The sequence below is a fragment of the Amycolatopsis sp. Poz14 genome, from assembly GCF_006704225.1.
Lineage (GTDB): Bacteria > Actinomycetota > Actinomycetes > Mycobacteriales > Pseudonocardiaceae > Amycolatopsis > Amycolatopsis nivea.
On sequence record NZ_JACLHD010000001.1, the window covers coordinates 4,637,896 to 4,753,238 of the forward strand.

Annotated in this window: 101 protein-coding genes and 3 rRNA genes (2 of these 104 only partly in view); 65 read left to right on the forward strand and 39 right to left on the reverse strand. The window is 69.9% G+C overall.

The features are described 5' to 3' along the window. On the reverse strand, window positions 1-1,194 hold the start of the coding sequence (locus tag FKO37_RS22115) for an alpha/beta fold hydrolase (RefSeq protein WP_238605641.1). Its footprint begins 1,674 nt before the window's first position; the window shows 1,194 of its 2,868 coding nt (coding positions 1-1,194); it begins with the start codon at window positions 1,192-1,194; its stop codon lies off the left edge, out of view. Window positions 1,195-1,657: 463 nt separating this feature from the next. On the opposite strand from FKO37_RS22115, the gene FKO37_RS22120 reads away from it, so the two are divergent. Together FKO37_RS22120 and FKO37_RS22125 are read left to right on the forward strand one after the other, a co-directional pair. Further along, window positions 1,658-2,623, forward strand: a complete 966-nt coding sequence (locus FKO37_RS22120) for a TerC family protein (RefSeq protein ID WP_238605642.1) — start codon at window positions 1,658-1,660, stop codon at window positions 2,621-2,623. Between the two features lie 38 nt (window positions 2,624-2,661). Next, a complete protein-coding gene (locus FKO37_RS22125; protein ID WP_238605643.1) occupies window positions 2,662-4,590 on the forward strand; it encodes a S9 family peptidase in 1,929 nt (642 codons plus the stop codon). Here FKO37_RS22125 and FKO37_RS22130 read toward each other — a convergent pair. The 3 genes from FKO37_RS22130 to FKO37_RS22140 all read right to left on the reverse strand — a co-directional run bounded on the left by FKO37_RS22130 (window position 4,583) and on the right by FKO37_RS22140 (window position 7,431). Further along, a complete protein-coding gene (locus FKO37_RS22130) occupies window positions 4,583-5,239 on the reverse strand; it encodes an RES family NAD+ phosphorylase (RefSeq protein ID WP_037818125.1) in 657 nt (218 codons plus the stop codon). The genes FKO37_RS22125 and FKO37_RS22130 overlap by 8 nt on opposite strands. 89 nt (window positions 5,240-5,328) lie before the next feature. Continuing rightward, the gene (locus FKO37_RS22135; RefSeq protein ID WP_037818127.1) at window positions 5,329-5,910 is read right to left on the reverse strand and encodes a hypothetical protein; all 582 of its coding nucleotides are present in this window, start codon (window positions 5,908-5,910) and stop codon (window positions 5,329-5,331) included. 543 nt (window positions 5,911-6,453) lie between these two features. Continuing rightward, the gene (locus FKO37_RS22140; RefSeq protein ID WP_037818128.1) at window positions 6,454-7,431 is read right to left on the reverse strand and encodes a LacI family DNA-binding transcriptional regulator; all 978 of its coding nucleotides are present in this window, start codon (window positions 7,429-7,431) and stop codon (window positions 6,454-6,456) included. Between the two features lie 92 nt (window positions 7,432-7,523). On the opposite strand from FKO37_RS22140, the gene FKO37_RS22145 reads away from it, so the two are divergent. After that, the gene (locus tag FKO37_RS22145; protein WP_238605644.1) at window positions 7,524-9,002 is read left to right on the forward strand and encodes an FGGY-family carbohydrate kinase; all 1,479 of its coding nucleotides are present in this window, start codon (window positions 7,524-7,526) and stop codon (window positions 9,000-9,002) included. On the opposite strand, the gene FKO37_RS22150 is transcribed toward FKO37_RS22145, so the two are convergent. Further along, window positions 8,947-9,819, reverse strand: a complete 873-nt coding sequence (locus FKO37_RS22150) for a helix-turn-helix domain-containing protein (RefSeq protein ID WP_238605645.1) — start codon at window positions 9,817-9,819, stop codon at window positions 8,947-8,949. The two genes, FKO37_RS22145 and FKO37_RS22150, sit on opposite strands and share 56 nt — an antisense overlap. Window positions 9,820-9,858: 39 nt before the next feature. Here FKO37_RS22150 and FKO37_RS22155 point away from each other — a divergent pair, with 39 nt between their 5' ends. The 3 genes from FKO37_RS22155 (at window position 9,859) to FKO37_RS22165 (ending at window position 12,075) form a co-directional block, all read left to right on the forward strand. Further along, entirely contained in the window at window positions 9,859-10,257 is a 399-nt protein-coding gene (locus tag FKO37_RS22155; protein WP_037818130.1) for an NUDIX domain-containing protein, read from the forward strand. A 198-nt stretch (window positions 10,258-10,455) separates the two neighbouring features. Beyond that, window positions 10,456-10,935, forward strand: a complete 480-nt coding sequence (locus FKO37_RS22160; RefSeq protein WP_037818131.1) for an MmpS family transport accessory protein — start codon at window positions 10,456-10,458, stop codon at window positions 10,933-10,935. Between the two features lie 369 nt (window positions 10,936-11,304). Then, window positions 11,305-12,075, forward strand: coding sequence for an ABC transporter permease (locus tag FKO37_RS22165; protein ID WP_037818132.1), 771 nt, complete (start codon window positions 11,305-11,307; stop codon window positions 12,073-12,075). On the opposite strand, the gene FKO37_RS22170 is transcribed toward FKO37_RS22165, so the two are convergent. Further along, window positions 12,051-12,737, reverse strand: a complete 687-nt coding sequence (locus FKO37_RS22170; protein ID WP_238605646.1) for a histidine phosphatase family protein — start codon at window positions 12,735-12,737, stop codon at window positions 12,051-12,053. The two genes, FKO37_RS22165 and FKO37_RS22170, sit on opposite strands and share 25 nt — an antisense overlap. A gap of 22 nt (window positions 12,738-12,759) precedes the next feature. After that, window positions 12,760-14,637, reverse strand: coding sequence for a Na+/H+ antiporter (locus tag FKO37_RS22175; protein ID WP_238605647.1), 1,878 nt, complete (start codon window positions 14,635-14,637; stop codon window positions 12,760-12,762). 60 nt (window positions 14,638-14,697) lie between these two features. Here FKO37_RS22175 and FKO37_RS22180 point away from each other — a divergent pair, with 60 nt between their 5' ends. Continuing rightward, entirely contained in the window at window positions 14,698-16,107 is a 1,410-nt protein-coding gene (locus FKO37_RS22180; RefSeq protein ID WP_238605648.1) for a carboxylesterase/lipase family protein, read from the forward strand. 30 nt (window positions 16,108-16,137) lie between these two features. On the opposite strand, the gene FKO37_RS22185 is transcribed toward FKO37_RS22180, so the two are convergent. The 5 genes from FKO37_RS22185 to rnhA all read right to left on the reverse strand — a co-directional run bounded on the left by FKO37_RS22185 (window position 16,138) and on the right by rnhA (window position 20,620). Beyond that, window positions 16,138-18,777: an exo-beta-D-glucosaminidase gene (locus FKO37_RS22185; RefSeq protein ID WP_238608315.1), complete on the reverse strand. Its 2,640-nt coding sequence runs from the start codon at window positions 18,775-18,777 to the stop codon at window positions 16,138-16,140. A gap of 160 nt (window positions 18,778-18,937) precedes the next feature. Then, window positions 18,938-19,312: a YchJ family metal-binding protein gene (locus FKO37_RS22190; RefSeq protein ID WP_238605649.1), complete on the reverse strand. Its 375-nt coding sequence runs from the start codon at window positions 19,310-19,312 to the stop codon at window positions 18,938-18,940. Further along, a complete protein-coding gene (locus FKO37_RS22195) occupies window positions 19,309-19,662 on the reverse strand; it encodes a DUF1801 domain-containing protein (protein ID WP_238605650.1) in 354 nt (117 codons plus the stop codon). The genes FKO37_RS22190 and FKO37_RS22195 overlap by 4 nt, the downstream gene beginning before the upstream one ends. Before the next feature lie 64 nt (window positions 19,663-19,726). Beyond that, window positions 19,727-20,137, reverse strand: a complete 411-nt coding sequence (locus FKO37_RS22200) for a hypothetical protein (protein WP_238605651.1) — start codon at window positions 20,135-20,137, stop codon at window positions 19,727-19,729. A gap of 3 nt (window positions 20,138-20,140) precedes the next feature. Next, window positions 20,141-20,620 (reverse strand): ribonuclease HI, encoded by a 480-nt coding sequence (gene rnhA, locus FKO37_RS22205; RefSeq protein ID WP_037818141.1) that lies wholly within the window; start codon window positions 20,618-20,620, stop codon window positions 20,141-20,143. A 91-nt stretch (window positions 20,621-20,711) separates the two neighbouring features. Between rnhA and FKO37_RS22210 the strand changes: the two genes are divergently transcribed. Beyond that, window positions 20,712-21,506 (forward strand): DUF1684 domain-containing protein, encoded by a 795-nt coding sequence (locus FKO37_RS22210; RefSeq protein ID WP_238605652.1) that lies wholly within the window; start codon window positions 20,712-20,714, stop codon window positions 21,504-21,506. Here the strand turns inward: FKO37_RS22210 and FKO37_RS22215 are convergent. Further along, window positions 21,499-22,158, reverse strand: a complete 660-nt coding sequence (locus FKO37_RS22215) for a hypothetical protein (protein WP_238605653.1) — start codon at window positions 22,156-22,158, stop codon at window positions 21,499-21,501. The two genes, FKO37_RS22210 and FKO37_RS22215, sit on opposite strands and share 8 nt — an antisense overlap. Before the next feature lie 486 nt (window positions 22,159-22,644). Between FKO37_RS22215 and FKO37_RS22220 the strand changes: the two genes are divergently transcribed. After that, window positions 22,645-22,803 (forward strand): hypothetical protein, encoded by a 159-nt coding sequence (locus FKO37_RS22220; protein WP_238605654.1) that lies wholly within the window; start codon window positions 22,645-22,647, stop codon window positions 22,801-22,803. 359 nt (window positions 22,804-23,162) lie between these two features. Next, complete coding sequence (locus tag FKO37_RS22225) at window positions 23,163-26,390, forward strand: AAA domain-containing protein (protein WP_238605655.1); 3,228 nt, start codon at window positions 23,163-23,165, stop codon at window positions 26,388-26,390. 34 nt (window positions 26,391-26,424) lie between these two features. Here FKO37_RS22225 and FKO37_RS22230 read toward each other — a convergent pair whose 3' ends face one another. Beyond that, window positions 26,425-27,102 carry an MBL fold metallo-hydrolase gene (locus tag FKO37_RS22230; protein ID WP_238608316.1) on the reverse strand — a complete coding sequence of 226 codons (678 nt, stop codon included), beginning with the start codon at window positions 27,100-27,102 and terminating at the stop codon, window positions 26,425-26,427. 78 nt (window positions 27,103-27,180) lie between these two features. Between FKO37_RS22230 and FKO37_RS22235 the strand changes: the two genes are divergently transcribed. Next, window positions 27,181-28,011: a YwqG family protein gene (locus tag FKO37_RS22235; RefSeq protein ID WP_238605656.1), complete on the forward strand. Its 831-nt coding sequence runs from the start codon at window positions 27,181-27,183 to the stop codon at window positions 28,009-28,011. Window positions 28,012-28,386: 375 nt separating this feature from the next. Here FKO37_RS22235 and FKO37_RS22240 read toward each other — a convergent pair whose 3' ends face one another. Then, window positions 28,387-29,103 (reverse strand): RNase H family protein, encoded by a 717-nt coding sequence (locus FKO37_RS22240; protein ID WP_238605657.1) that lies wholly within the window; start codon window positions 29,101-29,103, stop codon window positions 28,387-28,389. A gap of 340 nt (window positions 29,104-29,443) precedes the next feature. On the opposite strand from FKO37_RS22240, the gene uvrA reads away from it, so the two are divergent. After that, entirely contained in the window at window positions 29,444-32,305 is a 2,862-nt protein-coding gene (gene uvrA / locus FKO37_RS22245) for an excinuclease ABC subunit UvrA (protein ID WP_238605658.1), read from the forward strand. A gap of 87 nt (window positions 32,306-32,392) precedes the next feature. Here uvrA and FKO37_RS22250 read toward each other — a convergent pair whose 3' ends face one another. After that, window positions 32,393-33,031: a fibronectin type III domain-containing protein gene (locus FKO37_RS22250; RefSeq protein ID WP_238605659.1), complete on the reverse strand. Its 639-nt coding sequence runs from the start codon at window positions 33,029-33,031 to the stop codon at window positions 32,393-32,395. Window positions 33,032-33,145: 114 nt separating this feature from the next. Here FKO37_RS22250 and FKO37_RS22255 point away from each other — a divergent pair, with 114 nt between their 5' ends. Then, a complete protein-coding gene (locus FKO37_RS22255; RefSeq protein ID WP_238605660.1) occupies window positions 33,146-33,619 on the forward strand; it encodes an SRPBCC family protein in 474 nt (157 codons plus the stop codon). 63 nt (window positions 33,620-33,682) lie between these two features. Here FKO37_RS22255 and FKO37_RS22260 read toward each other — a convergent pair whose 3' ends face one another. After that, window positions 33,683-35,119, reverse strand: coding sequence for an MFS transporter (locus tag FKO37_RS22260; protein WP_238605661.1), 1,437 nt, complete (start codon window positions 35,117-35,119; stop codon window positions 33,683-33,685). A gap of 116 nt (window positions 35,120-35,235) precedes the next feature. Between FKO37_RS22260 and FKO37_RS22265 the strand changes: the two genes are divergently transcribed. Then, complete coding sequence (locus tag FKO37_RS22265; RefSeq protein ID WP_037818147.1) at window positions 35,236-35,637, forward strand: helix-turn-helix domain-containing protein; 402 nt, start codon at window positions 35,236-35,238, stop codon at window positions 35,635-35,637. Between the two features lie 100 nt (window positions 35,638-35,737). Here FKO37_RS22265 and FKO37_RS22270 read toward each other — a convergent pair whose 3' ends face one another. Then, window positions 35,738-37,084 (reverse strand): cation:dicarboxylate symporter family transporter, encoded by a 1,347-nt coding sequence (locus tag FKO37_RS22270; RefSeq protein WP_037818148.1) that lies wholly within the window; start codon window positions 37,082-37,084, stop codon window positions 35,738-35,740. A gap of 163 nt (window positions 37,085-37,247) precedes the next feature. Here FKO37_RS22270 and FKO37_RS22275 point away from each other — a divergent pair, with 163 nt between their 5' ends. The 3 genes from FKO37_RS22275 (at window position 37,248) to FKO37_RS22285 (ending at window position 40,382) form a co-directional block, all read left to right on the forward strand. After that, the gene (locus FKO37_RS22275) at window positions 37,248-38,852 is read left to right on the forward strand and encodes a sensor histidine kinase (RefSeq protein ID WP_037818236.1); all 1,605 of its coding nucleotides are present in this window, start codon (window positions 37,248-37,250) and stop codon (window positions 38,850-38,852) included. After that, on the forward strand, window positions 38,849-39,517 hold the full coding sequence (locus tag FKO37_RS22280; protein WP_037818149.1) for a response regulator: 669 nt from the start codon (window positions 38,849-38,851) through the stop codon (window positions 39,515-39,517). The genes FKO37_RS22275 and FKO37_RS22280 overlap by 4 nt, the downstream gene beginning before the upstream one ends. 97 nt (window positions 39,518-39,614) lie before the next feature. Next, the gene (locus FKO37_RS22285) at window positions 39,615-40,382 is read left to right on the forward strand and encodes an SDR family oxidoreductase (protein WP_238605662.1); all 768 of its coding nucleotides are present in this window, start codon (window positions 39,615-39,617) and stop codon (window positions 40,380-40,382) included. 72 nt (window positions 40,383-40,454) lie between these two features. Here the strand turns inward: FKO37_RS22285 and FKO37_RS22290 are convergent, their stop codons facing one another. The 8 genes from FKO37_RS22290 to FKO37_RS22325 all read right to left on the reverse strand — a co-directional run bounded on the left by FKO37_RS22290 (window position 40,455) and on the right by FKO37_RS22325 (window position 50,416). Next, on the reverse strand, window positions 40,455-41,840 hold the full coding sequence (locus FKO37_RS22290) for a beta-N-acetylhexosaminidase (RefSeq protein ID WP_238605663.1): 1,386 nt from the start codon (window positions 41,838-41,840) through the stop codon (window positions 40,455-40,457). A gap of 2 nt (window positions 41,841-41,842) precedes the next feature. Beyond that, entirely contained in the window at window positions 41,843-42,697 is an 855-nt protein-coding gene (locus tag FKO37_RS22295; RefSeq protein ID WP_238605664.1) for a carbohydrate ABC transporter permease, read from the reverse strand. Beyond that, on the reverse strand, window positions 42,688-43,608 hold the full coding sequence (locus FKO37_RS22300; protein ID WP_238605665.1) for a carbohydrate ABC transporter permease: 921 nt from the start codon (window positions 43,606-43,608) through the stop codon (window positions 42,688-42,690). Before FKO37_RS22300 ends, FKO37_RS22295 begins: the two co-directional genes overlap by 10 nt. 3 nt (window positions 43,609-43,611) lie before the next feature. Continuing rightward, complete coding sequence (locus FKO37_RS22305; protein WP_238605666.1) at window positions 43,612-44,895, reverse strand: extracellular solute-binding protein; 1,284 nt, start codon at window positions 44,893-44,895, stop codon at window positions 43,612-43,614. Between the two features lie 74 nt (window positions 44,896-44,969). After that, on the reverse strand, window positions 44,970-46,103 hold the full coding sequence (locus FKO37_RS22310) for a lactonase family protein (protein WP_238605667.1): 1,134 nt from the start codon (window positions 46,101-46,103) through the stop codon (window positions 44,970-44,972). 31 nt (window positions 46,104-46,134) lie between these two features. Continuing rightward, complete coding sequence (locus FKO37_RS22315; protein WP_037818154.1) at window positions 46,135-47,526, reverse strand: GntP family permease; 1,392 nt, start codon at window positions 47,524-47,526, stop codon at window positions 46,135-46,137. Beyond that, the gene (locus FKO37_RS22320) at window positions 47,523-49,118 is read right to left on the reverse strand and encodes an amidohydrolase family protein (protein WP_238605668.1); all 1,596 of its coding nucleotides are present in this window, start codon (window positions 49,116-49,118) and stop codon (window positions 47,523-47,525) included. The genes FKO37_RS22315 and FKO37_RS22320 overlap by 4 nt, the downstream gene beginning before the upstream one ends. After that, window positions 49,118-50,416 (reverse strand): amino acid deaminase, encoded by a 1,299-nt coding sequence (locus FKO37_RS22325; RefSeq protein ID WP_134729167.1) that lies wholly within the window; start codon window positions 50,414-50,416, stop codon window positions 49,118-49,120. The genes FKO37_RS22320 and FKO37_RS22325 overlap by 1 nt, the downstream gene beginning before the upstream one ends. Before the next feature lie 150 nt (window positions 50,417-50,566). Between FKO37_RS22325 and FKO37_RS22330 the strand changes: the two genes are divergently transcribed. Genes FKO37_RS22330 through FKO37_RS22340 form a run of 3 tightly spaced genes read left to right on the forward strand, consistent with a single transcriptional unit; the run spans window position 50,567 to window position 52,646 of the window. Then, entirely contained in the window at window positions 50,567-51,508 is a 942-nt protein-coding gene (locus FKO37_RS22330) for a sugar kinase (RefSeq protein ID WP_238608317.1), read from the forward strand. Continuing rightward, the gene (locus tag FKO37_RS22335) at window positions 51,505-52,263 is read left to right on the forward strand and encodes an IclR family transcriptional regulator (protein WP_037818158.1); all 759 of its coding nucleotides are present in this window, start codon (window positions 51,505-51,507) and stop codon (window positions 52,261-52,263) included. Before FKO37_RS22330 ends, FKO37_RS22335 begins: the two co-directional genes overlap by 4 nt. Further along, on the forward strand, window positions 52,263-52,646 hold the full coding sequence (locus FKO37_RS22340; protein WP_043828490.1) for a RidA family protein: 384 nt from the start codon (window positions 52,263-52,265) through the stop codon (window positions 52,644-52,646). The genes FKO37_RS22335 and FKO37_RS22340 overlap by 1 nt, the downstream gene beginning before the upstream one ends. Window positions 52,647-52,694: 48 nt before the next feature. On the opposite strand, the gene FKO37_RS22345 is transcribed toward FKO37_RS22340, so the two are convergent. From FKO37_RS22345 to FKO37_RS22360, 4 genes are all read right to left on the reverse strand, one after another. Continuing rightward, complete coding sequence (locus FKO37_RS22345; protein WP_238605669.1) at window positions 52,695-53,693, reverse strand: 1-aminocyclopropane-1-carboxylate deaminase; 999 nt, start codon at window positions 53,691-53,693, stop codon at window positions 52,695-52,697. After that, a complete protein-coding gene (locus FKO37_RS22350) occupies window positions 53,690-54,331 on the reverse strand; it encodes a GntR family transcriptional regulator (RefSeq protein ID WP_374204373.1) in 642 nt (213 codons plus the stop codon). Before FKO37_RS22350 ends, FKO37_RS22345 begins: the two co-directional genes overlap by 4 nt. A gap of 375 nt (window positions 54,332-54,706) precedes the next feature. Then, window positions 54,707-54,976 (reverse strand): hypothetical protein, encoded by a 270-nt coding sequence (locus FKO37_RS22355; RefSeq protein ID WP_238605671.1) that lies wholly within the window; start codon window positions 54,974-54,976, stop codon window positions 54,707-54,709. Window positions 54,977-55,096: 120 nt separating this feature from the next. Next, window positions 55,097-55,456, reverse strand: coding sequence for a DUF1844 domain-containing protein (locus FKO37_RS22360; RefSeq protein ID WP_037818165.1), 360 nt, complete (start codon window positions 55,454-55,456; stop codon window positions 55,097-55,099). Between the two features lie 282 nt (window positions 55,457-55,738). Between FKO37_RS22360 and infC the strand changes: the two genes are divergently transcribed. The 4 genes from infC (at window position 55,739) to FKO37_RS22380 (ending at window position 57,812) form a co-directional block, all read left to right on the forward strand. Then, on the forward strand, window positions 55,739-56,302 hold the full coding sequence (gene infC / locus FKO37_RS22365; protein ID WP_200864208.1) for a translation initiation factor IF-3: 564 nt from the start codon (window positions 55,739-55,741) through the stop codon (window positions 56,300-56,302). A gap of 76 nt (window positions 56,303-56,378) precedes the next feature. Further along, window positions 56,379-56,573, forward strand: a complete 195-nt coding sequence (rpmI, locus tag FKO37_RS22370; RefSeq protein ID WP_037818166.1) for a 50S ribosomal protein L35 — start codon at window positions 56,379-56,381, stop codon at window positions 56,571-56,573. Window positions 56,574-56,637: 64 nt separating this feature from the next. Further along, entirely contained in the window at window positions 56,638-57,015 is a 378-nt protein-coding gene (gene rplT / locus FKO37_RS22375) for a 50S ribosomal protein L20 (protein ID WP_009079612.1), read from the forward strand. Between the two features lie 8 nt (window positions 57,016-57,023). Then, window positions 57,024-57,812, forward strand: a complete 789-nt coding sequence (locus FKO37_RS22380; RefSeq protein WP_374204462.1) for a TrmH family RNA methyltransferase — start codon at window positions 57,024-57,026, stop codon at window positions 57,810-57,812. A gap of 90 nt (window positions 57,813-57,902) precedes the next feature. Here the strand turns inward: FKO37_RS22380 and FKO37_RS22385 are convergent, their stop codons facing one another. Continuing rightward, on the reverse strand, window positions 57,903-58,109 hold the full coding sequence (locus tag FKO37_RS22385) for a hypothetical protein (protein ID WP_238608424.1): 207 nt from the start codon (window positions 58,107-58,109) through the stop codon (window positions 57,903-57,905). Window positions 58,110-58,500: 391 nt separating this feature from the next. Between FKO37_RS22385 and pheS the strand changes: the two genes are divergently transcribed. Both pheS and pheT read left to right on the forward strand, forming a co-directional pair. Continuing rightward, on the forward strand, window positions 58,501-59,556 hold the full coding sequence (gene pheS / locus FKO37_RS22390) for a phenylalanine--tRNA ligase subunit alpha (RefSeq protein WP_238605672.1): 1,056 nt from the start codon (window positions 58,501-58,503) through the stop codon (window positions 59,554-59,556). Next, window positions 59,556-62,126 carry a phenylalanine--tRNA ligase subunit beta gene (gene pheT / locus FKO37_RS22395; RefSeq protein ID WP_238605673.1) on the forward strand — a complete coding sequence of 857 codons (2,571 nt, stop codon included), beginning with the start codon at window positions 59,556-59,558 and terminating at the stop codon, window positions 62,124-62,126. Before pheS ends, pheT begins: the two co-directional genes overlap by 1 nt. Window positions 62,127-62,231: 105 nt before the next feature. Here the strand turns inward: pheT and FKO37_RS22400 are convergent, their stop codons facing one another. Beyond that, the gene (locus FKO37_RS22400; RefSeq protein WP_238605674.1) at window positions 62,232-62,921 is read right to left on the reverse strand and encodes a DNA alkylation repair protein; all 690 of its coding nucleotides are present in this window, start codon (window positions 62,919-62,921) and stop codon (window positions 62,232-62,234) included. 130 nt (window positions 62,922-63,051) lie between these two features. Here FKO37_RS22400 and FKO37_RS22405 point away from each other — a divergent pair, with 130 nt between their 5' ends. From FKO37_RS22405 to FKO37_RS22520, 24 genes are all read left to right on the forward strand, one after another. Then, a complete protein-coding gene (locus FKO37_RS22405; RefSeq protein WP_238605675.1) occupies window positions 63,052-64,653 on the forward strand; it encodes an alpha/beta hydrolase in 1,602 nt (533 codons plus the stop codon). 193 nt (window positions 64,654-64,846) lie between these two features. Beyond that, the gene (locus FKO37_RS22410; protein ID WP_037818174.1) at window positions 64,847-65,323 is read left to right on the forward strand and encodes a hypothetical protein; all 477 of its coding nucleotides are present in this window, start codon (window positions 64,847-64,849) and stop codon (window positions 65,321-65,323) included. A gap of 815 nt (window positions 65,324-66,138) precedes the next feature. Further along, a complete protein-coding gene (gene argC / locus FKO37_RS22415; protein WP_037818176.1) occupies window positions 66,139-67,167 on the forward strand; it encodes an N-acetyl-gamma-glutamyl-phosphate reductase in 1,029 nt (342 codons plus the stop codon). Continuing rightward, on the forward strand, window positions 67,164-68,324 hold the full coding sequence (argJ, locus tag FKO37_RS22420) for a bifunctional glutamate N-acetyltransferase/amino-acid acetyltransferase ArgJ (RefSeq protein WP_238605676.1): 1,161 nt from the start codon (window positions 67,164-67,166) through the stop codon (window positions 68,322-68,324). The genes argC and argJ overlap by 4 nt, the downstream gene beginning before the upstream one ends. Further along, a complete protein-coding gene (argB, locus tag FKO37_RS22425; RefSeq protein ID WP_037818179.1) occupies window positions 68,321-69,256 on the forward strand; it encodes an acetylglutamate kinase in 936 nt (311 codons plus the stop codon). The genes argJ and argB overlap by 4 nt, the downstream gene beginning before the upstream one ends. Continuing rightward, complete coding sequence (locus FKO37_RS22430; protein WP_037818180.1) at window positions 69,253-70,458, forward strand: acetylornithine transaminase; 1,206 nt, start codon at window positions 69,253-69,255, stop codon at window positions 70,456-70,458. Before argB ends, FKO37_RS22430 begins: the two co-directional genes overlap by 4 nt. Further along, entirely contained in the window at window positions 70,458-71,384 is a 927-nt protein-coding gene (argF, locus tag FKO37_RS22435; protein ID WP_037818181.1) for an ornithine carbamoyltransferase, read from the forward strand. Before FKO37_RS22430 ends, argF begins: the two co-directional genes overlap by 1 nt. Further along, window positions 71,381-71,881 (forward strand): arginine repressor, encoded by a 501-nt coding sequence (locus FKO37_RS22440; protein ID WP_037818182.1) that lies wholly within the window; start codon window positions 71,381-71,383, stop codon window positions 71,879-71,881. Before argF ends, FKO37_RS22440 begins: the two co-directional genes overlap by 4 nt. Next, window positions 71,878-72,867, forward strand: a complete 990-nt coding sequence (locus FKO37_RS47220) for an argininosuccinate synthase domain-containing protein (protein WP_134729179.1) — start codon at window positions 71,878-71,880, stop codon at window positions 72,865-72,867. The genes FKO37_RS22440 and FKO37_RS47220 overlap by 4 nt, the downstream gene beginning before the upstream one ends. Before the next feature lie 24 nt (window positions 72,868-72,891). Continuing rightward, a complete protein-coding gene (gene argH / locus FKO37_RS22450) occupies window positions 72,892-74,307 on the forward strand; it encodes an argininosuccinate lyase (protein ID WP_037818185.1) in 1,416 nt (471 codons plus the stop codon). Between the two features lie 44 nt (window positions 74,308-74,351). After that, the gene (locus FKO37_RS22455) at window positions 74,352-74,987 is read left to right on the forward strand and encodes a DNA-3-methyladenine glycosylase (protein WP_037818187.1); all 636 of its coding nucleotides are present in this window, start codon (window positions 74,352-74,354) and stop codon (window positions 74,985-74,987) included. 32 nt (window positions 74,988-75,019) lie between these two features. Further along, complete coding sequence (gene tyrS, locus FKO37_RS22460) at window positions 75,020-76,294, forward strand: tyrosine--tRNA ligase (protein WP_238605677.1); 1,275 nt, start codon at window positions 75,020-75,022, stop codon at window positions 76,292-76,294. 362 nt (window positions 76,295-76,656) lie between these two features. Further along, window positions 76,657-78,176, forward strand: a 16S ribosomal RNA gene (locus FKO37_RS22465). 301 nt (window positions 78,177-78,477) lie between these two features. Continuing rightward, window positions 78,478-81,599 (forward strand): 23S ribosomal RNA (locus FKO37_RS22470). A gap of 87 nt (window positions 81,600-81,686) precedes the next feature. Continuing rightward, window positions 81,687-81,803: ribosomal RNA gene (gene rrf, locus FKO37_RS22475) — 5S ribosomal RNA — on the forward strand. The 16S, 23S and 5S rRNA genes sit together here, the layout of an rRNA operon. A gap of 206 nt (window positions 81,804-82,009) precedes the next feature. Further along, the gene (locus FKO37_RS22480) at window positions 82,010-84,523 is read left to right on the forward strand and encodes a hypothetical protein (protein ID WP_238605678.1); all 2,514 of its coding nucleotides are present in this window, start codon (window positions 82,010-82,012) and stop codon (window positions 84,521-84,523) included. Beyond that, window positions 84,516-85,493, forward strand: coding sequence for an HAD-IIA family hydrolase (locus FKO37_RS22485; protein ID WP_238605679.1), 978 nt, complete (start codon window positions 84,516-84,518; stop codon window positions 85,491-85,493). The genes FKO37_RS22480 and FKO37_RS22485 overlap by 8 nt, the downstream gene beginning before the upstream one ends. A gap of 16 nt (window positions 85,494-85,509) precedes the next feature. After that, the gene (locus tag FKO37_RS22490) at window positions 85,510-85,716 is read left to right on the forward strand and encodes a hypothetical protein (protein ID WP_009079580.1); all 207 of its coding nucleotides are present in this window, start codon (window positions 85,510-85,512) and stop codon (window positions 85,714-85,716) included. 5 nt (window positions 85,717-85,721) lie between these two features. Next, window positions 85,722-86,540, forward strand: coding sequence for a TlyA family RNA methyltransferase (locus tag FKO37_RS22495; RefSeq protein WP_238605680.1), 819 nt, complete (start codon window positions 85,722-85,724; stop codon window positions 86,538-86,540). Further along, a complete protein-coding gene (locus FKO37_RS22500; protein ID WP_037815439.1) occupies window positions 86,537-87,466 on the forward strand; it encodes an NAD kinase in 930 nt (309 codons plus the stop codon). The genes FKO37_RS22495 and FKO37_RS22500 overlap by 4 nt, the downstream gene beginning before the upstream one ends. A 97-nt stretch (window positions 87,467-87,563) precedes the next feature. After that, on the forward strand, window positions 87,564-89,348 hold the full coding sequence (gene recN, locus FKO37_RS22505) for a DNA repair protein RecN (protein ID WP_037815441.1): 1,785 nt from the start codon (window positions 87,564-87,566) through the stop codon (window positions 89,346-89,348). 9 nt (window positions 89,349-89,357) lie between these two features. Next, complete coding sequence (locus FKO37_RS22510; protein WP_238605681.1) at window positions 89,358-90,506, forward strand: DUF1266 domain-containing protein; 1,149 nt, start codon at window positions 89,358-89,360, stop codon at window positions 90,504-90,506. Window positions 90,507-90,608: 102 nt separating this feature from the next. After that, on the forward strand, window positions 90,609-91,793 hold the full coding sequence (gene steA / locus FKO37_RS22515; protein ID WP_037815443.1) for a putative cytokinetic ring protein SteA: 1,185 nt from the start codon (window positions 90,609-90,611) through the stop codon (window positions 91,791-91,793). Next, entirely contained in the window at window positions 91,790-92,737 is a 948-nt protein-coding gene (locus FKO37_RS22520) for a copper transporter (protein ID WP_037815445.1), read from the forward strand. Before steA ends, FKO37_RS22520 begins: the two co-directional genes overlap by 4 nt. 208 nt (window positions 92,738-92,945) lie before the next feature. On the opposite strand, the gene FKO37_RS22525 is transcribed toward FKO37_RS22520, so the two are convergent. Next, window positions 92,946-94,829, reverse strand: coding sequence for a glycosyl hydrolase family 18 protein (locus tag FKO37_RS22525; protein ID WP_238605682.1), 1,884 nt, complete (start codon window positions 94,827-94,829; stop codon window positions 92,946-92,948). A 391-nt stretch (window positions 94,830-95,220) separates the two neighbouring features. On the opposite strand from FKO37_RS22525, the gene FKO37_RS22530 reads away from it, so the two are divergent. Further along, the gene (locus FKO37_RS22530; RefSeq protein ID WP_238605683.1) at window positions 95,221-96,357 is read left to right on the forward strand and encodes an acyltransferase; all 1,137 of its coding nucleotides are present in this window, start codon (window positions 95,221-95,223) and stop codon (window positions 96,355-96,357) included. Between the two features lie 4 nt (window positions 96,358-96,361). On the opposite strand, the gene FKO37_RS22535 is transcribed toward FKO37_RS22530, so the two are convergent. Both FKO37_RS22535 and FKO37_RS22540 read right to left on the reverse strand, forming a co-directional pair. Then, complete coding sequence (locus FKO37_RS22535) at window positions 96,362-97,069, reverse strand: aspartate/glutamate racemase family protein (RefSeq protein ID WP_037815451.1); 708 nt, start codon at window positions 97,067-97,069, stop codon at window positions 96,362-96,364. After that, complete coding sequence (locus FKO37_RS22540; RefSeq protein WP_134734326.1) at window positions 97,069-98,496, reverse strand: NCS1 family nucleobase:cation symporter-1; 1,428 nt, start codon at window positions 98,494-98,496, stop codon at window positions 97,069-97,071. The genes FKO37_RS22535 and FKO37_RS22540 overlap by 1 nt, the downstream gene beginning before the upstream one ends. A 135-nt stretch (window positions 98,497-98,631) precedes the next feature. Here FKO37_RS22540 and FKO37_RS22545 point away from each other — a divergent pair, with 135 nt between their 5' ends. After that, entirely contained in the window at window positions 98,632-99,312 is a 681-nt protein-coding gene (locus tag FKO37_RS22545) for a GntR family transcriptional regulator (protein ID WP_037815456.1), read from the forward strand. A 35-nt stretch (window positions 99,313-99,347) separates the two neighbouring features. Beyond that, on the forward strand, window positions 99,348-100,193 hold the full coding sequence (locus FKO37_RS22550) for an alpha/beta fold hydrolase (protein WP_238605684.1): 846 nt from the start codon (window positions 99,348-99,350) through the stop codon (window positions 100,191-100,193). Here FKO37_RS22550 and aroA read toward each other — a convergent pair. After that, window positions 100,186-101,472 carry a 3-phosphoshikimate 1-carboxyvinyltransferase gene (gene aroA, locus FKO37_RS22555; RefSeq protein WP_238605685.1) on the reverse strand — a complete coding sequence of 429 codons (1,287 nt, stop codon included), beginning with the start codon at window positions 101,470-101,472 and terminating at the stop codon, window positions 100,186-100,188. The two genes, FKO37_RS22550 and aroA, sit on opposite strands and share 8 nt — an antisense overlap. 96 nt (window positions 101,473-101,568) lie before the next feature. On the opposite strand from aroA, the gene FKO37_RS22560 reads away from it, so the two are divergent. From FKO37_RS22560 to FKO37_RS22600, 9 genes are all read left to right on the forward strand, one after another. Continuing rightward, the gene (locus tag FKO37_RS22560) at window positions 101,569-103,269 is read left to right on the forward strand and encodes a CTP synthase (protein ID WP_238605686.1); all 1,701 of its coding nucleotides are present in this window, start codon (window positions 101,569-101,571) and stop codon (window positions 103,267-103,269) included. Next, complete coding sequence (locus FKO37_RS22565; protein WP_238605687.1) at window positions 103,266-103,898, forward strand: NUDIX hydrolase; 633 nt, start codon at window positions 103,266-103,268, stop codon at window positions 103,896-103,898. The genes FKO37_RS22560 and FKO37_RS22565 overlap by 4 nt, the downstream gene beginning before the upstream one ends. Before the next feature lie 39 nt (window positions 103,899-103,937). Continuing rightward, window positions 103,938-104,870 (forward strand): site-specific tyrosine recombinase XerD, encoded by a 933-nt coding sequence (gene xerD, locus FKO37_RS22570; protein ID WP_106961237.1) that lies wholly within the window; start codon window positions 103,938-103,940, stop codon window positions 104,868-104,870. 132 nt (window positions 104,871-105,002) lie between these two features. Continuing rightward, window positions 105,003-106,079: a ParA family protein gene (locus FKO37_RS22575; RefSeq protein WP_235146667.1), complete on the forward strand. Its 1,077-nt coding sequence runs from the start codon at window positions 105,003-105,005 to the stop codon at window positions 106,077-106,079. Further along, a complete protein-coding gene (locus FKO37_RS22580) occupies window positions 106,076-106,492 on the forward strand; it encodes a cobyrinic acid a,c-diamide synthase (RefSeq protein ID WP_134668136.1) in 417 nt (138 codons plus the stop codon). Before FKO37_RS22575 ends, FKO37_RS22580 begins: the two co-directional genes overlap by 4 nt. Then, window positions 106,492-107,517 carry a ScpA family protein gene (locus tag FKO37_RS22585; RefSeq protein WP_238605688.1) on the forward strand — a complete coding sequence of 342 codons (1,026 nt, stop codon included), beginning with the start codon at window positions 106,492-106,494 and terminating at the stop codon, window positions 107,515-107,517. Before FKO37_RS22580 ends, FKO37_RS22585 begins: the two co-directional genes overlap by 1 nt. Further along, the gene (gene scpB / locus FKO37_RS22590) at window positions 107,514-108,338 is read left to right on the forward strand and encodes an SMC-Scp complex subunit ScpB (RefSeq protein WP_134734332.1); all 825 of its coding nucleotides are present in this window, start codon (window positions 107,514-107,516) and stop codon (window positions 108,336-108,338) included. The genes FKO37_RS22585 and scpB overlap by 4 nt, the downstream gene beginning before the upstream one ends. Beyond that, complete coding sequence (locus FKO37_RS22595; RefSeq protein WP_037815466.1) at window positions 108,328-109,080, forward strand: pseudouridine synthase; 753 nt, start codon at window positions 108,328-108,330, stop codon at window positions 109,078-109,080. Before scpB ends, FKO37_RS22595 begins: the two co-directional genes overlap by 11 nt. 88 nt (window positions 109,081-109,168) lie before the next feature. After that, window positions 109,169-111,070 (forward strand): Xaa-Pro dipeptidyl-peptidase, encoded by a 1,902-nt coding sequence (locus FKO37_RS22600; protein WP_134734333.1) that lies wholly within the window; start codon window positions 109,169-109,171, stop codon window positions 111,068-111,070. Between the two features lie 48 nt (window positions 111,071-111,118). Here the strand turns inward: FKO37_RS22600 and FKO37_RS22605 are convergent, their stop codons facing one another. From FKO37_RS22605 to FKO37_RS22615, 3 genes are read right to left on the reverse strand one after another with little or no spacing between them, the layout of a single operon-like run. After that, the gene (locus FKO37_RS22605; RefSeq protein ID WP_043830232.1) at window positions 111,119-112,309 is read right to left on the reverse strand and encodes a cation:proton antiporter; all 1,191 of its coding nucleotides are present in this window, start codon (window positions 112,307-112,309) and stop codon (window positions 111,119-111,121) included. Further along, complete coding sequence (locus FKO37_RS22610; RefSeq protein ID WP_009079551.1) at window positions 112,309-112,791, reverse strand: cation:proton antiporter regulatory subunit; 483 nt, start codon at window positions 112,789-112,791, stop codon at window positions 112,309-112,311. Before FKO37_RS22610 ends, FKO37_RS22605 begins: the two co-directional genes overlap by 1 nt. Window positions 112,792-112,826: 35 nt before the next feature. Next, window positions 112,827-113,195 (reverse strand): DUF4267 domain-containing protein, encoded by a 369-nt coding sequence (locus tag FKO37_RS22615; RefSeq protein ID WP_238605689.1) that lies wholly within the window; start codon window positions 113,193-113,195, stop codon window positions 112,827-112,829. Between the two features lie 196 nt (window positions 113,196-113,391). Here FKO37_RS22615 and cmk point away from each other — a divergent pair, with 196 nt between their 5' ends. The 3 genes in view from cmk to der are tightly spaced (at most 16 nt apart) and all read left to right on the forward strand, a layout consistent with a single transcriptional unit that may run on beyond the window. After that, on the forward strand, window positions 113,392-114,117 hold the full coding sequence (gene cmk, locus FKO37_RS22620) for a (d)CMP kinase (RefSeq protein WP_037815473.1): 726 nt from the start codon (window positions 113,392-113,394) through the stop codon (window positions 114,115-114,117). Next, window positions 114,114-114,770, forward strand: coding sequence for a 1-acyl-sn-glycerol-3-phosphate acyltransferase (locus FKO37_RS22625; protein WP_037815475.1), 657 nt, complete (start codon window positions 114,114-114,116; stop codon window positions 114,768-114,770). Before cmk ends, FKO37_RS22625 begins: the two co-directional genes overlap by 4 nt. Before the next feature lie 16 nt (window positions 114,771-114,786). Continuing rightward, a protein-coding gene (gene der / locus FKO37_RS22630; RefSeq protein WP_134668134.1) for a ribosome biogenesis GTPase Der crosses the window boundary here: on the forward strand, window positions 114,787-115,343 show its start. The gene runs 928 nt beyond the window's last position; the window shows 557 of its 1,485 coding nt (coding positions 1-557); its start codon is at window positions 114,787-114,789; its stop codon lies off the right edge, out of view.

Consider the following 115,343-nt stretch of genomic DNA (forward strand, 5'->3'; position numbering starts at 1 on the left):
GAATCCGTGGCCGGGGTCGCCCTGACCGGTGAGCGACGACCACAGGAAATCGCCGATCTTCGCGCGCAACTGCGGTCCGGGGACCCCGCCGTCGTGCCCGCCGGTGTACCAGATCGTGCGGACCGATCCGCCCGCCGCGGTGATCTGCCGCGCGGTGGCGTCGGATTGGTCGAGCCCGAAGAGCGTGTCGCTCTCACCCTGGACGAGCAGCGTCGGCGCGGTGATCTTGCCGGTGACCGACGAGGGGGAGACGCGGTGCAGCAGCGCGACCGTCTCCGGGCTGGCCTTGCCGGTGGTCGCGAGTTCCGCGTACGCCTTGCACACGGCCGCGGTGAACCGGCCGCACGGATCCGCGGACGGACGCTCGGCTCGGGCACCAGCCGGTGGCGCGGCGGCTTGCGGCGCGGTGCCGCCGCTGTTGCCCGCGGTGCTGCCGTTGTCGTTGGTCTTCTGTCCTGCTTCCGGCGCTTCGGCGGACGGCGTGCTCGCCGCGGCCGCGCCCGAACCGGCGGAGAAGAAGATGCCCGCCCAGCTCTTCTTGAAGACGCCGTCCGGAGAGAACGCGCCGGCTGCCGGGGTCTTCGCGGACGGAGCAGCCGCCGCCGCGGCGTTCGGCACGAGAGCCTGGCCGAGGTCGTTGTAGGTGATCACCGGCGCGAGCGCGCGCACCCGATGGTCGGTCCCGGCGAGCAGCAGCGACAGCGAACCGCCGTACGACGCCCCGGTCACGCCGATCTCGGGCGCGCCGTCGGAGCCGGTCGCCACGTCGTGGCTCGCCGCCAGCCGGTCGACCAGCCTGCGCGCGTCGGCGACCTCGCCGTCGGGGTCGTTGAGCCCGATTTTGCCGGTGCTGTGCCCGAATCCGCGCGCGGACCAGGTGAGCACCACGAACCCGCGCTGCGCGAGTTCGCGCGCCTGCGGGTCCACACTGGACTTGTCGCCGCCGAAGCCGTGCGCGAGCAGCACGGCGGGCGCGGGCGTGTGTTCGGGGTAGTAGGTGGTGGTGTCGATCCGCACCTGGTCGGGGGAACCCGGTGCGGCCGGCATCGAGAGGAAGGCGTCCTGGGTGCGGACCGGCGCGGGACCGCGGTCGCGAGTCGCCCAGACAGTCACCGCGGCAGCGGCGACCAGCACCACGGCGGCGACGGCGGCGAGCCGGGAGCCGCGGGTGCGGGGAAGCGGGATTCGGGGCACGACGCGACGTTATGACGATTTTGCTGAGAACGGTGACGCGGCCTCACACGGATCAAACACAGTTCACCCTCTTGGTGTCGTGGAGCGGGCCGGAGACCACTGCGCGCGAGGGTCCCGGAGGACGCTGGGCTCGTGAGTGGCAATCCCGGTTCTAACCGGCATTGCCACTCACGAGCCCCACTGTGCGAAGAGTGTCCGGATCCGGCCGGTTCGCCTGTCCGATGCCCGGAGTGATGAAGAAAACACGGCCGGTCCGGTGATGTGGGCAACCCCGGCTGGCGTTCGCAGCCCGTAACCGGCAGACTGAACGCGCTGTGAGGGGAGTATTCCTTCGCGGCGGTGTCGTCAGCACGGTGCACCCGGCGAGTCATTCGCCGAGGTCCCCGGCACCGTCGGCCGGTTTCGCACCGGCGGGAGAGACCTCCGGTTAGTTGCTGCTGCGCACTATCCGGAGGTTTCTGAGATGACCGTCCCCCTGTGGCTGTGGTTCGCGACAGTCGGCGGGCTGCTCGCGCTGATCGCCATCGACCTGGTGATCGTCGACCACAAGCCGCACGAGGTGACCACCGGCGAAGCCGCTCGCTGGGTGATCTTCTACGTCGCCTGCGCCGTCCTGTTCGGAGCGGGGATCTGGTTCTTCGCCGGGCACGACCCGGGCGTCCAGTTCTTCACCGGGTACATCACCGAGTACTCGCTGAGCGTGGACAACCTGTTCATCTTCATGATCATCATGACGTCGTTCAAGGTGCCCGCGATCCACCAGCACCGCGTGCTGCTCGTCGGGATCCTGCTCGCGCTGGGCATGCGGAGCGTGTTCATCGCGGTCGGCGCGGCGCTGATCAACCAGTTCGTGTGGGTGTTCTTCGTCTTCGGCGCGGTGCTCGTCTGGACCGCGATCAGCATGCTGCGCGGCAACGGCGACGAGGAGGAGTACCAGGAGAACGCGCTCACCCGCTGGGTGCGCAAGCTCTACCCGGTCACCGACGACTACCGCGGCCACAAGTACCTGGTGAAGGAAGGCGGCAAGCGGAAGATCACCCCGATGCTGCTGGTGATCGTCGCGATCGGCTCGGCCGACCTGCTGTTCGCGGTCGACTCCATCCCGGCGATCTTCGGGATCACCCAGGAGGCGTTCCTGGTCTTCACCGCCAACGCGTTCGCGCTGATGGGCCTGCGGCAGCTGTACTTCCTGCTCGGCGGGCTGGTCACGAAGCTCGTGTACCTCAGCTACGGCCTCGCGGTGATCCTCGCCTTCATCGGGGCGAAGCTCGTGGTCCACGCGCTGCACGAGTACCACCTCGCGCCGGACTGGCTGGACATCAACAACTGGATGTCCCTCGGCGTGATCGTCGTGGTCCTCACCGTCACCACGGTGCTGAGCCTGGCGAAGGCCAAGCGCGACGAACGCCGGGCGGTAGAGGCGAAATAGGTCGTTTGCCTTGCTAAGGATCGGGTACGGTCGTCGGCATGCGTCCTGCCGACATCGAAGTCCTCGCCGTCCCCGGCCGTCCCGCGCTGCGCGGTGATCTCCTGCTCGCCGCGGTGAGCAGTCCCGACCTGGAAACCGACCAGTACCGCAGCGCGATCCGGCGGATCTCGCTGTCCGGCGGCGAATCGCCGTGGACGCAAGGTCCGCGCGATTCGTCGCCGGCCATTTCGCCGGACGGCCGGTGGGTCGCCTTCCTGCGCGCCGGCGACGGCAAGGGCGCGGAAGGCAGTCCGCAGGTGCACGTGATGCCCGTCGACGGCGGCGAATCGCGGAAGCTCACGTCGCTGCACCTCGGTGCGGACGCGCCGGTGTGGGCCCCGGATTCGCGCTGGCTCGCGTTCACCGCGCGGGAAGCCGAGCCGGGCCGCTACGGCACCGAGGACGCTGACGAGCGCACGCCGGAGCCCGCCGCCGAGGCGCCCCGGCTGATCACGCGGCTCGACTACCGCATCGACAACGTCGGCTTCCTGCGCGACCGGCCGAAGCGGCTGTACGTGCTCGACACCTTCGAAGAGGGCGAGCCGGAAGCGGTGACGCCGCGCGATTACAGCGTGAACCAGCCGGTCTGGACGCCGGACGGCGAGCGGGTGGTCGTGACCGTGCCGCACGACTTCGACCGGACGGAAACGCGCGAGCACGACCTCGTCGCGTTCCCGGTCGACGGTGGCGCCCCCGAGGTGCTCGCCGCCTGCGCCGGGTACGCCGATCAGCCGGTGTACGCGCCGGACGGCACGCTCTACTTCTTCGGCACGTCCCATGAGGACGGTGTCGTCGTCGCTTCCAACATCGGGCTGTACGCGGTCGTGCCGGACGGGAAACCGCGGCGGCTGACCGATGTGGAGACCGTCGACGTCGAGCCCGGCTCCGGCCCGGCGCTTCCGCTCGGCGACGAGGTCCTGGTCGCGGTGCGCAACCGCGGTGCGGTGGAACTGCGGGCGATCCCGACGGACGCCGACGGTGTGAAGCTCGACGACTTGCGTGTGCTGCACGCCGGGCATTCGGCGGTCCACGGATTTGCCGCGGACGGCGACACGGTTGTCGCGGTAGTGGCCGATTTGGACACTGCGGGCGAGCTGGTGGTGCTCGGCTCGGACGGTCCGCGCGTGCTCACCGATTACTCGAAGCCGTTGCGGGACAAGGGTCTTTGCGAGGTCGTGGAGCTCGAGACGACCGCGCCGGACGGCTACCCGGTGCACGGCTGGCTCGTCCTTCCCGGCGGCGAGGGCCCGCACCCGGTGCTGCGCGTGGTGCACGGCGGGCCGTTCGCCCAGCAGGAATGGACGGTGTTCGACGAGGCGCAGGTGTACGCGTCGGCCGGGTTCGCGGTCGTGCTCGGCAACCCGCGCGGATCGGCCGGATACGGGCAGTCGCACGGTACTTCGGTCGTGCACAACATGGGCACCGTCGACGTCGACGACGTGCTCGCCCTGCTCGACAAGGCGCTGGAGCGGCCGGACCTCGACGCGTCGCGGACCGGGATCATGGGCGGTTCCTACGGCGGGTTCATGACGAGCTGGGTCGCCGCGAAGCACCCGGACCGGTTCCGCGCGGCGTGGAGCGAGCGCGCGGTGAACGCGTGGGACTCCTTCGCGGGCAGCTCCGACATCGGCTACTACTTCACCGAGGGCTACGTCGGCGCGGACCCCGACGAGCAGCGGCGCCGCAGCCCGCTCAGCTACGCCGCCGACGTGCGGATCCCGTTCGCCGTCGTGCACTCCGAGCAGGACTGGCGGTGCCCGCTGGAGCAGGCGCAGCGGCAGTTCGTGGCGCTGCGCCAGGCCGGCGTCGAGACGGAGTTCCTGCTGTTCCCCGGCGAGGGGCACGAGCTGACGCGCTCCGGCAAGCCGCGGCACCGGGTGCAGCGGTTCGAGGCGGTGCTGGCCTGGTGGTCCCGGCACCTCAGCTGAGCAGCGTGTAGTTCAGCTCCTCGCACACCCGCCCGAGCGGCACGTCGAGCCCCGGATGGTCCAGCGGAAGCAGGACGTCCGGGGCGATCGGCAGCGCCGCGCCCGCGGGCGGGTCCCACAGGCACAGCGAGGGCTTGCCCGCGTCCATCGACGAGCGGTACCAGAGCCCGTCGAGGTCCGGCATCGCGCCGCGGATCGCCCGCGCCCACGCCTGGGTGATCTTTTTCGGGCCGCTGGAGATCTCCTGCGATGCGCCGACCCGGGTGGGCCACAGCCCGGTGAGGTCGAGCAGCCGCAGCACCCGCGTCGGGCGCACCACGACCAGCCGCGGGCCGCGCGTCGTGCGGTCGACCGTCGAGGTCGTCTGGAACACCTCGGCGACGCTCGTGCGCACGGTCAGGCCGAAGTACAGCACGCCGTTGCCAGGGTCGGTGACCGGACGGCCGCCGCGGCCGGGCTGCTGCTGGTCGAACCGGCCGTGCGGGAGCGGGCCGGTGTAGCGGAAGGTGTTCCACTGCTGCGGATGGTTGCCGTGTGCGGTGAAGATGCGGACCAGCCGGGTCTCGGGCTGCACCGAAACCACGTCGTGGCTGCGGTCCAGCCCCTTGACCAGAGCAGACCGCGCCGGAGGCGAGGGGAGCCGGGCCATGCGGGGGAGGTCGTCCGTCCTGTGTCGGGGCAGGGGGCGGGCCTGCGCCGCGGTGGGCGGGCGGCGCGCAGGCGGGGAAGGTCAGCGGGTCAGAACGGCGAGCCGAGCGTGGCGACGAGCCGGGCCACCTGCTCGGGGTCGCCGCCGGCGAGCAGCCACTGCCGCGGCGTGGCCGGCCGGTCGCTGATCACCAGGTCGGACTGCGGGGTGTTCATGAACGCGGCGACGACCAGCGCCGGCTGGTCTTCCGGGACGGCGCGCAGCACGGTTTCGAGGCCGGGCAGCACGCCCGCGCCGTTGAACTGCCACGCGGGCAGCCGCCAGCCCTGGTCCTTCCAGCCGGTGAGCCTGCCTTCCTTGAGGCGGTGCCGGATCCGGCTGTCGTCGACGTTCAGCATCTCGGCGGCCTGGCCGACCGACAGCGCGGAATCGGCGAGCACGGCGTGCGCGGCGACGGTGCGCGCGCGGAAGTCCGGTTCGCCCTCGTCGCGCGGGCTCAGGTCGAGCCCCGCGTCGGTCAGCGCGGCGCGCTGGTCGGGGGAGAAGTAGTGCGAGGGGTCGGGGTTGGGCGGCGACAGCCTTCGGGCCGCGTCCTCCACGAGCGTGAGAAACTCGTTCGCGTCGGCTTTGAGGCCGGCTCTTGCGAGAACGTTCTCCAGCGCTATCGACATACGCTCAGCCTAGCGCGTGTGTGCGGGTTCGTGCGGTTTCTCGCCTTTTTGTGGGTGAATTCACCAAAGATCGACACGCATCGCACAGAAGTCAACACGATGGGTAGGCGAGTTCGGGCCAGTCTGCCCCGCACCGGGTGGCTTGTCCAGGCTTTCGAGTGCTTGACACTCCCGGACCGCCGATTTACGTTGCGAACGAGTAATCGGTTTCCCGCCCTCGGGTGCGGCCCGTGCTCCGCCGTCCGCGGCGGACGCTGGGGGGACAGGGGGTGGGGCGTGCCTGGCGGCTCGGCGGAACTCCGCCGGGCCGCCAGGCACGTCGTTTCCCCTCGCATCGCGCTCTCGTCTCGGACGTCTTCGGCGGGTTTCGCCGGGTCTTCCGGTTCGCCGGATCGTCCGCTGCCCTCGGACGGTCTCAGACGCCGGTCCCATCCTCCGGTCTCCTGCGGCTTCTCGTGAGCGGCAAGGCCGGTTCTCACCGGCATTGCCACGCACGAGGACCCGCCGCGGTTCGCCGGGTGCCGCTGTTGCGCGGTAGTCCGGTCAGCGGTGCGAGCTCTGCCGGTCGATCAGCTGCGCGTCCAGGGTCGTGGTGACCGGCTCGCGGGTGCTGTCGGCGATGCGGGCCAGCAGCAGTTGCGCGGCGACCCGGCCGATCTCGTACGCCGGCTGCGCGACGACCGTCAGCGGCGGGTCGATGAGCGTCGTCCACGGGGCGTCGTCGAACGAGACGATGCCGATGTCGCGCCCGGCCCGCAGGCGCCGTTCCGCGAGCGCCTCCAGCACCCCGATCGCCATCGTGCTGTTGGCGACCAGCAGCGCGTCCGGCGGCTCCGGCTGGTCCAGCAGGTCCCCGGCGGCGTGGCGCGCGCCTTCCGCGCGGTATTCGGCGCGGCGGAAGACCGCGTTCTCCTCGCCGACCGCGTCGAGGTAGCCCGACAGCCGGTCGTCGGCGGTGCGCACGCCGGACGGCCCGGTCAGGCACGCCACCCGCCGGTAGCCGTTCGCGACGAGGTGCCGGGCCGCCTGCCGGGCGGCGCGGCGGGTGTCGACGAGCACCTGGTCGCCGTCGGTGCCGGGCAGCGGCCGGTCGACCGCGACCACCGGGATGCCGAGCCTGCGCAGCCGCGTGACGCTCGTGGCCGGTCCGGTGGGGGAGAGCAGCACGCCCGCGACGCGTTCCTGCAGCGCGACGTCGAGGTACCGGCGCTCCTTGTCCTCGTTCTCGTCGGAATTGCAGAGCACGACGGAATACCCGGACACCTGCGCGAGATCCTCGACCCCGCGCGCGATCGAGGTGAAGAACGGGTTCTCGACGTCGGAGATGATCAGCGCGAGCACCGCGGTTTCCTGGCGGCGCAGGTTTCTCGCCAGTCCGTTCGGGTGATAGCCGAGCTCCTCGGCGGCCTCGAGCACCCGGGCGGCCAGCTCCGGGTCCACTGTGGACTTGCCGTTCAGGGTCCGCGACACCGTGGCGGTCGAGACGCCCGCCCTGGCGGCGACGTCGCTGATCGTGGCCACCGAGCCTCCTCGTCCTGGCTTCCTTGACACCCCGGTGACCGCAGAATACCGTCCCGGTAATCGTTTACCGTCCGATTGCCGGGGGTGCTGCGATGCAACCGGGCCCGTTGCTCGGCATCGACATCGGCACGTCCAGTTCGAAAGGCGTCCTCGTGGGTGCGGACGGCACTGTACTGGCGCGCGCCGCCCGCCCGCACAGCACCTCCCGCCCGCGCCCCGGCTGGTTCGAGCACGACGCCGAAACCGTGTGGTGGGCCGGGTTCGCCGAGCTGGTGCGCGAATTGCTGGCCGGCGGCGAGAAACCCGCCGGGCTCGCGGTGAGCGGCATCGGCCCGGTGCTGCTGCCCGCGGACGCCGACGGCCGTCCGCTGCGCCCGGCGATTCTCTACGGCGTCGACACCCGGGCGGGTGCGGAAATCGCCGAGCTGACCGCCGAACTCGGCGAAGAGTCCATTGTGGAACGCTGCGGGAGCGCGCTGTCGAGCCAGGCGGTCGGCCCGAAGTGGCGGTGGCTGTACCGGCACGAATCCGACGTCGCCGCGCGGGCCCGGCAGTTCCTGATGGCGAGTTCGTACCTCGTGCGGCGGCTGACCGGCGAATACGTGCTCGACCACCATTCGGCGAGCCAGTGCGATCCGATGTACGACCTGCGCGCGGGCGGCTGGGCGGAGGACTGGTCCGCGCTCGTCGCGCCGGGGATCGACCTGCCGCGGCTCGCCTGGCCGACCGAGGTCGTCGGCACGGTCACCGCCGCGGCGGCTGCCGAGACCGGGTTGCCGGAGGGATTGCCGGTCACCTGCGGCACGATCGACGCGTGGGCCGAGGCGACCAGCGCGGGCGTGCGCGACCCCGGCGACACGATGGTCATGTACGGGACCACGATGTTCCTCGTCCAGGCCGTCGCCGAGGCCCGTCCGGTGTCCGGGCTGTGGGCGACGCGCGGGGTTTTCCCGGGCAGCTTTTCGCTGGCGGCGGGGATGGCGACGTCCGGCGCGATCACCGACTGGCTGCGGGAACTCTTCGACGGCGACTTCGCCGAGCTCGTCGCTTCGGCCGGTCGAGTTCCGGCAGGCAGCCGCGGATTGCTGATGCTGCCGTACTTCGCGGGCGAGCGGACTCCGGTGCCGGATCCGTTGGCGCGCGGGCTGATCGCCGGGCTGACCACCTCGCACGGCCGGGCGGAGCTGTACCGCGCGGCGTTGGAAGGGACGGCATACGGGGTGCGGCACAACCTTTCCGCCATGGGCGCTCCCGCGCGCCGGTTGGTGGCAGTCGGCGGCGGCACGCAAGGGCGGGTGTGGACCGGGATCGTCAGCGACGTGACCCGGACGCCGCAGCATCTTCCGACGGAAACTGTCGGCGCGTGCTTCGGGGACGCGTACCTGGCGGCGGTGGCGATCGGGTTGGAGCCGGATATCGAGGCGTGGAACCCGGTTGCCGAGGTGATCGAGCCGGATCCGGGCCGGGCGGACCGGTACGACGAGTTTTACGCGCATTACCGGGCGTTGTATCCGGCTACCGTGGAGACGGCGCATTTCCTTGCGCGCCAACAGGATTTGGCGGCGGAGTGAGTCGCCCGGCGAAGTAGGCGCCCGGGGTGAGGCCGGTGAGGGCGCGGCATTCGCGGGTGAGGTGCGGCTGATCGGAGTACCCGGCTGCGACGGCCAGCTCGGCGAGGGTCGCGGTGGCCGGTGCGAGCGCGATGGCTCGTTGCAGGCGCAGGATGCGCCGGTAGGTGGCCGGCCCGTAGCCGACCGCGAGGGTGAAAAGCCGACGCGCCTGCCGTTCGCTTCGGCTCGGTTGAGCCGGAGGACAGGCGGAGTGGTCGGCGGCTTTCGATGGAGGTCGCATGCCTGGGTGCGTCGATTGCCCCGCGGCATTCGATGACGGTCGCACGCCCGGGTGCGTCGATTGCCCCGCGGTGAGCGCTTCTCCTTCGCCTTGGCCCAGAATCCCGGCAGACTCGGCGGCGAGGTGCGCCAGCATCCGCTCCACCACCGGATCCGCGGCAGCTGCCTGCTCCGTCGCGATGTCGGCCATCGCGTCGGCGAGGTCGCGGCCGCTGAGGATTTCGTCCGCGAGGGCCGCGCCGCGGCGGTTCCACAGGTCCGGCAGCGAGACGCGGCTGTCGCGCAGTTCGTCCGCGCCCACGCCGAGCATGGCGGCCGCCGCGCCTGGCCGGAAGCGCAGGCCGCGCAGCCGCGTGCCGGGCGGGAACACCGACGTCCACGCCGTCGTGTCCGGTCCGGCCACGAACACCTGGCCGGCGCCGGCGACGACGTCCACGCAGCCGTCCGGGACGATCCGCTTCGGGCCGGGCTCGGCCGACTCCCAGCGGCACCGCACGAGGCGGCGCAGCGAGTGCGGCGGCGGGCTTTCCGAGTACACCCCGCGATCATCCCTCCCGGGTACGACAAAATGGTGCCCATGACCCCGATCGATGCCCTGGCCTGGGTCCACGTGCGGGACCGGCGGCTGCTGTCCGTCCGCACGACCGGCAAGGAAAAGTTCTATCTCCCCGGCGGCAAGCGCGAACCGGGGGAGGGCGACGTCGAGGGGCTGTGCCGGGAGATCCGCGAGGAACTGGGCGTCGCGCTCGACCCGCTCAGCTTCCGTTTCTTCGCGCTGCTCGACGAGCAGGCGGACGGATTCGCCGACGGCCGCCGCGTCCGGATGACCTGCTACACCGCCGACCACGCCGGCGAACCGGAGCCGTCGGCGGAGATCGCCGAGGCCGCCTGGCTGCGCGCCGCGGACGCCGCCGCCTGCCCGCCCGCCGGACAGCGCGTGCTGCGGATGCTGGCCGACGCCGGGCTCGTCGACTGATCACCCTGCGTCAACCGGGGGATGCGCGAGCGTCATCGGCATCGTGCGTGGTGATCGTGCTCGTACGCGCACGTCCTCTACCCCCATCAGGGTGAAATGGAGCTAATTTTCTCGGGTTGGCTAACGCCGTGTAACGGTCTGGCGAAGAACCAGACGTCGCACTCGCGGGAAGTGCGCTCGAGAAGAGAAGACCTCTCCATGGGTGTTCCTGGCGCGACCCGGCCCACGGCGGCCCGGGGGGAATCGGGCAGGCTGCGGCCGCTCGGAAGCGCGGTGGTCGTGGTCGGCGTCATCGCCGTCGCGGTCACTGTCGCGTGGTACGTCATGCCGAAAGCGACCCCGGACCGGCCCGCACCGGCCGCGTCGGTGCCGTCGGTGACCGTCGAACCCGCGATCGTGCGCGAGGTGACCCGCACGGTCGTCTACGAACTGGCCGGCGAGGACGTCGCGCACAACCTCACCTACGTCGCGACCGGCGGCGACCTCGAACAACAGGCCGAGGTGCGGCTGCCCTGGTCGGTGACCGTGCAGCGGAAGGCTCCCGCCGAGCAGCCGGTGTTCAGCAGCCTGGTCGCGCAGAGCACCGGGGCGCTGCTGTGCCGGATCCGGGTGGACGGGCAGGTGGTCGCGGAGAAATCGGTGGCCGGGGAGGGGCGGCAGCTCAGCTGCAGCGCCTGACTCGGGCTGGAAGGCCTGCGGGGGCGCGCGGCACCGGCGGAGCGGACCCGCCCGCTTGTGGCACGCCGAGTTGTTCTCGCGGAAGCGCGTGATCCGGTTTGAAGCTCTCCAGGGCCGCGCTGGCATCGGCGGAGCAGACCCGCCCGCTTGTGGCACGCCGAGTTGTTCTCGCGGAAGCGCGTGATCCGGGGCGGTTTGAAGCTCGCCGGGGCCTCGCAGGCATCGGCATAGCGAGCCCGTCCATTCGCCAGCACACCAAGCTGTCCTCGCGAACCTCCGCCGCGCCCGCCCGGGTAGCCCCGCAGCGTCGACCAGCGAAAGCGGCCCGCTTCACCGCCCCGAACCCGGTCCTGCGGCAGGATCACCTCCGTGAACGGTGCGATCGGATTCGGGCCCGCGCTGATCGCCGTGCTCGTGGTGCTGGCGCTCGCGGGCGCTGCGGTCGTCCGGTTCGGGCAGCTCGGGCAAGGGCGGGCGGTGCTCGTCGCGGCTGTCCGCGCCGTGGGGCAGCTCGCGCTCGTTTCGCTGGTCATCACGGTGATCCTGCGGTCGGGCTGGCTGACCGGCCTGTTCGTCCTCGCGATGTTCTCCATCGCCGCCGCGACGTCCGCCGGCCGGATCGGGGTGCCGCGGCGGATCGGGTGGGTCGCGCTTTCGCTGGCGTCCGGCGTGCTTCCGGTGCTGGCGCTCGTGCTCGGGTCTGGTGTCGTTCCGGCGAAGCCGATCGCAGTCGTGCCGGTCGCGGGGATCGTGATCGGCGGCTCGATGACCGCGACCTCGCAGGCGGCCCGCCGTGCGCTCGACGAACTCAAGCAACGCCACGGCGAGTACGAAGCCGCTCTAGCGCTGGGATTTTTGCCCCGGCACGCCGCGTTGGAGATCTGCCGTCCGTCCGCGGGGCACGCGTTGATCCCGGCGCTCGATCAGACCCGGACGGTCGGCCTGGTGACCTTGCCGGGCGCGTACGTCGGCGTGCTGCTGGGCGGGGCGAGCCCGCTCCAAGCCGGGACGACGCAGGTGCTGGTGCTCATCGGGCTGCTGGCCGCGGAGGCGATCGCGGTGCTGGTGACGGTACAGCTCGTCGCGGCGGGGTTCGTCCGCCGCGACGAGCGCGCTCAGCCGAGCGGGGCGGCCAAGTGAGACCGGTCGTTGAAGCCGCGGATCAGCCAGTTCTCGCCGTGCACCACGAGGTGCGAGATCGAGCCGTTGTCCGCGCCCAGGAACGCGAACCGCTCCAGTGCGCGGCTCGCCTGCGCGAACGCTTCGCCGATCACGCCGCCGTGGGTGAACACCGCGACCCGCTGGTCCGGGTGCGCCGCGGCGATGCGGGTGATGGCGGCCCGGATCCGCAGGCCGAACGCCTCGTCGGATTCCGCGCCGGGCAGGACGTCCCACCGCTGTTCTTCCCACAGCTTCCGCGCGAGCGGATGCCCCTCGGCGGTGTGCTTGCGGAACAGCCCGTTCTCCCATTCGCCGAGGTTGATCTCGCGCAGGTCCGGCTCGACGGCCGGGGTGAGGCCGAGCTTTTCCGCCAGCGGCGCGGCGGTCTGCGCGGTGCGCCGCAACGTGGTCACGTACAGCGCTTCGATGCGTTCCGACGCCAGCCGCTCGCTTACGCGGGCGGCGTGGTCGCGGCCTTCCGGCGCGAGGTCCGGGTCGGCCTGCCCGTCGACGAGATCGAACGGCTCGCTGAGCCGTTGCGGCATCGATTCCCCGTGGCGCACCAGGAAAATCTCGGTGGCGCCCGAGGGCGGGCTGAAGCGGTGCTGGCGGTACTCGACTTCCTGTTCGGGCGTGCTCATGCCCCGACCCTAACCGGTCGGCTCACCCGAGTTGCTTGTCCACGAAGCACCACCGCCACGTCTCGCCCGGCTCGAAGCTGCGCATCACCGGGTGCAGGGTTTCGTGGAAGTGCTGCGAGGCGTGCTTGCCCGGCGACGAGTCGCAGCACGCGACGTGCCCGCACTTGAGGCACATCCGCAGGTGCACCCAGGTCATCCCGGCCTCGACGCATTCGGCGCAGGAATCCCGGGTGCTGGGCTCCTTGTCCGGCCATGCGTGGCTGAGGTGCTTGCAGGACCCGGCCGTGGCGGCGGGCGTGCTGAGTTCGCGTTCGGCCACCGGGGGTTCCTCCTCGTCGCGGTCGAGCATGGATTCTTCGATGTCGAGGCGAGCCAGCACGCGGCGCAGCACCGCGTCGTCGGCACTGCCCCGGTCCCGTGCCTTCAGGAACACGTCGCGTTCGGCTTCGAGCAGCTGGACGCGCAGCCGACGGTAGGCGTCGCTGGGGGTTTCCGCGAGCGTGCTCTGCCTGCCGAGCTGTTCCCACGCGGAGTCGGACCGGTCCTGCAACCGGTCGCGCAGCCGCTCGATCACCTCGGGCGGGTCTTCCGGGCGGCGCAGTTCCTCCAGCTTCGCGAGCGCGGCGCGGGTCATGTCGTGCAGCACGGCGGCTTCCTGCAGCGCGTCCTCCGCCGGGTCCGGCCGAGGCAGCCGCAGGCGGCGGATCAGCGGCGGCAGCGTCATGCCCTGCACCGCGAGCGTCCCGGCCACCACGACGAACGCGGCCAGCACGAGCACCGCGCGCTGCGGGGTGTCCGCGGGCAGCACGAACGCGGCGGCGAGCGTGACCACGCCGCGCATCCCGGCCCACGCGATCACCGCCGAATAGCGCCACGGCCACACCTTGCCGCGTTCCAGGCCCAAGGTTTTCAGGAGCCGTTTCACCACGCCGATGCCGACCATCCAGAGCATCCGCGTGAGGATCGTCGCGGCGAGCACCGCGGCGCAGATCCCAGCGAGCTGCCACACCGACAGCCCGCTCTTGCCGACCTCGTGCAGGATGCCCCGCACCTGCAGGCCGATCAGCAGGAAGACCATGTTCTCCAGCAGGAACTGGACGGTTTCCCAGTTCAGCCTGCTGGCCAGCCGCGACGGCCCGGACTGGATCCGCGGCGTCTGGTGCCCCTGGATCAGCCCGGTGACGACCACCGCCAGCACGCCGGATCCGTGCACCGCCTCGGCGAGCAGGTACGCCGCGAAGGGAACCGCGAACGACAGCGCGGTGTCGGTGATCGTGTCTTCCAGCTTCGCGCGCACGTACGTCACGATCAGCCCGACGAGGAAGCCGACGACGATCCCGCCGACGGCCGCGAGGAGGAAGTCGAGACCGACCTGCCAGAGGCTGACCGCGCCGGCGATCGCCGCGATCGCGGTCCGCAGCGCGACGAGCGCGGCGGCGTCGTTGAAGAGGCTTTCGCCCTCCAGCAGCCGGACGAGCTTGCGCGGCATCCCGACCCGCCGGGCGACCACGCTCGCCGCCACCGCGTCCGGCGGCGCGACGACCGCGCCCAGCGCGATCCCGGCGGCCAGCGGCAATCCCGGCACGACCAGCCAGGCGACCAGCCCGACGCCGAACGCGGTGAACACCACCAGCCCGACCGACAGCAGCGCGATCGGCCCGCGCAGCTTGCGGAACGCGACGAGCGACGTCTGGATCGACGCGGAGTACAGCAGCGGCGGCAGCAGCCCGATGAGGACGATCTCCGGGTCCAGTTCGTACTGCGGCACCCCGGGGACGAACGACACCCCGACGCCGACCGCGACCAGGCACAGCGGAGCCGACCAGTCCATCCGGCGCGCGACGACGGTCACCAGGAGAACCGTCAGGACCAGCGCCACCAATTCCGCTGCGATTTCCACCGGACAATCATCGCCTGCGGTCCCGGAGCACGCGCGGGGGCCAGCGTTAGGCTGCGGTTCGTGACGACGGTGGAGACGCGGGCCGGTGCCGTCCGCGGCGAGGTGCGGGACGGAGTCGGGTTTTTCCTGGGGGTGCCGTTCGCGGAGCCGCCGGTGGGGGAGCTGCGGTTCCGCCCGCCGGTGCCGGCGGCGTCCTGGACCGGGGTGCGCGACGCGACGGAATTCGCGGCCAAGGCTCCGCAGCCCGACGTGACCGGGAAACGCTTCGTCGGCGACGAGGACTGCCTGTACGTCAACGTCTACGCGCCTGAAGCACCCGGTTCGTACCCGGTGCTGGTGTGGATCCACGGCGGGGGCGGGGTGATGGGCGCGCCGCACCAGTTCGACGCGTCCGCGTACGCCCGCCGCGGCGTGGTCGTCGTGACCGTCGCGTACCGGCTCGGGGTGCTCGGCATGCTCCGGCTTCCTGGCGTTTCCGACGGGAATCTCTCGCTGCACGACCAAGTGCTGGCGCTGGAATGGGTCCGCGACAACGTGGCCGCGTTCGGCGGCGACCCGCGGCGCGTGACGCTCGCCGGGCAGTCCAACGGCGGCCGCACGGTCGGGACCTTGCTGGCGGTTCCGGCCGCGAAAGGGCTGTTCAGCCAGGCGATCGTGCAGAGCGGCACCGGGGTCGGTTCCGTCGTGCACACTCCGGCCGAGGCGGAAGCAGTCGGGGAGGCGGTGCTGGCCGAACTAGGCGATGGCGACCTGCGCACGCTGCCGGTCACGGAGATTTTGACCGCGCAGCAACGGGTCACCGCTCAGCTCGGCACGCTCGTGACGTACCGCGTGGTGGTCGACGGAGATCTCTTGCCGCAGCGGCCCGGCGAAGCGGTCGCGGACGGCGCGGCCCGGGAAGTCCGGATCCTCACCGGCACCACGGCCGACGAGCAGGATCTGTTCTCCTGGCTGCAAACCGGCGGCGCGAAACTGCTCGGCACCGGATCGACGATGCTCGAACCGGACGTCATCGCGCGGATGACCGAGGCGTACCGGGAACTGCTGCCGGACTGGCCGGAGGACCAGCTGGTGAACCGCGTCCGCACGGCGGGGGACTGGTGGCTGCCGGCGATCCGGCTGGCCGAAACCCAGCACGCGGCGGGCGGCACGGCCTGGATGTACCGGCTGGACTGGCGGATCGCGCCGCGCGGGAAGGGCCTCGGCGCGGCGCACGGGGTGGACTTGCCGTTCGTGTTCGACGACGTCCGCAACCCGAATTGGCGCTTCCTGTTCGCCATCGCCCGCCCCGATCCGGAACGGCTGCGGGCGATGGCGGAGGAGATGTTCGAGACGTGGGTCCGGTTCGTGGCGACCGGCGATCCCGGCTGGGCGGCTTACACTCCGGAGGACCGCGTGACCCGGTTGTTCGACGACGTGAGCACGACCGTGTCCGATCCGGATTCCGGACAGCGGCGGCTGTGGGGCTAGCGAACCCCAGGTCCGCTAGCCCCACCGCGCTTACGCGTGGACCGTCTGCGTGCCGGTGTTCCAGCCCGCGACCCGCACCGACGGCGCCGAACCGTGCAGGTCGGCCGTGCGGTAAGTGGCGGTGAGCGTCACCGATTCGCCCGGCCACAGGCTGACCTGGTTGTCCGACCAGGACACCGGGAGCACCGGCGTGCCCGTGCTGTCCAGCAGGTGCGTGTCCACCATGAACGCCGGGGTCTTGCCCGACGAGGTGTTGGTGAGCTTCACCGTGGTCACGGTGGTGCCGTCCGGACCCGGCGCGGAGGTCGCCGTGGTGGCCACCTTCGCCGCGCCCAGCTTCGACAGCCCGGACAGGTCCGCGTAGGACGACGTCGGCGTGTAGTACCAGTCCGACTTGCTCCAGTTGAGCTTGTCGTCCTTGGTGGACAGCCAGTACACGTTCCGGCTGACCTCCTTGCCCGCCGAATCGGTGAGCACCAGCTTCGCCAGGTAGGTCGAGGAAAGCCCGCTGACCGAACCGATGTCGAGCGCCTTCGCGTGCGCGCCGCCGCCGTTGACCGAGAAGTTCTTCTTGGTCTTCGAGAACTTCTTGGTGCCGTCGGTGTTGAACAGCTCGACGCTGGCGGTCAGGCCGGACGCCTTCTTCGTGGTGGAGTTGACCACCTCAGCCGACTTGGTGTCGTACGAGTACTGGATGTGCAGCGGCTCGTTCGCCTTCTTGGCCCCGAAGTAAGAGCCGTTCTGGTCGAGGTAGGCGTCGAACAGCTGCCAGTGCAGCGACGTCCAGCCGCTGTTGAGCATCCAGTAGATGAGCCCGGTCGACGGGTCCTTCGAGTCGGTGAAGTTGCGGGAGTGCGATTCGAACTCCGCGCGGACGTTCTCGTACTGCGCCAGCTGCGCCTTGCGGACGAAGTCGTCCAGGCTCGTCGGCTTGCCGTAGCGGCCGGCCAGCGCGTCGCCGAAGATCTTCAGGTTGGCGAATGTCTCCGACTCGGAGCGGTGGTACTGCGGCGCGGACGGGTTCTTCCAGAGCGTTTCCAGCTCGGCGGGCGTCATCATCCGCTTGAGCGTGTCCATCGTCGGGATGTCCGGCCCGGCGCTGGTCTCGGAGTTGAAGTTCCACGCGCCGCCCGCGTCCTTGTGCGCCTTGTCGTACCAGTAGTTCGGCGGGACGTAGTCGTACGGGCCGTTCATCTTCATCCCGGACGGGCCGAGCTTCGGCGACGCCTTGGCCGACGCCGCGGAGATCACCGCCGCGGGCCAGTCCGCCGCCGACAACGCGTCGAGGTAGCCCTTTTCGATCCGCGCGTCGGGCGCGAAGTCGCTGCCGATGTGGAAGGACAGCACGCTCGGGTGGTCGCGCAGCCGCTCGGCCTCGGCGGTCATCGACGCCTTGGCGATCGGGTAGTCGGCCTCGGTCCAGGGCTCGCCCTTCTCGTCGCCGTTGACCTGGCCTTCCCACTTGTCGCAGCATTCCCAGCCGGGCATGGTCAGCACGCCCATCCGGTCCGCGAGGTCGAAGAACGCGTCGGGTTCGATGTGGCCCTCGAGCCGCACCGTGTTGAGGCCGAGGTTCTTGACGTAGGCGAGCTTGTCCGCCGCCCGGCCCGCGTCCCAGCGCAGCAGCAGGTCGGGGGACCAGCCGCCGCCCTTGATCATCAGCGGCTTGCCGTTGACGACATACTGCCGTCCGCCGCTGGAGTTCAGCGGAGCCTTGACGTCGCGGATGCCGAAGCTGGAGTGGCTCGCGTCGGACGTGGTCCCGCTGACGCTCGCGGTGAGGTCCAGCTGCTGCATCGGCTGGCCGCCCATGCCGGCGGGCCACCACACCAGCGGCTTGTCGACGCCGATCACCGGGAAGGTGACGGTCTTCTTTTCGTGCGCGGCAAGGGAAACGTCCTGGCTCACCGGCTTGCCCGCGACGGTGCCGGACACCGTGGTGCGGACCGGCTCGTCGGAGTCGTTGCGGACGTCGGCCTTCGCGGTGAGGTCGGCGTGGTCGAGCGCGGGCACGTTCAGCTTCGTGACGACGTGCGCGCCGCGGAGCGCGACCGGCCCGCTGTGCCGGACGACGACCTCGCGCGCGAGCCCCATGTTCTGGTCCGGCGGGGTCTGCGCCCAGTCGATCCAGCCCATCGACAGGTCGTTGTTCGGGTCGTTCGGGTAGACCTTGAACGCGACGCTGTTGACGCCCTCGTGCACCTGCTTGGTCACGTCGAGGTCGTGCCGGGTGTAGGGGCCGTTGACCTCGTCCTTGGTGGCGACGCGGGTGCCGTTGACCCAGACGTCGGCCTTGGACAGCACGCCGCTGACGTCGAGGTAGGTGCGCTGGGACGGGTCGGCGACCTTGATGTCGGCGCGGTACCACCACGGCACCTTGAAGTCCGCGGCCGGCACGTTCTTCATGTTCGTGGAGTAGAACGGGTCGGAGTAGCGGCCGTTGGCGAGCAGCCCGGCGTACACCGTCGACTGCGAGCCGACCGGGTACCAGCCCTTGGCGTCGAAACCGGGCTTCGACACCGAGGCGTCGTCGGGCACCTTGGCCGAGGACTGGATCAGATAGCCGGGGATCGCGGCCTGCCCGGGTTCCGGCCCGGCCGAAGCGGCCCCGGCGACTCCGGGGATCAGCGCTGCGGTCAGGGCGGCGACTGCTAACAGCCGTCCGGGCATTCTTGGCCGGCGTGGGGTCACGAGCGGTCCTCCTCGGGCTCCTGGCGGCGGCGATTGTTAGTAAAGTTCCTTAACGATTGCCGGTGATAGTAGCCGCCCGGAGGAGCCGGGAACAGACCTCGACGGGGTCTTTTCGCCCGATTTTCGCCTGCGGTTCCGCCTAGAGCGCGTCGACGTAGTACCAGCGCCCGCCCTCGTGGACGAACCGGCTGTTCTCGTGCTGCGAGTCGTCACGGCCCTGGTAGCGGTAATGCGCGCGGAACTCGACGGTGCCCTCGTTCTGCAGCAGCGATCCGCCGGTCCGGCCGAGGATCTCCAGCCGGGTCCACTCCTGTGCGGGGTCGAGCCGCAGCCGCTTCGGACGGGTGTCCGGATGCCAGGTATCGAGCAGGTAATCGGGCTCCCCGACGGCGAACGCGCAGTAGCGGGACCGCATCAGCAACTCGGCCGTCGGAGCGTTCTGGTCGCCGCGGTGGAACCGGCCGCAGCAGTCGGCGTAGGGCTCGGGCAGCCCGCAGGGGCAGGGGTTCGTCACGCCGCTGATTCTGTCTCCAGTGCGAGAGCCTGCTGTACCCAGGCGGTGATCTGGTTGGTGTCGACGTCCTCGGCGCTGCGCAGCTTCACGTGGGCCATCTCGCGGGCGCTCGGTTCGAGGCCGTCGCCCTTGATCAGCTGGCCGCGCCAGAAAGCGAGCGTGACGTATGAGCTGTACGCCTTCGCGAGGCAGACCGGGTTCTTGCCTGCTTTCCAGGTAGGCGCGCCGTGGTAGAGCGCGGCCGGTTCGGGCATCGCGTTGTCGAGCGCGGGCAGGAGAGCGGCGTAGACCTCGCGGAGCACTTCAGGCTGCGCGGCGACGTACTCGGCGACGGTCGTGAACTTCGGCATGGCTGGTCCTCTCGGCTTTCTGGTTGCTGCCGAGCCTGCCTGCCGATGGTTATTTCTGTCAAGACTAATTTTTTTGTCGGTGGACGGGCGCTACGCCGAACTTCTCGATCATGAACCGCCAGAAGAGCGGCACCGCCTCCGCGCTGGGCCGGAAAATCCGGTCGTCGTGGCCGGTCGCGGACCGATGCTCGATGTACACGCCGCCCGCGCCCGTCTGGCCGGACGAAGGCGACCGGACGACCACGACCGGGACCGGCGGCTCATCCGGCAGCGGACGGGCAGCGACGACCAGGTCGTGCATCGACGTGAGCCCGGCCAGCCGGTGCTCGCCTTCGCAGGCCAGCACGCTGTCGGCGATGTCCGCGAGGTGGCTGAACTCGGGATGCGCCGCCGCCGTCTCGTGAAACCGAGCGGCGATCTCGGTCCACGGAACCTCTTCGAACCGGTACGGCCAAGCTCGCGAGTCGATCCGCACGGCTCAGCCGCGAGCCCGGCGCACCCCGGCCGCGGCGGCTTCCTGCGATCCCTTGACCGCGAGCTTGTCCGCGCGCTCGTTCTCGGGAAGTCCGGCGTGGCCTTTGACCCACAGCCACTCGACCTCGTGCTGCTGGCAGGCGGTGTCGAGGCGCTGCCAGAGGTCGGCGTTCTTGACCGGCTGCTTCGCCTGCGTCTGCCAGCCGTTCTTCTTCCAGCGGGGCATCCACTGGAGGATGCCGTTGCGGACGTACGTGCTGTCGGTGTAGATCCGCACCACCGACGCGCGGGTGAGGCTTTCCAGCGCGCGGATCGGAGCCATCAGCTCCATGCGGTTGTTGGTGGTGACGGTGTCCTCGGCTCCGTACAGCTCGCGCTCGTGCTTGCCGTAGCGCAGCAGCGCGCCCCAGCCGCCCGGTCCGGGATTGCCGCTGCACGCGCCGTCGGTGTAGATCTCCACGGCCTGTTCCGTCTGCTCCGCCACGCGGCGACCCTACCGTTCCCACGTGCTGGGAGCCGGAATGCCATGCCGGGTCCGGTGTTGTCCCCTGGACACTCACGGAAGGGATCCGGACATGGCGGTGGAGTTCGCACAGGCGTGGCAGGACTGGAAAGCGGAACGGGAAAAGACGCTGGCCGATCCGTACGGCTGGCTGGCCCTGGTGTCGCTCGACTGGCTCGAGGATGCGCCCCGGACCTACCCCGGCCTGCCCGGCCGATGGTGGCAAGACGCCGAAGCCGCGTACGTCGATCCGGCTGGCGGGGAGTTGCGGCATGAAGGCACTCTGCTGACTGATGTCCACCGCTTCGAGCTAGTGAACAGCGGCGCGGGCACCCGGGTCACGGCCGGTTCGGTGGAAATCGAGATCGCCCGCCGGTCGGGGTACTTGATCCGCGTGCACGACCCGAAAGCCCCTGTGCTGCAAGCCTTCCACGGGGTCCCCGCGTACGAACCCGATCCGGCTTGGGTTCTGACTGGCCGTTTCGAGCCATTCGACGAGCCGCGGCCGACGACTGTGGGTGCGGTTGTGGAGGGACTGTCGCATGTCTACACGGCACCTGGGCGGGTTGTCTTCGAGCGGGATGGGGTTGAGTACACGCTTACTGCGTTCAATGGGAAGACTGGCGGGTACAGCATTCTTTTCACTGATGCGACTAGTGGGGTGACTACTTATGCTGCCAACCGTTCGCTGCCGGTCGCCGAGGCTGCTGCGGACGGGACGGTGACGCTGGACTTCAATCGGGCGGTGAATCTGCCGTGTGCGTTCACGGATTTCGCCACGTGCCCGTTGCCGCCGGAGGGGAATCATTTGCCGTTCGCGGTGGAGGCGGGGGAGAAGCTGCCTTACGAGCGGCAGCAGGCTATTTGATCGGCTCGGCGCTGTCCCCGGCCAGGACCAGTTGCGGCACCTGAGCAAGTGTCCAGCCGGACCCGGCCGGGGTCAGCACCCAGACGACGTCGAACCGTTCGTCCGGCCACTTCTGCGGCGCAGCAACCCCGAAGGCAGCCGCGAGGGCGGGAATCTCCTCGTGCTGCCAGCTGATCAAGGTCGGCTCCGTCCGCCGGGCGACCTCGGCCGCGAGTGCGCTCTCGCTGCCCTTGGCGTAAGTGGTGAGGACGGTTTTGCCCAGCCGCTCCGCCACCGGCCCGGCAGTCTCCCTGGGCCGGGTGCCCTCGCCGCCGTTGCCGCCTGCCGCGTAGACAGCGGTCGGGCGAGCGAGGCCTTCCCTCAGCGAACCCGTCGCTGGCGCGAACAACTCGACGAGCGCACCGGCCCGGGTCCAGCCGCGAACAGTCAGGGAATGGGAATCGGGACTGCCGTTCACGTCAATCCCTTGCGGCCCGGTCGAACCGGACGGCTTCTCGGCGTGCCGGATGATCATCACCCGCGCCCCGCCGGGCTGAGCAGGCGGCATGGCGGCGGCTTTGGCTTGCTTCGACGCGCAGCCGGTGATGAGCAGTGCTGCGCTGCCCGCTGCGCCGCCGAGCAAGGTCCGCCGTGACCACAGTTGCGCTGTCATGCCGCTCCCCGAATCCGATGCCGCTCTGCGAAGTTGACCTTCGTGTGCGTACTCGCTGAAGGGTGGCCAGGCAATACGCCGCACATGATTGCGAAGAAATTCCTTGGCAGGCTTGGGATATCCAGGCCGTCCCGGCCGACACGGGACAAAATGCCGCGCCGGAGAGCGCAGGTGGTTCTCGCGGACTCGAACGCCGAGCGCTTGCTGGCAAGTCCGGCATCGCCACCGGCCGAACCGCGGTCTTTCGCCAGCGGACCGGCTCTCAACCGCGGAAGGGAAGACCGTTGATCCGCCGTGGTCAGGAAGGCGCCGGGAAGCCTGCGCAATCAGGGGGCGGGGCATCCCGTCGGTGAAATCATTCGTCGTCGGTGAGTGCGGGCGGGGTGCCGTTACCGTAATCGGTGATTTCGACTGCCGCCGGGAATATCTCGTCCACCCACCCGTCTCGCCGCCGACCGGATCGGGTTTCCGCCGGTAAGCAAGTTCATGTCGCTCGACATCGCCGGCCATCCGGATCCGGAAACGGGTGCGAAGATCGCCGAATTGCACCAGTGCCGGTTCGGCCATATCGCCGATATCGCCGGACTGGTCTCGGATGTCGGCGAATACGTCGGCAGCGCTGCCACCGGGCTTGTGCTGCGGTGAGGGCGGCACCCGTACTGGTTCGTAATTCGCGCACGGGCGAAAGCGTTCGGGGCATTCCTCTCGAGCCGGTTCCTGCCCGCCGAGAAACTGCCGGATCCGAGCGTGCGGATTGGTGGATTCGACCCCATCGCGGCCTGAGCCCGCTCAGTCGTTGGGAACGGGCGAGTTTGTCCTCGAATTTTCGCTGCCCGCCATCGTAGGAGCAGGCGTCGAACGGCGGAGACGAACGCGGTGTGATCACTCGAATGTCCTAACAGAGGCCATGTGTTCGAACATCAGTTCTCGCCGATTTCTGCTATGCGTTCTCCGCTGTCGTTGGTTTAATGATCTGCCCGGGGAAGACAGAGTTTGGGGGAGCGGTGCCTGGCTGGAAGCACGAGCTCATCGAGGCGGTGGACGAGGTTCTGAACCGTCCTAGCCGGAGTGAGCAGGGCGAATGGCGTTCGCTGGGCAAGGTGGTGCCGGCCGGAGAAAACGGCTGGTACGCGCTGGACCTGGAACCTGGCAAGCGCAATGCGTCTTCGGCCGACAGCTTCGACCAGCTCTGCCTCGCCGACAAGCTGGGCCCCGAGCACGGCACACCGTTTCCGGTCGAGCGCAGTCAGCTGGCCGACGACGTGCTCCGGATCCAGGTCGCGGGCCGGATCCCGGAAGGCTGCGACATCCTTTGGACCGTTCGGCTCACCCCACAGCATCTGTGGCGGAAGCTTCGGGACGGTGTCTCGTCGCTGGACGGGACACCGCTCGCCGACAAGCTCGCCGCGGGCGGCCTCGATCCGGTGCCGAACAAGGCCACGGCGTATCCGCCAGGCTTTCTTGAGACACAGCAACGGGCCTACGCCGCGTGCGTCGAACCTGGTCTGCACGCGGTGTGGGGGCCTCCGGGCACCGGCAAGACACGAGTGCTCGCCCGCGCCATCGAGGATCTGGTCAAACTGGGCAGACGCGTGCTGCTGGTGTCGACCGCGAACGTCGCCGTCGACAACGCGCTCAAGGAGGTCGTCAAGCACCTCGCGCCCGAGCCGGGTGCCGTGCTCCGGGTGGGGCCGCCGCATTTGCGGGAACTGGCGAACAACGACGACGTCCAACTGCACCGGCTTGCCGCGCGGAAGACCGAGGAAGCCGACGCCGAACGGCAGCAGGTGCAGGACGAGCTCGAACGGTTGGCCGGAGCCGACGGCGAACTGCGCCAGCTCGACGACGCGCTGGCGAGCTATGATCACCGGAGCTACCTCGCGGCAGAGCGGCGGGTCGCCGACTCGCGACGGCTCGGAGCTGTCGAGACAGAGCTGCGCGCCGTTGAGTCCGATCACCGCCGAACGACCGAGGAACTGGGTTCGGCGAGGAACACCGCCGGTCAGCTGCGCGCGGAGGCGCAACGGCTCGAGCCGCAGCGGGCGGCGCTCGCCCGTGCGCGCGATCTGGAGAATCAACTCGGCGCACAGCACCATCAGCTAGCCCTGGAGCGGGCACGCGTCGAGAACCTGGAGTTCCAAGCCAACGCCAGTGCTGGCGGCTGGCTGAGGCGCAGGCGCGAAGCGCGCGAGCTGAGCAGTGCCCGGGAAGACCTGCAGAAGCTTGAGGACCACGCTAGGAGGCAGCGCGAGACGCTAGGGCCGATCATCGAGCAGATTCGCGCCCAAGCTCATCCGATTACCGAAGCGCAGCTCAGCGGTATCGCGCAACGCTGCGCCGAGGCGGACGGGCGGGTCGCCGACGCGGCGCGCAGGAACGCGGAAGACTCTCGGAAGCTGACTGAACTCCGTGCACGGCACGGCGACATCGCCAGCCGGGGAGTGGCGACCGAGGCCGACTTCGATCTTGTGACCCGCGCGACGCGGCTGGAACTGCCTGGCTTGCACGAACGACGCGAGCAGTTGAAGAAGCAACATCGTGCGCGGGAACGCGAGCGCGCGAAACTGGAAGAGCGGCTGCGCGAGGTGACCAAACGAATCGCTCAGCTTCGCCGAGACGCCGAGGGCGAGCTCGTCGGCCAGGCTCAGGTCGTCGCGACCACGTTGGCCAGGTCACGCGCGCATCCCGCGGTCGCGCGACAGCAGTTCGACGTCGTGCTCGTCGACGAGGCGGGTGCCGCCGTGCTCGGGGAGGTCCTGCTCGCGGTAGGGCACGCCACTCGCACGGCGACGTTGCTCGGCGACTTTCTCCAGCTCGGTCCGGTCACCGGAGAGCTGGAGAAGTCCAAGAAGCCGGCGGTGCGGAAGTGGCTTCTCCCGGACGTTTTCGCGCATTGCGGGATCCGTTCGCCCGGCGACGTAGAGGACGAACCGGGTTGCGTCGGGTTGCGATACCAGTTCCGCTTCGGCCCGAATCTTCGCCAGCTGGCGAACAAGGTCGTCTACCAGGTACTCGAGGACGGCGTCACCGAGGTGAGCGGGCGGGCACCCGCGAACACCGAGATCGTGGTTGTCGACGTGCAGGGACTCGACGATATCAATCAGGTGCGCCGTTCCGGGAGGGTCGCCGGATGGTGGCCGGTCGGCGCGCTGTTGTCCCGGGTGCTGGTGGAGCACCACGCGGCGGACCCCGACGGGGTCGGTGTGGTGACCGCGTTCCGCCAGCAGGTCGAGGCAACACACGCCGCGTTGCGGGACGCCGGCCAGAACCTCGCCGTCCCGGTGGGCACAGCGCACGCGTTTCAGGGGCGGGAACTCGGTTCAGTGGTGTTCGACCTCGTGGAGGACGGGAAAGGCTGGATCAGCGCCGCCAAATGGAACGGCAATGAGTTCGCCCGCAGCGGTGTCCGTCTGTTCGGCGTCGGCATCACTCGCGCACGACGTCGGCTCTACGTGATAGCCGACGGCCGCCTTGCCCTCAAAGGAGCTCAAGGCGACAGCCCTCTGGGTGCTCTTGTCGCGCTCGGTCGTGAGGGAGCCGTCCAGCGATGCCGGGCGAGCGTGCTGCTCGGCATGGCCGAGTCAGTCGACTTCACTCCCGTTTCGTCGGTCGAGGCCGAGCTCAACGAGGTGCTGCGCGGACTTGTCGACGTGATGGACATCCATGACGAGTTCTCGTTCGACAAGGCGCTTCACGAACAACTCGCCGCCGTGCGCCGTTCGCTGTGGATGTGGTCGCCGTGGGTCGGCAAGAAGAGCGGACAGTTCCTGGCGCTGATCGCGTCGGCGGTCTCTCGTGGTGCCGATGTGCGGGTGTTCGTCCGCCCCGAACGCGACCACATCATGCGCCAGGAAGCCAACAAGGAATGGGTAGCGGCGTTGCTGGCGACCGGCGCGAAAGTGATTCGTGCCGAGGTGGAGCACCGGAAGATCGTCGTGGTCGACCGGCAGGTGGTGCTGCTCGGCAGCCACAATCCGCTGTCGCAACGCAGGAGCCGTGAGGTCATGCTCGCCTGTCGCGGTGCTGCCTTCGCTGAGCGCTTGCTCGCCGATCTGGACGCCGAGACTCACGGACAGCCGCCGGTCTGCGATCGGTGCGGCCGAGACTTCGAACTATGGCGATCCGAAGCCAAGGCGAAGAACATGCCGTACTTCTGGCGCTGCCATCCGTGCAAGATCGATCGCGACGTCAATGCCCGGGTCCGCGGAACTGCGGCACACGGGACCGCCTGATCGCCCGGCGGTCCCGAGCTGAGCGATCCTCAGCTCACCAGCCGCGTTCGCGCCACTCGGCCAGATGCGGACGCTGCTCACCCAACGTCGAATCGTCCCCGTGCCCCGGATAGAACCACGTGTCGTCCGGCAGTTCGCCGAAGATCCGCGTCTCCACGTCGTCCAGCAGCGACTTGAAGTCCTCCGGCGAGCCGGTCTTCCCGACCCCGCCCGGGAACAGCGAATCCCCGGTGAACAAGTGCGCGTGGCCGGACGGATCCCGGTACAGCAGTGCGATCGAACCCGGCGTGTGGCCGCGCAGGTGGATCACCTCCAGCGTCACCGTGCCGACCTTCAGGGTGTCTCCGTGTTCGACCAGGAAGTCCGGGGGGACCGGCAGCGGTTCCGCGTCCAGCGGGTGCGCCGCGGTGTTCGCGCCGTTCGCTCCGGCTACCGCGCCCAGCGCCTGCCAGTGGTCGGGGTGCTGGTGGGTCGTGACGACGGTGCGCAGCGCGGGGCGGTCGGGGCCGTGGCCGATCAGGTCCGAGATGCGTTCCGGATCGTTGGCCGCGTCGATCAGCAGCGCTTCGTTCTCCTCGCGGCACACGAGCAGGTACGCGTTGTTGTCCATCGGGCCAACGGAGAGCTTGGTGATGGTGAGCCCGTCCAGCGTCCGGCGCGCGGCGTCGCCGCCCGGTTCGACGTGTCCGGTGTACGTGTCGGCGATGTTCACGAGGTCCCACCGTAGCCGGATCACCCGTGCGGTGGCCACGCGGCCGTTTTTGTCGGTGCCTGCTGTCAAGATCTCCCTATGACCTCTTGGATCGACCCGCTCGCCAAGCTGGCGCGCGAGAACCTTCCGCCGGACGTGGCCGAGGCCTGGGAAACCGTCTTCCGGCCCGCGGTGCGGCTGAGCACCGGCGGGAACGGGGCGCGCGTCGGGTGTCTCGGCGGGAACCCCGCGCTGCCCGCGGACGTGGAGTGGCCCGTCTGGCGGGGCGAGCTGCCGATGAACTTCGTCGCCTCCGTGGACTGCGCTGCGCTGCCTCGGGTGCCTGGCGGGATCGAGTTGCCCGCGTCGGGTTCGTTGCTGTTCTTCTACTGCGACGACTGGTTCGAGGCCGAGGGGCCGGTCGATCTGACTTCTCTCGGCGGGGTCGTGGTCGTCCCGGCCGGTGCCGAGACCGCGGAACGGGCCGCGCCGGAGGGGGTCGAGGTTTATCCGCGGCTCGAGGTGTCCGGGGAAATCGTCGGCACCTTCCCGAACTCCCAGCAGGAGGTGCTGCGCCGCACGCTCGCCCGCGACGGACTGCCGCTCTCCGACCCGGACAACTGGTCGGAGGAGTTCTTCGACCTGCTCCGCGAGTCCTCAGCCGCGCCGTACCACCAGATCGGCGGCTGTTCCTGGCCGGTTCAGGGCCCGCCGGAGGACGAGGTCGCCGCGGCGGTCTTGCCGGAGGACGCGTCGGAGTCCGCTCTCGCCGACGAGGCGCTGCGGTGGGTCCTTCTCGCGCAGATCGACAGCGACGGCGACGCTGGCCTCACGTGGGGTGACGTCGGCGTTCTGTATTGGCTGATCCGCGAGGACGACCTCGCCGAGGGCCGTTTCGACCGGGTGCGGTGCGTTATGCAGAGTGGGTGAGCCCTTACCTGCGTTGGTGTCGCGTCGGCGATTGCGTGGCTGACGTGGTGCGGGATCGCTGGAGCTGAGGCGTTGCGCACGGTGTCGTCGCTGGCTGGTTCGACCGGGTGCGGTGCGTTGTGCAGGGCGGGTGAGCCCTCATCTGCGTTGGTGTGGTGTCGGCGATTGCGGGGCTGGAGTGGTGCGGGATCGCTGGGGCTGAGGCGTTGCGGACGTCGCCGAAGGCCGGTGTGACCGGGTCCGGCGTCGTGCAGAGTGGTCGTCTGCGTAGGTGCTGTGTCGGCCGTTGTGCAGCGGTGTGGCGTGGTTCGGGATCGTCGGGGCCGGGGCGTTGCGGACGACCTCGCCGAAGGCCGGTTCGACCGGGTCCGGGCGTCATGCAAACCGGCTAAGCCCTGACCTGCGCCGATTGAGTTCCAGCCATTCCGTCGTGCAGCAGTGCTCGCACGGGGCGAGTTCCCCAGGGATCACCGAAGCCCAGGCGATCCGCACGATCTCGTGGGTGTCGCGGCCCATCCGCTCCTGCCGCTGCTGGCCCCTGCGCAGCCAGTAGCAGTCGGCGTCGTTGTGGTAGGCGTGGCCGCCCGCCGTGTGGTAGCCGGTCGGCAGCACTCCCGCGTCGAGCTGGCGGCAGTCGGCGCAGTAGGCCTTCGTCATGCCGTGCCGGCACTCGTCGTCCTCCGGCAGTGCGGGCGGGCGTCCGGTGGGGCGGGCCGCCGTCGCGAGGTCGGCCAGTTCGGCTAGCTGGGTGCGGGCGGCCGGGTCCTCGGCATCCCGCCAGGTGATCTCGTGCTGGGCAGCGCAGGTGCGGAGGCGGGGGAGGAGGTCATCCGAATCATGACCGTCCAGCGCGGTGCGGAGATACTCGCTGTCGCTGTACAGGTGCACGCGGACCGGCCTTTTCAGGCTTTCGAGTGCTTCCACGGCAGCCGTCAGCGCCATCCGGCCCGCGGTCGTGTCCGCCGCCCCGCCGGTGAGGGTTTTCCGATGGTCGCCGTAGGCCAGCAGAGCGGACCAGCCGCCCGGTCCCGGGGTGTCGCCGCCTTTCCCCGCCGCGTAGATCCGCACTGCTCCGGCTTCTTCGCTCGCCACGCCCCGAACGTATCGGCAGGGGGCGACACTTTTCGCGAAACCCGCCCGAAGGCGCTGCCCCGCGCCGGTTCCCGGGGCCCGTGCACCCGGGCCGGACGCACTTCGCCGACCTGTATCGTGGAACCGGGCCAGCCCGCGCATCCGCTCTGCCGCGCGGGGCCTCCGACAGCGTCCGGCGACCCCGCCGCGGGCCGCTTCCCCCGGCCCCCGGAGAGCGGAAAACCCCAGGCAGAACACGTGCGGTCCGGTTTTTGTCGGTGGTCGTCCCTACCCTGGGCACGTCCGTCGGCACCGGATCTCCCGGCGGGCCACCGAGCAGAACGATGGAAGGGACGAAGGCGTGGCTGATCGCCTCGTTGTTCGCGGAGCGCGCGAGCACAACCTCCGCGGCGTGGATCTCGATCTGCCCCGCGACAGCATGATCGTGTTCACCGGCCTGTCCGGGTCGGGCAAGTCGAGCCTGGCCTTCGACACGATCTTCGCCGAGGGGCAGCGGCGGTACGTGGAGTCGCTGTCGGCGTACGCGCGGCAGTTCCTCGGCCAGATGGACAAGCCGGACGTCGACTTCATCGAGGGCCTCTCGCCCGCGGTGTCGATCGACCAGAAGTCGACCTCGCGCAACCCGCGGTCGACCGTCGGCACCATCACCGAGGTCTACGACTACCTGCGGCTGCTCTACGCCCGCGCCGGCAAGGCGCACTGCCCCAAGTGCGGCGAGGCGATCAGCAAGCAGACGCCGCAGCAGATCGTCGACCAGGTGCTGGAAATGACCGAGGGCACCCGGTTCCAGGTGCTCGCGCCGGTCGTGCGCGGGCGCAAGGGCGAGTACCTCGACCTGTTCCAGAATCTGCAGCAGCAGGGCTACGCGCGCGTGGTGGTCGACGGCACGGTGCACCCGCTCACCGACCCGCCGAAGCTGAAGAAGCAGGAAAAGCACCAGATCGGCGTGGTGATCGACCGGCTCGCGGTCAAGACCAGCGCGCGGCAGCGGCTCACCGACTCGGTGGAAACGGCGCTGCGGCTGGCCGACGGCCTGGTCGAGCTGGAATTCGTCGACCTCGACGAGAACGACCCGCACCGCGTGCGCGGCTTCTCCGAGAACCTGGCCTGCCCCAACGGCCACCCGCTGGCGATCGAGGACCTCGAACCCCGGTCGTTCTCGTTCAACTCGCCCTACGGCGCGTGCCCCGAGTGCACCGGCATCGGCATCCGCAAGGAGGTCGACCCGGAACTGGTGGTGCCGGACGACGAACTGTCGCTCGCCGAAGGCGCCATCGCGCCGTGGGCGGGCGGGCAGAGCGCCGACTACTTCCTGCGGCTGCTGGAATCGCTGTCGGAAGCGGTCGGGTTCCGCATGGACACGCCGTGGCGGCGGCTGCCCGCCCGGGTGCAGAAGGCGGTGCTGCACGGCGTCGACGAGCAGGTGCACGTCCGCTACCGCAACCGGTACGGCAGGCAGCGCTCGTACTACGCGGCCTTCGAGGGCGTCATCCCGTTCCTGGAGCGGCGCCTCGAGCAGACCGACTCGGAGTACATGCGCGAGCGGTACGAGGGCTACATGCGCGAGGTGCCGTGCCCGGCGTGTCAGGGCACGCGGCTCAAGCCGGAGATCCTCGCGGTCACGCTGGAGCACGCGACGCAGGGCGACCGGTCGATCGCCGAGGTCTGCGCGCTGTCCATCGCGGAGGCGTCGGAGTTCCTCGACGAACTGGTGCTCGGCCCGCGCGAGGCGATGATCGCGGGCGCGGTGCTCAAGGAAATCCAGGCGCGGCTGCGCTTCCTGCTCGACGTCGGCCTCACCTACCTGTCGCTCGACCGCGCGTCCGGCACGCTGTCCGGCGGCGAGGCGCAGCGCATCCGGCTGGCCACGCAGATCGGCTCCGGGCTGGTGGGCGTGCTGTACGTGCTGGACGAGCCGTCCATCGGCCTGCACCAGCGCGACAACCACCGGCTCATCGAGACGCTGACCCGGCTGCGCAACCTCGGCAACACGCTGATCGTGGTCGAACACGACGAGGACACCATCCGGGCCAGCGACTGGGTGGTCGACATCGGCCCGGGCGCGGGCGAGCACGGCGGGCACATCGTGCACAGCGGCCCGTACAAGAAGATCCTGAAGAACAAGGAATCGATCACCGGCGCGTACCTGTCCGGGCGGCGGCAGATCGAGATCCCGGCGATCCGGCGGCCGGTCGACAAGAAGCGGCAGCTCACCGTGGTGGGCGCGCGCGAGCACAACCTGCGCGGCATCGACGTGTCGTTCCCGCTCGGCTGCCTCGTGTCGATCACCGGCGTGTCCGGGTCGGGCAAGTCGACGCTGGTCAACGACATCCTCGCGCAGGTGCTGGCGAACAAGCTCAACGGCGCGCGCCAGGTCCCCGGCAGGCACACCCGGGTCAACGGGCTCGCCAACGTCGACAAGCTGGTGCGCGTCGACCAGTCGCCGATCGGCCGCACGCCGCGTTCCAACGCGGCCACCTACACCGGCGTGTGGGACCACGTGCGCAAGCTGTTCGCGGCCACCACCGAGGCGAAGGTCCGCGGGTACCAGCAGGGCCGGTTCTCGTTCAACGTCAAGGGCGGCCGCTGCGAGGCGTGCGCGGGCGACGGCACGATCAAGATCGAGATGAACTTCCTGCCGGACGTCTACGTCCCGTGCGAGGTGTGCAAGGGCGCCCGGTACAACCGGGAAACGCTCGAGGTGCACTACAAGGGCAAGACGGTGTCCGACGTGCTGGACATGCCGATCGAGGAGGCGGCCGAGTTCTTCGAGCCGATCAAGGCGATCCACCGGCACCTGCAGACCCTGGTCGACGTCGGTCTCGGCTACGTCCGCCTGGGCCAGCCCGCGCCGACCCTGTCCGGCGGCGAGGCGCAGCGCGTCAAGCTGGCGAGCGAACTGCAGAAGCGCTCCACCGGCAAGACCGTCTACATCCTCGACGAGCCGACCACCGGCCTGCACTTCGAGGACATCAGCAAGCTGATCGGCGTGATCAACGGGCTGGTGGACAAGGGCAACACGGTGATCGTGATCGAGCACAACCTCGACGTGATCAAGACGTCCGACTGGATCGTGGACATGGGCCCGGAGGGCGGCTCCGGCGGCGGCATGGTGATCGCCGAGGGAACACCCGAGCAGGTCGCGGCCACCGAGGGGAGCTACACCGGCGAGTTCCTCGCGCAGGTGCTGAACCCGGCCTGATCCGCATCCAGCCGCTCTGAGCCGAGCCGCGAAGAGCCGTCCGGTCCCAGGACCGGACGGCTCTTCGCTATCTGACTGATGGACGGGTCAGTCCTTTCCGGTCGTGCGTTCGACGACGGGGGAGAGCGGGCCGTAGGACAGAGCGCGGAGGCGGAAGGCCGAGCCTTGTTCGCCGGGCAGGAGCGACAGCGCGCATTGGGTGGTGTTGGGATCGGTCACTTCGACCGGGACGAAGTCCGGCGTGCCCGGGCGGCGGATCTCCAGGAGGAAACCGGCTTCGTCGGTCGAGCGGTCGGTCCAGGTGAAGTGCAGGTTCTGGTCCGCGGCCGGGGTCGCGGTGAGATCGGCCGGGGCGGACTGCTGGGCGGCGGCGCCGGGCGGGGCAGCGTCGCCCGCCGTGACGGTCGCCGACACCGGACCGGCGAAGGACCGGATTCGGTAGTAGAACGGCGTTTCCGGGATCAGGTTCGGATGGGTATACGAGGTCTGGCCGTGCGGGAGGTACTGCAGCGCGGTCCACGGTCCGTCGGCGGCGTTGGCGTATTCGAGGAGGTAGCCCGCCGCGGCCGGGTCGGCAGGCCAGTGCAGCACGACGTTCGTGGGCGAGGTGAGAGTCGCGGTGAAGGCGGGGGCCGCTGGCGGCGGCGAAGCGGTGCCGCAGCCGACTAGCGTCGCGGTCAGCAGCGCGGCCAGGGCGGCCAGGGCGGTTCGAGCGGCGGTCGGCACGGCAAGCCTCCTCGATGGTTCAGGCGGCGGCGTACCCAACGAATGGCCAGCCTAGGAAACGGCGGTCAAGATCGACAAGCACGCGTTCCGCTGATCGGGAGAGAGGGGCGGGCTGTGGTCCTCGAAAAGAAGAGGGACGCCGAGTACACGTTCCGGAGCGACTGGTGGCTGCCGACTCTCCCCGGGCGGGTGTTCGACGCGATCGTCGACCTCGAGTCGTATCCGCGGTGGTGGCCGGACGTCCAGTCGGTGCGCCAGGTCGACGACGACACCGCCCAGGTCGTCTGCCGGTCCCGGCTGCCGTACCGGATCGTCGTCGCGATGCACCGGGAGCAGCAGGACGCGGCGGGGCTGCGGGTGCGCGTCCGGTTGAGCGGGGACCTCGACGGGCTGCTCGCCGGGGCGATCCACGCCGACGGGGCGGGCTCGCGGCTGGAGATCACGCAGCACGTTCAGGTGCGGAAACCGTTGCTGCGCAGGCTCGACGTCATCGCCCGGCCGTTCTTCCGCGCCAATCACGCGTGGATGATGCGGCGCGGGCACCACGGGCTGACCGGTTACCTCGCGGCGACAGGGCGCGCGACCTAGTGCCGCGGTCTCGTGCGCGGCGATGCCGGTTAGAACCGGCATCGCCACGCACGACGCGCCAGGTCAGGATGCGACCGGTTCGGGAGCGGCGGCCGGAGCCTCGACCGCTCGGCGGCCCAGGAGCACCGCGGCGAGGATCGCGGCGAGAGCGGTCAACCCGGCGCTGAAGCCGAAAGCCACCCGGAATCCCGACGCCAGCGCTTCCTTCTCCGAAGCGCCTCCGCTCAGCACCTCGGCCGTGCGGGTCGCGGCGGCGGTGGCCAGCACGGCGGTTCCCAGCGCGCCACCGACCTGCTGGGTCGTGGTGATCAACCCCGACGTCACGCCGGAGTCGTCGGGGGTCGCGGCGGACATCGCCAAGCCCATCAGCGCCGGGATCGCCATTCCCGCCCCGGCGCCCATCAGGATCAGCGACGGCAGCACGTGCGAGGCGTAGCCGCCAGCGGTCTGGACCTGGGTCAGGTAAAGGAACGCGACCGACGTCGTCAGCAGGCCGGCGACCAGGACCGCGCGCGGGGAGAAGCGGCTGTTCAGCCAGTCGGCCAGGCCGAGCGAGAACGCGGCGATCATGACCGGCGTCGGGACGAAGGCGAAACCCGTGGTGAGCGCGTCGAAACCGAGGACCTGCTGCAGGTACAGCGCGGTGACGAACTGGAATCCCAGGAATCCGGCGACCATCACGACCATGGTCAGGTTGGCCCCGCTGATCGCGCGCACCCGGAGCAACCGCAAGGGCAGCAACGGAGTCCGCGTCCGGGCCTGGCGCAGCAGGAACAGCAGGAGCAGGGCGACCGCGGCCGCGAGAGTCAGGATGGTCAGGAACGTCCACCCCGCGTCGCCTGCCTGCACGATGCCCAGCACCAGCAGCATGACCCCGGCGGTGACCAGCAGCGCGCCCAGGACGTCGATGCCGGTGCGCAGGCCGAGACCCCGATCGGAGGCGACGACCAGCGGAGTCAGGACGAGGGCGGCGATGCCGATGGGCAGGTTGATGTAGAAGGTCCAGTGCCAGTCGAGGCCCTGCGTGAGCGCGCCGCCCGCGACCATGCCGATCGACGCGCCCGCGGCTTGGGTGAAGCTGTAAACGCCGAGCGCGCGGACGCGGGCGCGCGGCTCGGGATAGAGCGTCACGATCATTCCCAGCACAACCGCGGACGCCAGCGCGCCGCCGACGCCCTGGACAAATCGCGCGACCACCAGCGTGGTCGCGTTGGGTGAGAGGCCAGCCGCCAGCGAAGCGGCGGTGAAGACGACGATGCCGGCGAGGAACACCCGCCGCCGGCCGACCAGGTCGCCGAGGCGGCCGGACAGGAGGAGCAGGCCGCCGAACGCGACGAGGTAGGCGTTGACCACCCAGGCCAGCCCGGGCGCGCTGAAGCCCAGGTCGGTCTGGATCACCGGCAGGGCCACCGCGACGATCGAGCTGTCGAGCACCACCATCAGCGAGGCGGCGGACAGCACGGCGAGCGCCGCGCCGCGATGCCGAGCGGTTTCGGGCATGACAAGGTCCTCCATAACCGGCACAGGGGAGAATTTCTGCTGGTCGTAGCCAGGGCATCTCTTGTTACAGTGCCCATCATGTGTGACCATGGAGCACTGCGGAAGGAGGCACTTTCATGTCCCAGGGGAACATCGCTGTGACCGACGAGGCCACGGACTTCGACCCGGCGAAATTCGCGGTGTGCACGGTGATGGAGGTCGTGAACCGGATCAGCGGGAAATGGGTGATCGGCATCCTGCTGGAGGCGACGCGCGGTCCGGTGCGGTTCACCGAACTCGAACGCTCGGTGCAGGGGATCAGCCGCCGCATGCTCACGCTCACCCTGCGGAACCTGGAACGCGACGGCCTGCTGGCCCGCACGGTCTACCCGACAGTCCCGCCGCGCGTCGAATACGAGGCGACCGAGATGGCGCGCGAGCTGTACGACTCGCTGGCCGGGCTGGTCGACTGGGCGGAACGGCACCGCGAGGCGATCGCGGTTTCGCGGCAGGGGTACGACGGCCGCACTGCTTGCTGAATTGGAAAGGCGCCGCGGCCGTGCGCACGGGGGACGTGCACGGTCGCGGCGCCGTAACAGTCCGCGCCCGGGGGGAAGGGACCCGGGCGCGGACTGGGTCTCAGGCGTTCGCCGGGACGGGCTGCGCGGGCTCGGCCGGTTTGTCGTCGAGCAGGGTCGCTTCGTCGAACGGGGCCTGTCCGGCGAAGACCTGGCGCGAGCGGTCGCGGTCGAATTCCTTCATCCACGATCCGATGAGGACGGTCGCGACCGCGTTGCCCGCGAAGTTCGTCAGGGCCCGCGCCTCGGACATGAACCGGTCGATGCCGAGGATGAAGCCGACGCCGTCGACGAGTTCCGGGCGGTGCGACTGCAGGCCGCTGGCCAGGGTCGCGATGCCGGCGCCGCTCACACCCGCCGCGCCCTTCGACGCGATGATCATGAACAGCAGCAACGTGATCTGCTCGCCGAGCGCGAGCGGCTGGTCCTGCGCGGTGGCGATGAACAGCGTCGCCATCGTCAGGTAGATCGCGGTGCCGTCGAGGTTGAACGAGTACCCGGTGGGCACCGTGATGCCGACGACCGGCTTGCTGACGCCGAGGTGCTCCATCTTCGCGATCAGCCGCGGCAGCGCGGATTCCGAAGAGGACGTCGAGAGGATCAGCAGGAATTCGCGGCCGAGATAGCGCAGCAGGCTGAAGATGTTGACCCGCGCGCCGAGCCACAGCACCGCGCCGAGGACGCCGAACACGAACACCAGGCATGTCAGGTAGAAGCCGAGCATGATCACCAGCAGGCTGCGCAGCGCGCCCCAGCCGGTCGCGCCGACCACCGCGGCGATCGCGCCGAACGCGCCCACCGGGGCGGCCCACATGATCATCGCGAGGACGCGGAACACGAGCCGCTGGATGTGCTCGATGCCGCGCAGGATCGGCTCGCCGCGCTTGCCGAGCTTCTGCAGCGCGAACCCGGCGAGCAGCGCCACGAGCAGCGTCTGCAGCACCTGGCCCTCGGTGAACGCGGACACGAAGGTCTTCGGGATGATGCCGAGCAGGAAGTCGGTGGTGCCCTCGCCGCCCTTCGCCTGCTGGTGCACCTTCGACACGTCGGCCGGGTTGAGGTGCAGGCCGCTGCCCGGGTGCAGCAGGTTGCCGACGACGAGCCCGATCGCGAGCGCGAACGTCGACATCACGATGAAGTAGACCAGCGCGGTGACGCCGACCTTGCCGACCTTCGCCGCCTTCGCGACCGAGCCGATGCCCAGCACGATGGTGCAGAAGATGATCGGCGAGATCATCATCTTGATCAGGTTGACGAAGCCGGTGCCCAGCGGGGCGAGGCTCTTGCCGACGGACGGCCAGAGCAGCCCGACCGCTACGCCGAGCACGACGGCGGCGATCACGGCGAGGTACAGGTAACGCGTGCGGTCGCGCTTGGGCGCGCTCGCTTCGGGGGTCGGTGTCGGCACCGTTGCCTCCAGCTCGGTGGGGGGAACGCGGGTCACTATGCGGGGCGGATATGACCGGCGTCACCGTTGTGTTCATTGAGTTCGCGGCGGGTCTGTCCGGTGTGGACTTCCCGGCAGCGGCGCCGGAGTGCTGCCGGACCCGTGCGTGTGCTGGTATGAGCGGGTGCCCCCGACACCTCGGATCCGGACGAGCCGGTGGAGCCTGGCCCGTCAGCTGCTGGTGCTGCAGCTGGCGATCCTGCTCGTGCTCGTCTCCGGCGGCATCACTATCGCCTATCTCGACGCCCGGCGCACGACGACCGACCGGGCCGGGGAGCAGTCGCTCGCGGTGGCCCGTTCGATCGCCGATGCGCCGGACGTCGCTCGGGCGGCCGCCACCGCGGACCCGACGGCGACGCTGCAGCCGTATGCGCAGCGGGTGCTCGTGGACACGCGCGTGGACTTCGTGACGATCATGTCGCCGCAAGGAATCCGTTACACGCACCCGAATCCGGCGTTGATCGGGCAGCGGTTCCTCGGGCACATCGAGGCGGCCCAGCAGGGCGGTGTCGTGTCCGAGACCTACACCGGTTCGCTCGGCCCGTCGGTGCGCGTGGTGGTGCCGGTGTTCGACGCGCACCATCGAGTGGTCGCGCTCGTCGCGGTGGGCATCACGATCGCGGCGATCTCGGCCGAGGTGCAGGAACGCGTCTGGCCGCTGCTCGGCGTCGCGGCGGCGGTATTGCTGGTGGGCGCCTGCGGGGGCTGGCTGGTGAGCGCGCGGCTCAAGCGGCAGACGCGCGGCATCGCGCCCGCGGAGCTGAGCAATCTGTTCGAGTATCACGAGGCGGTGCTGCATTCGGTTCGCGAGGGTGTGCTGCTGGTGGACCGCGACGGCCGGGTCGGGCTGTGCAACGACGGCGCCCGCACCCTGCTCGGGCTGACCGGCGACCCGGTCGGGCAGCCGCTCGCAGACCTGGGCTTGTCGCCCGAGCTGACGGCCGCGTTCACCGCGCCGGAAAACCGCACCGAAGAACTGCACCTGACGGATTCGCGGGTGCTGGTCGTGAGCACGACGCTCGTCAGCTCCGGCGGACGCGCGCAGGGCACTGTCGTGATCCTGCGCGACCACACCGAACTCCAGACCCTCACCGGCGAGCTGACCACCGCGCGCAGCCTGGCCGAAGCTCTGCGGTCGCAGGCGCACGAAGCGGCGAACCGGCTGCACACGGTCGTGTCGCTGGTGGAGCTCGGCCGTCCCGAGGACGCCGTGGAGTTCGCGACCGCCGAACTCGCGCTGGCGCAGGAGCTCACCGACCGCGTGATGACCGCGGTCGCCGAACCGGTGCTGGCCGCGCTGCTGCTCGGCAAGGCCGCGGAGGCGAGCGAACGCGGCGTGGAGTTCACCATCACGCCGGACACGATGATCGACGACCTCGGCCCCGGCGTCGCCGGACGGGATCTGGTGACGATTCTCGGCAACCTGATCGACAACGGAATCGACGCGGTGGTGCGGGAATCCGGCGCGCGGCCGGCGGTGGTGGTCACCGCGCGGTCCGAAGAGGACGGTCTGCTGCTGCGCGTCGCGGACAACGGCCCGGGCGTGCCGGAGGAAGCGGTGGGGGAGATGTTCCGCCGGGGCTGGTCGACCAAGGCGGGGGACGAGCACGGTCTCGGGTTGGCGCTGGTCGTGCAGGCGGTCCGGCGCTACGGCGGCACGATCGACGTCGGACGCGACGGCGGCGCGGTGTTCACCGTACGGTTGCCGAGGCAGGAGGTGTCGTCGTGATCCGCGTGCTGGTGGTGGAGGACGAGCCGGTGGCGGCCGAGGCGCACCGGCTGTACGTCGAGCGGTTGCCGGGATTCGCAGTCGCCGGCGTGGTGCATTCCGGCGGCGAGGCGCTGCGCTTCTGCGAGCGCGAACCCGTCGACCTGGTCCTGCTGGACTTCTACCTGCCCGACACGCACGGCCTCGCCGTCTGCCGTTCGCTGCGCGCGGCCGGGCTGCCGATCGACGTCATCGCGGTGACCTCCGCGCGCGACCTCGCGCTGGTCAAGGCGGCGGTCTCGGTCGGGGTGGTGCAATACCTGCTCAAGCCGTTCACCTTCGCCTCGTTGCGGGACAAACTGGAGCGCTACGCGTCGTTCCGCGAGGCGTCCGGCGAGGTCACCGGGCAGGCGGAGATCGACCGCGCGCTCGGCACGCTGCGCACCACCGAGGCCGCGCCGCTGCCTAAAGGCATGAGTGCGGAGACGCTGGACGCGATCACCGACGCGCTCGCCGGAGCAGGCGAAGGGCTGTCCGCTGGCGGTGCGGCCAGCGCGATCGGGGCATCACGGGTCACCGCGCGGCGGTACCTGGAGTACTTGGCGGACAACGGATTGGCCCAGCGCGAACCGCGATACGGGCAGGTCGGAAGGCCGGAGGTCTGGTACCGGCTCAAGCCTGGCTGACCGCTGACCGGACCCGTCAGCGCTTCGTGCGCCCGCGGTAAGCGGACTCCCCGAAAGTGTGGACATCGAAGTTCACACCACTCAAGGGGAGCAAGAAATGACGCAGAAGACCGCACTGGTCACCGGCGGGGGCAAGGGCATCGGCCGGGCCATCGCGGCGCGGCTGGCGCACGACGGCGCGCTGGTCGCCGTGCACTACGGCAGTGACGAAGCGGCGGCCAAGGAAACTGTCGCGGCGATTGAAGCCAACGGCGGGCAGGCGTTCGCGGTGCAGGCGACGCTGGGCGTGGACGGGGATGCGGCGACGCTGCTCGACCGGCTCTCGGCGGAGCTGCGCGAACGCACTGGCGAGGTCGCGCTCGACATCCTGGTCAACAACGCGGCGACCGGCGCCGGTTCGATCACCACGGCGACGTCCGACGAGTTCGACCGGGTGTTCGCGGTGAACGTGAAAGCACCGTTTTTCTTGGTGCAGAAGCTGTTGCCGGTGCTGCGGGACGGCGGCCGGATCGTCAACATCTCGTCCGCGGACACGCGCATCGCGCTGCCGTTCGAGCTGGCGTACAGCATGACGAAGGGCGCGCTCGATGTGTTCACCCGCAGTCTGGCGCAGGAACTCGGCCAGCGGGGGATCACGGTGAACGGCGTCGCCCCCGGTCCGACGCCGACCGACCGCACCGCGCACATGTTCGCCGACGAGCGGATGCGGGCGGGGATGGCGGACGCGTCCGCGCTCCGGCGGGTCGCCGACGCGACGGACATCGCGGACGTCGTGGCGTTCCTGGCCTCGGCGGACTCGCGCTGGGTCACCGGGCAGGTCATCGACGCGACCGGCGGCACGTTCCTCGGCCCGGCTGGCGTATAACGGCCTATACGGCTCGGCTTTGGACTTGCCGAAGCCGAGCCGCCGCTTCGCGGGGAGGGAAAACCGCAGCGATCAGCGGGGCCGTCCCGGCGCGTCCGGCCGGGTCTGCCACGGGTGCGGGCCGTCGAGCGGCCGGTACTCCACGCCGAGCGCGTCCAGTCGCGGCAGGTGGTGGTCGCGCAGCCGTGGCAGGAATTCCGCGTAGTCGCGCGGTCCGCTGCTCCACGCGACCTCGGCGAACGCCGACAAGCGAGGGAACGCCGCGTAGTCCGTGCGCCGCACGGTGTCCAGGTGTTCGGACCACAACTGCGCCTGGACGCCGCGCACGTGCGGTCCGGCTTCGGGCTCGAAACCGTAGAAGTGTTCGAGATCCTGGAGGTACCCGACCGGGATCGGTTCGTCCGGGTGGGCGCTTTGCCGGTGGTCGAGGTACACGCCGTCCTCGGGGCAGAGCACCACCTCGTGGCCGCTCTTCACCGCCAGCGAGGCGCGTTCGCGGTCCTGCCAGACTCCGATCACCATCGCAGGCAGGTCGCCGCCGTCGAGGACCTCGTCCCAGCCCATCGGCGTGCGGCCGCGCACGACGAGGTGGTCGGCGATCGCCCGGACGAACCGGTGGTGCGCCTCGGTGACGCCGGGCACCTCGTCCCCGCCGAGCGCGATCACCGGCGACGGGAAGATGTCCAGCACGTGGTCGAAGACCGTCCGGAAAAAGTCCAAAGTGGACTCCGATGGATCCAGCAGCGAGGTGCTGATGCCCCAGGAAGTCCAGACCTCCCAAGAGGTGTCGCTGGCCGGGCCGAGTTCCGGGTACGCGGTGATGGCGGCTCGGGCGTGCCCGGGAATGTCCACTTCGGGCACCACGGTGATCGCCCGCGCGGCGGCGTACGCGACGATCTCGCGCAGATCGTCCACAGTGTAGTAGCCGCCGTGCGGGCGGCCGTCGCGTTCCGGACCGTCGTGCCGGCCGACCATCGAGGATTTCCGCCAGCCGCCGACCGACGTGAGCCGGGGGAATTCCGGCGTTTCGATCCGCCATCCCTGATCGTCGGTGAGGTGCAGGTTCAGCACGTTCATCTTGTGCGCGGCGAGCAGATCGACGAACCGCAGCACCTCGGCCTTCGTCCGGAAGTGCCGGGACACGTCGTAAAGACAGCCGCGCCAGGCGAAACGCGGATGGTCGGTGATCGTCCCGCACGGCAGCTCGACCGGTCCATTGTGGATCGACACAGTACGGAACGCGTCCGGACCGGCCAGCTGGCGAAGGGTTTGCCGACCGTAGAACTCGCCTGCGGAGTCGGCCGCTTCGAGCGTCACGCCTTCCGACGTGATGTGCAGCTGGTAGCCCTCGGCGGGCAGATCCGCGGTGCGCACCTCCACCGGAGCGGGCCACGGGCAGGTGCCGGACGCCGCTTCCGCGGACACCGGGCGAGGGAGGAGGGTGTCGAAACCGGACATGGTCATCCCTTCACGGCCCCGGCCGTCCCGCCGATGAGTTTCCGTTGCACCAGCACGAAGAACACCAGCACGGGAATCGTCATCAGGGTGGACGAGGCCATCACGGCGCCCCAGTCGGTGTCCTCCGGTTTGAAGAACACCAGGATCGCCTGCGGCAGAGTCTGGTTTTCGGTCTTGGAGATGATGAACGTCTTGGCGAACAGGAAGTCGTTCCACGCGTGGATGAACGCGAGCACGCTCACCGCGACGAGCCCGGGAGCGACGAGCGGGAACAGGATCTGCCAGGTGAACCGCATCCGCGACGCACCGTCCAAAGTGGCCGCTTCCTCCAGTTCGGCGGGCACCGCGGCGACGAACCCGCGCAGCATCCAGATCGCGAACGGCAGGCTGAACGCCAGGTGCACCAGCACGAGCGAGCCCAGTTCGTTGAGCCCGAACGCGGGCACCGTGCCGCCGACCGAGCGCATCAGGAAGAACAGCGGGATGGTCAGCGCCTCCACCGGCACCATCTGCGCCACCAGCAGCATCACCAGCAGCACCGCGCGGCCGCGGAACCGGAACCGGGTGAGCGCCACCGCGGAAAGGAACGAGAACACCAGGGACAGCAGCACCACGACGACCGCGACCACGAGACTGTTGAGGAAATACCGGCCGAACCCGGACACCGTGAGCACGCGCTGGAAGCTGTCCAGCGACGGCGAGAAGGTCCACGGTTTCGGATGCGCCGACTGGATTTCGCCCGCCGGCTTGAACGCCGAGAGCACCATCCAGTACAGCGGGAACGCGACGATCCCGGCGATCGCCACGGTCACGATTTCGGCGACGAGCCGCGCGGGGCGGCGCACTTTCAGAGCCATGCGGCACTCCGGCGCTGGGACCGGACGTACAGCCCGGTGATCGACAGCAGCAGCAAGGTCATCACGACCCCGATCGCCGAGCCGAGCCCGTACTCCTGCCCGGCGAACGCCTGCTGGTAGGCGTAGACGTTGAGGATCAGGTTCCGGCCCGCGATGCCGCCTCCGTTGGTCATCACGTAGATCTGGGTGAACACCTTGAAGTCCCAGATGATCGACTGCACGGTCGCGATGGTCAGCAGCGGCCGCACCGCGGGCAGGACCACCGACCGCGTCGTGCGCCAGACCGACGCGCCGTCGAGCGCGGCGGCCTCCAGCGTCTCCTTCGGCACCCCGCTGATCCCGGCGTACATGGTCACCATCACGAACGGGAACGAGCACCAGATCACCTCGGCGGCGACCAGCCCGAACGTGCCGAAGGTGCCGAACGTCCAGGAATGGTGCTCCATCCCGCTGAACCCGACGCCCGAGAGCACCTCGTTGACCAGGCCGAAATCGGTGTCGAAGAGGAACAGCCAGACGTACGAGCCGGCGATCGCCGGGGTCGCCCACGCGCCGAGCGCCGCCAGGAACAGCAGCATGCGCGGCAGCGCGCGGACCCGGCTCGCCAGCACGGCCAGCGCCGTGCCGACGACCAGGCTGCCGATCACGCAGGCCGCGGCGAACCCGACCGTCTTGGCCAGCACCGTCCAGAACTGGACGTCGGCCAGCAGGCTGGCGTAGTTGTCGAGGCCGAGGAACACCAGCGGGGCCGCACCCGCCGCCTGCGGCTGGCCGTAGTCGTAGAGCGAGATCACGACCAGCTGGTAAATCGGGTACACCAGCAGCGCGGCGAGCAGGATGCCCGCCGGCAGCAGGTAGAGAAGAGCCGCGCGGCCGTCGCGGCGGACGGTCGCGGAACGGACTGCGGCCACGGGTCAGCCGAAGTTCTTGTTCATCGCCGCGGCGGCGTCGGCCAGCGCGGCGTTCGCGTCCTTGCCGCCGGTCGCGATCTGCTGCACGGCGGTGGGCAGGACGTTCTGGCTGTCGATCTTGGACCACGCCGGGGTGCTCGGCACGAACTTGGTGCCCGCGCTGAGGGTGTCCACGAACGCCTTCAACGTCGGGTCGCTGGCGGCGAGCTTCTTCTGCACCGACGCGAGGGTGGGCAGGTTGCCCATCGCCGCGTACATCTTCTCCTGGTACTTGACGCCGGCCAGCAGTTCGGCGAACTGCACCGCGAGACCGTGGCGCTGGCTGGCGCCGAACACGCCGAGCAGGTTGCCGCCGGCGAACGCGGGCGCGACCGAACCCGGGGTGGTGCCGGGCAGCGGCATGATCGCGTACTTGCCCTTCACCGCGCCCTTTTCGACGGCCTTGCGGTTGAAGTCGCCGCCGATCACCATGCCCGCCTTGCCGCCGGCGAACGCGGTGACGCTCTGCGTGCCGGTGAGGTTGGCGCAGGCGGCGGGCGGGCAGATGTCGTCCTTGATCAGGTTCGCGTACGCGGCGACGCCTGCCTTGGCCTGCGGGGAGTCCACAGCGGACGTCCACTTGCCGTTGTCCTGTTTGGCCAGGTCGCCGCCGTTGGCCCAGATGAACGGCAGCATCGCGTAGGTGTACTTGCCGCCGGTCGCGATGCCGTACAGGTCCGGCTTCTTCTCGCGGATCTTGCGCGCGTCTTCGGTCAGCTCCGCCAGCGTCGCCGGCGGCTTGAGGCCGAGTTCGGCGAAGACGTCGGTGCGGTAGTACAACGCGCGGATGCCGGTGTACCAGGGGATGCCGTAGATCTTGCCGTTCGCTTTGGCGGTGTCGACCACGGACGAAAGCAGGTCCTTGCCGTCCGACCAGTTCGCGATGTCCTTGGTGAGGTCGGACAACGCGCCGGTCTGCGCGTAGCTGGAGACATCGGTGTTGCCGAATTCGGCGACGTCCGGGGCGTTGGACGGGTCGTTGAACGCGCCGGAGAACTTGTCCGCGCGGCCCTCGACCGGAACCCACTGCACGTCCACCTTCACGCCGGCGTGGCTGGCCTCGAATTCGGTGATCGCTTCCTTGACCGCGGCTTCCTTCGGCGCGCGGTTCGCTTCGTCGAACAGCCAGACTCTGAGCGTGCCGTCGGTTTGGTTTCCGCCGGCGGCGGCCGGGCCGGATTGGGTGGGCGCGCACGCGGCGAGCAACGCCAGCGTGGCGACAGCGGGCAGGACAGAACGCAGCTTCATCGGTGACTCCTGTCGCGGGACCGGCCAGAGACCGGGAAAGACGGGGCTGTGCGGCGTGACAGCCCCGGTTTTTCTCAGACGAAGAAGACAGAGTTGACGTTCGGCACGGCGAGCGAGCCCGCGGACTTGCCGGGCAGGCCGGTGGCCGGGTCGCGCGGCAGCCAGGTGACGGTGCCGGAGCGCTGGTTGGAGACGTAGAACCACTTCTCGTCCGGGTCCAGCGCGAGATGCCGCGGCCAGTTGCCGCCGGACGCCGCCGAGGAGACCAGGGTGAGCCCGGCCCCGCCGTCGGCGACGGTGAAGGTGGCGATGGTGTTGGGGCCGCGCACGGTGGCGTAGACGAACTTCCCGTCGCGCGACACGGTGATTTCGCCGGGGAACAGTTCGCCGGTGCTGCCCTGCGGAACCGCGGGCACCACGGCGATCGGCTTGAACGTGCCGGTGGCGGAGTCCCAGCTGGCGACGGTGATCTCCGGCCGCAGTTCCTGGGCGACGTAAGCGAATTTGCCGTTCGGGTGGAACGCGAGATGCCGCGGTCCCGCACCGGCCGGAAGGGTGATCTGCTTGTGCAGCTTCAGCTTTCCCTTGCCGGTGTCGAACGAGTAGACGTACACCGAGTCGGTGCCGAGGTCGACCGCCAGCACCCACTTGCCGGACGGATCGGTGACGACCTGGTGCGCGTGCGGCTCTTTGCCCTGGTGCTGCTGCAGATCGGTGGCCGCGCCGAGCTTGCCGCCGGACTTGATCGGCAGCACCACGACGCTGCCGGAGTCGTAATTCGCGGCCAGCACGTACTTCTGGCTCGGGTGCACCGAAAGGTGCGTGGGCGAGCCGCCCTTCGAGGACGTCGACCCGAGCAGCTTCGGCCGGGTCGGGTCGGAGATGTCCAACGCGGACACCGTGCCGGTCTCCGCGCCTTCGTTTTCGTTGGTGACGTACAGGATCCGGCCGTCGCGAGTCCGGTCGAACCAGGAAACGTCGGTCAGCTTCGGGACTGTGCGCACCGGCGTGAGCGCGGGGCTTCCCGCCGCTCGCTGGGTGACGTCCAGTCCGTGGCCGGCCGGCGCGGAGTTGGTGTAGCTGCCGACGTACACCGTCGTAGCCGCGCGCGGCCGGGGCGCTGCCGTGGCGAGCTGTGCGCCCACCACGGCGGCGGCTCCGGCCGCGCCGACTGCTCCGACGAACGTGCGGCGGGAAATCTCGGTCATCGAATACCCCCGGAACATGTGCCGATGTGGTTCAGACCAATGCCATCGCCAATGCTGCCACACCGAAACCGCTCAAGGAAAGGACTGTTTCCAAAGCCGTCCAGGTTTTCAGGGTCTGGGTCACGGTCAGCCCGAAATAGCGGGACACGATCCAGAATCCGCCGTCGTTCACGTGCGAGGCGATGATCGACCCGGCCGAGATCGCGACCACGACGAGCGCCAATTGTGCTTGCGAATAATGCAGTTCCATCACCGTCGGCGCGACGATGCCGCTCGTGGTCACGATCGCGACCGTCGCCGAACCCTGGGCAATGCGCATGCCGCAGCTGATGATGTACGCGGCCAAAAGGACCGGAAGCCCGGCGTCGCCGAGGGAACCGGCCACCGCTTTGCCGATGCCGGTGGCGGACAGCACCGCTCCGAAGAACGAACCCGCGCCCACCACGAGGAGAATCATCGCGACCGGGCGCAGCGCGTTCGCGGAAAGCTGGGCGAGGTCCGTGCCGCTCATCCCGCGGCGGCGGCCGAGCAGCCACGACGCGAGGATGGTCGCGATGGTCAGCGCGATGGCCGGCGTGCCGAGGAACGCCGCGATGCCCGCGCCGGTGGACCCCTTGGGCAGCAGGATGCTGCCGAACGTGCCCACCAGGATCAGCACCAGCGGCACCGCGATGATCCCGCCGACCAGCTTGAGCGACGGCGCGGGGCCGTCCTGCTCGCCGTCTTCGCCCGCGAGCTTCGCGAAGTCCTCGGCCAGCGGCACGTTCACGCGCTTGCCGATCCACGTCGAGTACAGGATGCCGCCGATGAACCAGGCCGGGATGCCGCAGACCGCGCCCATGAGGATCAGCCAGCCGAGATCCACGTGCAGCAGCCCGGCCGCGGCGACCGGGCCCGGGTGCGGCGGAATGAAGGCGTGCGTGATGGAAAGCCCGGCCAGCAACGGCATCGCGTACAGCACGATCGACCGGCCGCCCTGCTTCGCCGCGGCGTAGACCAGCGGCGCGAGCACGAAAATGCCGATGTCGAAGAACACCGGGATGCCGAAGATGAGGCCGGAAAGACCCATCGCGAGCGGAGCGCGTTTCTCGCCGAACGTGCGCAGCAGCGCCGCGGTGAGCACGCGCGCGCCGCCGGATTTCTCCAGGATCGAGCCGAGCAGCGTGCCCAGCCCGATGATCGCCGCGATGTGCCCGAGAATGCTGCCGAAACCCTTCTCCAGCAGCGAATCGGACGTCTTCTGCGCGGTGCCGACCAGGGTGCCGACCGGCACGCCCGCGGCCAGCGCGGTGAGCAGGCCCACCACGATCAAGGCGATGAACGGTTCGAGCTTCACCTTGATGATGAGGAAAAGCAGCACCGCGATGGACACCGCGGCCAGCGTGAGCAGACCGGCGGTGCTGGTCTGCAGCCAGTGGATCATCGTCGACTCCCGGGATGGCGAAGGGAATGCCCGGCGAGCGCGCCGGTGGGGGACCCGTCTTCGAGCGCGGCGACGCCGTTGACGAAGACAGCGGAGAGACCCGCGGCGGGCTGCCGCGGATTGTCGAACGTCGCGGTGTCGGCGACCGTGTCCGGGTCGAACAGCACCAGATCGGCCGCGTGCCCGGGGCGGACGAGGCCCCGGTCGGACAGCCCCAGCCGCCGTGCCGCGCGCCCGGTGAGGTGCGCGACGCAGTCGGCCAGTTCGAGAACGCCCAGCTCGCGGACGTAGCGGGCGAGGTAGCGCGGGAAGGTGCCCCACGCCCGGGGATGCGGCCGCGCGCCGACCAGCAGGCCGTCCGAGCCGCCGGTGTGCGTGCGGTGCCGCATGATGGCCTGCACGTTTTCCTCGTGTCCCACGTGCATGAGGCAGGACGTGCCGAGCTTTTCGTCGATCAGCGTGTCGAAGTACAGCTCCGCCGGGGTTTTCCCGTTCTTGCGGGCGGAAGCGAGGACGCTGTGCCCCACCAACGCGGCGTTTTCCTCGCGGCGCACGCCGTTGATTTCGATGGCGTCCCAGTCGATCGGCACGCCGTGCGCACCGTCCGAACCGGATTCCTCGATCTCCGCGCGGATGCGTTCGCGAGTGTCCGGATCGGACAGCCGGGCGAGCGTGGGTTCCAATCCGCCTTCGGTGGACCAACTCGGCAACAGCGCGGACAGGTAGGTCGCGCCGGGCAGGTACGGGTACGTGTCGAGGGTGATGTCGCAGCCGTCGTCGAGGGCGTTGTCCAGCAGCCGCAACAGATCCGGTGCTTTGCCCTTGTTGACGGAGAAGTTCATCGTCGCGTGCGCGAGGTGCAGCGGGCAGCCGGAGCGGCGGGAGACGTCGACCATCTCCGCGAACGCCTCCAGCGCGCCCGCGCCGTAGCTGCGGTGGTGCGGGCTGTAGTAACCGCCGCGCTCGCCGACCACACGGCACAGCTCGACCAGTTCCTCGGTGGTCGCGTACATCCCGGGCGTGTAGGTCAGCCCGGACGACAGGCCGAACGCGCCTTCGGCCAGCCCGGTCGCGACGAGCTCCTGCATCCGGGCCAGCTCGGCGTCCGTGGCGGGCCGGTCCTCCCAGCCCACCACCAGCATCCGCACCGTGCCCTGCGGGACCAGGTACGCGGCGTTCGTCGCGATGCCCTGGTCGAGCCGGTCGAGGTACTCGCCGACCGAGCGCCAGTTCCAGTCGAAGCCCGCCGGGTCGTCGTTCCATCCGGCCAGCTGCTGGCGCAGGCTCGCGAGCACTTCGTCGTTGACCGGCGCGTAGGAGAGACCGTCCTGACCCAGCACCTCGGTGGTGACGCCCTGGCTGATCTTCGCGAGATGGTCCGGGTTGGCGAGCACTTGCAGGTCGGAATGCGAGTGCATGTCGATGAACCCGGGGGAGAGGACCAGCCCGGTCGCGTCGAGCACGCGCGGCGCGGTCAGGTCCCCCGGCGCGGCGACGTCGGCGATGCGGTCGCCGTCGATCCCGACGTCGCGGATCTCCAGCGGGGCCCCGGTTCCGTCGGCGACCCGAGCGCCGCGGATCACGAGGTCCATCAGAACCACGTCCGCACGAAATCGACCACTGTCTCGCCGTCGCTGTCCACGACCGGCAGCAGCGACCACTTGTCGAACGTCGTGCAGGGATGCGACAGCCCGAGCCGGATCCAGTCGCCGACCTCGACCGGCGACCCTGCGGGCAGTTCGAGGAACGCGTGCTGGTCGTTGAGCTTCGGCACGGTGTGCCCGGTCAGCTCGGTGACCACGCCGTCCTTGCGCAGCAGCTGCGGCTCGGGCATGCCTTCGTCGTACGGCAGGTCGCGCTTGCCCGCGGTGAGCAGCGCCAGCTCCGGCGTCGGCTTCGACGTGACCTGCGCCCACGCGTGCAATGCCGGACGGAAGCTGTCGACGCCAGCGATGCGCGGGTGCTCGCCGAGCGGCGAGATTTCGCGGTAGAAGCCGTCGTCGTGCGTCAGGTACGCGCCGCTGCGCAGGATCGGGACCACTTCGAGCCCGTCCGGCCACGGCTTGGTCAGCTCGTCCACGACGCGGTCGAAGTACGCGCTGCCGCCTGCGGTGACGTACACCGGACCGTCGGCGAGCAAACCCTTCTCCGCGAAGGCGATCGTCGCGTCGCGGAGACTGTCCACATAGGAATTGATCTTCGCCAAGGCCGCGTCGTCGGTGTGGTGCGAAAGCGCGCCTTCGTAGCCGCCGGTGCCGCGCAGTCGCAATACCGGGCTCTTCGCCGCCGCTTCGGCAACGGCGAGTGCGGTCGCGGCGTCGCGGACACCGGTGCGGCCGCCTTCGCCGCCCAGCTCCACCAGCACGTCGACGGGCCGCTCGGCGCCCGCGAGCGCTTCGGTCATGAGCTCGACGCTGCGCACCGAGTCGACCCAGCAGACGAACTCGAAATCCGGGTCCGCCGCCAGCTCGCCGGCCAGCCAGCGCAGCGCGGACGGGTCCACGAGCTGGTTCGCCAGCAGGATCCGCGGCACGCCGAACGCGCGGTAGATCCGCACGTGCCCGGCGTTCGCCGCGGTGATGCCCCACGAACCGTGCTCCAGCTGCCGGGCGAACAGCTCCGGAGCCATCGTCGTCTTGCCGTGCGGCGCGAGCGCGATCCCGCGTTCGGCGCACCAGCGGGCCATGGTGGCGAGGTTGTGCTCCATCGCGGCCGCGTCGAGGACCACGAACGGACCGAAGAAGCCGTCGTCGAAGAGCTTCGCGCGGCGGGCCGCGGCTTCGTCGAGAGTGAGCCCGGACAGTGCCGGGGGGAGAGCGCGGAAGCGCCAGTCGATCCGTTCGCCGCGCCCGGCTCGGACGGCGGCGGTGAGAGCGGCGTTGCTGTTCATCTGGGACCTCGGTTGCGTATCTTGCAACGGACGTTGCGCAAAATGCGTTGCATAGGTGTAGCATCCGGGTCGCCACAGGTCAACGGGGAAGGGACGTCAGTGACCAGCAGTCCGACCGGGTCGCCCGAAGTGCTCTGCATCGGCGAGTCGATGGCGTTGTTCGTGCCCGCCGAGCCCGGGCCGCCGGACGAGGTGCGCACTTGGCTGCGCACCATCGGCGGCGCGGAGTCCAACGTCGCGTGCCACCTGCCCGCGCTCGGCGTGCCGAGCGGATGGGTCAGCGCGGTCGGCGACGACCCGTTCGGCCGCGCGCTCGTCCGCGAGATCGCTTCGGCGGGCGTGGACGTGCGCGGCGTCGTCTTCGACCCGGCCAGGCCGACCGGGCTGTACGTGAAGGAAAGCGGCGCGGGCGGCAGTCCGGTCCGCTACTACCGCTCGGGTTCCGCCGCGTCCGGCATGGGCCCGGAACTGGTGTCCCAGCTGGACTTCTCCGGTGTTCGCGTGCTGCACCTGTCCGGGATCACGCCCGCGCTGTCGGACAGCTGCCTCGCGCTCGTCCGCGCGCTGCTCGACCGGCCGCGGGGCGACCTGCTCGTGTCGTTCGACGTCAACCACCGCCCCGCGCTGTGGACCGGACGCGACCAGTCCGTCCTCGCCGAACTGGCCGGGAAGGCCGATCTGGTGCTGACCGGCGACGACGAGGCGGAACGTGTGTGGGGCACCGGCGATCCGGTGCGCCTGCGCGCGCTTCTGCCTGGTCCGCGCACGCTGGTGGTCAAGCACGGGGAACGCGGCGCGACGCTCGTCGAGGGCTCGGCCGAACCGCTGTTCTCGCCCGCCCTTCGGGTTGACGTCGTCGAGCCGGTCGGTGCCGGAGACGCCTTCGCCGCCGGATTCCTGGCCGCGACTCTGCGCGGAGCCGACCCCCTGACGAGGCTCCGTCGCGGGCACCTGCAAGCTGCCGCGACACTGTTGACTCAAGACGACGTCGGCGTGCCGCTGGCCGAGGCCGTCGTGACGAAACTGGTGCAGGCGGACGCCGACGGCTGGGGTTCGGTCCGGCTCACCGGGGAGGGAGTGGTGGTCACGTGAGCCAAAGTCTCGACCGCGCGCTGACGCTGCTGAGCGGTCTCGCCCGCGGCGGCAAGACGCTCGACGAGCTGGCCGAGGAGATCGGCGTGCACAAGACGACCGTGCTGCGGTTGCTGCGCACGCTCGAATCGCACCATTTCGTGCGGCGCGAAGGAGCCCGGCACTACCGGCTCGGCAGCGCGCTTTTCGACCTCGCCAACCAGGCGCTGGAGGACCGCGACGTCCGGCGCAGTTCGCACGAAGCGCTCGCCGCGCTGAACTCGCGCACCGGGCACACCGTGCACCTCGCGTCCTATGAGGACGGTGAGGTGGTGTACATCGACAAGTTCGAGGGACACCACGCGGTCCGGATGTACTCCCGGGTCGGCAAACGCGCGCCGCTGCACTGCACCGCGGTCGGCAAGGTGCTCGTGGCAGCGATGCCGCGGGCGAAACGCGAGGAGATCGCCCGCGCGATCGACTACGTCGTGCTCACCGCCAACACGATCACCACGCCCGAGGCGTACCTGGCCGAACTGGACCAGGTCGCTGAGCGCGGGTACGCGGTGGACAATGCCGAGCACGAGGACTTCATCCACTGCATTTCCGCGCCGGTGCGCGGCGCGGGCGGCGAGGTGCTCGCCGCGGCGTCGATGTCGGTGCCGAAGGTGCTGCTGGACTACGACGGGCTGCTGGCGCTCGTGCCCGAGCTGCTGGCCGCCGCCGAGGAAGCTTCCGTCCACAGTGGATGGACGGGGAACGGAAAGGGGCAATGATGGGCAAGACGGCGATCACCAGCGAGAACGCGCCGAAGCCGCCGGCGAACTTCTCGCAGGCCGTCCGCAAGGGGAACATCCTCCAGGTCGCCGGCGCGGTCGCGTTCGACCCGGCCACCGGGGAGATCGTCGGCGACGACGTGGTGAGCCAGACCCGGCAGGTGTTCAAGAACCTGACCGCGCTGCTCGAAGAAGCGGGCTCGAGCTTCGCGGACGCGGTGATGGTGCGCGTGTACCTCACCGACACCAGCCACTTCGCGGCGTTCAACGAGGTCTACAACGAACTGATCGGCGAAGCCCCGTACGCGGCCCGCACCACGGTGTACGTCGGGCTGCCCGCCGGGCTCCTGGTCGAGATCGACGTGCTCGCCGTCCTCGACTGACGCGGTTTCTCGTGAGCGGCGGCACTGAAGCCGCCGCTCACGAGAGCTTCAGCCGAGCACGCTCGTGTACGCGTTGATCGCGGGCTGCCCGCCGAGGTGCGCGTACAGGACGTTCGAGTCCTTCGCGATCTCGCCGCTGCGCACGAGATCGATCAGCCCGGCCATCGACTTCCCTTCGTACACCGGGTCGGTGATCATGCCTTCCAGCCGCGCGGCGGTCCGGATCGCCTCGAGCGTCTGCTCGTCCGGAATCCCGTAAACCCCCGCGTGGTACCGCTCGTCGAGTTCGGCTTCCCCGACCGGCCCGGCCTCGATCAGCTCCGCCGTGCTCTTCGCGATCCGCCCGATCTGCTCGCGCGTCTCGTCGGGCTTCGCCGACGCGTCGATCCCCAGGATCCGCCGCGGCTTCCCGCTCACCGCCGCTCCGGCGATCATCCCCGCCTGCGTGCTGCCGGTGACCGAGCACACCACGACGGTGTCGAAGAAAACGCCGAGTTCGCGTTCCTGCTCTTCGAGTTCCAGCACCCAGTTGGCGAACCCGAGCCCGCCGAGCCGGTGGTCCGACGCACCGGCCGGGATCGCGTACGGCGTGCCGCCGTTCGCCTCGACCTCCGCCAGCGCCCGTTCCCAGCTCTCCTTGAACCCGATGCCGAACCCGGCGTCGACGAGCCGGACGTCCGCGCCGAGGATCCGCGACAGCTGGATGTTGCCGACCTTGTCGTGCAGCGGATCGTCCCAGTCGACCCAGCTTTCCTGCACCAGCACGGCTTTCATGCCCGCGCGCGCCGCCGCGGCCGCGACCTGGCGCGTGTGGTTCGACTGCACGCCGCCGATCGAAACGAGCGTGTCCGCGCCCTCGGCGAGCGCGTCCGCGACGAGGTACTCGAGCTTGCGCGTCTTGTTGCCGCCGTAGGCGAGACCGGAGTTGAGGTCCTCGCGCTTGGCCCAGACGGCCGCGCCGCCGAGGCGTTCGGTCAGCCGGTCCAGCCGGTGCACCGGCGAAGGCCCGACGAGCAACGGGAAACGGGGGAAATCAGCCAGGCTCACGCGTCCTCCAGGAGGGCTTCGAGATCGGTCCAAATCGTTGAGGTGAGCTGCGCGGCGGTTTTCTCGTCGCCGCTTTCGAGCGCGTCGATGAGCTCCTCGTGCCGGGCGACCGACCGATGCGCGGGCAGCGAACTGAACCGCGCGTACTCGAGACGGCGCAGCAACGGCGTGTACCGGTCGAGCGTCGCCGCGACTGCCCGGTTGCCGCATGCGCGCACCGGAATGTCGTGCAATTCGTCGTCCGCCTCGATCGCCCTGCCGACGTCCCCCTCGGCCACTGCTTCCCGGAATCGCTCGTTGGCCTCGCGCATTTCCGCGATCTGCCGCGCGCTGAGCCGGGCTTCGCGCACGACCAGCTCGTGCAACGCCCGCACGAGCCGGACCGCGTCGCGAACGTCGCCGGTGTCGAACTCGGCGACCCTCGTGTAACTCTGCGGCTTCGACACGACCAGCCGATCCTCGGCCAGCCGCAGCAGCGCCTGCCGGACCGGCGCGCGGGAAAGCCCGAGCTGCTCGGCGAGGTCGGCGTCGCGCAGGGGAGTGCCCGGCGGAAGGCTGCCGTCGATGATGGCGTGCCGGATTCGCTCGTACGCCTCGTCGCGCAGCAGCGACCGGGAGACCTTGGGGAGTGCACTCACATCTAACATGTTAGATGTCGGTCGGCGGGGAGGCAATGGCACGGAACGGCGGGATGCGGCTGGCGCGGGGTGGTGGCGGCTCTGCAACGGGCTGGTGGTCGCACGGGTCGGCGTCGAGTGGGTGACCCGCGGGTCTGTCGGTTGGAGAGGTTGCCGTCGCGCGGTTCAGCCCTGGCCTCTTTGTCCGCGCGGATCGGCGTCGCGTGGCTCAGTCGTGGACCTGGCGGCCGCGCGGGTCGACGTCGCGTGGCTTAGTTGTCGGCCCGGCGGCCGCACGGATTGGCGCCGGGTGGCTCAGTCGTGGGCCTGGCGGCCGCGCGGGTTGGCGTTGTGCGGCTCAGTCGCAGGCGTGTCGGTCGCACGGTGTCGCGCGGTTCAGCTGCGGGTCAGGTGGCCGCATCGGTCGGCATCGTGGAGCTCGGCAGCGGTCGCCGGGCGGTCCGTGCACCGGAGCGCGGTCGCGGTCCAGGCAAGCTGCCGGACCGGATCTTCGCGGTCACCGGTCCGAACCCGGTGCCGGAGCGCGGCGGCGATCATCCGAGCCGAATCCTCGCGGATCGCCAGGCCAGACTCCGGCATCCGGCACGACCGGGTCCATCGCTGCAGCCCGCCGGGCGCGTTGATCGCGAACCGGGGCAGTGTCACGCGGCCCCGATCCGGCACGCCGAGGCCTTATCGCCGTCCGCCCTCACCCGGAACGGCGAAGACCCGCCCCGGCGATGCCGCGAGGCGGGTCTTCGAAGATCTCTCGGAACGGCTTCCGGCTCAGTAAACCGGCCCGGTGTACTTCTCGCCCGGCCCCTGGCCCGGCGGGTCCGGCACGACCGACGCCTCGCGGAACGCCTTCTGCAGCGACTGCAGTCCGTCGCGAAGGGGCCCGGCGTGCAGGCCGAGGTACTCGGCGGAGGCGGTCACGAGCCCGGCGAGCGCGGTGATGAGGCGGCGCGCCTCGTCGAGGTCGCGGTGCGGCGAGTTCTCCGGGTCGGCGTCGGCGAGGCCGAGGCGTTCGGCGCCCGCGGACAGCAGCATCACCGCGGCGCGGCTGATCACCTCGACGCTGGGGATCTCCTCGAGCCCGCGGTCGTCGGGGGAATACGGGGGCGGTGGCGAAGGTTGTTCAGGCACGTCTGGTACCCTTCCATGTGCGACCAGCTCCCGAGCGATCGGGGGCGGCAAGTGGAGCCCCGCTCCCACCCGTCTCACCGCTACAGGTGTCCGGGTCCGGTCTCGCCGAAGCAGTGCGTGCCGTTCCGGCAGCGTACTGCGGAGGCGAAGCGTTCGGCCGTCCGGCCGGGCGCGATCGGAGACAGAGCGGGCCCCGTGCACCGGCAGCAGCCGGAGGCGGGGCCTGAATCATGTGGGCACCAGGTCGAAACGAGAAAACATCACTCGGACCAAGGAGGCCCCATCAGCTCCGAGACACGCATCAACGACCGCATCCGGGTGCCGGAAGTCCGGCTCGTCGGCCCTAACGGCGAGCAGGTCGGCATTGTCCGGATCGAAGATGCGCTGCGGCTTGCGCAGGAGGCGGACCTCGACCTCGTCGAGGTGGCCCCGCAGGCACGCCCGCCCGTGGCCAAGCTCATGGACTTCGGCAAGTTCAAGTACGAGAGCGCGCAGAAGGCCCGCGACTCCCGGCGCAACCAGCATCTGACCGTCATCAAGGAACAGAAGCTGCGGCCGAAGATCGACCAGCACGACTACGAGACCAAGAAGGGTCACGTGTCGCGGTTCCTGGCGGCGGGCAACAAGGTCAAGGTCACGATCATGTTCCGCGGTCGCGAGCAGTCCCGGCCGGAGCTCGGGTTCCGGCTCCTGCAGAAGCTCGCCGACGACGTCACCGAGCTCGGCTTCGTGGAATCGTCGCCGAAGCAGGACGGACGCAACATGATCATGGTGCTGGCCCCGCACAAGAACGTGAAGCCGAAGGCGGCGAAAGCCGAATCGGCCGAATCGGCTCCCGAGGCGTAGCGCCCCAGCGCCGACCAGCACAGTCAGCGGCACACCGGTGATCCGGTGTGCCGCCGCACGAAAGAGGACTACAAGCATGCCGAAGATGAAGACGCACAAGGGCACGTCGAAGCGGATCCGCGTGACCGGTTCGGGCAAGCTGCGTCGCCAGAAGGCCGGCCGTCGCCACCTGATGGAGAAGAAGTCCAACCGCCTCACCCGCCGTCTCGAGGGCACCACCGAGGTCGCCCAGAACGACGTCGGCCGCGTGAAGCGCCTGCTCGGCCGCTGAGGCCCGCACCCTTTCCCGACCACCCCGGGGTCCTCGCACCCCCCGAATTCGACAGGATGGACCAGTGGCACGCGTCAAGCGGGCGGTCAACGCCCAGAAGAAGCGTCGCGCGACTCTCGAACTGGCCAGCGGTTACCGCGGCCAGCGTTCGCGGCTGTACCGCAAGGCCAAGGAGCAGACGCTCCACTCGCTCAACTACGCCTACCGCGACCGCCGCGCGCGCAAGGGTGACTTCCGCCAGCTGTGGATCACCCGCATCAACGCGGCCGCTCGCGCCAACGGCGTCACCTACAACCGGTTCATCCAGGGCCTGAAGGCCGCCGGTGTCGAGGTGGACCGCAAGATCCTCGCGGACCTCGCGGTCAACGACGCCGCCGCCTTCACCGCGCTCGCCGAGCTCGCCAAGGCGAACGTCACGACCGGCGAAGCGAAGTCGGCCTGACCGGCAGCATTTTCCGGCCCGGGGCGGATCCGTTCACCGAACGGACCCCCCGGGTCGTTGCTGCGCGCAAACTGACCCGGCGCGCGGAACGAGAGAAAACCGGCCGCTTCCTGGCCGAAGGGGTCAACGCGGTCACCTCGGCCCTGTCCCACGGGACGGTCCACGAACTCTTCGTGACCGAACGCGCCGCCGCCGCCCACCCTTCGTTGGTCGCGTCGGCTCCCCGCGTGTCGCCCATCACGGATCGCGCGGCCGCGAGCCTGTCGGAAACCGTGACCCCGCAAGGAATCATCGCGGTCTGCTCGCTGGTCGACCGTCCACTGGAGACAGTCCTCGCCTCGGCCCGCCTCGTGGTGGTCCTGGTCGACGTCGCCGAACCCGGCAACGCAGGCACCGTGATCCGGGTAGCCGACGCCGCCGGCGCCGACGCGGTAGTCCTGGCCGGCGACACCGTCGACCCGCACAACGGCAAAAGCGTCCGCGCCGCCGCCGGTTCGACGTTCCACGTCCCGCTGGCCCGCGCCCGCGACATCCCGTCAGTCCTCACCGCCCTCCGTGCAGCCGGCCTCCGCACGCTAGCCGCGCACGGTTACGCCTCGACCTCGCTCGAGACTGTCCGCTTCGGAGACCCGGTGGCGTGGATCTTCGGCAACGAGGCACACGGCCTGCCCGAGGACGTCCTCTCGTCAGTCGACGAAGCAGTCCGGATCCCGTTGTACGGCAAGGCGGAAAGCCTCAACCTGGCTACCGCCGCCGCGGTCTGCGTCTACACCGCAGCGATGGCCGCCCGCCGCTGACGTCCGGCAGTTCTCCTGCATCGGCGGTGCCCCCGGTGCGGGCAAATCGGCGATCGCCCGCCGCTTGGCCGCGCGTTATGGCTGGCATCACTACGCATCCGACGACACCATGCGCGCCCACGCGCCCGCACCACCCCCGGCGCTGCCCCCTGCCGCCGCCGTCATCACCGCCGCGACGTCGTCGCCGTCACCGCCGCCACTGCCATCGCCACCAGTGCCATCGCCACCACCACGACCGCCACCGTCATCGCCCACCGCCACTGCCACCGCCACTGCCACCGCCACCGTCATCGCCACCGCCCACCGCCCATCGCCGCCATCGCCACCCGCGCTGCCGCCGTTGGCACGAGCCGCGCCGCGCTTCCGGTCTGGCGGTCCCGCGTTCCGCATCCGCGGTGCCGATCACTCCCGAAACCCCGCCCAGCCGAGCCGTTCCGCAGCCACCCGCGAGGGCGGCCGGGGCGAGCCGGTCGGGAGGCGGTTCTCACCTGATCCGCTGACCACCGTTCGGGTCCACGGCGACGGTCAGTCGTGATCACGGGGCGGATCCGGCGCAGCCGCTCCGGAAGCGGAGGGTGAGCGGCCGGGCCCGGCGCCCGATCCCCTAGACTGAGCTGCCCGATGTGCACGTGCGGCGGCATGCCCGCGTGCCGCCGACAACACCAGTCCCAGCGGACGCCGAGGAGTCATGTCCGGAGCCACAGAACAGCCGGTCGACGTGCTCGCACCGGAAACCCTGCGCGCGGCGATCAAGGCGGCCGAGGACGCCTTCGCCGGCGCGGCCGACCTGGACGCGCTCGCCGCCGTCAAACCGGCCCATCTCGGGGACCAGTCGCCCGTGCTCCTCGCGCGCCGGGAAATCGCCGCGCTGCCGAAGCAGGAGAAGGCCGACGCCGGCAAGCGCGTCAACGAGGCCCGGCAGGCGGTGCAGTCCGCGTTCGACGCGCGCCGCGCGGCGTTGCAGGCCGAGCGCGACGAGCGCGTGCTTCGCGAGGAGGCCGTCGACGTCACGCTGCCGTGGGACCAGATCCCGCGCGGAGCCCGGCACCCGATCAGCACGCTGTCCGAGCGCATCGCCGACGTTTTCGTCGCCATGGGCTACGAGGTCGCCGAAGGGCCCGAGCTCGAGGCGGAGTGGTTCAACTTCGACGCGCTCAACTTCGGCAAGGACCACCCGGCGCGCCAGCTGCAGGACACGTTCTATGTCGGCGAGGAAGGCTCCGGCCTGGTGCTGCGCACGCACACCTCGCCGGTGCAGGCCCGCAGCCTGCTGCACCGCGACCTGCCGGTGTACGTCGTGTGCCCGGGCCGCACCTACCGCACCGACGAACTCGACTCCACGCACACGCCGGTGTTCACCCAGGTCGAAGGCCTCGCCGTCGACAAGGGCCTGACCATGGCGCACCTCAAGGGCACGCTCGACGCGTTCGCCCGCGCGATGTTCGGCGAGAGCTCCACGACGCGGCTGCGCCCGCACTTCTTCCCGTTCACCGAGCCGTCGGCGGAGGTCGATGTCTGGTTCGAGGAGAAGAAGGGCGGCCCCGGCTGGGTCGAATGGGGCGGCTGCGGCATGGTCAACCCGAACGTCCTGCGCGCGTGCGGCGTCGACCCCGAGGTCTACTCCGGCTTCGCGTTCGGCATGGGCATCGAGCGGACCCTGCAGTTCCGCAACGGCATCCCGGACATGCGCGACATGGTCGAAGGCGACGTCCGGTTCACCCTTCCCTTCGGAACGGAGGCGTAGTGCGAGTCCCGGTGAGCTGGCTGACCGAGCATCTCGAGGTGGATGCCGACGTCACGCCGCAAGACCTGGCCGACGCCTTCGTGCGGATCGGGATCGAGGTCGACGAGCTCAGCAAGCTCGGCCCGGTGACCGGCCCGCTCGTGGTCGGCCGCGTCGCGGAGATCGAGGAGCTGACCGGCTTCAAGAAGCCGGTGCGGTTCTGCCGCGTCGAGGTCGGCGAGGAACCCGACCCGGAGCCCGACGACGCCGAACTGTCCGAAGAGGACGACGACGAGGACGACGGCCCGCTCGAGAACGAAGGCCCGCACGGCATCAAGACACGCGGCATCGTCTGCGGCGCGAGCAACTTCGCCGAGGGCGACCTCGTCGTGGTCGCGCTGCCGGGCGTGGTCCTGCCGGGCGATTTCGAGATCGCCGCGCGCAAGACGTACGGCAAGGTCAGCGACGGCATGATCTGCTCGGCGGCCGAACTCGGCCTCGGCGACGACCACAGCGGCATCCTCGTGCTCCCGCCGGGCACGGCGAGCCCCGGCGACGACGCGAAGGACCTGCTCGGCCTCGACGACACCGTCATCGAGGTCACGCCGACCCCGGACCGCGGCTACGCGCTGTCGATCCGCGGCCTGGCGCGCGAACTGTCGAACGCGCTCGACGTGCCCTTCGGCGACCCGGCGATGCTCGACAACTTCCCGGAAGCCGAGGGCGAAGCGTGGCCGGTCCGGGTCGAGGACCCCGAGGGCTGCCCGCGGTTCGTGCTGCGCCGCGTCACCGGTCTCGACGCGACCGCGCCGACGCCGTGGCGGATCCGCCGCAGGCTGATGCTGGCCGGCATCCGGTCCATCTCCCTTGCGGTCGACGTCACCAACTACGTGATGCTCGAACTCGGCCACCCGCTGCACGCGTTCGCGACCGGCTCCATCCAGGGCGACCTGGTGGTCCGCCGCGCGAAGGCGGGGGAGAAGCTCACCACGCTCGACGACGTCGAGCGCACCCTCGACGCGGACGACATCGTGATCGCCGACGACAGCGGCGTCATCTCCCTCGCCGGCACGATGGGCGGCGCCAGCACGGAGATCACGCCGGAGAGCACGGACGTGCTGCTCGAGGCGGCGCACTGGAACCCGGCGTCGATCAGCCGCACCGCGCGCCGGCACAAGCTGTTCTCCGAGGCGGCGAAGCGCTTCGAGCGCTACACCGACCCGGCGCTGTGCGCGGCCGCGGTGGAACTCGCCGCGCGGCTGCTGCGCCAGTACGGCGACGGCGCGATCCGCCCGGGCCGCACCGACGTCGGCGGCGTCGCCCCGCACGCTCCGGTGACCATGCCGATCAACCTGCCCGACCAGGTCGCCGGCGTCCGCTACGAACGCGGCGTCACGGTCCGGCGGCTCGGCCAGATCGGCTGCAAGGTCCAGCTCAGCACGAGCGACCAGGGCGTCGGCCTGGTCACCGCGACCCCGCCGAGCTGGCGCGGTGACCTCGTGCAGCCCGCCGACCTCGTCGAGGAGGTCCTGCGGCTCGAGGGCTACGACAGCATCCCGTCGGTCCTGCCCGCCGCGCCCGCGGGCCGCGGCCTCACCGACGCCCAGCGCCGCCGCCGCGCGGTGTCCGGCGCGCTCGCCGAGGCGGGCTACGTCGAGGTGCGCCCGTTCCCGTTCATCGGCGACGCCGTGTGGGACGCCTTCGGCCTGCCCGAGGACGACATCCGCCGCACGACGGTGCGCGTGCAGAACCCGCTCGAAGCCGACCACGACCGGATGGCGACCACCCTCCTGCCGGGTCTGCTGGAGACGTTGCAGCGCAACGTTTCCCGCGGCCTGAAGGACGTGTCGCTGTTCCACGTCGGCCAGGTCGTGCTGCCGAAGCCGAACCAGCTCAAGGTCCCGGACCTCGGCGTCGAGCACCGCCCGAGCGACGAGGACCTCGCCGTGCTGGAGGCCGCCGTGCCCGCGCAGCCGGTGCACGTCGCCGTCGTCCTCAGCGGCCAGCGCCCGCGCGCCGGCTGGTGGGGCAAGGGCGACCAGGCAGGCTGGGCCGACGCCGTGCAGGCCGCGCGCCTCGTGGCCGATGCCGCCGGCGTGCAGCTCACCGTGCAGGCCGCCGACCTGCTGCCGTGGCACCCGGGCCGGTGCGCCCAGCTGCGCGTCGGCGACTGGCCGGTCGGCCACGCGGGCGAACTGCACCCGAAGGTCGTCGAGGCCCTCGGCCTGCCGCCGCGCACGGTCGCCATGGAACTCGACCTGGACGCGATCCCGCTGCCCGACTCCCGTCCGGCGCCCAGCATCTCGGCCTACCCGCCGGTGCTGCTGGACGTCGCACTGGTCGCCGGCACGGACGTCCCGTCCGCCGACCTCGCCGACGTGCTCCGCGAAGGTGCGGGCGAACTGCTCGAGGAGATCACCCTCTTCGACGTCTACGCCGGCGAGCAGCTCGGCGAAGGCAAGCGTTCCCTGGCGTACAAGCTCCGCTTCCGCGCCGCGGACCGCACCTTGACCGTCGACGAGGCCACCAAGGCCCGCGACGCCGCGGTCGCCGCTGCCGGCGAGCGCTTCGGAGCGACGCTCCGCGCCTGATCCGACGCTGTCCCCGTCCCGCGCTCCGGCCACCGGCCGGTCAGCCGGGGCGGGGGAGCGCTGGTGTCATGGCACCCTCCTTTCCTTTTCCTCGAACGGTTCGCTTCAGCTGAGGTGCTTCATCGCCTCCCGGACGGACAGCGGGGACAACCCCGGGTGTGCACGGACGAACGCGCGGACCCACTCCGGCTCGGCACGAGCGTGATCCCGCAGTGCCCAGCCGATTCCCTTGCGGAGAAAGAAATCCCGGTCCTCGAGGTTCGCCTCGATCGCGTCGGCGAGCAGCTTCTGGTCCACCTCGCCCTTCGCGCTGACCTGACAGATCACCGCCGTCCGCCGGCGCCAGCGATCAGCGTCTGTCATCCAGCGGCGCAGAACCGGCGTGACCGCCGCCCGGTGCTCGCGCAGGATCGGCCCGACCCGGCGGATCGCGACCTCGTCGACGTGGTCCCACCACGCACCGGTGACGATCAGCTCGTCGTACATCTCCAGCAGTTCCGGGTCCTGCCATTGCCGGTAGGCGCGGTGCCCGGAGAGATCGATCGCCGCGTACCGCTCCTCGCGGTATTCCGCTTCCCGCCACAACGCGAGGACGGTCTCGACGTATGTCACTCGATCGGGCAGAACATGCTCGGCCAAGACCGTCTTCATGAGCTTGCCGCGCGGCGGTTTCGGCACCCCGCGAAACGGCATCGCGGACTTCATGTACGCCTGCATCTCCGGCGCTTTGACCGGGTCCGCCAGCTCGGCCAGCCCGGTTCGCGCCGCCGTGATCAAGGCTTCGCCCGCACCCATTGAGGACCACCTCCGTCGTCTCGGATCCCGACGATCGGGGGACAGCGCGGCTCGTGTCGGGAAACGAGATTCTGCCGCGCAGCCGGTAGCTTCGACGAGCCCTGGTTGCCGTCGGACGCAAAGGACCACTGTGAGGAAAATCGTCACCGCGCTGGCCGCCGCCGCTGTCGCGGCCGGAACGCTGGCTGTCGCACCCGCCGCCACCGCGGTGCAGCCCGAAGGGCCGGGCTACGCGCCGCCGCCGATCAAGTGGGGACCGTGTTCCGCACCGGGACTCGCCAAGGCGGGAGCCGAATGCGGATTCCTGGAGGTCCCGATGGATTACGCGCAGCCGTCGGGTGAGAAGGCGCAGATCGCCGTTTCCCGGGTGAAGCACAAGACCGCGAAGTTCCAGGGCGTGCTGCTGGTGAACCCGGGCGGGCCGGGAGGCTCCGGCCTCGGTCTTTCGGTGCTCGGCCGGAATGTGCCGAAGCACGCCGGAGACAGCTACGACTGGATCGGCTTCGACCCTCGCGGTGTCGGCTCCAGCAAACCGGCGCTCACGTGCGACGGGAACTACTTCGCTCCTGTCCGTCCGGCTTACGTGCCGAAGACCCCGCAGCTGGAGAACACCTGGCGCGCTCGCACGAAGGGCTACGCCGAGGCCTGCGCGAAGAACGGCCCGCTGCTCGAGCACATCAAGACCACTGACGTCGCGCAGGACATGGAAAGCCTCCGCAAGGCGCTGGGCCAGAAGCAGATCAACTACTACGGCTTCTCTTACGGCACTTACCTCGGGCAGGTGTACAGCACGCTGTACCCGGAACGCATGCGCCGGATGGTGCTCGACGGGAACGTCGACCCGCGCAAGGTCTGGTACGACGCCAACCTGGATCAGGACGTCGCCTTCGACCGCAACATCAAGATCTACTTCGACTGGCTCGCGAAGTACGACAACGTCTACCACCTCGGCAAGACCGGTTCGGCCGTCGAGCAGCTCTGGTACGCCCAGCAGCGGAAGCTCGACCGCGCCCCGGCGGGCGGCGTGATCGGCGGCGACGAGTGGACCGACATCTTCCTTCAAGCCGGCTACTACGTGTTCGGCTGGGAAGACATGGCCAAGGCCTTCGACGGATGGGTGCACCGCGGTGACTGGCAGACGCTGAAAGCGTTGTACGACAAGTCGAACGCGCCCGGCGACGACAACGGCTACGCGGTTTACAACGCGGTGCAGTGCACCGATGTCCAGTGGCCGCAGGACTGGGACCGCTGGCGCCGCGACGCCTGGGCCACCCACACCCGCGCGCCTTTCGAGACCTGGAGCAACACCTGGTACAACGCGACCTGCCTGAACTGGCCCGCGAAGCCGGGCAAGCCGGTGGACATCGACGGCTCGAAGGCGAGCGGCGCGCTCCTGATCAGCGAGGAACTCGACGCGGCGACGCCGTACTCGGGCAGCCTCGAAGTGCGCAAGCGCTACCCGCGCTCGAGCCTCATCAGCGCGCCCGGCGGGACGACGCACGCCGGATCGCTCTCCGGGGTTTCGTGCGTGGACGACAGGGTTGCTGACTACCTCGCCACCGGCGCGTTGCCGAAGCGGGTGCGAGGCGACCGCTCCGACGTCCAGTGCGCCGCGGTGCCGCAGCCGGTTCCGTCTCCGGTCGCTTCCGATGCGCAGCAGAAGGCCGATGCTGCGGCGAAGGCCGCGGCGGAGGAGAAGCAGGGCCTGCTTGCCGGTCTGCTGCGTTTCTGAGTTGTCCTGCTCGGTGCCCCGGCCTGGTCTGCCAGGCCGGGGCATTGTTCTTTTCCGCTGGTCCATCGAGCCCCCTCGGTCGTTTTCGGGTCGCCGGGGACGCTACGACGGGGGTCTGACAATTTCGGACCGCAGTCACCCGATCGCGTTAAGTGATCGAAAATTGTCGGGGGTCGCGGATACCTTCGCGGCCATGACGATCATTCAGGAGCACCGGACCGAGGTCCGGTCAGGAGATGTCCAGTACCAGGTCGCCGTCGTCACCCGCACCGAGGACGGCGAGCCCGAGCGGGTCACCGTCACGGTCGGCGGAGAACGGCCGGACGGCGAACCCGTCGTCGAGGGCAGGCTCGAACTCGACGTGACGTCCGTGGCGACCGTCGCGGAACTGCTCGACACGAGCCTGCGCACCTTCGCGGGCGGCGGCACGCGGCGAAGATCGCGCGGACGCCCGGCCCAGCAGGGGCGGCCGTGGACCGACGAGATGGACGCGGACCTGGAGGCCCGCTGGCTCGCCGGGGATTCGGTGACCGAACTGGCGCGCCATTTCGCGCGAACGCCCGGCGGGATCCGGGCGCGGCTGCCCAGGGTCGGGTGCGATCCGGAACATCCGGGAAATCATTTGCCCACACCGCCGAGTCTGCGCGAAGCGGAGGAGGGAGTGGACTGACGAGTGCCCGCCGGGTTCGCATCCCGAGGCGGGCCCGGCGTGGCGGTGGCTGCTTGCCGGACTGGGGCTTGGGCTCCGGGATCGGTGGTGTGCGCGCTGGATTTCTGGCGCGGGTTCCGCGACGCGGCGTGCGCAGGACTTGTGGCGCGGGTTCCGCAGCGCGGGACTTGCGGCGTGGGTCTCGAGGCGAGCGGCATGCGCGCGGGACTGTGGCGTGGGCTCCCGGGCGAGCGGCGCTCGCGCGGAACTTACGGCATAGGTTCCGTGGCGAGTGGTGGGTGCCGGAGTGACGGATTGGGTCCAGAGCGGGCGGCATGCGCGGGACTGGTGGCGTGCGCCGGATTTGCGGCGTGGCTCCGGGGCGACGGTGGGTGCCGGACACGCGGCTGAGGTGCCGGGGTGAGCGGCGGGCGCGGAACAGGTGGTGCCCGCGCAGGTCTGGTGGCTCAGGTACAAGGCAGGCGGTCAAGGAGGCAGGTTCGAACGGTTGAACGATGCGCGTTGCTGAGCGGTCTTGGCTGGGCGGCTCGGCGGGCTGGAACAACTCGTGCACCCAGCTCGCGCGGCTGACGAGTCCGCCTGTTCAGGCGACTCGGTCGTTTGGCGCGGGCCAGGAACCCGTCGTCTAGCCCGGCCGGAAGTCCTGCCGCCGCGGAACCGCATCGGCACGCCGTCGATCAGGGCTGATCCATTCCATCGCGGCGGCGGAAAAAGCCTGGAGAACGTAGGGAATCCACGGAAGTCCCGGGGAGGGGACGGTCAGGGTGAGCAAACCCTCTTTGTTTGAGCTTGCACGCTCGTGCATAATCATTCGTATGACGGTGAAGATCGCGGTAGCCGGTGCCAGCGGGTACGCGGGCGGCGAACTGCTGCGCCTGCTCCTGACCCATCCCGAGGTCGAGATCGGCGCTCTCACGGCGGCGAGCAGCGCGGGGACGACGCTGGGCACGCACCAGCCGCACCTCGCTCCGCTGGCCGGGCGGGTGCTGCTCGAGACGAACGCGGAGACGCTCGCGGGCCACGACGTCGTGTTCCTTGCTCTGCCGCACGGCCACTCGGCCGAGATCGCGGCGCAGCTCGGGCCGGACGTGCTCGTGGTCGATCTTGGGGCCGACCATCGGCTCGCGGACGCGGTGGACTGGCGACGGTGGTACTCCGGCGAGCACGCGGGGCAATGGCCCTACGGGATGCCCGAGCTGCCTGGTGCGCGCGAGAAGCTCGTGGGGACCAAGAGGATCGCGGTTCCGGGTTGCTTCCCGACCGGCGGGTCGCTGGCGCTGGCCCCGGCGTTGGCGGCGGGGCTGATCGAGCCCGCGGTCACCGTGGTGTCGGTGACGGGGACGTCCGGTGCGGGCAAGAGCCTGAAGCCGAACCTGCTCGGGTCCGAGGTCATGGGCAACGCGAGCGCGTACGGCGTCGCCGGTGCGCATCGGCACACGCCGGAGTTCGTGCAGAACCTCTCGGGCGCGGCGGGCAAGCCGGTGACCGTTTCGTTCACGCCGGTGCTCGCGCCGATGCCGCGCGGCATTCTGACGACGGCGAGCGCTCAGCTCGCGGGCGATGTCGACGAGGCCGCCGCGCGCGCGGTCTACGAGAAGGCCTACGACGCGGAGCCGTTCGTCCAGGTGCTGCCCGAAGGGACCTGGCCGACGACCGCGGCCACGGTCGGCTCGAACAACGTCCAGCTCCAGCTCGGGATCGACGACGGCGCGGGCAGGCTGGTCGTCGTCACGTCGATCGACAACCTCACCAAGGGCACCGCGGGCGGTGCCGTCCAGTCGATGAACCTGGCGCTCGGTTTCCCCGAGGCCACCGGACTTTCCACCGTGGGAGTGGCACCGTGACCGTCACCGGACCGAAGGGTTTCCGCGCCGCCGGCGTGGCCGCCGGGATCAAAGCCTCCGGCGCGCTCGACCTCTCGCTGGTCGTCAACGACGGCCCGCTCGACGTCGCGGCGGGCGTGTTCACCCGCAACGTGATCAAAGCCGCGCCGGTGCTGTGGTCGCAAGAAGTACTGAAGCAGCAGAAGCTGAAGGCCGTCGTGCTCAACTCCGGCGGGGCGAACGCGGCGACCGGGCCGGGCGGGTTCCAGGACACGCACGCCACCGCGGAAAAGGTCGCCGAGGTGCTGGGCGCCGGCGCGATCGAGGTCGCGGTGTGTTCCACCGGCCTGATCGGCGAGCGGCTGCCGATGCCCGCCGTTCTGTCCGGTGTGGACAGTGCGGTCAAGGCGCTGGACGCCGGCCCGGAAGCGGCGCTCAACGCGGCTACCGGCGTCATGACCACCGACACCAAGCCGAAGCAGGCGTTCGCCCGGCACGACTCCGGGTGGAGCGTCGGCGGGTTCGCCAAGGGCGCGGGGATGCTCGCGCCGAACCTGGCGACGATGCTGTCCGTGCTGACCACGGATGCCGTGGCGGACAAGGAAACTCTCGACCGTGCGCTGCGCGCCGCCACGCACGTCACGTTCGATCGGCTCGACGTGGACGGCGGGACGTCGACCAACGACACCGTGCTCGTGCTCGCCTCGGGCGCGAGCGGGGTGGAGCCGACCGAAGCCGAGCTGACCGAGCTGCTCACCAAGGTCAGCCACGACCTGGTGCTGCAGCTGCGGGCCGATTCCGAAGGCGCCACCAAGGACGTCGACGTCACGGTGAAGGGTGCCGCGTCCGAAGCCGACGCGATCGTCGTGGCTCGGACGATCGCCGAGGACAACCTGGTCAAGACCGCCTTGTTCGGGTCCGATCCCAACTGGGGCCGCATCGCGATGGCGCTCGGCCGCGCACCGGCGCGGATCGACCCCGAGACGGTGTCGATCGCGATCAACGGCGTCACGTTGTTCGCGGGCGGCACCACGGCCGAGGACCGGTCGGCGGCCGATCTGTCCGGGCGAGCGATCGACGTTGTCGTGGATCTCGGCGTCGGTTCGGGCGAGGCCACGATTTACACCACCGACCTCTCGCACGCGTACGTCGAAGAGAACAGCGCGTACTCGTCATGACGGATACCGGAAGGCTCGTCTCCGCGGACGAACGGCTCGCCAGCGCGGCCGAGAAGGCCGGGGTGCTGATCGAAGCGCTGCCGTGGCTGCAGCGGTTCAACGGCGCGACCGTCGTGGTCAAGTACGGCGGCAACGCGATGATCGACGACCAGCTGAAGGCCGCGTTCGCCGAGGACATGGTGTTCCTGCGGCTGGCCGGGCTGCACCCGGTGGTCGTGCACGGCGGCGGCCCGCAGATCAGCGCGATGCTGTCCCGGCTCGGCGTGCCGGGGGAGTTCAAGGGCGGGCTGCGCGTCACCACGCCGGAGACCATGGACATTGTGCGCATGGTGCTCGTCGGGCAGGTGAGCCGCGAGCTGGTCGGCCTGATCAACGCGCACGGACCGTACGCGGTCGGCATTTCCGGCGAGGACGCGCGGCTGTTCACCGCCGAGCGCAAACAGGCCACTGTGGACGGTGAGCAGGTGGACATCGGCCTCGTGGGCGAGGTCGCCGAGGTGAACCCGGCCGCGGTGCTCGACATCGTGAACGCCGGCCGCATCCCGGTGGTGTCCACGGTCGCCCCCGACATCGACGGCGTGGTGCACAACGTCAACGCCGACACCGCCGCGGGCGCGCTCGCCGCGGCGCTCGGCGCGGAGAAGCTCGTCGTGCTCACCGACGTCGAAGGCCTTTACGCCAACTGGCCGGACCGGTCGTCGCTGATCGACCGGATCCCCGTCGACCGTCTCGAACGCATGCTGCCCGGCCTGGCCAGCGGCATGATCCCGAAGATGGAGGCGTGCGTGCGCGCGGTGCGCGGCGGCGTGCGCGGCGCCCACGTCATCGACGGCAGGCTCGCCCATTCGGTGCTGCTCGAGGTCTTCACCTCGCGCGGCATCGGCACCATGGTGCTGCCCGAGGCAGCGCACCCCGGAACGGAGCACGCGTGACTACCCTCAAGTCCAATGCGGACGGCCAGCAGCACTGGCAGTCGGCTGTCATGGACAACTACGGAACCCCCGGCCTGACCCTGGTGCGCGGCGAAGGCGCGCGAGTGTGGGACGCGGACGGCGCCGAGTACGTCGACCTGGTCGGCGGCATCGCGGTGAACGCGCTCGGCCACGCCCACCCGGAGGTGGTGCGCGCGGTCACCGAGCAGATCTCGAAGCTGGGGCACACGTCGAACCTGTACGTGAACCCGGTCGCGGTCGAACTCGCCGAAACCCTGCTCGACGTCGCGGGCCTGAACGGGCAAGGGAAAGTCCTGTTCGTCAACTCCGGCGCAGAGGCGAACGAGGCCGCGCTGAAGATCACCCGGCTCACTGGCCGCAGCAAGGTCGTCGCGGCGGAGGGCGCGTTCCACGGCCGCACCATGGGCGCGCTGTCGCTCACCGGGCAGCCGTCGAAGCGCGAGGCGTTCGAGCCGCTGGTTCCGGGCGTCACGCACGTTCCCTACGGCGACGTCGACGCGTTGCGGGCTGCCGTGGACGGCGAGACCGCCGCCGTCTTCCTGGAGCCGGTGCTCGGCGAGGCCGGGGTGATCCCGGCTCCGGACGGCTACCTGCACGCGGCTCGCGAGATCACCAAGGCCGCCGGTGCGCTGCTCGTCCTCGACGAGGTGCAGACCGGGATCGGCAGGCTCGGCACGTGGTTCGGCTTCCAGCAGGCCGGGATCGTGCCGGACGTGATCACGCTCGCGAAGGGTCTCGGCGGCGGGCTTCCGCTCGGCGCGGTGATCGGCGTCGGCGCGGCGGGCGACCTGCTGAAGCCGGGCCAGCACGGCACGACCTTCGGCGGCAACCCGGTGTGCTGCGCGGCCGGGCTGGCCGTGCTGCGCACCATCGTCCGGGACGACCTGCTCGACCACGTTTCCGCGCTGGGCAAGGATCTCGCCGCGGGAGTCGAGGCGCTCGGCCACCCGCTCGTGTCCGGCGTCCGCGGCGCGGGGCTGCTGCTCGGCATCGGCCTGCGGAAGCCGGTTTCCGCGGCGGTCGCTAAGGCCGCGCAGGAAGCTGGCTACCTCGTCAACCCGGTCGCCCCGGACACTGTCCGGCTCGCCCCGCCGCTCGTGCTCGACGAGCAGCAGGCGCAGGGCTTCCTCTCCGCCCTCCCGGGCGTGCTCGACTCCACCACCACGAAGGAATCCGACTGATGCCCCGCCATTTCCTCCGCGACGACGACGTCACCCCGGCCGAGCAGGCCGCTCTGCTCGACCTCGCGGACCAGCTGAAAGCCGACCCGCTCGGCACGAAGGCGCTCGCCGGCTCCACGGTGGCCGCGATCTTCGAGAAGAACTCCACCCGCACCCGGTTCTCGTTCGAGGTCGGCATCAGCCAGCTCGGCGGGCATCCGGTGATCGTCGACGGCCGTTCGATGCAGCTCGGCCGCGAGGAGACCATCGAGGACACCTCGCGCGTGCTGTCGCGCTACGTCGACGCCGTCGTGTGGCGCACCTTCGCGCAGAAGCGCATCGACTCGATGGCGTCGGTCGCGTCGATCCCGATCGTCAACGCGCTCACCGACGAGTTCCACCCGTGCCAGGTGCTCACGGACCTGATGACCATCCGCGAGCGCAAGGGGAAGCTCGCCGGGCTCACGCTCACCTACCTCGGCGACGGCGCCAACAACATGGCGCATTCGCTGCTGCTCGGCGGCACGACGGCCGGGATGAACGTGCGCGTCGTGTCGCCGGAGGGGTTCCAGCCCGACCAGCAGGTGATGCTCGACGCCAAGCAGCGCGGAACCGAAACCGGCGGCAGCGCGACTGTCTACACCGACGCGCACGAGGCCGTCGACGGTTCGGACGTGCTGGTCACCGACACCTGGACGTCGATGGGCCAGGAGAACGACGGCCTCGACCGGGTCGGCCCGTTCCGCGCGCTGCAGATCAACGCCGCGTTGCTGAAGCGCGCCGCCGACGAGGCGATCGTGCTGCACTGCCTGCCCGCGCACCGCGGCTGGGAGATCACCGACGAGGTGCTCGACGGCCCGGCCAGCGCGGTGTGGGACGAGGCGGAGAACCGGCTGCACGCGCAGAAAGCCCTGCTGGTCTGGCTGTTCGGGCAGAACGGCCGATGACCAGCAGCCGGGTCGGGCGCCAGGCGCGGATCACCGAGCTGGTGTCCACGATGGCCATCCGCAGCCAGACGGAGCTCGCGCGGCTGCTCGCCGCCGAGGGGATCGAGGTCACCCAGGCGACGCTGTCGCGCGACCTCGACGAACTCGGCGCGATCAAGCTGCGCGGCGCCGACTCGGGCGCGCCGGTCTACGTCATCCCCGAGGACGGCAGTCCCGTGCGCGGCGTCCAGGGCGGCACCTCGCGGCTGTCCCGGCTGCTCGCCGAACTGATGGTGTCGGCGGATTCGTCGGGCAACCTCACCGTGCTGCGCACGCCGCCGGGCGCCGCGCAGTTCCTCGCGAGCGCGATCGACCGGGCCGCGCTGGAGGAGGTCGTCGGGTCGATCGCGGGCGACGACACGGTAGCGGTGATCGCGCGCGAACCGCTCACCGGACGAGACCTCGCCGAGCGGTTCACCGCGCTCGCCCAAGGTTCGGCGGAAGGAAACGAGCCGTGACCCGGCGGGTCGTGCTCGCCTATCCGGGCGGGCACGGCTCCTCATCCGCGGTGAGTCTCCTTCAGGAACAAGGCGAAGTGGTCGCGGCCGCCGTGGATTTCGGTTCAGGCGACGTGGATCTGTGCGCGCTCCGGCGGCAGGCGATGGCCGACGGGGCCGCTGAGATCGTGGTCGCGGATGTCCGAGAGGAGCTCGCGAACGGCTACTGTTTGCTTGCGCTGCAAGCGAATGCGCTGATTCTCGACCGGCACCCGCTGGTCGAAGCGCTGGCCCGGCCGCTGCTGGCAAGCCAGCTCGTCGCGACCGCGAGGGACCGGAACGCATCGGCCGTCGCACACGGTGGCGGAGACACGTTGTCCAGCATGATCGCGGCACTCGCTCCGGACCTCGAGATCGTCGAACTCGATGTTCGCGGCGAGCAAGAACTGTCGACGAGCCGGACTTTGTGGGGCCGGACCGCGGACGACGGTTACCGCTGGACCGAGGACGCCGTAGTGAACCTCGGCATGCCGGACGAGGTCGTCGTCACTTTCGAGCAAGGCGTGCCGGTGGCAGTCGACGGCGAGACGGTCAGCGTCGCCGAGGCGGTGCAGCGGCTCGGACATCGGGCCGGGCCGCACGGGATCGGCCGGTTCGAGGCTTACGACGTACCGGGTGCGGCGGTGCTGATCGCCGCGCACCAGGAGCTGGAATCGGTCACGCTCGACCGTGATCTGGCGAGGTTCAAACGCGGCGTCGACCGCCGGTGGGCCGAACTGGTCCACGACGGATTGTGGTTCTCGCCGCTGCGCGAGCCGCTGGACGCGTTCGTCCGGCGGGCGCAGGAGCGCGTGTCCGGCGAGGTGCGGCTGGTGCTGCACGCGGGCAGCGCGACCGTGGCCGGCCTCCCCGGGAGGCGGCTTCGCCCGGTCGGACGGCGGCACCGCCGCGCGACCGGGCAGACTCCGCTGGGAAACACCCAGCATCCGAGCACCCAGGCGTCCTGAGACGCCGGACGAGAGAGGCAGAACGTGAGCGGGAAAGACCAGCCGGTGCAGCTGTGGGGCGGCCGGTTCGCCAGCGGGCCGGCCGAGGCGATGGCGGCGCTGAGCGCCTCGACCCACTTCGACTGGCGCCTGGCGCCCTACGACATCGCCGGATCGCGCGCGCACGCCCGCGTGCTGAACAAGGCGGGTCTGCTCACCGAAGCGGAACTGACCGGGATGCTCGACGCGCTCGACACGCTGGCGCAGGACGTCGCGTCCGGCGCGTTCACCCCGACGATCGCCGACGAGGACGTGCACACCGCGCTCGAACGCGGTCTGCTCGAGCGCGCCGGCGCCGAACTGGGCGGCAAGCTGCGGGCAGGTCGTTCCCGCAACGACCAGGTCGCGACGCTGTTCCGGATGTGGCTGCGCGACGCCGCGCGCCGGGTGGTCGCGGGCACGCTCGACGTGATCGACGCGCTCGTGTCGCAGGCGTCCCGCCACCCGGACGCGATCCTGCCCGGGCGTACCCACCTGCAGCACGCGCAGCCGGTTCTGCTCGCGCACCACCTGATGGCCCACGGCCAGTCGCTGCTGCGCGACGTCTCCCGCCTGCGCGACTGGGACGCCCGCACCGCGGAATCGCCGTACGGTTCGGGCGCGCTCGCCGGTTCGTCGCTCGGCCTCGACCCGGAAGCCGTGGCCGCCGAACTGGGCTTCGACACCAGCGTGGAGAACTCGATCGACGGCACCGCCTCGCGCGATTTCGTCGCCGAGTTCGCGTTCGCCGTCGCGATGCTCGCGGTCAACCTGTCGCGGATCGCCGAAGAGGTGATCATCTGGAACACCGCCGAGTTCGGCTACGTCACGCTGGACGACGCGTGGGCCACCGGCAGCTCGATCATGCCGCAGAAGAAGAACCCGGACGTCGCGGAGCTGACCCGCGGCAAGGCCGGACGGCTGATCGGCAACCTCACCGGCCTGCTCGCCACGCTCAAGGCGCAGCCGCTCGCGTACAACCGCGATCTGCAGGAGGACAAGGAGCCGGTGTTCGACTCGGTCGAACAGCTGGAGCTGCTCTTCCCGGCGATCGCGGGGATGCTCGGCACGCTCACCTTCCACACCGAGCGGCTCGCCGAACTGGCTCCCGCCGGGTTCACCCTCGCCACCGACATCGCCGAATGGCTGGTGCGCCAGGGCGTGCCGTTCCGCGTCGCGCACGAGGCGGCGGGGGAGAGCGTGCGGGTCGCGGAGGCGCGCGGGGCCGGGCTCGACGAGCTGACCGACGAGGAGTTCCAGGCCATCAACCCGGCGCTCACCCCGGCGGTGCGCGAAGTCCTCACCGTCGAAGGCTCGGTGCGTTCGCGCGATGCTCGCGGCGGCACCGCGCCGGACCGGGTCGCCGAGCAGCGGGAGCGCCTGGTCGAGCGCGTCGCGGCGCATCGGCAGTGGCTGAAGTGATCTGTCGCCAGGCCGCTGGTTAGGCTGGCGGCCTGACGAGGGGAGTGCGTGTGGACCGGTTGTTCCGGCGCGAAGAACTGGCACTGGACCCGGTCGACCTGGCTCGGCTGCTGCTCGGTGCCGTCCTCGAGGCCGACGCGCCCGAGGGCCGGGTCGGGGTGCGGCTCGTCGAGGTCGAGGCCTATCGCGGGCTCGACGATCCCGCTTCGCATTGCTACCGCGGGAAAACCCCGCGCAACGCGGTGATGTGGGGTCCGGCCGGGCACCTCTACGTGTACTTCGTCTACGGCATGCACTTCTGCGCGAACGTCGTCGGCACCGAGGACGGCCAGCCGGGCGCGGTGCTGCTGCGCGCCGGCGAGGTCGTCGAGGGCGCGGACATCGTGCGGAAGCGGCGGCCGAACGCGCGCGGCAACGGCGAGCTCGCCAAAGGCCCGGCCATCCTCACCTCCGTGCTGGGTCTCGCCCGCGAGCAGAACGGGCTCGATCTCACCGACCCGGAATCGCCGGTGCGGCTGCTCGCCGGCGAACGCGTGCCCGCGGACAACGTGCGCACCGGCCCGCGCGTCGGCGTCGCGATGGCGATGGACACGCCGTGGCGGTTCTGGATCGACGGCTCACCAGCCGTCTCGACCTACCGCCGCGGCGGGAAACGCCGGCAGGTGCGACCCGCGGGATAGTCGTTTGACCTGGTGGGGGATCATCTACAGGTGTGAGTGAGCACATCCTTGACGAGTTGTCCTGGCGCGGCCTGATCGCGCAATCCACCGACATCGACGCCCTGCGCCGAGAACTCGACCGCGGCCCTCTCACGCTCTATTGCGGCTTCGACCCGACCGCGCCCAGCCTGCACGCCGGCAACCTCGTCCCGCTGCTGATGCTCAAGCGGTTCCAGCGCGCCGGGCACCGGCCGATCGTGCTGGCGGGCGGCGCCACCGGGATGATCGGCGACCCCCGCGACAACGGGGAGCGCACGCTGAACACCCTGGACGTCGTCGCCGACTGGGCCGGGCGGATCCGCGGGCAGCTGGAGCGGTTCGTGGACTTCGACGATTCGCCGACCGGCGCGATCGTCGAGAACAACCTCGACTGGACCTCGAAGCAGAACACGCTGGAGTTCCTGCGGGACGTCGGCAAGCACTTCTCGGTGAACGTGATGCTGAACCGGGAGACGGTCAAACGCCGCCTCGAGGGCGACGGCATGTCCTACACCGAGTTCAGCTACCTGCTGCTGCAGTCGCAGGACTACCTGGAGCTGTACCGCAAGCACGGATGCAAGCTGCAGGTCGGCGGCTCGGACCAGTGGGGCAACCTCGTCGGCGGAGTGGATCTGATCCGCCGCGTCGAAGGCGGGACGGCGCACGCGCTGACCGCGCCGCTGGTCACCGACGCCGAAGGCCGCAAGTTCGGCAAGTCCACCGGCGGCGGGGACGTGTGGCTCGACCCGGAGCTGACCTCGCCGTACGCCTGGTACCAGTACTTCGTGAACGTCGGCGACGCTGACGTGCTCCGCTACCTGCGCCTGTTCACCTTCCTCGACCGGGAGGAGATCGAGGAGCTCGCGAAGGACACCGAGGAGCGCCCGCACCTGCGCGCCGCGCAGAAGCGGCTGGCCGAGGAGTTCACGAACCTGGTGCACGGCGAGGCCCAGACGCGCCAGGTCATCGCGGCGAGCCAGGCCCTGTTCGGCCGCGGCGAGCTGACCGACCTCGACGGCCCGACGCTCGACGCGGCGATGGCCGAGGTCCCGAACGGCAAGGTCGAGCCCGCGGGCGACGCGACGATCGTCGACCTGCTGCTCGCCGGGGGACTGGTGGACAGCAAGGGCGCGGCGCGGCGCACGGTGAAGGAGGGCGGCGCGTACGTGAACAACGTGAAGATCGCCGACGAGGAGTGGAAGCCCTCGGCTTCCGACGCCCTCCACGGCCGCTGGCTCGTGGTCCGCAAGGGCAAGCGCACGGTCGCCGGCGTCCGCGTCGGGGCCTGATCTCGCCCTCGGCCCGAAACAGGGGCTCTGACCTGCGGGAACGCAGTTAAGGTACCCCCCTGTTTCGGGCCCTCGGAGGGCGTGTAAAGTTCTCCAAGTCGCCAGGGAAACCGGGCGGCCGCCGGGACACGAACCAAGCTCTCGCCTCTAGGGTGATTGAGTGGGTGTCCCACCAAAAACTGCTAGGAATGACCGCTTCGGTCAGGCTCGCCCTCACGGGGGTTGGGTTTGGTTCGGGGTGTGTTGCTTGAGAACTCAACAGTGTGCTAGTGAACTAAGCCAGTAGAGCTTATATGAAACCCCCTCGTCGGGGTTTCCTTTGAGAAATGATTGAGAAGTAGTCTCGATCAAACTTTACAGCATTGTTGGAGAGTTTGATCCTGGCTCAGGACGAACGCTGGCGGCGTGCTTAACACATGCAAGTCGAACGCTGAACCGGTTTCGGCCGGGGATGAGTGGCGAACGGGTGAGTAACACGTGGGTAATCTGCCCTGTACTCTGGGATAAGCCTGGGAAACTGGGTCTAATACCGGATATGACCTTCCACCGCATGGTGGGGGGTGGAAAGTTCCGGCGGTATGGGATGAACCCGCGGCCTATCAGCTTGTTGGTGGGGTAATGGCCTACCAAGGCGACGACGGGTAGCCGGCCTGAGAGGGTGACCGGCCACACTGGGACTGAGACACGGCCCAGACTCCTACGGGAGGCAGCAGTGGGGAATATTGCACAATGGGCGCAAGCCTGATGCAGCGACGCCGCGTGAGGGATGACGGCCTTCGGGTTGTAAACCTCTTTCGCCAGGGACGAAGCGCAAGTGACGGTACCTGGATAAGAAGCACCGGCTAACTACGTGCCAGCAGCCGCGGTAATACGTAGGGTGCGAGCGTTGTCCGGAATTATTGGGCGTAAAGAGCTCGTAGGCGGTTTGTCGCGTCGGCTGTGAAATCTGGAGGCTTAACCTTCAGCGTGCAGTCGATACGGGCAGACTTGAGTTCGGCAGGGGAGACTGGAATTCCTGGTGTAGCGGTGAAATGCGCAGATATCAGGAGGAACACCGGTGGCGAAGGCGGGTCTCTGGGCCGATACTGACGCTGAGGAGCGAAAGCGTGGGGAGCGAACAGGATTAGATACCCTGGTAGTCCACGCTGTAAACGTTGGGCGCTAGGTGTGGGCGACATTCCACGTTGTCCGTGCCGTAGCTAACGCATTAAGCGCCCCGCCTGGGGAGTACGGCCGCAAGGCTAAAACTCAAAGGAATTGACGGGGGCCCGCACAAGCGGCGGAGCATGTGGATTAATTCGATGCAACGCGAAGAACCTTACCTGGGCTTGACATGCGCCAGACATCCCCAGAGATGGGGCTTCCCTTGTGGTTGGTGTACAGGTGGTGCATGGCTGTCGTCAGCTCGTGTCGTGAGATGTTGGGTTAAGTCCCGCAACGAGCGCAACCCTTATCCTACGTTGCCAGCGCGTCATGGCGGGGACTCGTGGGAGACTGCCGGGGTCAACTCGGAGGAAGGTGGGGATGACGTCAAGTCATCATGCCCCTTATGTCCAGGGCTTCACACATGCTACAATGGCTGGTACAGAGGGCTGCGATACCGCGAGGTGGAGCGAATCCCTTAAAGCCGGTCTCAGTTCGGATCGCAGTCTGCAACTCGACTGCGTGAAGTCGGAGTCGCTAGTAATCGCAGATCAGCAACGCTGCGGTGAATACGTTCCCGGGCCTTGTACACACCGCCCGTCACGTCATGAAAGTCGGTAACACCCGAAGCCCATGGCCCAACCCGCAAGGGAGGGAGTGGTCGAAGGTGGGACTGGCGATTGGGACGAAGTCGTAACAAGGTAGCCGTACCGGAAGGTGCGGCTGGATCACCTCCTTTCTAAGGAGCACAACACATCCACCAGGCCGGGATACCCGGACCAACCTCGGTGGGGTGGGCACGGTTTGACACCCGCACGCGGTGTTGCCGGGCTTGCTCAAGGAATTGTGGAACTACTGGTTAAGGCTTGTTCTGGTGGGCAATGCCCGCGGTAGTACTGACTCGCTTCGGCGGGTCGTGGAACCTGCGGCCGGCGCTCGGAGGGCAGGTTGTTTGCTGGCACGCTGTTGGGTCCTGAGGCAACACACGTTGTTTCTGGTGTGGTGTTTGAGAACTGTAGAGTGGATGCGAGCATCTTTGTGGTCAAGTTGTTAAGGGCACATGGTGGATGTCTTGGCTTCAGGAGCCGATGAAGGACGTGGGAGGCTGCGATATGCCTCGGGGAGCTGTCAACCGAGCTGTGATCCGAGGATTTCCGAATGGGGAAACCCAGCACCAGTGATGTGGTGTTACCCGCCGGTGAATATATAGCCGGTGTGGAGGGAACGCGGGGAAGTGAAACATCTCAGTACCCGCAGGAAGAGAAAACAAAAGTGATTCCGTGAGTAGTGGCGAGCGAAAGCGGAAGAGGCTAAACCGTTTGCATGTCAAGCTGTCAGGCGTTGTGCAGGCGGTGTTGTGGGACCCAGCGTCGAGGATCTGACAGTCCTCGGAATGTGCGCGCGTGTTAGTGGAACCGCTTGGGATGGCGGACCGGAGTGGGTGAGAGTCCCGTACGCGAAAACATGTTGCGTGTGTTTGTTTGGTGTTCCCGAGTAGCAGCGAGCTCGTGGAATTTGCTGTGAATCTGCCGGGACCACCCGGTAAGCCTAAATACTTCCTGAAGACCGATAGCGGACGAGTACCGTGAGGGAAAGATGAAAAGTACCCCGGGAGGGGAGTGAAAGAGTACCTGAAACCGTGTGCCTACAAGCCGTCAGAGCTCACTTTGTTGAGTGATGGCGTGCCTTTTGAAGAATGAGCCTGCGAGTTAGTGCTGCGTGGCGAGGTTAACCCGGGTGGGGTAGCCGTAGCGAAAGCGAGTCTGAATAGGGCGATTGAGTCGCGTGGTCTAGACCCGAAGCGGAGTGATCTACCCATGGCCAGGGTGAAGCGACGGTAAGACGTCGTGGAGGCCCGAACCCACTTAGGTTGAAAACTGAGGGGATGAGCTGTGGGTAGGGGTGAAAGGCCAATCAAACTCCGTGATAGCTGGTTCTCCCCGAAATGCATTTAGGTGCAGCGTCGCGTGTTTCTTGCCGGGGGTAGAGCTACTGGATGGTCTAGGGGCCTTACCGGGTTACCGAAATCAACCAAACTCCGAATACCGGTTAGTGAGAGCGCGGCAGTGAGACGGCGGGGGATAAGCTTCGTCGTCGAGAGGGAAACAGCCCAGAACACCAGCTAAGGCCCCTAAGTGTGTGCTCAGTGGGAAAGGATGTGGGATTGCCCAGACAACCAGGAGGTTGGCTTAGAAGCAGCCACCCTTGAAAGAGTGCGTAATAGCTCACTGGTCAAGTGGTCCTGCGCCGACAATGTAGCGGGGCTTAAGCACACCGCCGAAGCTGTGTCATTCACGCATATACATCGATGGTTTCTTCGGAAACTGTCCAGTGGTGTGGATGGGTAGGGGAGCGTCCTGCATCCAGGGAAGCGGCCGCGGAAGCGAGTCGTGGAGGGTGCGGGAGTGAGAATGCAGGCATGAGTAGCGAATGCAGAGTGAGAAACTCTGCCGCCGGATGACCAAGGGTTCCTGGGCCAGGCTAATCCGCCCAGGGTAAGTCGGGACCTAAGGCGAGGCCGACAGGCGTAGTCGATGGACAACGGGTTGATATTCCCGTACCCGAGCATGTGCGCCCATGGCGAGGCGGTTGACACTAACCACCCGAAGCCGCGGTTGAAGTCTTCGGACGGATTCCGTGTGTGGAGCGTGGGACCTGATTCCGTAGTAGTCAAGCGATGGGGTGACGCAGGAAGGTAGCTCCGCCAGGCGATGGTTGTCCTGGTGTAAGCGTGTAGGCCGTCATGTAGGCAAATCCGCATGGCAATGGGCTGAGACGTGATGCGTAGCCGTTTGAGGCGAAGTGGGTGATCCTATGCTGTCGAGAAAAGCCTCTAGTGAGTGCATGCACGGCCCGTACCCCAAACCAACACAGGTGGTCAGGTAGAGAATACCAAGGCGATCGGGTGAACTGTGGTTAAGGAACTCGGCAAAATGCCCCCGTAACTTCGGGAGAAGGGGGGCCAAGCATCTTGAAGTCCCTTGCGGACGGAGGGGTGGTTGGCCGCAGAGACCAGCGGAAAGCGACTGTTTACTAAAAACACAGGTCCATGCGAAGTCGCAAGACGATGTATATGGACTGACGCCTGCCCGGTGCTGGAACGTTAAGAGGACCGGTTAACTCCTTTCGGGGGGTGAAGCTGAGAATTTAAGCGCCAGTAAACGGCGGTGGTAACTATAACCATCCTAAGGTAGCGAAATTCCTTGTCGGGTAAGTTCCGACCTGCACGAATGGCGTAACGACTTTCCGGCTGTCTCGACCACAGGCCCGGCGAAATTGCATTACGAGTAAAGATGCTCGTTACGCGCGGCAGGACGGAAAGACCCCGGGACCTTTACTATAGTTTGGTATTGGTTTTCGGTTCGGCTTGTGTAGGATAGGTGGGAGACTGTGAAGCGCTCACGCTAGTGGGTGTGGAGTCGTTGTTGAAATACCACTCTGGTCGGATTGGGAATCTGAACCTCGGACCATGATCTGGTTCAGGGACAGTGCCTGATGGGTAGTTTAACTGGGGCGGTTGCCTCCTAAAGGGTAACGGAGGCGCCCAAAGGTTCCCTCAGCCTGGTTGGCAATCAGGTGTCGAGTGCAAGTGCACAAGGGAGCTTGACTGTGAGACAGACATGTCGAGCAGGGACGAAAGTCGGGACTAGTGATCCGGCACCTCCTGGTGGAAGGGGTGTCGCTCAACGGATAAAAGGTACCCCGGGGATAACAGGCTGATCTTGCCCAAGAGTCCATATCGACGGCATGGTTTGGCACCTCGATGTCGGCTCGTCGCATCCTGGGGCCGGAGTAGGTCCCAAGGGTTGGGCTGTTCGCCCATTAAAGCGGCACGCGAGCTGGGTTTAGAACGTCGTGAGACAGTTCGGTCCCTATCCGCCGCGCGCGCAGGATACTTGAGGAAGGCTGTCCCTAGTACGAGAGGACCGGGACGGACGGACCTCTGGTGTGCCAGTTGTCACGCCAGTGGCATGGCTGGTTGGCTATGTTCGGAAGGGATAACCGCTGAAGGCATCTAAGCGGGAAGCCTGTTCCAAGATGAGGTATCCCACCCCATGTGGGTTAAGGCCCCCAAGAGACGATTGGGTTGATAGGCCAGAAATGGAAGCACAGTAATGTGTTGTCGAGTTGACTGGTACTAATAGGCCGAGGACTTGCCCACAAAGATGTTACGCATCCACTCTACGGTTCTGAAACACCACACCGGCCCCACCATCAAAGGTGGTGGGTGTGTGTTGTTTCGGAGTGTTTCGGTGGTTTTAGCGTCAGGGAAACGCCCGGTCCCATTCCGAACCCGGAAGCTAAGCCTGACTGCGCCGATGGTACTGCAACCGAAGGGTTGTGGGAGAGTAGGACACCGCCGAACTTAACCTGACAGTCTGGGCCCCGGTCGAGAACCCCTGGTGGTTCTCCCGGGGCCCAGACTCATGTTCGCGTCCGCTCGGAGGGCGCGCGAGGCGGCTCAGGTCCGCCCGCGCGAGGTTGCTCCGAACAGGCCCGTAGGATAGTCAATCGGCCCTCGTACGGAGGGCCGTCTTCAGAATTCCAGAGTTGTCTATGGCAGGAGGCCAGGTGTCCGAGTTCGGTCGACGTGACTCAGCGGATGAGGGGTCCGGTCGGTCGGCTCGCCGCGACCAGGACTCCCGCGGCGGCCGGTCCGACGCGCCCCGGGGAGACCGGCGCGGCGCGCGGCAGGACCGCGGCGGGCGGGACAGCCACCAGGGCCGGCCCCGGCGGGACGACCGCGGCGCACGCGGGTCCGGCGGGTTCGCCGGCCGCCCCGATCGCGGCGACGGCCCCCGCGAAAACCGCGGCTATGCCGGGAAACGCGACGACGACCGCGACTTCCGCCCCCGCGGCAAGCGCGAGTTCGACCGTCCGCAAGGCAAGTCTTACGGCGACCGTTCCGGCGGCAAGCCCTACGGGGACCGCTCGGGGCGTCCCGAGGGACGTTCCTCCTACGGCGAGCGCTCCGGCGGGCCCGGCAAGTCGTACGGTGATCGTCCGGAAGGGAAGTCCTACAGCGATCGCGGCGGGCGGCCGCAGGGCAAGTCCTCGTACGGGGAGCGGTCCGGCGGGCGCTGGAACGACGACCGGCGCGGCAGCGACGACCGGCGCGGGCCGGGCGGATACCGCGGCAAGGACTCCCAGGGCGGCGGGTTCCGCGACGATCGGCGCGGGTCCGGCGGATTCCGCGACAACGACCGGCGCGGCGGCTACGGCGACCGCGACAACCGAGGCGGCAAGCCCGGCGATCGCGAGGCGCGCGGCGGCTACCGCGACGACCGCGGCAGCAAGCCGGGCGGGTACCGGGACGACCGCGGCGGCAAACCCGGTGGCTACCGGGATGACCGTGGCGGCAAGCCGGGCGGCTACCGGGATGACCGCGGCGGCAAACCCGGTGGCTACCGGGACCGGGACGACCGCGGTCCGCGCGACGGTGGATTCCGTGGCGGGAACCGGGGTTCCGGCGGATTCCGGGACGACCGGTTCGGTGGAAACCGGCGCGACGACCGCGGGTTCCGCAACGATCGCGACGAGCGTCGCGACAGCCGTCCGGGCGGGTTCCGCAATGACCGCCGCGACGAAGGCGGTTACCGCGGGGATCGCCGGGACGATCGCTCCAGCGGGTTCCGCGACAACCGGCGGGACGACCGTTCGGGCGGCTTCCGCAATGAGCGGCGCGACGAAGGCGGCTACCGCGGAGACCGGCGGGACGATCGGTCCGGTGGGTTCCGCAATGACCGCCGCGATGAAGGCGGTTACCGCGGGGATCGGCGCGACGATCGCTCCGGCGGATACCGGAACGACCGGCGTGATGACCGCTCCGGCGGGTTCCGCAATGAACGGCGCGACGAGGGCGGCTATCGGGGCGAGCGGTCCGGCGGGTTCCGTCGCGACGACCGCGCCGGGGACAAGCGGCCTGGCGGGGATCGCCGGGACGAGCGTTCGGGCGGGTTCCGCAAGGACCAGCGCGACGGTGGGTTCCGGAATGACCGTCAGGACGAGGGTGTCCGCGGGCGGCGCGACGAGGTCGAGGAGACCTCGTCGGCTGCGGTCGAGGAATCCGCGGTGGTCGACGAGGTGACTGTGGGCTCGGGTACCGCGGACGTCGAGTCGGGTGCGGGGGACCGGACCGACAGCGTCGAGGCCGCTGAGGGCCAGGAACGGCCGCAGGACAGCCGGGACGACCGCGGCGAGCGGCAGGACCGTCGGGAGCGCGACAATCGCAGCGACCGTGGCGACCGCGACAACCGTGGCAGCAGGGACAGCCGCGACACCCGGGGTGACCGGCGTGACCGCAGGGACGACCGTCCTCGCACCAAGCGGCCGGTGACCGTCGAGGAGCAGGACGCGGCACTCGCCCGCGAGCTGCTCGAAGCGCCGGAACTGCCTGAGGACATCGAGTTCTCCGACCTCGACGAGGAAGTCCGCCGGGAGCTGCGGACCCTGCCGAAGGGGCTCGCGGAGACCGTCGGGAAGCACCTGGTCGCCGCGGGCGGGCTGGTCGACGAGGACCCGGAGGCCGCGCTCGAGCACGCGCGGTACGCGAAGACCAAGGCGTCTCGGGTGCCGATCGTCCGCGAAGGGCTCGGGCTGGTCGCCTACCACGCCGGCAACTGGCAGGAAGCGCTGTCCGAACTGCGTGCCGTCCGGCGGATGACGCGCAGCGACGAGCACATCGCGATCATCGCGGACGCCGAGCGCGCGCTCGGTCGTCCGGAGCGCGCCCTCGACCTCGCCAAGGAGACCGACAAGGAGCGGCTCACCAAGTCGACCCAGGTCGAGCTGGCGATCGTCGCGGCGGGTGCGCGACGGGATCTCGGGCAGCTGGACGCGGCGGTCGTGTCGTTGCAGGGGCCGGATCTCCAGGCGGCCAAGCGCGATCCGTGGAGCGCGCGCCTGTTCTACGCGTACGCCGACAACCTCGAGGCTGCCGGACGCAAGGAAGAGGCCGTGCAGTGGTTCCTGAACGCCGCGGAGGCCGACGCGGAGGACGAGACCGACGCCGCCGAGCGGGCTGCGGACCTGGCGAACGAGGCGAACGCGAACGAGGCGAACGGTTCCAGCGAGACGGATGACTGACGTGGCCTACGACGCGCTGCTGTTCGATCTCGACGGCACCGTGTACCACGGGACGCAGGTGATCGAGGGTGCCGTGGAAGCCGTGGCCGCCGTGCGCGACAAGGGCACGGCGGTCCGGTTCGTGACCAACAACGCGTCCAAGGCCCCGTCGGCGGTCGCGGAGCATCTCCGGGACCTCGGGATCTCCGCGGACACCGAAGAGGTGCACACGAGCGCTCAGGCGGCGGCCGGGCTCCTTCAGGACCGGCTGCCGTCCGGGGCGAAGGTGCTCATCGTCGGCACCGTCTCGCTCGGCGACCAGATCTCCGCCGTGGGACTGGAACCGGTGCGGACCGCGGGCGACGACGTTTCCGCGGTGGTGCAAGGACATTCGCCGGAAACCGGATGGGCGGACCTCGCCGAGGCGAGCATCGTGATCCGGGCAGGCGGGCTGTGGGTCGCGACGAACACCGACACCACGCTGCCGACCGAGCGCGGGCTGATGCCGGGCAACGGTTCCATGGTCGGGGCGCTCAAGATCGCCACCGGGGCGGAGCCGGTCGTCGCGGGGAAGCCGCAGCCGCTGCTGTTCGAGACGGCCGCGCGGTCGGCGAAGGCGAAGCGCCCGCTGGTGGTCGGGGACCGGCTCGACACGGACATCGCGGGTGCGGTCGCGGCGGGGCTCGACTCGCTGTGCGTCCTCACCGGCATCGCGACTCCGGCGACGCTGCTCACCGCGATCCCGGCGGAACGGCCGACTCACCTCGCCGCCGACCTCACCGCGCTCGCGCAGCCGGCCGACGAATTGCGCGTCGGCAAGCGAACCGGCTGGGAGATCAGCGAAGGGGACGTGCTGACCGTCCGCGGCGAAGGCGACAAGCTCGACCTGCTGCGCGCGCTGTGCGACTCGGCGTGGCGCACCGGCGTCTCGCAGGTGCGCGCGGGCGGCGACGCGGCCGCGGCGGCAGTGACCGGGCTCGGGCTGGCCTGACTGGTAGTTTGGGGCTGTGCACCCGAACGTTCCGCGGCCGGTTCCCGGACCCCCGCCGATCCCCGGACCCGGCCCGCAGCAGACTGACCCGCGGGCGGGCATCGACGAGGCCGTCGCCGGGCTCGACGACCTCGACACGCTGCCGCCCGCCGAGCACGTGGACCGGTTCGAGGCCGTGCACACCGAGCTGACCGTGGCCCTGTCCAGCATCGACAAGGTCTGACCGGCGTGGCCAAACGGGCCAGGCTCGACGCGGAACTCGTGCGGCGCGGACTCGCGCGCTCCCGCGAACAGGCCTCCGCGCTCATCACCGGCGGCAAGGTCACCGTGCGCGGCATGGTCGCCACGAAACCCGCCACCGGCGTGGAAAACGACGCGCCGATCGTCGTGAAGGACGAGGACGACCCGGGCTGGGCGTCGCGTGGCGCGCACAAACTCCTTGGCGCGCTTGAGCGTTTCGGTCCCGAGGGGCTGGCCGTCGAGGGCCGCCGCTGTCTCGACGCGGGCGCGTCCACCGGCGGGTTCACCGATGTGCTGCTGCGCAACGGCGCCGACCAGGTCATCGCCGCCGACGTCGGGCGCGGGCTGCTCGACTGGAAGCTGCAGACCGACGATCGCGTCGTGGTCCTCGACCGCACGAACGTCCGCAACCTGACGCCGGACGTCCTTGGCGGGCAGGTGGATCTCGTCGTCGGCGACCTTTCCTTCATCTCGCTCAAGCTCGTGCTGCCCGCGCTCGCCGAGTGCGCGCGCGACGGCGCGGATCTGCTGCCGATGGTCAAACCGCAGTTCGAGGTCGGCAAGGACCGGCTCGGCAGCGGCGGCGTGGTGCGCGATCCGGAGCTGCGCGTCGAATCCGTGGTGGGCGTGCTCGCCGAAGCCGCGAAGCTCGGCCTGTCGCTGCGCGGGGTCGTCGCGAGCCCGTTGCCGGGACCCTCCGGGAACGTCGAATACTTCGTGTGGCTCCGCAAAACGGAGCCGGAAGACGCGGGCAGCGAGGACGCCGAACGGCTCGTGCGCACCGCAGTCCAGGAAGGACCCCAGTGACCGCCGAACGTGAAGTGCTCCTCGTGGTGCACCCCGACCGGGACACCACCCGGGAGGCCGCCCGCGAGGTGTCCCAGCGGTTCGCCAAGGCCGGGATCCGGCTGCGCGTGCTCGACGAGGACGTTCTCCAGCTGATCGACCCGGACGGCTGCATGGCGAAGCCGTGCACCGTGGTCGCGCCCGAGCACAACCCGGCCGAGGGCGCCGAACTCGTGTTCGTGCTGGGCGGCGACGGGACCCTGCTGCGCGCGGCGGAACTCGCGCGCCCGGCCGAGGTGCCGGTGCTCGGCGTGAACCTCGGCCGCGTCGGCTTCCTCGCCGAGGCCGATTCGGACGCGCTCGCCGACGCCGTGCAGCGCGTGGTCGACCGCGAATACCACGTCGAGGACCGGATGACGGTCGACGTCACGGTCACCGCCGACGGCGCGGAGATCTACCGGACCTGGGCGCTCAACGAGGCCAGCGTCGAGAAGTTCAGCCGCGAGCGGGTGCTCGACGCGCTGATCGAGGTCGACGGCCGCCCGGTTTCGTCCTTCGGCTGCGACGGCGTGCTCTGCGCGACGCCGACCGGTTCCACCGCGTACGCCTTCTCCGCGGGCGGCCCGGTGCTGTGGCCGGACGTGGAGGCACTGCTCGTGGTGCCCAGCAACGCGCACGCGATGTTCTCCCGTCCGCTCGTCGTGTCACCCGAGTCGGTGATCACCGTCGGCATCGACCCGAAGGGCCCGAAGGCGGCGCTGACCTGCGACGGGCTGCGGTCGTTCGACCTGCCGCCGGGCGCGCTGGTGCGCGTGGTCTGCGGCAAGCAGCCGGTGCGGCTGGTGCGGCTGTGGGACGGCGTGTTCACCGACCGGCTGGTGTACAAGTTCGGCCTGCCGGTGCGCAGCTGGCGCGACCGGCGCGGCGGGGAGCGCCAGGGCGGCTGATCCGCGACGCGCCCGCACAAGTGTTCGACCAGCGAAAAGAAGAGTTAGCGGACCTCGAACGCACAGAAGGTCGGTGCGGGCCGCTACCGTATGCGTCGTGCTGGCCGAGATGCGCATCCAGGGCCTCGGAGTCATCGAGGAAGCCCTGCTGGAACTGCACGCGGGCTTCACCGTGGTCACCGGTGAGACGGGTGCGGGCAAAACCATGGTCGTCACCGGGCTGCATCTGCTCTCGGGCGGACGGGCCGAGGCGTCGAAGGTCCGGAACGGGATGCTGAAGGCATTCGTCGAGGGCCGGTTCACCGTGGGCAAGGACGACGCGGCCGCCCGCATCGTCACCGACGCGGGGGCCGACGTCGACGAGGACGGCAGCGTCATCGCGCTGCGCACGGTCGCGGCCGACGGGCGCTCGCGGGCGCACCTCGGCGGCCGGTCCGTGCCGGTCGGGGTGCTGTCCGACCTGTCCGAGCAGGTGATCGCCGTGCACGGGCAGAACGACCAGCTGCGGCTGCTGCGCCCGGCCGAGCAGCGCGCGGTCATCGACCGGTTCGCCGGCGAGGACGTCGGGCGGCCGCTCGCCGCCTACCGCCAGGTCCGCGAGGAATGGCTGGCCGTCATCACCGAGCTGAGCGAGCGCTCCAACCGCTCCCGGGAGATGGCGCAGCAGGCGGACCTGCTGAAGCACGGGCTGAACGAGATCGACGCGGTCGCTCCCGAACCGGGCGAGGACGTCGAGCTCACCGAGCAGATCAAACGGCTCGCCGCGGTCGACGAACTGCGTGCGACGGCCACCGAGGCGCACGCGGCGGTGTCCGGCGCGCAGGACGGCGATCCGGACGCGCCGGGCGCGCTCGGCCTGGTCGGCGAGGCGGTGCGGCGGCTGGTGTCGGCGGAGGATTCCGCGCTGAGCGACCTGGTGCCGCGGCTGGAAGAAGCTTCTACGCTGCTGAGCGACGTCGGCGCGGAGCTGGGCAGTTACGTCGAGAACCTGGACGCCGACCCGGCGCTGCTGGAGAAGGTGCTCGCGCGGCAGGCCGATCTCAAGCGGCTCACCCGCAAGTACGCCGCGGATGTCGACGGAGTGCTGGCGTGGGCCGAAGACGCGCGCCGTCGGCTCGAATCGATGGACACGTCAGAAGAAGCCCTGTCCGCGCTGGCGTTGCGCCGGGACGAGCTGGCCGTGCAGCTGGTCGCGCACGCCACCGAGGTTTCCGCCGCGCGGGGCAAGGCGGCCGCGGAACTGGCGACGGCGATCACCAAGGAGCTGTCCGGTCTCGCGATGGGGCAGGCGGAGCTGGAGATCACCGTCGAGCAGCGTCCGGCCGAGCACGGCGACCGGCAGGCGCTCGCGATCGACGGACACGCGGTGCACGCGGGCCCGGACGGCGTCGACGAAGTGGAACTGCTGCTGCGGGCGCACAACGGCGCGCCGCCGCTGCCGGTGCACAAGGCCGCTTCGGGCGGTGAGCTTTCGCGGGTGATGCTGGCGATCGAGGTGGTGCTGGCGCACGCGGACACCGTGCAGACGCTGGTGTTCGACGAGGTCGACGCCGGGGTCGGCGGCCGGGCCGCGGTCGAGATCGGACGGCGGCTCGCGCGGCTCGCGCGCACGCACCAGGTCCTCGTGGTCACGCACCTGCCGCAGGTCGCCGCGTTCGCCGACCAGCATCTGGTGGTGGACAAGGGAACCAGCGGCGGCGTCACGCGCAGCGGCGTGAAAACGCTCGACCAGGACGACCGGGTGCGCGAGCTGGCCCGGATGCTCGCCGGCATGGACGGCACCGAGACCGGCCGCGCGCACGCCGAGGAACTCCTTGCCACGGCGGAGAAAGACAAGGCGAAGAACACCGGCGCGAAGCGCAAGCGCGCGAAGAAGGGCTGACCGGATTCCATGACCTGGGCCACGCTGGCCGACGTCGAAGCCGAACTCGCCCGCGCGCGGCGGGAGGACGATCTCGACCGCTTCCTCGGACTCCTCGGCGACGAGGAGCTGTTCGTGCCGATCCACCGGGACGAGGCGCAACGGCTCGCGCAGGACCGGACCTGGTCGCCCGCGAAAGTCTGCTGCGCGCACGGCGGCGAACCGTCGCTGCAGGTGTTCACCCGCGGCGCGCTGCCGGATTTCGGCGCGGACGTGGTCTTCCTCAGCGGCGACCTCGACTGGGCCACGCACGGTCTCGGCCACGAGGAACAGGTCGTGTTCAACCGCGGCACGCTCGGCGAATGGCGGGTGAGCGCGGCGGCCGTGCTGCCCTGGGTCGACGCGAACCCGCACCGGGTCACCGCGGTGGAGCAGCAGGTCGAGCGGCTTTACACGGCCCGGTACGGACTTCTCGACGGTCCGGTCGCGCACGCGCTCGCCTGCGGCGCGCACCAGGCGGTGCTGTCGGCCGAACCGTGGAACGTCCTCGACGCGCGCTACCACGACTACGTCGCCGAGGTCCGCGGCCTGCGCGACTGGTGGGGCGTCGCGGACGCGACGGGCTGGCGGGCCGCGATGGACCGGCTGCTCGGCGATTCCTACCAGCTCACCACCGGGAACCTCGTGCTCGTGCTGCGCGCCCGCAGCGGGCTGGCGCTGGACGTCTACGGCTGGGTCGAGCTGGTCCGGCAGTGGTGCGCCGACAACGACGCCGAGGACCAGGCCGGGCCGCTCCTCGAGGCGGTGCGCCGGATCGTCCGGTACGAACAGCGGTTCCGCGCCGACGGCCTGCTCGAGCCGGACGGCGTGGTGGACAGCATCATCGGCTGGGACGTCGGCCGCGCGGTCGAATTGGCGCGCTGGGGTTTGGCGGTCGGGTACTGCGACGCGCTCACCGCGGAATTGATGGTGCTGGAAGCCGGCGCGATCGCCCGGCGCTACCACGGTTCCTGGGCGGAATTGTCCACCGGATACGTGCTGGGCAGGCTGCTCGCGCTCGACGGCGAGGAATTCGGCCCGGAATACGTTTCGGCCGCCCGGGTGCGCCACCGGCTGCTGAACGATCCCGCGAGCCCCTGGTCCAACCTCGATTTCGAGGCGGGCGGACCGCACAGTTAACCCCGGCTCCGCCTACCGCGCGACATGGCTCACCACAACGAGTCACGTCCGCATCGGCGCGTCGGCTCCGCACCCCGGCACAAATTTGTCACCATCAGCCACATGAAGCTCACTGGTCTACTCGCGCGGAACCAAGAAGCCCTCCCCGGCGTCATCGGTGTCGCGCGGGTCGACCGGCGCACGAGGGAACTGCTGCGCCGGGTCAGCGCGGGCGACATCGTCGTGCTGGACCAGCTCGACCTCGACCGGGCCACGGCCGACGCGCTGGTCGCCGCCGAGGTCGCCGCGGTGGTCAACGCGTCGCCGTCGATTTCCGGCCGGTTCCCCAACCTCGGCCCGGAAATCCTCGTGGCGGCGGGCATCCCGCTGGTCGACTCGGTCGGCGGGGACCTGCTGCGCAGCGTCAAGGACGGCACGAAGCTGCGCGTCCACGAAGGCGCGGTCTACCTGGGGGAGCGGCAGCTGGCGACCGGGGTCGAGCAGACCCCGGAAAGCGTCGCCGACCAGATGATCGAGGCGAAGGCCGGGATGTCGACCCAGCTGGAAGCCTTCTCCGCCAACACGATCGAGTTCCTGCGCCGCGAGCGGACGCTGATCCTCGACGGCGTCGGCGTGCCGGAGCTGAAGGTCCCGGTGCGCGACCGGCACGTGCTGGTCGTCGCCGCGGGGAACGGGCACGCCGAGGACCTCAAGAAGCTCAAGAAGTACATCGGCGAGCACCGGCCGGTGCTGATCGGCGTCGACGCGGGCGCGGACACCCTGCGCGCGCAGGGTTATCAGCCGGACGTCATGGTCGGCGACCCGACCGGGATCGGCACCGCGACGCTGCGCAGCGGCGGCGAGGTCGTCGTCCCCGCGCAGCCGGACGGGCACGCGCCGGGCGTCGAGCGGATCCAGGACCTGGGCATCGGCGCGGTCACCTTCCCGGCGTCCGGCAACGCCGAGGACCTCGCCCTGCTGCTGGCCGACGCGCACGGCGCGAGCCTGGTGGTCACCGTCGGATTCCAGGCCACGCTGCGGGAATTCCTCGACCACGGCCGGTCCGGGTCGAACCCGTCCACGTTCCTCACGCGGCTCAAGCTCGGCACGAAGCTGGTCGACGGCAAGGCCGTCGCGACGCTGCACCGGGCCCGGGTGTCGCTCGGCGCGGTCGCGCTGCTCGTGCTCGCCGCCATCGTCGTCGTCATCGCCGCGCTGCTGGTCTCCGACGTCGGCTCCGTCTATCTCGAGTGGATCCAGCACACCTGGTCCACGTTCGTCGCCTGGGTGAAGGGTCTCTTCACGTGATTTCCCTGCGGTACCACATCGTTTCCATCACCGCGTGCTTCCTGGCGCTGGCCGTCGGCGTGGTGCTGGGCTCGACCGCGCTCAACGGTTCGCTGCTGTCCGGGCTCGCGGACCAGAAGAAAGACCTCGGCACGCAGGTCGCCGATCTCGAAGCGCAGCGCAATTCGCTCAACGCGCGGCTGTCCGACGCCGACGCGTTCGCCGGGACGATGGGCCCGAAGGTCGTCGCGGGCGCGCTCGACAAGCGCAGCGTCGTCATCGTCACCACGCAGGACGCGCGCCCGGCCGACCGCGACGCGCTCAAGAAGCTCGTCGGCCAGGCCGGCGCCTCGGTCACCGGCGAACTCCAGCTCACCGACGCGTTCACCGACCCGGCGAAGGCCGACCAGTTGCGCGACGTCGTCACGCGGCTGCAGCCGGCCGGGGCGAAGTTCCCGACCGCGGGCGACTCCGGCACGCTCGCCGGCGCGCTGCTCGGTTCGACGCTCCTGCTGGACAAGGCGAGCGCGAAACCGCAGTCGAGCGGCGACGAACTCGCCGCCGCGCTCGGCGGGCTGACCGACGGCGGTTTCGTGAAGCCGAGCCAGGGCGTGCAGCCCGCGCAGTTGGCGATCGTGCTGACCGGAGCACAGCAGACCGGCGACGGCGCGGGGGACCGGGCCGCGACGATCGCGCGGTTCGCCGCGCAGATGGACCGCTCCGGCGCGGGCACGGTGCTCGCCGGGGACCCGGGTTCGGCGGGCGGTTCCGGCCCGATCGGGGTGGTGCGCGCGGACACCTCGGCCACGTCGATTCTGTCCACTGTGGACAACGCGGATTCGGCCGCGGGCCGGGTCGCGACGATCCTGGCGTTGCAGGAACAGCTCAACGGCGGTTCGGGACGGTACGGCATCGCGGGCAACGCGCAGGCGATCGCGCCGGGCGTGACCGCTTCGGGGAACTGAGACTTTTCGCCTCCCGCACACCAGTCGGCGGCGGCACCGGATTCCCTTCGTGGGCGAGGAAATCCGGTACCGCCGCCGACTGTGTTCGCGGATAACGCGGCGGTTTCCCTTCGGGGCGGGAAAACCAGCACAGGCAAGGCAGCGGCGCCGGGTCTCCTGTCGGGGTGGAGAACTCGGCGCCGCCGTCATTCACGCGCCTGCTGCGGGGTCAGCAGGTGCCGTTGTCGGCCCAGACCGCGGCGCTGCCGGGCGTTTCGCCTCGCGTCCACCACTTGGCGGACCAGCGGTGGCCGTTGTAGGACACGACCGCGCCGGCGTTGTAGGACTGGGAGGTGTTCCACGCCGCCGGGCACGCGGTGGTGGGACCGCCGCTGCCGGAGCAGGCTCCGTTGTCCGACCAGACGTCCGAGGTGCCGGGCTGCTCGCCCTGCGTCCACCACTTCGCCGTCCAGGTGTGGTTGTTGTACGACACGACCGCGCCGCCGTTGTAGACCTTGCCCGAATCCCAGGCCGCCGCGGTGCACTGGCCGCCCGGCGGAGTCGTGGGAGTGGTGGGCGTGGTCGGGGTCGTCGGGGTCGTGGGGGTCGTCGGCGTAGTAGGCGTGGTGGGCGTCGTCGAGGTGGTCGGCGGCGGGCCGGAGCAGCCCTCCGTCGGCGCGGCGAGCCCGTCCACCACGGCGTGGAACAGCGTCGAATCGGGGTCGAGGTCGTAGAGCGAGAACATCATCGCGCCGCCGAGGCCGTTGCAATGGATGTAATCGGTGCGCGCCTTGATCGACTGCTTCGACGAACCGCCGTAGAAGCTCGTCCCGTCGTAGAACCACGCGGATTGCGTTGTCGGGTCCCAGAACGTGGTCGCCGGGTTGTCGACCACGCCGGTGAGTTCCTTGTACATCGCGACGCCGGGCACGTTGCCGCTCAACGGATGCGGAGCGGACGGACCGGTCGCCGTCTGGTACAGCCCGTGGTTCGAGCCGGCCGGAACGCCGGTCCAGCCCCGGTAGTAGAACGGGATGCCCAGGGTCAGTTTCGAGGCCGGGAACCCGCCGGGGATGCCGTACGCCGGATCTCCTTGCGTGTACGCCTTCATCACCTGGTCGATGGTGTATTTCTCGGTGCCCGGCGGAATGGGCGTCGACGGGTCGTTCGGCGAGGGGTAGAGCGGGTCCTGGAAGTTCGTCGGACCGGTCTTGTCCCACGCGCCGTGCATGTCGTAGGTCATCGGGTCGGCGAAGTCCATGTACTGGTGGATCTTGTCGGTCTGGATCTTCGCGATCTTGTCCTGGCCGCCGGGCAGGGCGGCCGAAAGCGCGTAGTGCTTGCCCAGCGCGTCCAGCTGGCCGCGGAACTCGGCGAGCAGCGAGGTGAAGTTCTGGGTGTCGTTGGGGCTGTAGTGGTTGCCCGTGTGGCCGCCGGGGTGCGCCGGGTACTCCCAGTCGATGTCGAACCCGTCGAAGATGTTCGCGGCGGTGCCGGGGCCGCCGAAGCCGCCCGCGGCCGGGATGTTGCCCTTGATGAACATGTCGATGCAGGAGCTCACGAACTTCTTGCGGGAGGCGTCCGTGGCCGCGGCGTCGGAGAAGTACTTCGAGTAGGTCCAGCCGCCGAGCGACAGCAGCACCTTCAGCTTCGGGTGCCGGGCCTTGAGTTCCTGCAGCTGGTGGAAGTTGCCGACGATCGGCATGTTGTAGGTGTCGGCGGTGCCGTCGACGCTGATGTCCGAGCCGAACGACTTCTGGTAGTCGGCGAACTGGTCGCCCGCGCCGTCGCCCGCGTTCGGGTCGTCCTCGCCGCCCGGGTCGGGGGTGGTCGCCTTGGTCGTCTCGAAGCAGGTGAGGTTGTTCGGGTCGATGTTCTCGAAGTCGTAGAGCAGGTAGTCGATGTTGTCGGCGATCTTGTCGACGTTCTTGAGGTAGTAGGCGTTCTGGTAGATGCTCCATTGGTCGAAGTAGGCGATGCGCAGGCCTCCCGAGGAGGGCGCGGGCGTCGCGGTGGCCGGGGCGGGCCGGGCCAGGATGGCGAGACCGGCCACGACCACGGCGGCCAGGGCGGCGCAGGCCACGGCCAGCGGTCTCAAGGTCCGGTGGGGCATAAGGGTTCTCCCTCGCACAAGCGAAGTCCGCCCGCCGCACCGGAATGCGCGGCAAGCGTCGGACATCGGGTGATCACTGCAGGAGCGGGGGCCGGCCCGTAGTCGAATGTGAACCAGGGCACAGCCGGAGTCAATACTGTGGACTAGACCAATTTCCGCGCCTGGGCGTTTTGTGGTGAAGTGTCCGGAAAGGCCCGACGAACGGCCTGTTCCAAGCGGGGCGAGTGGTCCGGACCACCGCGGGGTTCCGGTTCACCCGTACGGGTGTGGCTGATCCGACACCCGTCCCGTCCGGCATCAGGCGGGTCTCAGGAAGATCATGGGTGGTTCACAGCTGCGCACGAGAGCCTGGCACCATGAGCGCCAACGACCCCGGGAGCACGGCCGAACGATGACCACTACCGAGATCCCGCTCGTCCGTGCGGACGAGCCGGCGCCCGTCCGATCGCCGCACCTGCGTCAGCTCGATTTGTACCGGGTCGTCACGTTCGCCCTGGTCATCCTCATCCACGTGGTCGGCTCTACGACCTTTCCGCAGGACGTCGTCGCCGACGCGATCCAGACCCCGCTGCACCTGACCCGCGAGGCGTTCTTCGCGCTGACCGCGTTCGTGCTCGTGTTCGGCTACCGGGACCGGCCGGTGCGGACCGGGAAGTTCTGGCGCAGGCGGTTTCCGCTGGTCGCCATTCCGTACGTGACCTGGACGGTCATCTACCGGGTCTACACGCTGATCACCTCGGGCCAGCCGTTCGGGTCGGTCGGCGCGCAGCTGCGCACGCTCGGGCTGGACCTGCTCACCGGGAACGCCTGGTACCACATGTATTTCATGCTGGTGACGCTGCAGGTGTACCTGCTGTTCCCGCTGCTGGCCAAGATGTTCGACCTGATCCGCCGCCGTCCGTGGACCGTGCTGGCGGTCTCCGGCACGATCCAGGTCGCGGTCGCGATCTTCATGAGCTACCCGCCCGCCGCGCTGGGCTACGTGTTCGTCAGCAAGTTCTTCGCGACTTTCCTCGTCTACCAGTTCTACATGCTGCTCGGCGCCGCGGCGGCCCTTCACTTCGAGGCGGTGCACGCCTGGCTGCGCACGCACACGCGCTGGGTCCTGCTGGCGATGGCGGGCGGGCTCGCGATCGCGGAGACCGGCTACTTCGTGAGTGTCCACTTCGGAGAGTGGCCGGAGATGGCGTCGGACGCCTTCCGCCCGTACCTGATCCCGTGGTTCGTCGCGGTGATCGCCGGCATCTACCTCGCGGGCGCGCGATGGGCGGAGAGCAGGCAGCGCGGCGGGACGTTCGTGTCCTGGGCGGTGAACCGGTCGTTCGCGGTGTTCCTGACCCACCCGATCGCGATCGCGGTGCTGGACCCGCTGTTCGTCTTCGTCGGCGACCGCTACGGCGCGCCGTGGACGACGCTGGTGGCGTACCCGGCGACGGTCGCGCTGACCTTCGCGATCGTCGAGGTGCTGCGGCGGCTGCCGTGGAGCAAGGCGCTGACCGGGCGCGCCCGGGTGCCGGTGCGCGGCTGAGCGGTCAGCCCGGCCAGGTGCGGTGCTTGTCGAGCGGCCGCGCGTAGGAACCGGCCCGGCTGGTGCGCAATCCCAGTGCCACCAGGGATTCCGCGAGCCGGACCGCGGCGGCGACGCCGTCGACCACCGGGACGTCGAGCATCGCCGACATCTTGCGGTCCAGCCCGGTCATCCCGGCGCAGCCGAGCACGAGCACTTCGGCGCCCGCGTCGCGCGCCCGCAACCCCGCGGTGAGCAGCGCGGATTCCGTGCGTTCCTCGTCGCGCAGCTCCAGCACGCTCAGCCCGGTGCCGACGACCGCGACGCAGTTGGCGGCCACTCCGGCCGAGTGCAGGCTGTCCTCGATCAGCCCGCACGTGCGGTCCAGCGTCGTCACCACGCCGTACCGGCGGCCGAGCAGCCCGGCGAGATGCGCCGCGGCCTCGGTGATGTCGACCACCGGCACGTCCAGCAGTTCCCGCGCGCCCTCGCGGCCGTGCTCGCCGAACCCGGCGAGGACGACCGCGTCGAACGTTTCCCCGGTGGTGCGCAACAGGTCCAGCACCGCGGCGGCGGACAGGAAGCTGTCCAGCCAGCCCTCCGCCGATTCCGGGCCCCACTTCGGCGTCAGTGCGACGATCTCGGTGCCGGGGCTGGCCGCCGCCCGGGCCCCGGTCTCGATCTCCTTCGTCATGGCCTCGGTGGTGTTGCAGTTGGTGACGAGGATCCGCATCAAGCCCTCCGCTGGCGGTACGAAACGGCGTAGTAGAGCAATCCGGCGCTGGCGGTGCCGAGGAACCACGAGTACGGCGCGGCCGGCGCGAAGAACGGCACCAGCGCGATCACCGCGGACAGCACCGCGCACGGGAAGAAGGCCGCCATCGCGCGCGGATTCACCTGGGGGTACTTGCCGTCGCGCACGAACAATTGCTCGACGTCGACCTTGCCGCGGCGGATCAGGTAGTAGTCGACGATCATGATCCCGAACAGCGGCCCGAGGAACGCGCCGAGCCCGCCGAGGAAGTAATTGACCACCACCGGCGACGAGTACAGCTTCCACGGCAGCACGCACAGCGCGGCGACGGCGCTGATCATCCCGCCGACGGTGAACGAGATCCGCTTGGGCCAGATGTTGGCCAGGTCGTAGGCGGGGGAGACGAAGTTCGCGACGATGTTGACGCCCATGGTGGCGATGGCGAAGGTGAGCGCGCCGATGATCAGCACCGGGGTGTTGTGCACGCGGGCGAGCAGTTCGGCCGGATCGGTGATCGCCTCGCCGAACACCTGCAGGCTGCCCGCGGTGACGATCACCGACAGCAGCGCGAACGCCGTCGAGTTCACCGGGAGGCCCCAGAAGTTGCCGCGCCGCACCGTTTTCTGGTCCGGGGCGTTGCGGGAGAAGTCGCAGAAGTTGAGCATCAGCGTGCCGTAGGTGGACAGGATCAGCCCGGCCGCGCCGAACCACTGCCGCACCTGCTCGCCGCCGGACAGCCGCCGCGGGCTGCTGGTGAACGAGATGTGCCAGTGGCTCGCGGCGAGGATCCACACCGCGAGCGCGATCATCACGATCCAGATCAGCGGGCCGCACCAGTCCTGGAACTTGCGCACCGCCTCCATGCCGCGGGTCAGCACGAACGCCTGCACCAGCCACAGCGCCACGAAGCACATCCAGCCGAGCGCGTGCAGGCCGAGGAAACTGTGCTCGGTCAACGGTTTCAGGCCGGGGTCGATCGCCAGCACGAGCAGGGTGATCGCGACGCTCGCGAGATAGGTCTGGATGCCGTACCAGAAGATCGCGATCACGGCGCGGATCAGCGCGGGCAGGTTCGCGCCGAACGTGCCGAAGCTGATCCGCGCGACCACCGGGAACGGGACGCCGGTGCGCTGCCCGATCCGGCCCATCAGGTTCATCCCGAAGAAGATGATCACGAACCCGAACAGCAGCGCGGTGAACACCTGCCAGGCCGACAGGCCGAGCACGAACAGGCCGGCGGCGAAGGTGTAGTTGCCGAGGTTGTGCACGTCCGACATCCAGAGCGCGAAGATGTCGTAGACCTTCCAGCGCCGCTCCTCGGCGGGCGCCAGGTCCTCGTTCCACAGCCGCGGGTCGGGTTTCGGCTGGACGTCCGCGCTGGTTTCGGTGGACGGGGCGTGCGTCATTGCAGACCTCCGGTCGACGTGCCGGCAGCTTTGGGATCCCAAACTTGGGATCCCAAATATCGCGCCGCAGGTCTGCTGAGTCAACCCTCTGCCCGATAAACTCGCGAATGGCCGGTGTCGGCGAGAGGGGGTCAGGTGGGCGCCACGGAGGAGCGGCAGCCGCTCGCGGCGACGCGTGCCCGGGTGCTCGACGAGCTGCGGGAGCGGATCCTGATAGGGCGGCTGAAGCCGGGGGACCGGCTGGTCGAGCGCGAACTGGCCGACGATCTCGGGGTCTCGCGGGTGCCGGTGCGCGAGGCGATCCGCAGCCTGGAATCCGAGGGGTTCGTGGTCGTGCCCTCGCCCCGGCGGGTGGTGGTGCGGCAGCTGGCGCGAGTGGACGTCGAGGAGCTGTTCGACGTCCGGGAGGCGCTGGAGAGCCTCGCCGCCGCGCGTGCCGCGGAACGGGCCGGGAAGCCGGAGATGCGCCGGCTGGAGCGGCTGCTAGCCGAGTCCGCGCGGGTCACCCAGGGTGGCGACGGCGCGCGGATTTCGGAGGTCAACAGCAGGCTGCACGACGAGATCATCGCCATCGCGGGCAACCGGCTGCTCACCACGATGCTGCATCCGCTCGAAGGTCAGCTGCGGTGGCTGACCAGCCAGAACGAGCACTGGGGCGAACTGCTGGACGAGCACCGCCGCCTGGTGGACGCCATCGGGTCCGGCGACGTGGAGCGGGCGCGCGAGTACGCCGCCGAGCACGTCCGGGTCAACCGCGCGGTGACGTTGCGCGACCTCTTCGGGGACGACGAGCGGGACGAGCGTCCCGCGGGCTAGTAAGGTGACCCTAACTTCAAGCGAGGGGGTCGCTGGTGGCGCACGGGCAGGGCGAGCCGGAGTGGGTGTCCACCAAGGACGGACGACGGCTGTACGCGATGGTGCTGCGAGGCCCGGAGAACGCGCCGACTGTGGTGTTCGAGGCGGGCGCGGCGGCGAGCCGGTCGTCGTGGGGGCTCGTGCAGCCGCTGGTCGGCGAGTTCGCACGGGCGGTGGTGTACGACCGGTCCGGGCTCGGCCGCAGCGCGCCGGATCCGGCCGGGCGCACGCTGGACCGGATGGCCGACGATCTCGTGGACGTGCTGAGCCACTTCGGGCCGGGGCCGTACGTGCTCGTCGGGCACAGTGCCGGGGGACCGATCGTGCGGCTCGCCGCGTCCCGGACTTCCGCTCAGGTGTCGGGGCTGGTCCTGGTCGACCCGACCGACGAGGCGGCGGAAGTGCTGTTCTCGCCGCGATTCCGCAGCCTCGAACGGAAACTGCTGCGCACGGGCCGGATCCTCGCGGCGACCGGATTGCTGAAGTTCTTGTACCGCCCCATGCTGCGGGCCGCGCCCGAAGACGTCCGGCGCGATCTGGTGCGGGAAGGCTTTACCCCGCAGGTGTTGCGCACTCAGACCGAGCAGGCGCGAACCTTCCTCGACGAACTGGAAACCTGGCGGACGAATCCGCCCGAGCTGAACGGCTGTCCGGTGACGGTTGTTTCCGGGGGCCGGGCGGGGGACGGGATGAACGCGGCGGTGCGTGCGGAGGCGAATGCCGCGCACGCGCAACGGGTGTCGCCGCGAGGACGGCACCGGATCGCGGAGAAGTCCGGGCATTTGGTGCCGGTCACCGAACCCGAGGCGGTGGTGGAGGAGATCCGCCGGTTGCTCAGCTGACGGCGTCACTCCACGTCTCGACGAACTTCGGGAACGTCTTGCCGACCGTGTCCGGGTTCTCGACCAGCACGCCGGGCACGCGTAGCCCCAGCACTGCCGCCGCCATCACCAGCCGGTGGTCCTCGTAGGTGTGGAAAACGCCGCCGTGCATCGGGGCGGGAGTGATTTCCAGGCCGTCCTCGAGTTCGGTGACGCCTGCGCCCAGGCCGGACAGTTCGGTCGCCAGCGCGGTGAGCCGGTCGGTCTCGTGGCCGCGCAGGTGCGCGACGCCGGTGATGCTCGACGGGCTCTCGGCGAAGCACAGCATCGCCGCGATGACCGGGGTCAGTTCGCCGACCTCGTGCAGGTCGAGGTCGATGCCGGGGACCGCGCCGCCGCCGGTGACGACCAGGCCGTCGTCGTCCAGCGTCGCTTTCGCGCCCAGTTCGGTCACCAGTCCGCGCAGCCAGTCTCCCGGCTGCGTGGTCTGCTTCGGCCAGCCGTGCACCCGGACCGTCCCGCCGCCGACCACCGCGGCGGCCACGAACGGGGCCGCGGTGGACAGATCCGGCTCCACGACGTACTCCGGGCACGACAGTTTCGCCGGCTCCACGTGGAATTCCGTGCCGGAACGCTCCACTGTGGCCCCGAACCGGCGCAGCATGTCCAGCGTCATCGCGATGTGCGGTTCGCTCGGCGGGGCGCCGCCGACCAGCCGCACCGTCACGCCCCGCTCGAAGGCCGGACCGGCGAGCAGCAGCGCGGACAGGAACTGGCTGGAGGCCGACGAATCGAGGTTCACCCGGCCGCCGCGCAGCCCGCCGGTGCCGTGCACGGTGAACGGCGGCGCGCCGCGTCCGCCGTCGTCGATCCGCGCGCCGAGCTTGCGCAGCGCGGCCAGCAGCGGGTCGATCGGGCGGCGGCGGATCGCGTCGTCGCCGTCGAACTGCACCGAGGCGTCGCCGAGCGTGGCGAGCGCGGGCGTGAAGCGGGCGACCGTGCCGGCGTTGCCGAGGGTGACGGTCGCTTCGTCGCCGCGGCCGCTGATGGTGCCCAGCGGGTGGACGAGGAAGCCGTCGATGGTCTCTTCGGAAAGCGCGCCCAGCGAGGCGAGCGCGGCCAGCATCAGCCGGGTGTCGCGCGAATCGAGCGGATGGCGCACCCGCGTGGGGGCGCTCGCGAGCGCGGCGAGCACATAGGCCCGGTTGGTGATCGACTTCGATCCGGGGACGCGCACCGCGGCGTCCAGCGAGGCGCCCGCGACGGGGGCGGTCCAGTGGTCATCGCGGATGTTCGGCACGCGCGCAGCCTAGCGCGGCGCGGGTGAACCGATTCCGCCGCGCCGGGAAGAGGCGTCGGCGAGCGATCTGCCGGGAGTGGGATATGCTGGCGGCCCGTGGGACTTCAGTCGCGGGCTACCAAGTATGTCTTTGTCACCGGAGGCGTTGCCTCCTCTCTGGGTAAGGGTCTGACGGCGTCCAGCCTCGGACAGCTGCTCACTTCGCGCGGACTTCGCGTCACGATGCAGAAGCTCGACCCGTACCTCAATGTCGACCCCGGGACGATGAACCCGTTCCAGCACGGCGAGGTGTTCGTCACCGACGACGGCGCCGAGACCGATCTCGACATCGGGCACTACGAGCGCTTCCTCGACCGCTCTCTCGACGGCAAGGCGAACGTCACCACCGGACAGGTGTACTCGGAGGTGATCGCCAAGGAGCGCCGCGGCGAGTACCTCGGCGACACCGTCCAGGTGATCCCGCACATCACCGACGAGATCAAGGCGCGGATCACCGCCGCGGCCGGGCCGGACGAGAACGGCGTCGCGCCGGACGTGGTGATCACCGAGGTCGGCGGCACGGTCGGCGACATCGAGTCGCTGCCGTTCCTCGAGGCGTGCCGCCAGGTGCGCCACGACGTCGGCCGCGACCAGTGCTTCTTCCTGCACGTGTCGCTGGTGCCGTACCTCGCCCCCTCGGGCGAGCTCAAGACCAAGCCGACCCAGCACTCGGTCGCCGCGCTGCGCAACATCGGCATCCAGCCGGACGCGCTGGTGTGCCGCGCGGACCGGGAGATCCCGGACGACCTCAAGCGCAAGATCGGCCTGATGTGCGACGTCGACACCGAGGCGGTCATCGCCTGCCCGGACGCGCGCTCGATCTACGACATCCCGAAGGTGCTGCACGGCGAGGCGCTCGACGCGTACGTGGTGCGCCGGCTGGGCCTGCCGTTCCGGGACGTCGACTGGACGGTGTGGGGCGACCTGCTCGACCGCGTGCACAACCCGAGCGAGATCGTCCGGGTCGCCGTGGTGGGCAAGTACATCGACCTGCCGGACGCGTACCTCTCGGTCACCGAGGCGCTGCGCGCGGGCGGGTTCGCGCACCGCGCCAAGGTCGAGATCGTCTGGGTCGCCTCGGACGACGCGCAGACCGAATCCGGCGCGGCGTCCGTGCTGTCCGATGTGGACGGTGTGCTGATCCCCGGCGGGTTCGGCATTCGCGGCATCGAGGGCAAGGTCGGCGCGATCCACTACGCGCGCACGCACGGCGTCCCGCTGCTCGGGCTGTGCCTCGGCCTGCAGTGCATGGTCATCGAGAGCGCGCGGAACCTCGCGGGCATCGAGGACGCGAACTCGGCCGAGTTCGACGACAACACCAAGCACCCGGTGATCTCGACCATGGCCGACCAGCGCGACGTCGTCGCGGGCGAGCGGGACATGGGCGGCACGATGCGGCTCGGCGCGTACCCGGCGAAGCTCAAGGCCGGTTCGCAGGTCGCCAAGGCGTACGGGACCACCGAGGTGTCCGAACGCCACCGCCACCGCTACGAGGTGAACAACGCCTACCGCAAGCAGATCGGCGACGCGGGCCTGGTGTTCTCCGGCACCTCGCCGGACGACCGGCTCGTCGAGTTCGTCGAACTGCCCGCGGACGTGCACCCGTTCTTCGTGGGCACCCAGGCGCACCCCGAGCTGAAGAGCCGCCCGACCCGGCCGCACCCGCTGTTCAGCGCGTTCGTGAAGGCCGTCGTGGACCGCAAGGTCGCCGAGCGGCTCCCGGTCGAACTCCCCGAAACGCCCGTGGCGGCTCGGTGAGCGCGCCCGGCACGCACGAGTTCTCCGTCGCCGGCAGCACGGTCGTCCACGTGGGACGCGTCGTCGGCCTGCGGGTCGACGACGTCGTGATGCCCGGCGGGGAAACCGCTAAGCGCGAGGTGGTCGAACACCTCGGCGCGGTGGTGATCGCGGCGCTGGACAGCGAGGACAACGTCACGCTCGTGCACCAGTACCGGCATCCGCTCGGGCGCAGGCTGTGGGAGCTGCCCGCCGGGCTGATCGACAAGCCGGGGGAGGAGCCGGTCGAGGCGGCGAAGCGCGAGCTGGCCGAGGAATCCGGGCTGGCGGCGGCCCGCTGGGAGACCCTGGTCGACGTCGCGGCCTCGCCCGGGTTCACCGACGAGGTGGTGCGCGTCTTCCTCGCGCGCGATCTGTCCGAAGTGGACCGCGACGTGCTCGGCGACGAGGAGGCCGACCTGGTGGTGCGGAAGTTCCCGCTCGCCGAGGCGGTCCGGATGGCGCTGGCGGGCGAGCTGGTCAACGGCGCGACCGTCTCGGGAGTGCTGTCGGCGCACGCGGTGCTGACCGGGGCGGCGGAGACGCGCCCGGCCGACGCGCCGTGGCAGGACCGGCCGACGCGGTTCGCCCGCCGACTGGCCGAGGGCTGAATTCCCGGTTCTGTCGGGGTGCCGTCCTAAAGTGGCGGCGTGAATGACGCGAGAGTCGAGGTGCGAGGCGCGATCGCCACGTACCTCGACCATCTCGTCGTCGAACGCGGCACCGCCCGCAACACCCTCGACAGCTACTCGCGCGACCTCCGCCGCTATGCCGCTCACCTGGAAGCGGCGGGGATCGCGCGGCTGACCGAGGTCACGCCCGCGCACGTCACGTCGTTCGGGGCCGCGCTGCGCGAGGGCGACGAAGAACACCAGCCGCTGGCGGCGTCGTCGGCCGCGCGGGCGCTCGTCGCGGTGCGCGGGCTGCACAAGTTCGCGCACGCCGACGGGCTCACCGAACACGACCCGGCCCGCGACGTCCGTCCGCCGGCCGCGGCGAAACGGCTGCCCAAGGCGTTGCCGGTCGCGGACGTCCTGAAGCTGCTCGACACCCCGCCGCCGGACGGCGAACGCGCCTTGCGCGACCGTGCGCTGCTGGAACTGCTCTACTCGACCGGAGCCCGGATCTCCGAGGCCGTCGGGCTCGACGTGGACGATGTGGACGAGACCGAGCGCACCGTCCTGCTCGACGGCAAGGGCGGCAAGCAACGGCTGGTGCCGATCGGCCGCCCCGCATTGGAAGCACTCGACGCGTACCTGGTCCGCGCCCGTCCCGCGCTCGCCGCGAACGGCCGGGGCACGTCGGCGATCTTCCTCAACGCCCGCGGCAGCCGGCTGTCCCGGCAAAGCGCGTGGCAGGTGCTCAAGGACACCGCCGAGCGGGCCGGGATCACCGCCGCGGTGTCGCCGCACACCCTGCGCCACTCGTTCGCGACCCACCTGCTCGAGGGCGGCGCGGACGTCCGCGTGGTGCAGGAACTGCTCGGCCACGCCTCGGTGACCACGACCCAGGTGTACACGCTCGTCACGGTCACGACGCTGCGAGAGGTCTACGCCACCGCGCATCCGCGCGCGCTGGGCTGAACGTCCGAACCGCCTCAGGGCCTTCCCACGCTGCGGTGACTCGGCCCGTGCGGCCCGGCGCGGCGCTTTGCCGGTGCTCCGGAAATCCGCATAGGCTGCCGGAGACCCCGCCGAACAAGGAGCTTTCGCGCCATGTCGACACCGACTCCGAACCAGCCGGAGGACCCGGCAGCGCCCGCCGGGCCAGCTGGGCCGGCAGTGTCCGCCGGGCCCGCTGCGTCGTCCGGGCCCGCTGTGTCTTCCGGGTCCTCCGGTTCGGCCGCGGCGAACCTCGAGCACGCGCGGATCGCCACGCCGGCGGACCACGAGGGCGACGAGCCGGAACGGCCGCTGACCCGCGCCGAACGCGCCCGGATGCGGGCGAAGGAGCGCGCGGAGAGCGGGATCGGGCCGACCGGGCGCCCGCTGCGCGAGATCCCCGAGCCGCCGCCGCTCGAGCGGCACGGCCCGGCGAAGGTGCTCGCCATGTGCAACCAGAAGGGCGGGGTCGGCAAGACCACGTCCACGATCAACCTCGGCGCCGCGCTCGCCGAATGCGGCCGCCGGGTGCTGCTGGTCGACTTCGACCCGCAAGGCGCGCTGTCGGTCGGGCTCGGCATCCAGCCGCACGAACTGGACCAGACGGTCTACAACGTCATCATGGAGCGCTCGGTGCAGATCGAGGACGTGCTCCGCAAAACCCGCGTCGACGGCGTTGACCTGCTGCCGAGCAACATCGACCTGTCCGCGGCGGAGGTCCAGCTCGTCGCAGAGGTAGGGCGCGAGCACACGTTGTTACGGGTCCTTCGTCCGGTGATGAACGACTACGACTATGTTCTTGTCGACTGCCAGCCCTCGCTCGGCCTGTTGACGGTGAACGCATTGACCGCCGCGGACGGTGTGATCATCCCCCTGGAGTGCGAGTTCTTCAGTCTGCGAGGCGTCGCGCTCCTGATCGACACGATCGAGAAGGTGCAGGAACGCCTCAACCCCAAACTGGACATCACGGGGATTCTCGCCACGATGTACGACCCGAGAACCCTGCACTCGAAGGAGGTCATGGCTCGCGTGGTCGAGGCATTCGGCGACACCGTGTTCGACACGGTGATCAACCGCACCGTGCGGTTCCCCGAGACGACGGTCGCGGGCGAGCCCATCACGACCTGGGCCCCCAAGTCCGCCGGCGCCGCGGCTTACCGCGCGCTGGCCCGCGAGGTGATCGCTCGGTGAGCAGGCGCGCTTCCCTGCCCGGAGCGTCGGAGCTCTTCCGCCTCACCTCCAGTCCGGCGACCCCCGCGCTCGAACGTCCCGCCGTGCCCGCTCCGGCGGAACCGGTGGCCCCGCCGCGCAAGCCGAGCGCTCCGGCGGACGCCGACCAGCTGGCCCGCAACGCGGCGCGCAGCGGGTCCGGGCGCACCAAGCACGACGCGAAGATCACCGTGTACGTCTCCGGCGAGGAACTGCTCGCGATGGAGCAGGCCCGGCTGAACCTGCGCGCCAAGCACGACCTGGTCGTCGACCGCGGCAGGCTGGTCCGCGAGGCGGTCGCCGTGCTGCTCGCCGACTTCGACCAGCGCGGCGAGGACTCCGTGCTGGTGCAGCGATTGCGGGCGAACGGCGAGGACGGCGGAACCGAGGGCTGATGGACGAACCGGCATCGGCCGAGCTGCCGGAGCCGGAAGCGGCAGCCACCGAGAGCACGCGCGGCACGGAGGAACCCGGCGCAGCGGCTCCGGACGACACAGCGGCCGCGGAGGCTCCGGAGGCGACCGACGCTCCGGAAGCCCCCGGGCCCGCGGAGGCTCCGCCCGTGCACGAGACGGTGCACGGCGGCACCATCCCCGAGGGATACGCCGCCGACGAGGGCTCCTCGAAGTTCAAGGTGCGGCTGCAGAACTTCGAGGGCCCGTTCGACCTGCTGCTGCAGCTGATCTCGCAGCATCAGCTGGACGTCACCGAGGTCGCGCTGCACACCGTCACCGACGACTTCATCGCCTACACCCGCGCCCTCGGCCCGGACTGGAACCTCGACGAGACCACCGAGTTCCTGGTGATCGCGGCGACCCTGCTCGACCTCAAGGCCGCCCGGCTGCTGCCCGCGGCCGAGGTCGAGAACGAGGACGACCTCGCGCTGCTGGAAGCCCGCGACGTGCTGTTCGCGCGGATGCTGCAGTACCGCGCGTACAAGCAGGTGGCCGCGCTGTTCGGCGAGCTGGAGGAAGGCGCGCTGCGGCGGTACCCGCGGTCGGTGGCGCTGGAGGAGCGGTACCTCGGGCTGCTGCCGGAGGTGATGCTGGGCGTCACGCCGGAGCGGTTCGCGGAGATCGCGGTCGCGGTGTTCCGGCCGAAACCGCCGCCGCAGGTGTCGATCGCGCACATCCACATGGGCCGGGTGTCCGTGCGCGAGCACGCCGCGCTGCTGCGGCTGAAGCTCGCCGAGGCCGGGCAGGCGACGTTCAAGGAACTGACCTCGGACTGCGAGCACACGGTCGAGGTCGTGGCGCGGTTCCTCGCGCTGCTGGAGCTGTACCGCGAGTCGTCGGTGCAGTTCGACCAGCTGGAGGCATTGGCGGAACTGCACGTCCGCTGGACCGGCGGCAGCGTGGCCGAGGCGTCCGTCGCCGCCGAGCACGACCGCGCGGCGGCCGATGAGGAGGAATACGGGTGAGCACCGAAGACGACCGCGCACCGGAGCGGGAGGAGACTCCGGCGGCACCGGACGCTCCGGCCGAAGAGGCTCAGGTCGAGGCCGAACAGGCTGCGGCCGGGCCGGACGAGACTGAGCCGGAAACCGCGCCGCAGCCGGAAAACGAGGCGGAGCCTGTGGAGGCCGTCGAGCCGGAACCCGAGCCGGAATCCGCCGAAGCCGAATCCGCGCCGGAACCCGAAGCCGCGGAGCCGCCCGACGACGAAGGACTGGTCGCCGTCGACAGCGGCCTGCCCAGCGTCGAGTCGGACGAGGCGCTCGAAGCCGCTCTCGAAGCGCTGCTGCTCGTCGTGGACTCGCCGATCGCGGAGGATTCCCTCGCCGAAACGCTGGACCAGCCGGTCGCCAGGGTGACCGTCGCGCTGCGGACGATGGCGCAGAAGTTCACCGAGCGGGCCAGCGGGATCGACCTGCGGCGCGTCGGCGAAGGGTGGCGGTTCTACACTAGGGACACCTACGCCCCGTTCGTGGAGAAGCTCCTGCTGGACGGCCAGCGGTCGAAGCTGACCAGGGCCGCGCTGGAGAGCCTCGCCGTGATCGCGTACCGGCAGCCGGTCACCCGGGCCCGGGTCGCGGCGGTGCGCGGGGTGAACGTGGACGGCGTGATCCGGACCCTGCTGGCGCGGGGGCTCATCGAGGAGATGGGCACCGACCCGGAGACCACGGGCACGCTGTACGTGACGACCGAGCTGTTCCTGGAGCGACTGGGGCTGTCGTCGCTGAACGACCTGCCCCCGATCGCTCCGCTGCTACCCGAAGTGGACACCATCGATGACATCTGAGCAACACCCCGACGGCATCCGCCTGCAGAAGGTCCTGTCGCAGGCGGGCGTGGCGTCGCGCCGGGCCGCCGAGGACCTGATCGCGGCCGGCCGGGTGGAGGTGGACGGCGAGGTCGTCACCGAACTGGGCCGCCGCGTGCACCCGGACGAGGCGGTGATCCACGTCGACGGCACGCGGGTCAACCTCCGCGACGACCTCGTGTACCTCGCGTTCAACAAGCCCAAGGGCGTGCACTCGACGATGTCGGACGACCGGGGCCGCCCGTGCGTCGGCGACTACCTGCGCGGCCGGTGGGAGGAGACCCCGGGCGTCGTGCACGTCGGACGGCTCGACGAGAACACCGAGGGCCTGCTGCTGCTGACCAACGACGGCGACCTCGGGCACCGGCTGATGCACCCGTCGTACCGGGTGCTGAAGACGTACTTCGCGGAGGTCGAGGGGCTGGTGCCGCGCGGGCTCGGCAAGGAGCTGCGCGCGGGCTGGGAGCTGCCGGACGGGATCGTGAAGGTCGACCAGTTCCGGGTCAAGGACATGCATTCCGGCCGGAGCATGATCGAGCTGGTGATCCACGAGGGCCGCAAGCACATCGTGCGCAGGCTCATGGCGGCCACCGGGCACCCGGTCCGCAAGCTGGTGCGCACCGCGGTCGGCGACGTGCAGCTGGGCAACCAGCGCCAGGGCACGATCCGCAGGCTGAACCGCGGCGAGGTCGGCACGCTGTACCGCACCGTGGGACTCTGACCGGTTCCCCACTTTCGGCCCTGCTGCCGGACCCCGCGCCCCGACCAGAGTTGTCGGTACCCGACGACGACTCTGGAGGGCGACGGGAATGCGTGTGCTGACAGGGCTGTGCGCCGCCGCGGTGCTGGCCGCGGGAGTGGTGGTGCCGGCGGCCGCGACGGCCGCCCCGGCGAGAACCGCCACGGAGCCGCAGTACGACTACGCCGGGGCGATCCGCGAAACGGTGTGGGTCGACCTCGGCCGGGACGGCGACGGGGACGGCGTGCCGGACCGGGTCGCCGCCGACATCGTGCGACCGAAGGAGCCGGCCGAGGCGGGCAAGAAGATCCCGGTGATCATGGACGCCAGCCCGTACTACTCCTCGGTGGGGCGCGGCAACGAAACCCAGTTCAAGACGTACGACGCGCAGGGCCGCCCGGTCGGCTTCCCGCTGTTCTACGACAACTACTTCGTGCCGCGCGGATACGCGGTGGTGCTCGTGGACCTCGCGGGCACCAACCGGTCGACCGGGTGCGTGGACGTCGGCGGCAACTCGGACGTCCAGTCGGCGAAGAAGGTCGTCGACTGGCTGAACGGCCGCGCGACCGGCTACACCGCGAAAACCGGCGGCACGAAGATGTCGGCTGGCTGGAGCGACGGCGGCGTCGGGATGATCGGCAAGTCCTACGACGGCACCATCGCCAACGGCGTCGCCTCGACCGGCGTCGAAGGACTCAAGACCATCGTGCCGATCTCCGCGATCAGCTCCTGGTACGACTATTACCGCTCGGACGGCGCGTCGTTCGGCTTCAACCCGGACGGGCTCGCGCAGACCGTCGAGCGGCGCAACGGCGGCCAGGATTGTTCGGCGCAGAACCGGAAACTCGCCGAGGGCGCGACCGAGAACGGCGACTACGGCCCGCTGTGGGCGGAGCGCGACTACGTGGCGAACGCGAAGAACGTGCGCGCCAGCGTGTTCATCTCGCACGGCGTCAACGACCTGAACGTCATGCCGATCAACTATGGCCAATGGTGGGACGCACTCGCCGCGAAGGGCGTGCAGCGCAAGATCTGGCTCGCGCAGACCGGCCACGTCGACCCGTTCGACTACCGCCGCACCGAGTGGGTCGACACCCTGCACCGGTGGTTCGACCACTACCTGATGGGCATCGACAACGGCATCGAGAAGGAACCGCAGGCGACGGTCGAACGCCAGCCGGACCAGTGGGTCAACGAAGCGACCTACCCCGCGCCGGGAACCAAGGCGACGGTGCTGCGCCCGCAGCCGGGCCGTACCGCTGGTGTCGGCACGCTCGGCACCGCGGGTGGCCGGGGCAGCGCGTCGTTCACCGACAACCCGAAGATCGGCGAGAACGAATGGGCGGCGAACCCGTCGGGCACGTCGCCGAACCGCGTCCTGTACAGCACTAGCGCGCTCTCTTCGCCGGTGCAGGTCTCGGGCACCTCGTCGATCACCGTGACGGCCACGCCGAGCACTCCGACCGCGCATCTGTCGGCGATGCTGGTGGACTACGGCCCCGCGAAGATCCGCAATTTCTCGGGCCCTGGCGAAGGAATCGTGACCGGCACGGACCGCACGTGCTGGGGTTCGAGCACCGACGGCGACAGCGCTTGCTACAAGGTGACCAGCGCGGACACGACGAACGTGGACTACACGATCATCAGCCGAGGCTGGGCGGACCTGGCGAACTACCAGTCCCTGAGCCGGGAAGCACGGCTGACGCCGGGCAAGGCGTACACGATGACGTTCCGCCTGGCGAGCACCGACCACATCGTCCCGGCCGGACACCGGCTGGCACTGGTGATCGGCGGGACGGACGCCAATTTCATCACCGCACCGGCGAACCCGCCGAAGCTGACCATCGACCTGGCCAAGACCTCGGCCCGGATCCCGCTGGTCGGCACGGTTCCGGCGCGTCCGCGGACGGAATCCGCTCCGGCGGGTCCGCTCGCGCACGTTCCGGCCGCGGCGCGGTTCGACCTGCGCTGACAAACGCCGGGTGGGGACTCTGGTTCACGCGGAGTCCCCACCCGGACTTCAGCTGGCGGTGACGGTTTCTTTCGCGGCTGCCTTGCGCTGGAAGGCTTTCGCGATCGGCTCGACCACCCGAGCCGCGGTCGGCCCGAGGATCGCCATCAGCAGCACGTAAGCCGTCGCGAGCGCGGCCAGCTCGCCGTCGACAGCTCCCGCGGTGACCGCCAACCCGGCGATGACGATCGAGAACTCGCCCCGCGCAACCAAAGCCGCTCCAGCACGGGCGCGGCCGAGTCGACCGATTTTCTGCCTGCGGGCAGCCCACCAGCCGGTGGCCACCTTCGTCAAAGTGGTCACCACAGCAAGCGCCGCAGCCCACCCGAGCACCGGCGGGATCGACGCCGGGTTGGTGTTCAGTCCGAACACCACGAAGAACATCGCAGCAAAGAGATCCCGCAGCGGTTCCAGCAGCCGGGTCGCGTTGTGCGCGGTCGAGCCGGACACCGCGATCCCCAGCAGGAACGCCCCGACCGCCGCCGACACCTGCAGTGCCGAAGCGATCCCGGCCACCAGCAGGGCGGCGCCGAGGATCTTGAGCAGGAACACTTCCCGGTCGTCGCTGTCCACCAGCGCCGACACATAGCGCCCGAACTTCAGCGCGATCACCAGCACCACCGTGATGACCAGCAGCGAAATCCCCACGGCTTCCAGCCCGCCGAGCAGGCTCACCCCGCCGAGAATCGCGGTCAGGATCGGCAGGTACAGCGCCATCACGAGGTCCTCGAACACGAGGATCGACAGCACCACCGGCGTTTCGCGGTTGCCGAGCCGGCCGAGGTCGCCGAGGACCTTCGCGATGATGCCGGACGACGAGATGTACGTGACGCCCGCCATGACGATCGCGCCGATCGGGCCCCAGCCCAGGATCAGCGCCACCGCCGCGCCGGGTGCGGCGTTGAGCACGATGTCCACCAGCCCCGCGGTCCACGACCGCCGCATGCCGGTGAACAGTTCGGCCGCGGAGTACTCCAGGCCGAGCAGGAGAAGCAGCAGCACCACGCCGATTTCGCTGGCGAGGTGGGCGAAATCGCCGATGTCGGCGAGCGGGATCAGGCCGCCCGAGCCGAAGCACAGGCCGCCGAGGAGATACAGGGGGATGGGGGAGAGGCCGATCCGGCCGGCGAGCCTGCCCAGCGCGCCGAGCACGAAGAAGACCGCGCCGAGTTCGATCAGCGAAAGTGCGGTGTGGTCCATCAGCCGTGCTTGAGGATCTTGGCGGCGGCTTCCAGTCCCTCGGACGTGCCGACCACGACGAGCAGGTCGCCCGCGGTGAAGAGGAAGTCCGGCGTCGGCGACGGGTGCACCTGCCCGGCCCGCATCACCGCGACGATCGAGACGCTGGTGCGCGTGCGCATCGCGGTGTCGCCGAGCGAACGGCCGTCGAACGGGCTGTCCGCGGTGATCGGCAGCTGCTTCGTGTTGATGCCCGGCAGCTCGCGGTGCTCCTCGTTCAGCTGCGCCACCAGCTGCGGCGCGCCGAGCAGGTTCGAGAGCGCGCCCGCCTCGTCCGCGGTCAGCGGCAGCGACGCGAGGCAGGCGTCCGGATCGTCGGATTTGGAGACGATCAGCTCGATCTTGCCGTCCCGCTGGGTGACGACGCCGATGCGGCGGCCCGCGCGGGTGGCGAAGTCCTTGCGGACACCGATTCCGGGAAGAGGGGTGACTTCGACGTTCACTCGGCCACGGTAACTCATTGTCCGATTCGCGGAGTTCAGCCCAGCAGGAACAGGACCGAGGTCGCGGCCATGAACGCGGCGGTCGCGCCGTGCACTCCGTAGGCCATGCTCTTCTTCCCCTTGTGCCGCAGGATGATCAGCATGTCGCACGCCGGCATGACGGTCGCGGCCAGCAGCAGCCAGCCGGCCAGGTGCGCGCTGCCCGCCAGCATCGCGACGCCGAGGATCAGCCCGGTGCCGATGTCGCGGTTCCCTTTGATCTCGAAGAACGCCGTCGAGCCGGTCGGGATTTCCCGCAGGCCGAACGTCGCGGCGCTTTTCGCCGGGGCGGTCAGATAGCCGATGCCGACGTAGATGATGCCGAGGACGGGGACGGCGGCGAGGACGTAAGCGGCGATCAGCATGGGGACCTTCCGAGGGAGTTAGCAGCGCTAGGAACAAGTGCAACGCTAACTTAGCGGCGCTAGCTTGTCTAGCGGCGCCTGAATTTCCGCCGCGGACACCGCCTGAGGTGCCGGGACCGGCTACGGGCAGAATGAACCGGACTGGGTGTGCGGGACGAACGTGAGGAGAGCATCGGTGACGGGAGCCCTACGTGGGGTGGTCGCGCTGGACGGCCCGTCGGGAACCGGCAAGACCACGGTGGCGCGCAAGCTCGCCGGACGGCTGAGCGCCCGCTACCTCGACACCGGAGCGATGTACCGCGTCGTCACGCTCGCCGTGCTGCGCGCCGGGATCGACCTCGCCGACGAACACGCGGTCGGCGCCCTCGCGCACGACGTCGACTTCTCGCTCGGCACCGACCCGGAGCGGCCGGACATCCGGCTGGCCGGCGAGGACGTCGCGGCCGAGATCCGCGGCCCCGAGGTGACCGGCGCGGTGTCGCCGGTGTCGGCCGTGCCGCAGGTGCGCGAGGTGCTCGTCGCCCGGCAGCGCCGGATCATCGCCGACGCGGTCGAGGACGACGGCGGGATCGTCGTCGAGGGCCGGGACATCGGCACCACCGTCGCGCCGGACGCGCCGCTCAAGATCTACCTCACCGCCTCGGCCGAGGTCCGCGCCGCGCGGCGGAACACCCAGGACTCCGCGGCGGGACGGGCCTCGAGCGTCGAATCCGCCCGCGAATCGGTGGAGCGCCGCGACCGGATCGACTCCACCCGCGCCGCCTCGCCGCTGCGCGCGGCCGGGGACGCGGTCCAGGTGGACACCTCCGAGCTGACCATCGACCAGGTGATCGTCGCGCTGGCCGAACTCGCCCGCGGGCGGGGGCTGCTCGGCGACTGCCCGGCCGAACCGGCCGCCGCCGAGGCCGGGGTCAGCCGGTGAGCGGGGCCCTCCCCGAGGGGGCGAACGGCCTCCTGCTCGACATCGGGCGGACCGCGGGCCGGTATTATCTGCGTCCGGCGTTCCGGATCCGGGTGCACGGCCGCGACCGGGTGCCCGCCGACGGGCCGCTCGTGGTGATCGCGAACCACAGCTCGAACGTCGATCCGCAGCTGGTGATCGGAATGCTTCCGCGCCGCAGCGCGTTCTTGGCCAAGGCCGAGCTGTTCACGGGGATCGGAGGCCGGTTCCTGCGGGCGATCGGCCAGATCCCGGTCCGCCGGGGCGAGATCGACCGGACGCCGCTGACCACGGCGGTCGGGGTGCTCAAGGCGGGCGGGGCGGTCGGGATCTTCCCGGAAGGCACGCGCGGCGAGGGCGACGTCGGCGCCGCCGAGCGCGGAGCGGCGTGGCTGGTGCGCGCTTCGGGAGCCGCTGTGCTGCCGATCGCGATCCGCGGGACGCGCAAGCCCGCCGACGGCAAGCGCCGCTGGCGCCCGCGCGTGGACCTCCTCTTCGGAGAGCCGTTCGCGCTGAAGGTCGGTCCGGGCCGCAAGGGCCTCGACCAGGGCACCGAGGAGCTGCGCACGCAGCTCGCGGCGCTCGTGCAGTCTTTGGACGACTGGCGCGGCGAACACGGGTTCGCCACGCCGTAGGTGAAGTTGGGAAACGATGACAGGGTTTGACGCCGCCGCTGACAGTGCGGTGGACGGTCTCGGCGAGGTCGACGGCAGCTGGTCCGACGAGTCCGAGTTCGCCGCGCTCGACGCGAAGATCGAGGCCGAGGAAGCCGACGGCCGGGCGGCCGCCGCGCAGCCGGTGCTCGCCGTGGTCGGGCGGCCGAACGTGGGCAAGTCCACGCTGGTCAACCGCATCCTCGGCCGCCGGGAAGCGGTCGTGCAGGACGTGCCGGGCGTGACGCGCGACCGCGTCGCCTACGACGCGTTCTGGGCCGGGCGCCGGTTCACGCTCGTCGACACCGGCGGCTGGGAGCCCGACGCCACCGGCCTGCAGGCCTCGGTCGCGCAGCAGGCGGAGATGGCCATGCAGACCGCGGACGCGGTGCTCCTGGTCATCGACGCGACGGTCGGGGCTACCGCCACCGACGAGGCCGTCGCGCGCGTGCTGCGCCGTTCCAAGAAGCCGGTCCTGCTGGCCGCGAACAAGGTCGACGACGACCGGCTGCTGGCCGACACCGCGTCGCTGTGGTCGCTGGGCCTCGGCGAACC

Excerpts from the sequence above, each read along its gene's own strand:
- FKO37_RS22120 (WP_238605642.1), top strand. The coding sequence starts at position 1,658 with ATGACCGTCCCCCTGTGGCTGTGGTTCGCGACAGTCGGCGGGCTGCTC.
- FKO37_RS22125 (WP_238605643.1), top strand. The coding sequence starts at position 2,662 with ATGCGTCCTGCCGACATCGAAGTCCTCGCCGTCCCCGGCCGTCCCGCG.
- FKO37_RS22130 (WP_037818125.1), bottom strand. The coding sequence starts at position 5,239 with ATGGCCCGGCTCCCCTCGCCTCCGGCGCGGTCTGCTCTGGTCAAGGGG.
- FKO37_RS22135 (WP_037818127.1), bottom strand. The coding sequence starts at position 5,910 with ATGTCGATAGCGCTGGAGAACGTTCTCGCAAGAGCCGGCCTCAAAGCC.
- FKO37_RS22145 (WP_238605644.1), top strand. The coding sequence starts at position 7,524 with ATGCAACCGGGCCCGTTGCTCGGCATCGACATCGGCACGTCCAGTTCG.
- FKO37_RS22155 (WP_037818130.1), top strand. The coding sequence starts at position 9,859 with ATGACCCCGATCGATGCCCTGGCCTGGGTCCACGTGCGGGACCGGCGG.
- FKO37_RS22160 (WP_037818131.1), top strand. The coding sequence starts at position 10,456 with ATGGGTGTTCCTGGCGCGACCCGGCCCACGGCGGCCCGGGGGGAATCG.
- FKO37_RS22170 (WP_238605646.1), bottom strand. The coding sequence starts at position 12,737 with ATGAGCACGCCCGAACAGGAAGTCGAGTACCGCCAGCACCGCTTCAGC.
- FKO37_RS22185 (WP_238608315.1), bottom strand. The coding sequence starts at position 18,777 with ATGCCCGGACGGCTGTTAGCAGTCGCCGCCCTGACCGCAGCGCTGATC.
- FKO37_RS22195 (WP_238605650.1), bottom strand. The coding sequence starts at position 19,662 with ATGCCGAAGTTCACGACCGTCGCCGAGTACGTCGCCGCGCAGCCTGAA.
- FKO37_RS22210 (WP_238605652.1), top strand. The coding sequence starts at position 20,712 with ATGGCGGTGGAGTTCGCACAGGCGTGGCAGGACTGGAAAGCGGAACGG.
- FKO37_RS22215 (WP_238605653.1), bottom strand. The coding sequence starts at position 22,158 with ATGACAGCGCAACTGTGGTCACGGCGGACCTTGCTCGGCGGCGCAGCG.
- FKO37_RS22220 (WP_238605654.1), top strand. The coding sequence starts at position 22,645 with ATGTCGCTCGACATCGCCGGCCATCCGGATCCGGAAACGGGTGCGAAG.
- FKO37_RS22235 (WP_238605656.1), top strand. The coding sequence starts at position 27,181 with ATGACCTCTTGGATCGACCCGCTCGCCAAGCTGGCGCGCGAGAACCTT.
- FKO37_RS22260 (WP_238605661.1), bottom strand. The coding sequence starts at position 35,119 with ATGCCCGAAACCGCTCGGCATCGCGGCGCGGCGCTCGCCGTGCTGTCC.
- FKO37_RS22265 (WP_037818147.1), top strand. The coding sequence starts at position 35,236 with ATGTCCCAGGGGAACATCGCTGTGACCGACGAGGCCACGGACTTCGAC.
- FKO37_RS22285 (WP_238605662.1), top strand. The coding sequence starts at position 39,615 with ATGACGCAGAAGACCGCACTGGTCACCGGCGGGGGCAAGGGCATCGGC.
- FKO37_RS22290 (WP_238605663.1), bottom strand. The coding sequence starts at position 41,840 with ATGTCCGGTTTCGACACCCTCCTCCCTCGCCCGGTGTCCGCGGAAGCG.
- FKO37_RS22295 (WP_238605664.1), bottom strand. The coding sequence starts at position 42,697 with ATGGCTCTGAAAGTGCGCCGCCCCGCGCGGCTCGTCGCCGAAATCGTG.
- FKO37_RS22305 (WP_238605666.1), bottom strand. The coding sequence starts at position 44,895 with ATGAAGCTGCGTTCTGTCCTGCCCGCTGTCGCCACGCTGGCGTTGCTC.
- FKO37_RS22310 (WP_238605667.1), bottom strand. The coding sequence starts at position 46,103 with ATGACCGAGATTTCCCGCCGCACGTTCGTCGGAGCAGTCGGCGCGGCC.
- FKO37_RS22315 (WP_037818154.1), bottom strand. The coding sequence starts at position 47,526 with ATGATCCACTGGCTGCAGACCAGCACCGCCGGTCTGCTCACGCTGGCC.
- FKO37_RS22320 (WP_238605668.1), bottom strand. The coding sequence starts at position 49,118 with ATGGACCTCGTGATCCGCGGCGCTCGGGTCGCCGACGGAACCGGGGCC.
- FKO37_RS22325 (WP_134729167.1), bottom strand. The coding sequence starts at position 50,416 with ATGAACAGCAACGCCGCTCTCACCGCCGCCGTCCGAGCCGGGCGCGGC.
- FKO37_RS22330 (WP_238608317.1), top strand. The coding sequence starts at position 50,567 with ATGGCGTTGTTCGTGCCCGCCGAGCCCGGGCCGCCGGACGAGGTGCGC.
- FKO37_RS22340 (WP_043828490.1), top strand. The coding sequence starts at position 52,263 with ATGGGCAAGACGGCGATCACCAGCGAGAACGCGCCGAAGCCGCCGGCG.
- rpmI (WP_037818166.1), top strand. The coding sequence starts at position 56,379 with ATGCCGAAGATGAAGACGCACAAGGGCACGTCGAAGCGGATCCGCGTG.
- pheS (WP_238605672.1), top strand. The coding sequence starts at position 58,501 with ATGTCCGGAGCCACAGAACAGCCGGTCGACGTGCTCGCACCGGAAACC.
- FKO37_RS22400 (WP_238605674.1), bottom strand. The coding sequence starts at position 62,921 with ATGGGTGCGGGCGAAGCCTTGATCACGGCGGCGCGAACCGGGCTGGCC.
- FKO37_RS22410 (WP_037818174.1), top strand. The coding sequence starts at position 64,847 with ATGACGATCATTCAGGAGCACCGGACCGAGGTCCGGTCAGGAGATGTC.
- argC (WP_037818176.1), top strand. The coding sequence starts at position 66,139 with ATGACGGTGAAGATCGCGGTAGCCGGTGCCAGCGGGTACGCGGGCGGC.
- argB (WP_037818179.1), top strand. The coding sequence starts at position 68,321 with ATGACGGATACCGGAAGGCTCGTCTCCGCGGACGAACGGCTCGCCAGC.
- argF (WP_037818181.1), top strand. The coding sequence starts at position 70,458 with ATGCCCCGCCATTTCCTCCGCGACGACGACGTCACCCCGGCCGAGCAG.
- FKO37_RS22440 (WP_037818182.1), top strand. The coding sequence starts at position 71,381 with ATGACCAGCAGCCGGGTCGGGCGCCAGGCGCGGATCACCGAGCTGGTG.
- FKO37_RS22485 (WP_238605679.1), top strand. The coding sequence starts at position 84,516 with ATGACTGACGTGGCCTACGACGCGCTGCTGTTCGATCTCGACGGCACC.
- FKO37_RS22510 (WP_238605681.1), top strand. The coding sequence starts at position 89,358 with ATGACCTGGGCCACGCTGGCCGACGTCGAAGCCGAACTCGCCCGCGCG.
- steA (WP_037815443.1), top strand. The coding sequence starts at position 90,609 with ATGAAGCTCACTGGTCTACTCGCGCGGAACCAAGAAGCCCTCCCCGGC.
- FKO37_RS22525 (WP_238605682.1), bottom strand. The coding sequence starts at position 94,829 with ATGCCCCACCGGACCTTGAGACCGCTGGCCGTGGCCTGCGCCGCCCTG.
- FKO37_RS22530 (WP_238605683.1), top strand. The coding sequence starts at position 95,221 with ATGACCACTACCGAGATCCCGCTCGTCCGTGCGGACGAGCCGGCGCCC.
- FKO37_RS22535 (WP_037815451.1), bottom strand. The coding sequence starts at position 97,069 with ATGCGGATCCTCGTCACCAACTGCAACACCACCGAGGCCATGACGAAG.
- FKO37_RS22540 (WP_134734326.1), bottom strand. The coding sequence starts at position 98,496 with ATGACGCACGCCCCGTCCACCGAAACCAGCGCGGACGTCCAGCCGAAA.
- FKO37_RS22575 (WP_235146667.1), top strand. The coding sequence starts at position 105,003 with ATGTCGACACCGACTCCGAACCAGCCGGAGGACCCGGCAGCGCCCGCC.
- FKO37_RS22585 (WP_238605688.1), top strand. The coding sequence starts at position 106,492 with ATGGACGAACCGGCATCGGCCGAGCTGCCGGAGCCGGAAGCGGCAGCC.
- FKO37_RS22595 (WP_037815466.1), top strand. The coding sequence starts at position 108,328 with ATGACATCTGAGCAACACCCCGACGGCATCCGCCTGCAGAAGGTCCTG.
- FKO37_RS22600 (WP_134734333.1), top strand. The coding sequence starts at position 109,169 with ATGCGTGTGCTGACAGGGCTGTGCGCCGCCGCGGTGCTGGCCGCGGGA.
- FKO37_RS22605 (WP_043830232.1), bottom strand. The coding sequence starts at position 112,309 with ATGGACCACACCGCACTTTCGCTGATCGAACTCGGCGCGGTCTTCTTC.
- FKO37_RS22615 (WP_238605689.1), bottom strand. The coding sequence starts at position 113,195 with ATGCTGATCGCCGCTTACGTCCTCGCCGCCGTCCCCGTCCTCGGCATC.